Origin of the sequence: Streptomyces sp. NPDC008092 (genome assembly GCF_042957285.1) — a bacterium.
Classification (GTDB): Bacteria; Actinomycetota; Actinomycetes; order Streptomycetales; family Streptomycetaceae; genus Streptomyces.
Map to the genome: position 1 here is coordinate 746,992 of NZ_JBIBHY010000001.1, position 111,721 is coordinate 858,712.

Below are 111,721 nucleotides of genomic sequence, written 5' to 3' on the forward strand. Positions count from 1 at the left end.
CGCCGTTGGCGCCGGTGACGACGACCGTGCGGCCGTCCTGGTCCGGGATGTCGTCTGCGGTCCAGCTCATTTACTGCCTCCGAGTGGGTGATGGAATTCGGTGGGTCGGGCGACGGGAACATTCCGCCGCGCGAGTGCGCTGGTTCGTGTCGATCCTGACGTGAAATACCTGGCGAAATCGCCCTGGAATTCAGTGCGACGACACCTGTGTGTTCCGGGTGTGTCGAAGTGCGTCCGGGGTCGTGCCGGTCCATGTGCGGAACGCCCGGTAGAAGGAATTGGGCTCGCTGAAACCCAGGAGAAACGAGACCTCGGCGACCGACAATTCGGTGTTCACAAGGTAGTGCCTGGCCAGATCGCTGCGCGTGGTGTCGAGGATGCGCTGGTAACTGGTGTTCTCGGCCTCGATGCGGCGCTGCAGCGTCCGCTTGCTGAGCGTCAGCCTGCGCGCGATCGTGTCCATCGAGGTCGATCCGCTCGGCAAGGTCTCCAGCAGTGCCGCCCGAACCCGTTCGGCGGTCGTCGCCGATGCCTCCAGATCGGCGAGGCGCCGGCGCAGCTCGGGCTCGAACGCGGCCCACAGCGGCTCGTTCCGGGTGAGGAACGGCAAGGTCGCGTCCTGGGTGGCGAAGGCGACCCGGTGAGCGGGGCCCGCGCGCAGGGGAATGCCGAGGAAGTCCTCGTACGGCTGCACCACGTCCGGCAGTGTCGTGGTGGTCACCGCGACCGGGCTCACCTTCTCGCGGGTCCCCATGCGCATGAGGGTCACGAAGAACAGCAGTTCCGTCAGCACCAGCGAGGTGGGAGGCGGTGGCGTGCCGTCGGGCCAGGACAACTCGACCGCGACGACCGGATCCGCCTCCGACACCGTCATGCGTATCGGTGCGATCAGTCGCTTGTACTGCCCGATCCGCCGGGCGGCGACAACGAAATCGGGGCTGCACAGGGCCGCGAACAACGGCGGGGAGAACGTCTCGGCGCGGAACATCTCACACAGCCGGATGGGGAAGGCCGGATCTTTGGTCTCGGCCTCGATGCTGTTCCACAGCCGGTGGTAGTCGCCGGGCGCGAGCTTCGCCGACGGCTGCACGAACAGGTCCTCCGCCAGCCCGGCGCGACGCAGCACATCGGCGGGTACGACGCCGAGATCCCTCAGAACGGCACGCCATGTCACGTCCAGTGAATAGCTCTGCATGTGCATCATCTGCCGTTGCCCGGGGGAATTCCCTGTGCCATTTTATCGCGCATTTGTGACACCGCGGCCGGACGGTGTGCGCATTCCCGCGAAGAACGTGGCGTCATCGGTGCCGGGGCGATCGGTCACGGCCGGGTGAACGCCGATTTCGATCAATTCCTGCCGGTGTGCTTCGGGGACGATGGTCCGGGTCATGGTGGCGCTCCTTTCGCCGACCAGACTAGGAGCGCGCACCGGCCCCCGCAGTGACGGATGGCGCCAACGCTCAATCCGATCGCGCCACGCGGTAGTGGAGGTAGACGACCCGGGAGCCGAAGATGCGGGTCTCGACGAGTTCGAGGTCCTCCCGGCGCTCGCCCCGGGGAAAGAACGGAACGCCGCCGCCGACGAGTACCGGGTAGACCCTGATCCGGTACTCGTCGATCAGCCCCGCCGCGGCCGCCTCGGCGGCGAGTGTCGGGCCGCCGATCGCGATGTCGCCTGCCCCCGGCTCGGCCCGCCACCGTTCGATCTCCTCGGCCAGGCCGCCGGAGGCCAGGCGGGCGTGGCCCTGCACCGCCGGCAGCGTGGTGGAGAACACCACCTTCGGGAGCGGCTTCCAGAGCGCGGCCCACTCCAGCATCGAGGCGTCGAGCGACGGATCCTGGTCGGCGGTCTCCCAGTACAGCATCGTCTCGTACAGCCGTCGTCCCATGAAGTGGACGCCGACCTCCCGGATCTCGTCGATGACGAGGCGGAACACCTCCTCGTCGGGCGCCGCCCAGCCGAAGTCGCCGTCCGGCCCGACGATGTAGCCGTCGAGCGAGATGCCCATCGAACAGGTCACGCTGCGCATGGCCGGATCGTACGCCGGTGGGAAGGGGCGGGGCGCGAGCCCGGTGCGACCCGCGCCCCGCCGGCTGTCAGGCGACCGCGCAGGTCCGGTCGCCCAGGGTGAAGGCCGCCGGTTCGGCGTTGGTGCCGCTCCAGGTGCCGGTGAATCCGAAGGACACCGAGGACCCGGGCGCCACCGCGCCGTTCCAGCTGACGTTCCTGGCCGTCACGGCCGCGCCGGACTGGGCCCAGTCGGCGTTCCAGAGCTGGCCGACCGTCTGCCCGTTCGGGAAGGACCAGCCGAGGGACCAGCCGCTCCACGCCGCCGAGCCCGTGTTGGTGAGGCGGACGTCCGCCTGGAAGCCGCCCGTCCACTGGCTGGTCACGGTGTAGGCGACCGAGCAGGCGCCGGACGGGGTGGGATCCGTACCGCCTCCGCCGCCCCCTCCGCCGGTGTCGGACGTGTCGCCGTAGACCACGCCCCGGCCGTTCGTCGAGATGTACACCCGGCCGTAGACGCGCGGGTCACCGGTGATGGCCGCGCCGGTCCAACCCCACTGGTGGGCGTCGTCGTTGATGCGCGTCCAGGTCGAACCGGCGTCGGTGGAACGGAAGATGCCGCGCACTCCGCCGATCCTCGCGCTGGTGTAGAGCGTCTGGTACGAGGCTCCCGTCGCCGCCTTGCCGAAGCCGATGGTGTCGGCCTGGCCGACGTTCGCGAGCTTGGCGAAGGTCGCGCCGCCGTCGGTGGAGTGCCACAGCCCGTACGCGCCGTCCGTCGCCCCGCCGGCCAGCCACACGTCGCCCTTCGTCCCCGGCAGCGCCTTGAACCGCACGCTGTCACCGCTCGGCAGCCCGGTCGCGGCGGACGCCGTGAAGGTCGCCCCGCCGTCCGAACTCACATAGAACTTCCCGGATTTGAAGCCGTAGAAGGTCTTCGGATCGACCCGGTCGGACTCGACGGCCGCGCCCGCCGGGATCCCGCTCGACGCCGACCAGGACGCGCCGAAGCCCGTCCTGTACTGCACGCCGGTGCCCGCCGGACTCCACACGAACCGGCTGCCGTCGGCGGCGGCCGCGACCGTGCCCCCGCCACTCACCCCCGAAGGGTCCGTCCCCGCGAACCAGTTGGCCCCGTTGTCCGTCGAGAACGCGATGTGCGGCCCGGAGTCCAGATCACCCACCCGGACCACCGTGTCGGGGTTCGACTCCGCGAAGTCCAGGCTCGTGGTCGTCGTGAACGTCGGGGACGTGTACATCATCGACGGGACCTTGGTCAGGTCCGTGTGCCGGAAGCCGCCGATGTCCCCCAGCGCGCTGAACAGCTGGGCCCCGCCGGACGGGGGAGCGGCGAGATCGTTCACCGACGTCTCCTCCAGCCCCTGCACCATCGGCTTGACCGTGAACTGGCCGCCGCTGTCCCACTTCGTCAGGTTCCCGGTGCCGTAGAGCGTTGCCCCCGTCCCGTACATCATCCGGTCCGAGTCGAACGGGTCGATCTCCAGCGCCTCCGTCATCCACCCCAGTTTCGGGCTCTGTTCGGGCGGCGACGGGTTCGCGCCGAAGGTCAGCCACGGGGCGGACGAGACGTCGAGCGTGTAGCGGTTCGAGCGGTTCGGGTACGACGTGTAGTCCCAGGCCTTCGTCCAGGTCGCCCCGCTGTCCGTGGAGCGGAAGATCTGGGTGTCCGGCCACCAGGAGCTGTAAGCCGTCGCCATCACCGTGCCGGGGTGCTGCCGGTCGACCGTCAGCCCGGAGAAGCCGTAGTACGTGTCGGCCTCCGCGACCGGGCTGATGTTCGTCCAGGTACCGGTGGCCGTCGCGTACCGCCACAGCTGCCCCTTGCCCCCGTCGTACGGTCCGCCCTTGTCGCTGTACGCGAGGTAGAGGTAGCCGTTCTTCGCGTCCAGCACGCCCTTGTGCGCGAGGTACCCGGTGGGCTGCCCGGCGAGCCGGGTCCAGGTGGCGCCCGCGTCCGTCGAGCGGTACACCGCGTTGTCCTTGTCGGCGACTCCGACGTAGACCGTCTTCGTCGCCGTACCGGCGGTCCCGGTCGACTCGTCGAAGGTGACCCACACGATGCCCTGGTTGTCGGAGGCGTAGCCGGAGGTGTCGGTCGGATCCTGCACGTAGTTACCGGCGTTGGGGAAGTTCGTCACCTGCGACCAGGTCACCCCGGAGTCCGTGGACCGCCACAGCCCCTTGCCGCTGGGCGCGCCCAGATACAGCACGCTGTCCTTGTTCGGGTCGACGGCCAGCCGCTCGCCCATGCCCCGGCCGGGCATGTTCCCGCCCAGCTTGAACGGCAGGTCGGTCTTCTGCCAGCTGGCGCCCCGGTCGGCGGAGCGCAGCACGGCACCGTTCGTCGGGTCCCAGCCGTTCGTGTACGTCCCGACGGCCGCGTACACCTTGTCCGGGTCGACGGAGTCGGAGGCGAGACTGACGACCCCCGTGTGCCCCCACTCGTCCCAGCCGACCGAGTCCAGCAGCGGCGTCCAGGTCTGCGTCGACTCCGACCAGCGGTAGGCACCCCCGATGTCGGTACGGGCGTAGGCGAGGTTCTTCTCGGACCGGTTGAAGACGATCCCGGGGACGAAGCCGCCGCCGTCGATCCGGGCGTTGCGCCAGGTGTAGGTGTCGGCGGCGAGCGTGACTTTCGTGGTCGTGTGAGCGGCGAGCGCGGGCGGCGTACCCACGAGCAGCCCGGCCGCTAGGGCGAGGACGACGGTGAGGATGCGGGTTCTTCGCACGGGAGTCCTTCCGCAAGAGAGACGGTAAGCGCTTACTCCGTGAGGTGGGAAGCGCCGGGCGGTCCCCCAGTGCGGGTGGGGGACCGCCCGGCCGACCTGGCTGCCGCGCCCCGTAAGGGGCGCGGGGCACTGCGCGACCAGCCACGACGAACCCGCAGCCGACCACCACGGTCACCGGAACTACTCCAGCAGCTCCGCGTAAGACCCCATCGCCAGCGCGATGTCCGCCTGAGCCCAGAACCGGTGATACGTGAACACGGGCGCGGCCCCACCTGCCAGATAGCTCTGGATCTTCGACCACGCCGGGTCGTTCTGGTAGAAGGACCGCAGCGACGCGAACGTCGACGACGAGTTGACCGCGTCGCCGTTCGGCATCTTCCCGCTCCACCCGCTCGGCACGTACACACCGTCGTCGAAGCGGTTGTAGTCGGCCCGCGTCTCCGGCACCGCGATCCCCAGGCTGTCCTGGTAGTTGTTCCACATGCCGTCGAGCAGCGCCTTGGCCGTGGACTTCGCCGTCGCGTCACCGGACCTGGCGGCGTAGTACGTCAGCGTCTTGGCGTACGCGGCGGCGACACCCACGTCGTTCGTGTAGTCGGCGACCGTGACGTGAAGTCCGCTGTTGGAGCCCGGACTCGACGCGTTCCAGGTGTCGGGCTGCCCCGACCACTGGAGTGTCGACGGGATCAGGTACGTGCCGTCCGGGTTGATCGTGGTCTTGGACAGCGCCCACGCCACCCACTTGTCGAGGATCGCCTTCGCCGAGGCGTTGCCGGTCTGCTGGTAGTACTCGGCGACCCGCTCCATCGACCAGGCCTGGAAGCCGAACCACTGGTTGGACGGCGGGTCGTGGTAGACCGGCTCCCAGTCGTAGTACATGCCGTAGAACGTCGACGTACCGGACGGCGGGCTCGCGTACCGCCCCTGCCAGCTGTTGGTCGCACCGCCCGCGATGGCGCCCTCGGACGACTGCAGCCAGCGGTAGAACTCCAGCTGCCGGGTCAGGGACGTACCCCAATCGGAGGCCCCGGTCGCGGACTTGGGCTTCAGGTCGGCGTACGAGCTGAGCGCGTAGGCGGCCAGCGGGTTCTGGTAGCCGCCGTGCACATGGCTGGACCCGATCCGCCACGCCCATCCGGCACTGCTGTCGGTCGCCCCGCCCCACGCGTAGTACCAGGAGAGCAGGTAGTCCGAGGCGTCCTTGCCGGTGCCGGCCGCGCAGGTCGTCGGGCCGACACAGTTGCCGATCTTCTTGAAGTACTTGTCGTACATGGCGTAGCGCAGGTAGTCGCCCATCTTCGCCGCCTTGCCGACGGTGGCGGAGACGTCGGCGCCCTTGCCCTGCTCCTTGGCCCACACGTCCGCCCAGTACGCGGCCTGCACCGCACGCGCGTCGGCGTCCGGGGCGTCCGTGTACTTCCACTGCTTGGCGTAGGACGAGTCGCCGGTGAAGAGGTCCAGGTACCCGTTCGTGCCGCCGTACTTGAAGGCGTCGCAGGTCGGCTGCGGAACCGTCTCCCACACCGATTCCTGCGGCCCGCGCTGGAAGGTGTTGATGTACGACGGCCCGTCGGCCGTCGGGCCCGCCTCGCAGCCGCCGCCCGGGGTGTCGCCGTAGCCGTAGACGTTGTCGACGTCCTCCAGCCAGTGCATGCCGTAGACGTCGTCCGTACCGTATGCCGTCTTCAACTCACCGGCGATGGGGTCCGATCCCACCGGCACCGAGGTGTCCAGCTTCGCCGGGTACTCGTTCGGGGTGTCCTGCTCCGGCGCGTACGTGGCCGGTTTGGACGCGTTGTAGAAGGAGTTGGTCGGCTGGTCGGCGTGGGTCGGGATCATGTACTTCTCCATGAGGGCCCACGCGCCGTTGAACTTGGACCAGTCACCGGTGACCTTGCCGTACATGGCCTGCAGCCACAGCAGGTAGCTGTACGCCTCCGACGTGGTCTCGTGACCCTGGTCGGGAGCCTCGACGATCAGCGTCTCGACCGAGTGGTAGGGGATGCCCTCGGGGGAGAAGTAGCCGTTCGCCGGGTTGGTGATCCTCCCGTACAGGTCCAGGAAGCGTGCGTCGTACGCGTTCGACGCGGCCAGTTCGGTCACGGTGACCGTGGCGCCGGTGTAGCCGGTCGCCGAGGCCGTGAAGGTCGCGGTGCCGGTGCCGGCGGAGTCCGCGGCGACCGTCACGTTCTGCGCGGTGCTCCAGTTGGACGGCGTGAACGTGAGCGACGATCCGGCGCTCACCGACAGCCCGGTGTTGCCGGCCGTGCGGGCCACCGACACCGTCACGTTGGCGCTCGGCTGCTTCGACAGACTCACGCCGAACCTGCCCGTCGCGCCCTGCTGGATCCCCAGCTGGGCCGGCGAGGCCACGACCGCGGGGCCCGCGGCGACCGTGATGCCGACCGGCGTGGAGGACGCGGACGCGCCCAGGCTGTCGTACGCCTTCGCCACCAGCGAATGACTGCCCACGGCCAAACTTGAGACCGGGAGCGAGTAGGGCGACGACGTGTCGGTCCCCAGCAGCGTGGTGTCGTCGTAGAACTCGATCTTGCTGATCGTCGCCCCGTCGGCCGCCGCCGCGGTCGCCGCCAGCGGGACCGCGTCGCCCTGCGTGTAGACCGCGCCCGCGCTCGGGCTGGTCAGCACGGTGATGGGCGGCTGGTGGGCGCCGGTGCAGGTCGTACCGTTGATCGCGAAGCTCGCCGGGGCCGCGTTGCTGCCCGTGTACGAGAACTGGGCGCCCGTCGACACCGCCGCGCCCGCCGCGATGGTGCCGTTGTACGACGCGTTCTGCACGGTCACCGAGGTGCCGGACTGGGACCAGGTGCCGTTCCAGCCGCTGACCAGTTTCTGGTTGCCCGTGTACGCGTAGGTCAGGGTCCAGCCGCTGATGGCGTTGGTGCCGCGGTTGGTGAGGGTGAGGTCGGCGGTGAAGCCGGTGCCCCAGTCGTTGGTCTTGTAGTCCACGCTGCACTGGACCGTCGCCGCCTGGGCGGGAGTCGTGCCGGTCGCGAGCATCGACACGGGCAGGGCCAGGGCCGCGACGACGGCCGTCCACAACCGTCGCACGGCTCTGCGCCTCCGCCCGGAGTGCATGGCATATCCGGGTCGCATGTGCTGGTTCCTCCTTGCGCTTGCGGCTCGGGGAGAAGTCAAGGCTTGAACCAGTGGGAGCGCTCCCATAGTGAAGACGTGGCATGGCGCGGTCAAGGCCGTTGAAGAGTCGAAAAGATTCGACGGACGCCACCGCGGAAAAGTCAAGCAACTCCCCTGTTCTTTGCCCGCACTTGGCGCTACCTTCCTTCGCACCAGTGGGAGCGATTCCGTTCAGTCGACGCGTCCGTCACGACGCGCCCGAGCTGCAAGGAGTCGCTCATGCGACACCCCCCGCGTTCAGTTCTTTTAGCCGTCGCCGGTGCGGGCGCCCTCGTCGGGTCCGCACTGGTGCCGGTCGTGTCGGCGTCCGGGGCGACGCCGGCCTGCACGGTGCAGTACGCGGTCACCAGCCAGTGGGACACCGGCTTCCAGGGCTCCGTGACCATCACCAACAACATGGCCGCGATGACCGGTTGGAGCCTCGGCTTCGACTTCGCGAACGGCCAGAAGGTCACCCAGGGCTGGAGCGCCAAGTGGTCCCAGTCCGGTACGACGGTCACCGCGGCCAACGAGAGCTGGAACGGCTCCCTCGCCACCGGCGCCAGCGTCAGCGCCGGGTTCCTCGGCTCCTGGTCGGGGAGCAACACCGTACCGACGGCGTTCCGGCTCAACGGCACGACGTGCAACGTCGATACGCAGCCCACGCCCACGCCCACTCCGACGCCCACGCCGACCGAGCCGCCGGCCGGCGGGACCGCGCCGGCCCTGCACGTCTCCGGCACCAGGCTCGTGGACGCGGGCGGCACGACCCGTCGCCTGCTCGGCGTGAACCGCTCCGGCGGCGAGTTCATGTGCGTCCAGGGCTACGGCATCTGGGACGGCCCGGTCGGCGACGCGGCCATCAAGGCGATCGCCGACTGGAAGGCCGACGCGATCCGCATCCCGCTCAACGAGGAGTGCTGGCTCGGCCTGTCCAACATCAAGCCCGAGTACGCGGGCGCCAACTACATCAACGCGGTGAAGGAACTGGTGGCCCGCGTCGAGTCGTACGGCCTGACCCCGATCCTCGAACTCCACTGGTCCTACGGCCAGTACACCGGCAACTCGGCCGGCTGCTCCGACGTGCACGCCACCTGCCAGAAGCCGATGCCGGACGCGCAGTACAGCCCGTCCTTCTGGTCCTCGGTGGCCGGCACCTTCAAGGACGACCAGGCGGCCGTCTTCGACCTGTTCAACGAGCCCTACCCGGACCGGGCGACCTCGACCCTGACCCAGGCCTGGCAGTGCTGGCGGGACGGTGGCACCTGCCCGGGGATCGGCTATGAGGTCGCCGGCATGCAGGATCTGGTCGACAGCATCCGGGGCGCCGGTGCCAGGAACGTCATCATGGCCGGCGGGCTCGCGTACTCCAACGACCTCGGCCAGTGGCTGACGTACCGGCCCACCGACCCGGCCGGCAATCTCGTCGCCGCCTACCACGTCTACAACTTCAACACCTGCGCCAGTGAGAGCTGCTGGAACTCCACCCTCGCCCCGGTCGCGGCCCAGGTGCCGCTGGTCGCCGGGGAGATCGGCGAGAACACCTGCTCGCACGGGTTCGTCGACCAGGTCATGAAGTGGTTCGACGACCGCGGCCTCTCCTACCTGGGCTGGACCTGGAACACCTGGGACTGCTCGTCCGGCCCGTCCCTGATCTCCGACTACAGCGGTACGCCCACGGCGTACGGCGTCGGACTGCGCGACCACCTCAAGGCCGTCAACCCGTAAGCACGCCCACCGAAGAGGCACGTCCACGGAAGAAGCACGCCCACCGAGGAAGAAGGAACCCGCACTCATGAGTCGTACCAGAACAGCGGTGTTCGCCGCCCTGGCGCTCGTCGCCGGGGTATCGGGTCCGGCGGTCGCCGCGGCCCCCTCCGCCCAGGCGGCGATCTCCGCGATTCCCTGCACCGTCGACTACAAGATCCAGAACGACTGGGGAGCCGGCTTCACCGCCGCCGTCACCGTCACCAACAACTCGGCGGCGAAGTCGAGTTGGTCGGTGAAGTGGTCGTACGCCGGGAACCAGCAGGTGACCAGCTACTGGAACACCAAGCTCACCCAGAGCGGCACCGCCGTCACCGCCAACAACGAGACCTACAACGGCACGCTGGCGACGGGCGGTTCGGTCAGCTTCGGCTTCAACGGGTCCTACAGCGGCACGAACGCGATCCCGACCGCCTTCACCCTCGACGGCGTCACCTGCAACGTCGACGACGGCAGCGGCGGGGGAGGAGGCGGCGGCAACGGGGGCGGCTCCGGGACCCGCGTCGACAACCCCTACTCCGGCGCCAAGGTGTACGTGAACCCGGAGTGGTCCGCGAAGGCCGCCGCCGAACCGGGCGGTACCCGCGTCTCCAACCAGCCCACCGGCGTCTGGCTCGACCGCATCGCCGCGATCAACGGCACCAGCACCAGCATGGGTCTGCGCGCCCACCTCGACGCGGCGCTCGCCCAGAAGGGCAGCGGCGAGGAAGTCGTCCAGCTGGTCGTCTACGACCTGCCCGGACGCGACTGCGCGGCCCTCGCCTCGAACGGCGAACTCGGTCCGACGGAGATCGACAAGTACAAGACGCAGTTCATCGACCCGATCGCGGCGATCCTCTCCGACAGCAAGTACGCCTCGCTGCGGATCGTCACCACCATCGAGATCGACTCGCTGCCCAACCTGGTCACCAACACCGGCAGCCGGGCCACCGCCACCGCCAACTGCAACACCATGCTGGCCAACGGCAACTACGTGAAGGGCGTCGGCTACGCCCTCGCCAAGCTCGGCGCGATCCCCAACGTCTACAACTACCTCGACGCCGGCCACCACGGCTGGATCGGCTGGGACGACAACTTCGCCCCCGCCGCCCAGCTCTTCTACCAGGCCGCCAACGCCGAGGGCGCGACGGTCGCCGATGTCCAGGGCTTCATCACCAACACGGCCAACTACAGCGCCCTGAAGGAGAACAACTTCACCGTCAACGACACGGTGAACGGCACCTCCGTCCGCCAGTCCAAGTGGGTCGACTGGAACCGCTACGTCGACGAGCTGTCCTTCGCCCAGGCCTTCCGCACCCAGCTGGTCTCGGTCGGCTTCGACTCCGGCATCGGCATGCTGATCGACACCTCCCGCAACGGCTGGGGCGGCAGCGCACGGCCGACCGGCCCCGGCGCGACGACCAGCGTGGACACCTACGTCGACGGCGGCCGCTACGACCGCCGGATCCACGTCGGCAACTGGTGCAACCAGGCGGGAGCCGGCCTCGGCGAGCGCCCGCAGGCCAGCCCGGCCGCCGGGATCGACGCCTACGTCTGGATGAAGCCGCCGGGCGAGTCCGACGGCTCCAGCACCGCCATCCCGAACGACGAGGGCAAGGGCTTCGACCAGATGTGCGACCCGACGTACACGGGCAACGTGCGCAACGGCAACAACATGTCCGGCGCCCTGCCGAACGCGCCGCTGTCCGGGCACTGGTTCTCCGCGCAGTTCCAGCAGCTGATGGCCAACGCGTACCCGCCGCTGTCGTGATGATCGGCTGAGCTGAGCTCGACGCTGCGGGCCGTGTGCGGCTGGTCGCGCCCACGCGGCGGAGCCGCTTGGTGAAACACCCCCGCGCCCCTGAGGGGCGCGGGGGTCAGCCCGTGTGGGACAGGCCCCGGCGGATCGCCTGCTCGACCGCCGAGTAGTCGCCGTCGGGGCGGTCCAGCTCGTAGGGGACGGCCGGCATCAACGGCGGCTGCGCCATGAAGCGGGGGCGGGTGCCGTGGTGGGGCTGGGCCGCGTGCACCAGGAAGGGGTGGCAGAGGTAGACGTCGCCGGGGCGTCCGGTGGCGTACGCGAGGGGGCGGTGCGCGGAGGCCTCGACGACCTCCGGGGCGATCTCCAGCATCGAGACGCCCTCCTCGCCGTACGGCTCCAGGACCGCCGGGACGTCGAGGTGCGAGCCGACGCGGATCCGGGTGGGCGCATCCTCCCCGGTCACCTCGGAGAAGAGGAACAGCATCAGCAGCGCGCGGTCGCGGGACCGCAGGTTCGTGTAGGACCAGCGGGTCTCGACGCCGTCCGGGAGGTAGCTGCCTTCTATGTGCCAACCGGCGTCGTCGGGCTCGTCCGGGTGCGGGAACCGCAGCGGAAAACTCCCCAGCGAATACCGGGGGACCCAGCGGTCCTCGCCCACCAGCAGGTCGAACGCCGCATGCAGTTCGGGGGAGTTGGCGGCGGCCGCGAACGGGCCCTGCGCCATGCCGCCCACCCACACCACCGGGTCCTTCCAGGTGCCCGGATCCTCCGGGTCGTACCCCGTCTCCCGCCACAGCAGCCGGGCGCAGTGCTCGGCGACGCGCGGCGGGAACGCGCCCTCGATCTTCACGAAACCGTCGGTCAGGAAGCGTGTCACCAGCTCGTCGTCCACCGGGTCATGGTGGACCGTCCGGCTTGCCGTCTGCATCCGGTTTTTTGCCGCACCGGCAACAGGACTGGCCTCCGGGCGGTGCGCCGTCGCACTCTGACGGCACCCGGACGAGAGGCTGATCCCATGGCGCACGACCACCACCACGACCACAAGAGCACCCACGCCCACCCGCACTCCCACGCGAACACCGACATCGACTGGGCCGACATGGCCGATCATCTGGAGTCGCAGGCGGAGCTCTTCGCGCCCCTGTACGAGAGCGCGCTGGGCTGGCTCGGCAAGGAGGTCACCGAGCCGGGGCTGATCGTCGACCTCGGCAGCGGGCCGGGGGTGGTGTCGTGTCTGTTCGCCGAGGTGTTCCCGGGCGCGCGGGTGCTGGCCGTGGACGGCAGCGAGCCGCTCCTCGACCGGGCCAGGGCCCGCGCCGGGCGGCAGGGGGTCGGTGACCGGTTCGGCGTCCTCGCGGGCGAACTCCCGGGCGTGCTCTCCGAGTTGGACTACCCGGCGGATCTGCTCTGGGCCGGGCACAGCCTGCACCATCTCGGCGACCAGCGGGCCGCGCTCAGCGCCTTCGCCGAGCGGCTGGCGCCCGGCGGCACGCTGGCCGTCCTCGAAGGGGGCCTGCCCAGCCGCTTCCTGCCCCGCGACATCGGCATCGGCCGCCCCGGGCTCCAGGCCCGGCTGGACGCGCGGCAGGAGGAGTGGTTCGCGCAGATGCGCGCCGAACTGCCCGGCTCGGCCGCCGAGACCGAGGACTGGCCGGCGCTGCTCTCCTCGGCCGGCCTCAAGTACGCGCGTACCCGCAGCTTCCTGCTCGACCTGCCCGCGCCCGCCTCCGACCGGGCCCGCGCCTACGCCGTCGAGATCTTCTCCCGCTTCCGGGACACCCTCACCGACGACCTCGACGCCGACGACCGCGCCACCCTGGACCGCCTCCTCGACCCGGCCGACCCGGCCGGCCTGCACCGCAGGTCCGACCTGTTCGTGCTCGGCGTCCGGACGCTGCACACGGCGGTACGGCCCGCCTGAGCGCGACACCGGAGGTGCCCCAGCGGCCCGGTACCGCACGGTACCGGGCCGCCCGCCCTCCCCGGGCCGGTGGTGGCGCGCAGGCGCCTCGGGGGCTAGTTGTTGGCGAGGAACTGCTTGGCGAGCTGGTCGCCGAGGGTCACCGCCGCGCTGTGGCTCTCTATGGGGGACACCTTGGAGTTCTTGAAGAGGATGTAGGTCACGCCGGAGTCGGCGCCGCCGGTCGCCGGGTCGGGGTCGATGCCGAGCGCCTTGGCGGTGGCGTACGAGGCCTCGCCGATGATCTTCGTGGGGCCGGTGTCGCCGACCACCGCGTACTCGACCTTGTTGTTGTAGATCACGGCGACCACACCGCCGCCCTTGATGCCGGCACCGGAGTAGTTCCAGATGCTGCTGGAGCTGGGGACCACGATGTACGGCAGCGACTCGGCCTTGAGCGGCTTGCCGTCGGACTGGTGGAACGCGGTGTCGTCCTGGTACCAGGGGTCGCGGTCCTCGTTGCAGTTGGTGGTGCGCTGCCCGTCGCAGTCGATGTCCATGTCGGCCTTCCAGAAGACCGCGCCGTTCTTGCCGCAGACGGGAATCGTCGCCGACGTCTCGTCGTCGGTCTTGTACTTGCCGCTGGAGATCTGGGAACAGGACGTCACCTTGGCGAGCAGGTCGGCCGCGCTGACCGAGCCCTCCTGGGCGGACTTCGGGACGGCGCCGGACGCGCTCGCGGGCAGCACTCCGGCGGCGAGCAGTGCGGCCCCGGAGGCCGCGGCAAGGGTCAGTGTTCGGATGCGCACTGTGGGGGGTCCCCTTCTGTTAGGAAAGTTTCCTGACCGGGTGTCGTACAAGGTGGACCCGGCTGCATGTCCGCGTCAACCCCTGGATGTCAACTCGGTGATTTCTCGCGCATTGCGGTGATATGGCCCCCGGGGAACACTGGTGGGGCAGGACATTACGGATATTTGCGCAGGAGCCGTGCGGGGGTTCGGCGGTGGCTCCGGTGGCTCCTGGAAGGCGAGGGGTCATGTTCGTACGCACGGTGTACGTCACCGGCGATCCGGCGAAGCTGGAGGCGGCCGTCAGGGCACTGAACAGCGAGGGGCGCGAACTGCTGGAAGAGCGTCCCGAGTACCGGGGCGCGGGCGTCTTCATCGACCGGGAGCTGGGCAAACTGCTCGCGGTGAGCTGGTGGGGCACCGAGGCGGCCCGGCGCAACAGCGACCAGGTCATGCGCGAGCGGCGCAGGCCGATGCTGGAGCCGTTCGCGGGCACCGTCGCCGTCGAGAACTACGAGGTCGCCGTCTTCCACGCCGTGCAGCCGCCCAGAACGGGCGGCGGGATGCGCTCCACCCGGGTGGAGTTCGACCCCGCCGACACGGACCTGTTCGCCGAGACCTTCCGCTCCTCGGCGCTGCCCCGGCTGGAAGCGCTGCCCGGCTTCGCCCGGTGCTCCCTGTTCGTCGACCGGGAGCGGGGCCGGGGCATGGTGGGCTCGCTCTTCGTCGACCGCGCCTCGATGGCCGCCTCCCGAGCCGGCCAGGCCGCCGCCCGGCGCACGGACGCCGCCAAGGCGCGCGTGACCGTGGTCGGCCTGGAGGAGTTCGAGGTCCTGCACGCGGACGTACGCCCCGACTGACCGGCCCCGCACGGGAGCCGGGGAACGCGAACGGCCGTCCCGCCGTGCGGACGGCGGGACGGCCGGGGCGGACCGGGCTCGCGCCCGGCCCGTGGTGCGGTGGTCGCTCAGCCCACGTCGAAGGTGGCCGGGTCCGGGCCGATGCGCCGGTCCTCGTTGAGCGCGCTGATCGCGGCGAGGTCCTCGGTGTCCAGGCTGAAGTCGAACACCTGGATGTTCTCCTTGATCCGGGACGGGGTCACGGACTTCGGGATCACGACGTTGCCGAGCTGGACGTGCCAGCGCAGCACGACCTGGGCCGGGGTGCGGTTGTGCTTCTGCGCGATCGCGACGATCGCCGGCACCTCCAGGAGGCCCTTGCCCTGACCGAGCGGCGACCAGGCCTCGGTGGCGATGCCCTGCTCGTCGTGGAACTCCCGGGCCGCGTGCTGCTGCAGGTGCGGGTGCAGCTCGATCTGGTTGACCGCCGGGATGACGGAGGTCTCCGCGATCAGCCGCTCCAGGTGCTCCGGAAGGAAGTTGGAGACACCGATCGCCCTGATGCGGCCGTCGGCGTGCAGCTTCTCGAACGCCTTGTAGGAGTCGGTGTACTTGCCCCGGGCCGGCAGCGGCCAGTGGATGAGGTACAGGTCCAGGTAGTCCAGACCCAGCTTCGCCAGCGACGCGTCGAAGGCGCGCAGGGTGGCGTCGTACCCGTGGTCGGCGTTCCAGAGCTTGGTGGTGACGAAGATGTCCTCACGCGGGACGCCGGACGCGGCGATCGCCTTGCCGGTGCCCTCTTCGTTGCCGTAGATCGCCGCTGTGTCGATGCTGCGGTACCCGGCCTCCAGTGCCGTGGCGACAGCCCGCTCGGCCTCGTCGTCCGGCACCTGCCACACGCCGAAGCCCAGCTGGGGCATCTCGACGCCGTTGTTGAGGATTTTCGGGGGGACCTTGCTGCTCACGAGCTCTCGATCCTTAGGTTGTCGACAGGTGGTACTGACATCGTCAACGATCACCGGCCCCGACGCATTCCTGACCGCGGAATCTGCCGGAACTGACCGGTGGGTCAGCAGCCGCGGGCGGAGATTGGCCGGAAATGGATCCGACGTTATGGGTCCGGACCATTGACCCCGGCCCGTTTCTGCCGGGACTCTGGTGCGCATCGTCGGACGTATCGCTGAACCCGGTGCAGGGATGTGAACATCTCTGTGGGTTTTCCGGCGGATCCCTGTGAAAGAGAAACCTCTCTCTGCGCTCTGAGACCCCCCAACCTCAGGAAAGCAGGTACACACCTCATGAACGAGACGACCTCCGCGGACCGTCAGCCGGAACCCGCCGTCCCGCAGACATCGGATGAAAAGGTCTGGCGAAGCCCTGGGTACCAGGTCGTGGAGACCGCCCTGGAAGTGACCGGCTACGCCCTCGGCGACCGCTGATCCGCCCCGGGCGGGCCGCCATGACCGTCACCGCCGTCACCGCCGCCGGCAGCACCACCGCCACCGCCGGCCACGCCGGGACCGCCGCCGGCCCCTGGCCGGTCCCGGAGTTCACCGAACGGCTGCGCGCCGTCACCGCCGACCGCTACCACGACCGCCATCCCTTCAACCAGCGCATGCACCGGGGCGAGTTGACCCCGGCCGAACTGCGCCGCTGGATCACCAACCGCTTCCACTACCAGCGGCACATCCCCGTCAAGGACGCCCTGATCCTGGCCAAACTCGACCGGCCCGAACTTCGCCGTCCATGGCTGCGCCGCATCCGCGACCACGACGGCACCACCGACGGCGAGGGCGGCATCGAGCGCTGGCTGCGCCTCGGCGAGGCGGCCGGCATCCCCCGCGCACAGCTGTGGGACACCTCCCGGGTGCTGCCCGGGGTGCGCTTCGCGGTCGAGGGGTACGTCACCTTCTGCCGCCTGCGCCCCGCCCTGGACGCGGTCGCCGCCTCCCTCACCGAACTGTCCGCACCCGGCCTGATGCGCACCCGCATCACCGCCTTCGAACGCCACTACCCGTGGATCGACCCGGCGGGCCTCGCCTACTTCCGCACCCGCGTCGACCAGGGCGCCCGGGACGGCGCGGAGGCTCTCGAACTGGTCCTGTCCTGGGCCCGCACCCGCGAGGAGCAGCACCGGGCCGTCGCCGCGCTCGCCTACAAGTGCGAGGTGCTCTGGGCGCTGCTCGACGCCGTGGACCGTGGCGACACCGGTGGCCGGGACGGCGCCCCGGACGGAGGCGGGCCATGACCTGGCGGCCAGTCCTCGCCCGCACGGTCGTCCTCCGGTACGACCGGGTCCGCGGCACCGACCTGTTGCTGCTGCCCGAGCGGGTCGTCGTGCTGCATGGCAGGGCGGGCGGCGTGCTCCGGCTGTGCGACGGCCGCCGGGCCGTGCCCGAGATCGTCGCCGAACTCGCCGAGGCGTTCCCGGGCGCCCCGGTCGCGGCCGAGGTCCCGGAGTTCCTGACCGCGCTGCGCAAGGAGGGGTGGCTGCGATGACCACCGCGGGACCGGCTCCGCCGGGCGACGTCGCGCCGCCCTGGGCGCTGCTCGCCGAGCTCACCCACGCCTGCCCGCTGCGCTGCGGGTATTGCTCGAACCCGGTCCGACTGATCGGTCGGTCAGCGGAACTGGCCACCGGACAGTGGGCGGAGGTGTTCCGGCAGGCCGGTGAGCTGGGCGTCGTCCAGACCCATCTGTCCGGCGGCGAACCGCTGCTCAGACGCGATCTGACCGAGCTGGTCGCCGCCGCCGACGCCGCGGGCCTGCACACCCAGCTCGTCACCAGCGGGGTCGGGCTGAGCGAGCGGCGACTGGCCGAACTGGTCGGCGCCGGGCTGCGCGGGGTGCAGCTGTCCGTGCAGCACGCGGAGCCGACGGCCGCCGAACGCATCGCGGGCGCCCGTTCGTTCGCCGCAAAGGAGCGGGCGGCCCGGCTGATCCGGGCGGCGGGCCTGCCCTTCGGGCTGAACGTCGTCCTGCACCGGGGCAACCTGGACGCCGTCGGGGACCTGATCGCGCTCGGCGTGGCCTGGGGCGCGGACCGGATCGAGCTGGCCAACACCCAGTACCACGGCTGGGCGGCCCGCAACCGCGCCGCACTGCTGCCGGAGCCCGGCCAGGTCGAGCGGGCCCGCGAGACGGTGCTGCACTGGCGACGGCGGCTGGACGAACCGGAGCTGGTCTGGGTCGCCCCCGACCTCCTCACCGGCACGGCGAAACCCTGCATGGGCGGCTGGGGCCGGATCTCGCTCACCGTCACCCCCGACGGCACCGTCCTGCCCTGCCCGGCCGCAGGCAGCCTGCCCGGCCTCGACCCGCCCAACGTCAGGGACCGCCGACTCGCCTGGATCTGGCGGGAGTCGACGGCCTTCAACGCCTACCGCGGCGAGTCGTGGATGCGCGAGCCCTGCCGCGGCTGCGCCCTGCGCACCACCGACTTCGGCGGCTGCCGCTGCCAGGCGTACGCGCTCACCGGAGACGCCCGCAACGCCGACCCGGCCTGCCGCCACGCCCCCGACCACCACCTCGTACCCCTGCGGCGGACCTCGGCCGCCGCCGTCCCCAGAGAAGCTCCAGCAGAAGGAGGACCATGAAACGCCTGCGAGTCGCCCTCGCGGCCGTCGCCCTCACCACCGCCACCCTGGCCGCGCTCCCCGCGGCCCTGCCCCCGCCCGCCGCCGCCCTCGCCGCGGCCGCCCCGGACACCGCCCTCGCCAGGCCGGCCGCCGCCACCGACTGGTCCACCGCGGTCGTCGACTCCACCATGGCCCGCTACACCCCGAGCACCATCGGCGGCTGGTCCTACCCGGTCGGCCTCTACCTCTACGGCCAGTACCTCACCTACCGGCGCACCCACGACGCCCGCTACCTCACCTACATCAGGAACTACGTCGACCGGTTCGTGAAGAGCGACGGCTCGATCGACCAGTCCTTCAACAGCCTGGACAGCATGCAGGCGGGCCGGCTCCTGGTGATCCTGCACCACGAGACGGGCCAGGACCGCTACCGCAAGGCGGCGCAGAAGATCCGCGACCGCCTGAACACCTACCCGCGCACGGGCGACGGCGGCTTCTGGCACGCCGACACCAGCAGCCGCGCCCATCAACTCTGGGCGGACGGCGTCTACATGGTGAACCCGTTCCTCGTCGAGTACGGCAGGGAGTTCGGCGACAGCGCGTACACCGACGACGAGGCGGCGAAACAGCTCGCCGTCTACGGCGGCCACCTCCAGGTCGCGAACGGCCTGCTCAAGCACGCCTACGACGAGTCGAGGACCGCGAGTTGGGCGGACCCGGCGACCGGACTCGCCCCCGAGCACTGGTGCCGGGCCGTCGGCTGGTACGCGATGGCGATCGTCAACGTGCTGGACGCGATCCCGGCGAACCAGTCCCGCCGCCCGCAACTCCTCGACATCTTCCGCAAGCTGGCGGCAGGACTGGAGAAGTACCAGGACCCGGCGACCGGCCGCTGGTTCCAGGTGATCGACAAGGGCGGGCGCGCCGACGACTGGACCGAGACCTCCTGCTCCAGCATGTTCACCTACGCCCTCTCGCGCGGCGCCCAGCAGCACTACCTGGACCCGCACTACGCGGACGTCGCCCGCCGCGGCTACCAGGGCGTGCTCGCCGAGCTGTCGGTCGGCGCCGACGGCCGCACGAACCTCGCCGGCATCTCCGTCGGCACCAACGTCGGCGACTACGCGTACTACGTCGGCCGCACCCGGGCCACCAACGACTTCCACGGCCTCGGGGCCTTCCTGATCATGAACGAGCAACTGCGAGGTGATTCAGTGTCATGAGCACAACATCCAGAAGGGCGGTGCTGGGAGCCGCGCTCGCCGGAGCGGCGGGAGCGGCCGTCGGGCTGCCGGCCACCCCCGCGCACGCGGCGTCCTGGCAGCTCAAGTGGCAGCCGTCGGCGAGCGGCGACGGTCTCGGCGCCTTCGAGACCGTCGAGGACGACCGCGCCGACTCCCACCCCGCCGGACAGCCGCACATCTACGCCACGGGCAACAACTGGCGCTTCAACATGCACACCGTCGACCGCGACACCTCGACCGACCGCCAGCGCCAGGAGGTCACCGGCCTGCGCACGAGTGCCGGCAGCTACCTCAAGTGGAACGAGGGCCAGACCTGGCGGGTGACGTACTCGATGTACATCCCGAGCTCGCTCAAGGCGACCACCACCTTCACGCACATCATGCAGATGAAGCAGCCCGGCACCGGCACCTCGCCGATCGTCGTGCAGTCCCTGCGCCGGGTGAACGGCAAGCAGACCATCGAGCTGCGGCTCGCCATCGACGACATCCTCGTCGGCCGCACCGACCTCGACCCGATGCACGACACCTGGACCGACGTCGACTTCCAGATCAAGGTCGGCAACGGCTCGGCCGGTTCGGTCCGCTGGATCCTCAAGTCCGGCGGCGCCACCGTGATCGACGCCTCCAAGACCGGCGTGGACACCTTCCTGGCCGACCGGGTCCGCCCGAAGTGGGGCATCTACCGCTCCCTCGGCGACACCTCGGGCTCCCTGCAGGACACCTACCTCCTGCTCACCAACCTCCGCGGCTACCAACAGGTGTGAGGAACCGTCACCATGAAACCCCCCACCGCTCCATGGCACAGTCCTGCCTCGATGCCGCGGCACAGCGCTCCCGCCGTCGTCCTCTTCGTCCTCGCCGTCGTCCTCGGCCTCTCCCACCCCGCGGCCCTCGCCGCCCCGCAGAGCGCCGCACCACGCGCCGGTGCCGTCTACGACGTACGTGACTACGGCGCCAAGGGCGACGGGTCGAGCAACGACAGCCCGGCCATCGACAAGGCCGTCACGGCCGCCAACGCGGCGGGCGGCGGCACCGTCCGCTTCACCGCCGGCACCTACAAGTCCAAGAACACCATCCACATGAAGAGCCATGTGACGCTCCAGCTGGACAAGGGCGCCACGCTCCAGGGCTCCAGCGCGGACACCTACGACAAGGCCGAGTCCAACCCGTACGACGCCTACCAGGACTACGGCCACAGCCACTTCCACGACGCGATGATCTACGGCGACAAGCTCACCGACATCGGCTTCGTCGGCCAGGGCGTCATCGACGGCGCCGGCAACCTGATCACCGGCAACCCGAAGACCGGCGAGGCGGACAAGATCATCTCGCTGACCAGGTGCGACGGCCTGCGGCTCGGCGACGGCCTGACGCTCCGCCGCGGCGGCCACTTCGCGGCCCTGATCAACGGCTGCACCAACGTGACCTCCGACCACCTGACCATCGACACCGCGAGCGACCGCGACGGCTGGAACGTCATCTCCACGACGAACGCCACGATCACCAACGCCACCATCCACGCCAACGACGACGCCCTGGTCTTCAAGAGCGACTACGCGCTCGGCGCCAAGCTGCCCAACGGGCATGTCCGGGTGAGCGGTTCGACGCTGGGCGCCAAGTGCTGCAACGCCCTGATGTTCGGCTCCGAGACCTGCGGCGACTTCTCGGACTACCAGTTCGAGAACATCCGCATCGACGGCGCCGACAAGTCCGGCCTCGGCATGGTCTCCATGGACGGCGCGAAGATCTCCGACGTCCACTACCGCGACATCACGATGACGAACGTCCACTCGCCGATCATGGAGAAGATCGGGACGCGGAAACGCTGCGGGAACAGTCCCGGCGTCGGATCGATCAGCGACGTCACGTACGAGAACATCACGGCCACCGGCAACAGCCCCTCCTTCAGCCCGACCCTGTGGGGCGAGAACGGCCACCGCATCAGCGGCGTGACCTTCGACAACGTCGACATCACCGTCCCCGGCGGCAACGGCACCATGTCCACCGGCGTGCCCAGCAACGACCCGAACGACTACAACCCCAAGGCCATCGGCACCCGGCCGGCCTACGGCTGGTACCTGCACAACGCCGACCACGTGCAGTTCACGGACAGCAGCGTGAAGTTCGCCGCGAACGACGGGCGGCCCGCGGTCATCGCCAACGCGGCGAGCGACCTCCGCCTCACCCGCTTCACCGCCCAGAAGGGCAGCGACTCCCCGTACGACGTCGGCCTCCAGGACGTCACCGGAGCCTGCCTGACGGACAGTCACAACACCTCCGGCGGCGCGCTCCGGGTCTCCGGCGGCCAGGACTGCGGTACGGCCGCGCGGCCGCTCGACCTGGAGAACCCCCGCCAGGACTTCCTCCGCGGCTCCGTCGGCGGCCTCTTCCTGCACTGGGGCGAGCGCACCGCGCCCGCCCACACCAGCTGCACCGCCTGGGAGAACGACGTCACCAGCGGCGGCTGGACCCCGGACTACTGGGTGAACGAGGCCCAGAAGCTGCACACCCAGTACCTGGTGCTGGCCACCTTCCACAGCCGCCTCGGTTACGCTCGCCCCTGGCCGTCGAAGATCCCCGGCTCCTGCTCCACCAAACGGGACTTCCTCGGCGAACTGATCACCGCGGCCAAGGCCAAGGGCCTGAAGGTCATCCTCTACATGACCAACGACCCCCAGTGGCACGACGAGGGCGGCCACGAGTGGCTGGACTCGGCCGCCTACTCCGCCTACAAGGGCAAGAACATCGACCTGACCACCAACGACGGCTTCGGGCAGTTCAGTTACGACAACTTCTTCGAGGTCATGGACCGCTACCCCGACCTCGGCGGCTTCTGGATCGACAACGACAACGCGTATTGGGAGAGCCACGACCTCTACCAGCAGATCTACCAGAAGCGCCCGGACTACACGCTCAGCAACAACAACGAGGACACGCCGATCATGGACATGATCAGCAACGAGCAGAAGACGGGGATGACACCGGCCTACGACTACCCGCAGGCCGTCTACACCGCCCAGCCCCGCCTGACCGAGGCCGACTTCAAGCTGCCCTCGACCGGCGCCTGGTGGTACGACGGCTCCGACCCGGCCGTCGACAAGATGCTCACCCTCGGCCGCCTCGTCACCAACGCGGGCTCCTCGGTGAAGGCCCTGATGGCCGAGACCGCCCAGGTCAACGGCAAGTTCCCGGCGAACCAGGCCGCCTTCAACAACTTCGCCAACTCCTACCTGAACCCCATCTGGGAGTCCCTGCAGGGCACCGAGGGCGGCGGCTATATGTACGGCGGCCTCAAACCCGGCTTCTGGAACGACGGCGCCCACGGCGTGACGACGATCGCCAAGGACGACCCGGACCGCCAGTACGTCCACGTCCTGACCCCGCCGACGACCAGCACCCTGCGCATCCGCGACAACGGCTACCGCATCGCCTCCGTCACCAACCTCCGTACCGGCAAGGCGGTCTCCTGGTCGCAGTCCGGCGGCGTGCTGACCCTGACCGGACTCGGCGACTGGGACCCGTACGACACCGTCTTCAAGGTCGCCACGGCCGGCCGCCAGGGCATCCTCTCCGGCGTCAAGGTGACCGCGAGCGCGTCGGCGAGCGGCCACGCCGGTCCGGCCGCCGGTGACGGCGACTACCTCACCTACTGGGACAACAACAAGACGCTCCCCGTGAACCTCACCTTCGACCTCGGCTCGGCGAAGAAGGTGCAGTACCTCGGGCTCAACCAGCGCGAGGACTCGGTCGCCTACGCCCGCTCGGACACCGAGCAGTCGGCGCGCATCAAGGACTACAAGGTGTACCTCAGCAACGACGGCACCACCTGGGGGAGCGCGGTCAAGTCCGGGCAGCTGCCCAGCCGTCGGGGCATCCAGGGCATCGACCTCACCGCCGCCACGGCCCGCTACGTCCGCCTGGAGGTGGACTCCACCTGGGCCGCCGCCACCGACACCACCCGCTACCAGCGACTGCGGATCGACGAGGCCTGGATCGGCACGGCCTACGCGACACCCGTGACCGGAGGACGCCCGTGACCAGGACCAGAAACCTCACCGTGGCGGCCGCCGCACTGCTGGCCGCGGCCGCGGTGCCGCTCCTGAGCCCCGATCACCCGGCCCCCGCCTCCGACAACGGCCAGGCCCTGCGGCCCGCGATGGGCTGGAGCAGCTGGAGCTTCGTGCGCCGGTGGCCCACTCAGGCCAAGATCGAGGCCCAGGCCGACGCGCTCGCCGCGAGCGGCCTGAAGGACCACGGCTTCGTCCAGGTCAACCTCGACGACTTCTACCAGAAATGCGACGCGAACGGCTTCACCGTCGACTCCTACGGCCGCTGGGCCGTCGACCCCGCCAAGTTCCCCGACGGCATCAAGGCCCTGGCCGACTACGTGCACGCCAAGGGCCTGAAGTTCGGCTTCTACGTCACGCCCGGCATCGCCAAGAACGCCGTCACCAGGAACACCCCGATCGAGGGCACCTCGTACCACGCGCAGGACATCGCGGACACCTCGAAGACCGAGAAGAACTACAACTGCAAGAACATGTACTACATCGACTACTCCAAGCCGGGCGCCCAGGAATTCGTGAACTCCTGGGCCAAGCAGTTCGCCTCCTGGGGGGTCGACTACCTGAAGATCGACGGGGTGGGCAGCCAGGACATCCCCGACGTCCAGGCCTGGTCCAAGGCGCTGCGCGTCTCTGGCCGCCCCATCACCTTCGCGCTCTCCAACAACCTCACGATCGCAGACGCCCCGACCTGGCGGTCCCTGGCCAACAGCTGGCGCACCCAGGGCGACGTCGAGTGCTACTGCGGACCCGGCGACAACGGCAGCGGCTACCCGCTCACCGACTGGTCGCACGTCTCCGCCCGCTTCAACACGGCCGCGAACTGGCAGCAGTACGCGGGACCCGGCGGCTGGAACGACCTGGACTCGCTGGAGATCGGCAACGGCGACCAGGTGGGCCTCACCGCCGACCAGCGGCGCTCCCACTTCACCCTCTGGTCGATGGCCGCCGCGCCCCTGCTCCTCGGCACCGACCTCACCCACCTGGACACCGTCGACAAGGCCATGCTCACCAACGACCGGCTGATCGGCGTCGACCAGGACGGGGTGGCCGCGAAGCGGATCGTGAACAGCGGGGTCAAGCAGGTCTGGAGCAAGAAGGAGAGCGACGGCCAGTACGTCGTGGCCCTCTTCAACACCGGCACCTCCGGCAGCTCCACGGTGAGCGTGGACTGGTCCCAGGTCGGCTTCACCGGCTCCGGGGACGTCACCGACCTGTGGTCCGGCTCCCACAAGGGCACCGTCGCCACCACCTACAGCGCCACCCTGCGCCCGGGCGAGACCCGGCTGATCCGCGTCCGGCCGCTCGGCTGAGGAGGACCGTCATGACCCCCAGAACCCTGCTCGCCCGCGCCCTGCCGCTGGCCCTGGCCGTCCCCCTCGTCGCCCTGCTGCCGGGGACCGCGCGGGCGGCCACCGACTACCAGGCCGAGGACGCCGCCATCTCCCAGGGCACCGTCGCCACCAACCACACCGGATACACCGGCACCGGCTTCGTCGACTACACCAACATCAAGGGCTCGTACGTGGAGTTCACGGTGAGCGCCGCCACCGCGGGCACCTCCTCGCTGGCCCTGCGCTTCGCCAACGGCACCGACACCGACCGGCCGATGGACATCTCCGTCAACGGCACGGTCGTCGCATCCGGCGTCTCCTTCCCGGCCACCGCCGACTGGAACACCTGGGTGACCAAGACGGTGAACGTCCCGCTGACCGCGGGCAGCAACAAGATCCGCGCCACCGCCACCACCGCGAACGGCGGCCCCAACCTGGACAGGGTCAGCGTCGGTACGGCCGCCGACACCCAGGCCCCCACCCGGCCCGGCCAGCCGTCCTGCTCCGACATCGGCGAGGACGCGCTCACCCTCGCCTGGGGCGCCGCCACGGACAACGTGGGCGTGACGGCGTACGACCTCTACGAACACGGCAACAAGATCGGCGAGGCGGCCGGGAGTTCGACCTCGAAGACCCTCACCGGACTCGCCCCGGACACCACCTACGACCTCACCGTCATCGCCCGCGACGCGGCCGGCAACACCTCGCCGGCCAGTCCCGTCGTCGACTGCACGACGAAGCCGAGCAGCGACAGCACCCCGCCCACCGCCCCCGGCACCCTGTCCGCGACCGGCATCACCGCGAACACCGCCGACCTCTCCTGGGGCGCGTCCACCGACGACCGGGCGGTGACCGCGTACGACATCCGCAGCGGCACCACCGTCTACAAGACGGTCACCGGCGCCACGACCACCACCCTCACCGGCCTCGCCTGCGACAGCCCCTACACCCTGGACGTGGTCGCCCGGGACGCGGCCGGGAACGTCTCGCAGCCGAGCAACGCCGTCACCTTCACCACCAAGGCCTGCGCCACCGACGGCGGCACGCCCTCCTCCATCGCCACGCTCTCCAGTGGCTGGACCATCCCGTGGGGCACCTACTGGATGCCCGACGGCAAGACCGCGCTGGTCACCGAGCGGGACGACTTCCGGGTCTGGAAGGTGACCAAGGACGGCACCCGGACCCAGGTCGGGACCGTCCCGAACGCCGTCACCACCAACGGCGAGGGCGGCCTGCTCGGCGTCGCCGTCGACCCCAAGTGGGAGACCAACCACTACGTCTACTTCATGCACACCGCCGACGAGGGCAACCGGGTCGTGCGCATGACCTACGACGGCAGCACGCTCGGCGACTACAAGATCCTGCTCCAGGGCATCAAGAAGAACCGCTACCACAACGGCGGCCGGCTCCTCTTCGGCCCCGACGGCTACCTCTACGTCTCGACCGGGGAGGCCCAGACACCCGACCTCGCCCAGGACAAGAACTCCCTCAACGGCAAGATCCTGCGCATGACGACCGACGGCAAACCGGCCCCCGGCAACCCGTTCGGCAACTACGTCTACAGCCTCGGCCACCGCAACCCGCAGGGCCTCGCCTTCGACCGCAACGGGCGGCTGTGGGAGGCCGAGTTCGGCAACAGCTCCAAGGACGAGCTGAACCTCATCAAGCCCGGCGCCAACTACGGCTGGCCGACCTGCGAGGGCACCTGCTCCGTCGCCGGGATGACCAACCCCAAGGCCACCTGGAACGTCTCCGAGGCGTCCCCGAGCGGCATCGCCATCGTCCGCAACGTCGTCTACATGGCCTCGCTGCGCGGCGAACGGCTGTGGCGCATCCCGATCAACGGCGACAGCGAGAGCGTCGGCACCCCGACCGCGTACTACGTCGGCACCTACGGCCGGCTGCGGACCGTGACCAAGGTGCCGGGCGCCGACCAGCTGTGGCTGTCCACCACCAACTGCGACAACAACGGCAACGAGCCGGACGGATCCGACAAGATCTTCCGGGTGAGCATCAGTTGATGGACCGTCAGGCCCGGTACAGGGCCTCGACCTCGTTGGCGTAGGCGTTCTCGATCGCCTTGCGCTTCAGCTTCAACGACGGGGTCAGCAAGCCGTGTTCCTCGGTGAACGGCTGGGCGAGGATACGGAACGTACGGATCGACTCGGCCTGCGAGACCAGGGTGTTGGCGGCCACCACCGCGCGCCGCACCTCGGTCTCCAGGTCGGCGTCCCGCACCAGCTGGGCCGCGGACATCTGGGGCTTGCCGCGCATCTGCAGCCAGTGCTCGACCGCCTCGGTGTCGAGGGTGACCAGGGCGGCGATGTAGGGACGGTCGTTGCCGACCACGATGCACTGGTTGACCAGCGGATGGTCCCGGACCCGCTCCTCCAGGACCCCGGGGGAGACGCTCTTGCCGCCGGAGGTCACCAGGATCTCCTTCTTGCGGCCGGTGATGGTCAGATAGCCGTCCTCGTCCAGGGAGCCCAGGTCGCCGGTGGCCAGCCAGCCGTCGTGCAGGGTGGCGTCGGTGGCCTTCTGGTTGTTCAGGTAGCCCTGGAAGACGTTGCCGCCGTTCAGCCAGATCTCCCCGTCGTCCGCGATGTGCACGGTGGTGCCGGGGATGGCCTGGCCGACCGTGCCGTAGCGGGTCTTCTCGGGCGGGTTGGCGGTCGCCGCGGCCGTCGACTCGGTCAGGCCGTAGCCCTCGTAGATCTGCACGCCCGCGCCGGCGAAGAACAGGCCGAGCCGGCGGTCCATGGCCGAGCCGCCGGACATGGCGTTGCGGATCCTGCCGCCCATCGCCGTGCGCACCTTGGCGTAGACGAGCTTGTCGAACAGCTGGTGCTGCATGCGCAGCGAGGCCGACGGGCCGGGCCCGGTGCCCCACGCCTTCGCCTCGACGGCGTCCGCGTACTTCACCGCGATCTCGACCGCCTTCTCGAACGGCCCGCCCTTGCCCTCCTTCTCGGCCTTCCGTCGTGCCGCGTTGAACACCTTCTCGAAGATGTACGGCACGGCCAGGATGAACGTCGGCCGGAACGCGGCCAGGTCGGGCAGCAGCGCCGCCGCGTGCAGCTGCGGCTGGTGGCCGAAGCGCACCCCGTGCCGGATCGCCGCCACCTCCACCATGCGCCCGAAGACGTGCGCCAGCGGCAGGAAGAGCAGGGTGGAGACCTGCTCGCCCTTCTTCGCGCGGAACACCGACTCCCAGCGGGCCACGACCGTGTCCGCCTCGTACATGAAGTTCCCGTGCGACAGGACGCAGCCCTTGGGGCGGCCCGTGGTGCCCGAGGTGTAGATGATCGTGGCGGTCGAGTCGGGGGTGACCGCCTGCCGGTGCCGGTGCACGACCTCGTCCTCGAGGTGCGCGCCCGCGTCGTACAGCTCCTGCACCGCGCCCTCGTCGAGCTGCCACAGCTGGCGCAGCTGCGGCAGCCGGTCGATGACGGTGGCGATCGTCATGGCGTGGTCCTCGTGCTCCACGACCGCCGCCGTGCACTCGGCGTCGTACAGCATCCAGAAGCACTGCTCCGCCGACGAGGTCGGGTAGACCGGCACCACCTGGGCGCCGATCGTCCACAGCGCGAAGTCGAAGAGGGTCCACTCGTAGCGGGTGCGGGACATGATCGCGACCCGGTCGCCGAACCGGACGCCCCGCGCGAGGAGCCCCTTGGCGAGAGCGAGGACCTCGTCGCGGAACTCGGCGGCGGTCACGTCACGCCACTGGCCGAGGTCGTCCTTGCGGCCCAGCGCGATGTGCAGCGGGTCCGTCTGGGCATGCTCGAACACGCTGTCGGCCAGACCGCCGACCGGCGGTGCCGACGCCAACGGCGGGTTGGTGAACTCGCGCAAACCCCGCTCCCCGCTCCTCGCTCCACAGTGACGGTAGTAGTGACGCTCCGCACAGCGCCGTGAAAGCTACCCCACCGGAAGACCGTGCGGGAGGGGGTGCGAAAACGAGCATTGCTCTCGTATGACCGCGCTCACGTACGGAAAATACGCCCACATGGGGAAGGGGCGGACAGAATTCCTACGGTTCAGTAAGTTCCGGCTCCGTAATCTCCACGGAATCTGTACGACCCGATTACGGCCCCCGGCCGGTTACCCGCCGGTCAGGGACGGGCGCCGCAGCGCCCTCTGAGGACAGCGCCGACGTGGCCGATTCCGTCACTCCGTCCGAGTACGGTGCAGGGATGCTGGAGCTGGAATCCGACACCCTGGACCCGCTGGACGTGCAACTGCTCAGCGCGCTGGAGGTCGACGGCCGCGCCTCCTTCAGCCGGATCGCGGCCGTGCTCGGCGTCTCCGACCAGACGGTCGCCCGCCGCTACCGGCGGCTGTGCGCCGAGGCCGGGCTGCGGGTCGTCGCGGTCCGGGACGCCGAGCGGCTCGGCCAGGACCAGTGGATGCTCCGGCTGCGCTGCGCGCCGGACGGCGCCACCGTCATCGCCGACGCGCTCGCCAGACGCCCCGACACCGCCTGGATCGGCCTGGCCTCCGGCGGCACGGAGATCGCCTGCATGACCCGGCCGCGCCACCCCGGCGACCACGACGACCTGCTGCTGGGCAAGCTGCCGCGGACCCCGAGCGTGGTGGAGATCCGTGCGCAGCAGCTCCTGCACCGGTTCCACGGCGGGCCGACCGGGTGGGTGCGGAAGTTCCGGGCGCTCTCCGAGGAGCAGGCGGCGGCGCTGCGGCCGGCGCTGCCGGAGCCCGCAGGGCCCGCGCGGCTGGAGCCGGAGGACGCGCCGCTGCTGGCCGCGCTGGAGCGGGACGGGCGGGCGACCTATCCGGAGCTGCAGCGGGCGACAGGGCGGTCCGAGTCGTCGGTGAAGCGGCGGCTGGCCGCGCTGATCGGCTCCGGGGCGGTGTACATCGACGTCGAGTACCGGGCCGAGACGCTCGGATTCTCGAAGTCCGCGGTGTTGTGGATCACCACCACGCCGGCCGCGATGCACTCCGTGGGGCAGGCGCTGGCGGTCCATGACGAGGTGGCGTTCGCGGCGGCCACCGCCGGGCCTTCGCATGTCGTGGTGACGGCGGTGCTGCGGGACACGGCGCACCTGTACGCGTACCTGAGCGGGCCGGTGGGGCGGCTGGAGGGGGTGCAGCATGTGGAGGCGATGCCGTTTTTGCGGAGGGTGAAGCAGCTGACGTATCAGGGGTTGTGGTGAGTCTGCGGGTGGGTGGGGGCTGGTCGCGCCCACGCGGCGGCAGCCGCAGATCGATTCAGCCCCGCGCCCCCGTGGGGCGCAACTGCTCGCCTCCTTTCAGGATCGCGGCCGCCAGTGCGTCCGCCGCCGTCTGTGCCGGTGATCGTCTCGGACTGTGCACGAGGACGAAGTCGACCTTGCCCAGTTCCGGCAGGCCCGCCCGGTCCGGGACGCGGAACAGGCCCGGGGGGATCAGTCCCCTTGAGTGGGCCATCACGCCCAGACCCGCCTGGGCCGCCGCGATCAGGCCGTTGAGGCTGCCGCTCGTGCAGACGATGCGCCAGTCGCGGCCCTGGCGCTCCAGTGCCTCCAGGGCCAGGGCGCGGGTGATGCCCGGCGGGGGATAGACGATCAGCGGGACCGGGCGGGCGGGGTCCAGGCGGAGCCGTTCCGCGCCGATCCAGACCAGGTCGTCGTGCCAGACCAGCTCGCCCAGCGGGTCCTCGGCGCGCCGCTTGGCCAGGACCAGGTCCAGCTTCCCGGCGGCCAGCTGCTCGTGCAGGGTGCCCGACAGCTCCACGGTCAGTTCGAGGTCGACCTCGGGGTGGTCGTGGCGGAAGCCCTCCAGGATCTCCGGCAGCCGGGTGAGGACGAAGTCCTCCGACGCGCCGAAGCGGAGCCGGCCGCGCAGCCGGGTGCCGGTGAAGAAGGCCGCCGCCTGCTCGTGCACCTCCAGGATCCGGCGGGCGAACCCGAGCATCGCCTCGCCGTCCTCGGTCAGCTCCACGGAGTGGGTGTCCCGGGAGAACAGCTGGCGGCCGGCCGCGTCCTCCAGACGGCGCACATGCTGGCTCACCGTGGACTGGCGCAGCCCGAGCCGCCGGGCGGCCTGGGTGAAGCTGAGCGTCTGGGCCACCGCCAGAAAGGTGCGCAGCTGTGAAGGGTCGTACACTCGAACATGTTATCGCGGAACGCGATGGCAGTGAGAGTGGTATACCGGATTCCCGATCAAGTGTCGGAGGAGGACGATGGAGAGGGCCCTTCCGGCCCCGGCGAGCACCCGGCCGTATCCGCCGGTACGACACCCTGACCGACCCGCAAGTGGAGCACCGTGAAACGCCTGAGCTGGCCCAGTTGGATGCCGATCGACCCGTACGTCCTGCTGCTGCTCGGGACGGTATGCCTCGCCGCGCTCCTTCCGGCCCGGGACACGGCCGCCGACGTGGCCTCCGGTGCCTCCACGGCCGCGATCGCCTTCCTCTTCTTCCTCTACGGGGCCCGCCTGTCCACCCGTGAGGCCGTCGACGGGCTGCGGCACTGGCGGCTCCATGTCACGGTCCTGGTCTGCACCTTCGTGATCTTCCCGGTGCTCGGCCTGGCGGCTCGCGGTCTGGTGCCGGTCCTGCTCACCCATCCGCTCTACCAGGGCCTCCTCTTCCTGACCCTGGTGCCCTCCACCATCCAGTCGTCGATCGCCTTCACCTCCATCGCCCGGGGCAACGTGCCCGCCGCGATCTGCGCCGGCTCCTTCTCCTCGCTGATCGGCATCGTCCTGACACCGCTGCTCGCCGCCGCGCTGCTCGGCAACAGCGGGGGCGGGTTCTCCGCCGACTCGATCGTGAAGATCGTGCTCCAGCTGCTGGTCCCGTTCGTCGCCGGGCAGCTGCTGCGCCGCTGGATCGGCGACTTCATCGCCCGGCACAAGAAGATCCTCGGCCTGGTCGACCGCGGCTCCATCCTGCTCGTCGTCTACACCGCGTTCAGCGAGGGCATGGTCCGGGGCATCTGGCACCAGGTGAGCGCGGTCCGGCTGGCCGGGCTCCTCGTCGTCGAGGCCGTCCTGCTCGCCGTGATGCTCCTGCTGACCTGGTACGGCGCCAAGGCGCTCGGCTTCGGCCGCGGGGACCGCATCGCCATCCAGTTCGCCGGGTCGAAGAAGTCCCTCGCCTCCGGGCTGCCCATGGCCAGCGTCCTGTTCGGCGCGCACGCCTCGCTGGCCGTGCTGCCGCTGATGCTCTTCCACCAGATGCAGCTCATGGTGTGCGCTGTCATCGCCAAGCGCCGCGCCCACGACCCGGAGGCCCAGGAGGAGGCCGCGTCGCCGCCCGTCCCGGCGGCGCAGCCGCGTCCGGCGGTCGGCACCGGGACGACCGGCCGCTGAGGCCACCGGTCAGGGGATCGGCACGACCTTGCCCGGGCCGGCCCGCGACACCCCGCTCGACCCGCCGACGGCTGCCGAACGCGACCAGTTCACGGGCCTGTTGATCCGGATTTCCGGTACGGACGGCTCATGACGGCTAACGTTCCGTCATGACCGCACCCCTGGCGCTCGATCCGGCGCACACGGCCCTCGTCCTCGTCGACCTGATGGACCGCATCGTCGCGCTGCCCCTGGAGCCCCGCAAAGGCACCGAAGTCCTGCACACCGCCGAGGAACTGGCCCACACCTTCCGCGCCGCCGGCGCGCCCGTGGTGCTGATCCGGGTCGAACGGCCCTCGCTCGCCGAGCAGCCGCCGGGCAGCGGACTCGTCGCCGGACTCAGGAAGGAAGGGGACCTGGAGATCGTCAAACGGACGATCGGCGGCTTCCAGGGCACGGAACTCGACGCCCGGCTGCGCCGGCTCGGCGTCACCCGGCTGGTGTTCGGCGGCATCGCCACCAACCTCGGCGTCGAGTCCACCGCCCGTGCCGCCGCCGACCTCGGCTACGACCTGGTCTTCGTCGAGGACGCCATGGCCGCCCTCACCGGCCCCGAGCACGAGGCGTCCGTACGGCTCGACTTCCCGCGCCTCGGCACGGTCGTCGGCGCCGCCGACATCCACCTCGGCCCCGCCTGACCGCCTGGCCGTCCGATCGCTCAGACCAGCGTCCCGCCGCCGTCCACGACCACCACCGACCCGGTGCTGTACCCCCCACGCATCAGGTACAGGTACGCCTCGGCCACATCCGCCGGCTCGCCGACCCGCCCCACCGGCAGCGACTCGGCGGACGACCGGAACAGCTCCTCCCGGGCCGCCTCCGGCAGCCCCCGCCACAGCTCGGTCCGCACCGCCCCCGGCGAGACCACGTTGACCCGCAGCGGCGCCAGCTCCACGGCCAGCGCCCGGGTCAGCGACTCCATCGCCCCGCACAGCGCCGACGCGACGCTCGACGCGGGCAGCGGCCGGCGCCCCGCCGTGCCCGTGGTCAGCACCACCGACCCGCCCGGCCGGACCGACCCGGCGCCGTACTTCACCGCCGCGTAGGCGCCCCACAGCCGGGTGTCCAGGAAGCCCCGGGCCCTCGCGATGTCCGTCTCGGCCACTGTCTCCAGCAGGATCGACTCACCGGCCGTGTACACCAGGTGGTCGTACGCCCCGATCCGGGTGAAGAAGGCGCGCACCGCGTCCTCGTCGGTGGCGTCGAGGACCTGTCCCTCGGCATCCTCCGGCAGCACCTTCAGCGCCGCGTCGACACTCTCCTGCCGCCGCGAGGCGACGACCACCCGCGCGCCCTCCCGGGCCGCGCCCTCGGCGACCGCGAGCCCGATGCCCGAGGTGCCCCCGATGACGACGACACGCTGTCCCTGCAGACTCATGGCTGATCCCTTTCCAAGCCGGTGTTCCGTCCCGTGCGGACGTCTCCAGCCTGCGGTCGTGGGGCGTCGGCCGTCCAAGACCTCTTTCGGCTGCGGCGATACCCTGAAGACATCGCCACCCGGGAAGGAGCCGCGGTCATGGACCTCGATCTGCGCAAGGTCCGCTACTTCACGGCGGTCGCCGAGCTCCTGCACTTCGGCCGGGCGGCGGAGCGGCTGCACATCGCCCAGCCCGTGCTGAGCCGTCAGATCCGGGCCCTGGAGAAGGACTTGGGGGCCGAGCTGTTCGTACGGGACAGCCACGGCGTGACCCTGACCGACGCCGGCGCCCAACTCCTCGAAGACGCACGGCAGTTGCTGGCCGTCGCGGACGGAACCCGGCGCCGGGTCGGGCAGGCCGCACACGGCCGGCGGCGCCTCGTCGTGGGCTTCCGGGCCGGTGTCGTGGTCACCGAGGCGCTGCGGGCCTTCACCGCGCGCCACCCCGACGTCGAGGTGCGCGCCCTCCGGGTCGAGTGGGACGACCAGGAGCGGCTGATCCTCGACGGCACCGTCGACATCGCCTACGTCCGGCTGCCCGTCCGGGAGGCGGGGCTCGAACTGCGGCCCCTGTACAGCGAGCCCCGCGTGGCCATGCTCCCGGACCGGCACCGGCTCGCCGGGAAGCAGGAGATCTCCCTCTCGGACCTCGACGGCGAGCAGTGGCTGCGCTACAACGACCCCCGGCCCGGCGACCTGCCGCTGCGCACCATCGAGGAGAAGTTCGAGTGCGTGGCCGCGGGCAAGGCCATCACGATGGTGCCGCGCTCGGCCGCCGAGCAGTACTCCCGCCCGGACATCGTGTACGTCCCGGTCGTCGACGCCGAACCCGACCGGGTGCTGCTGGCCTGGGCGGCCGGCCGCCGCTCCGCGCTGGTCGCCGCGCTCGCCGAGGCCGCCGCGGACGTCGGGGCGCCCGGCTCCGACCGAGGCGGGACGCCTGGGTCCGGCTGCGGTGGAGCGCCTGGGTCCGGTTGAGGCGGGGCCCCTGCGGCGCAGGGGGCGCTCCCCGCCGTTCGGGGCCCCGCCGCCGTGCCGCGGGGAACCGGGTCAGCCCTGGGCGGCCGCGGCCCGCAGGGCGATGCGGTCCTCGCCCGCGTACACGTTCATGTTGCTGCCGCGCAGGAAGCCGACCAGGGTCAGCCCGGTCTCCGCCGCCAGGTCCACCGCCAGCGAGGACGGCGCGGAGACCGCCGCGAGCATCGGGATGCCCGCCATCACGGCCTTCTGCGCCAGCTCGAAGGAGGCCCGCCCGGAGACCAGCAGGATCGCCCGGGACAGCGGCAGGTCGCCGTTCTGCAGGGCCCGGCCGACCAGCTTGTCCACCGCGTTGTGCCGGCCCACGTCCTCGCGGATGTCCAGCAGCTCGCCGTCCTCCGCGAACAGGGCCGCCGCGTGCAGCCCCCCGGTCCGGTCGAAGACCCGCTGCGACGCGCGGAGCCGGTCGGGGAGGCTCGCGAGCAGCTCGGGCTCCACCCGGACCGGGGGAGTGTCGGCGATCGGCCAGCGGGCCGTCGTACGCACCGCGTCGAGGCTGGCCTTGCCGCACAGCCCGCAGGACGAGGAGGTGTAGACGTTCCGCTCCAGGGTGAAGTCGGGGAGCCGGACGCCCGGCGAGGTCCGGACGTCGACCACGTTGTAGGTGTTGGAGCCGTCCACCGTGGCGCCCGCGCAGTACACGATGTTCTGCAGGTCGCCGGCGGCCGCCAGCACCCCCTCGCTCACCAGGAACCCGGCCGCCAGTGCGAAGTCGTCGCCGGGCGTGCGCATGGTGATGGCCAGGGGTTTCCCGTTGAGCCTGATCTCCAGCGGTTCCTCGGCGACGAGCGTGTCCGGCCGGGCGGAGACCGCTCCGTCGCGGATGCGGATGACCTTGCGTCGTTCCGTGACTCGTCCCATGGTCTGATCAGCCCCGGTTCTGTACGTGCTGGTAGCCGAAACGGCCCTTGATGCAGAGATTGCCGTGGGTCACCGGGTTGTCGTGCGGCGAGGTGACCTTGACTATCTCATTGTCCTGCACGTGGAGCGTGAGGTTGCAGCCCACACCGCAGTACGCGCACACGGTGGTCGTCTCCGTCTGCCGCGACTCGTCCCAGGTGCCCGCCGCCCGCATGTCGAACTCCGACCTGAACGACAGCGCCCCGGTCGGGCACACCTCCACGCAGTTCCCGCAGTACACGCAGGCCGAGTCGGTCAGCGGGCCGTCGTGCTCGACGGCGATCCGGGCGTCGAAGCCGCGCCCGGCGACCGAGATCGCGAAGCTGTTCTGCCACTGGTCGCCGCAGGCGTCCACGCACTTGTAGCAGAGGATGCACTTGCCGTAGTCGCGCACGTACAGATCGTTGTCGACCCGGGGCTCCTCGTCCAGCCGGGCCGCGTCGGGGCCGAAGCGGTCCGGCTTCGCCTCGTACTCCTTGATCCACCCGGCCGCACGGGGGGTCGTCGACAGGTCCACGGAGGAGGCCAGCAGCTCCAGGACGATCCGGCGGCTGTGCCGGGTGCGCTCGGTGTCCGTCTGCACCACCATCCCCGGCTCGGCCTTCTGGGAGCAGGCCGGCACCAGGGTCCGGGCCCCCTCCACCTCCACCACGCACACCCGGCAGGCGTTCTTCGGGCGCAGGGTGTCGCCCTCGCACAGGGTCGGCACGTCCTTCCCGGCCGCCCGGCAGGCGTCCAGGACGGTCGAGCCCTCCGGGACCCGCACCTCCTGGCCGTCGAGCGTGAACTCCAGCAGCCGGCGCGGGATCCCCAGCGGTGTCACGGTCATTCGTACGCCCCCAGACGGTCGATGGCGGATTCCACGGCGTTCCAGGCGGTCTGGCCGAGACCGCAGATCGAGGCGTCCCGCATCGCCCGGCCGACCTCGCGCAGCAGCGCGACGTCCCCGGCCGCGTCGGCGCCGGTGCGCGCGACGATCCGGTGCAGCGCCTCCTCCTGCCGGACCGTCCCGACCCGGCAGGGCACGCACTGCCCGCAGGACTCGTCCCGGAAGAACTGGGCTATCCGGAGCAGGAGTTGCGGGAGCGGCACGGTGTCGTCGAAGGCCATCACCACACCCGAGCCGAGCGTGGTGCCCGCCTCCCGGGTGCCCTCGAAGGTGAGCGGGATGCCGAGTTCGTCCGGCCGGACGAAGCCGCCGGCCGCACCGCCGAGCAGGACCGCCCGCAAGTCGCCGCGCACTCCGGCCAGTTGGAGGAGTTCGCCGAGCGTGGCGCCGAAGGGGAGTTCGTAGATGCCCGGGCGGGCCACGCTCCCGGACACGCAGAACAGCTTCGGACCGGTGGACTTCGCCGTCCCGATCGCCGCGTACGCCGGGGCGCCCATGGTCAGGATCGGCAGGACGTTGACCAGCGTCTCCACGTTGTTCTCGACCGTCGGCTTCCCGAACAGCCCCTTCTCCACGGGGAACGGCGGCTTCGAGCGCGGCTCGCCCCGGTACCCCTCGATGGAGTTGAACAGGGCGGTCTCCTCACCGCAGATGTACGCCCCGGCGCCGCGCCGGATCTCGATGTCGAAGGCGAAGCCCTGGCCGAGGACGTCGTCGCCGAGCAGGCCGCGGGCGCGGGCCTGGCCGATCGCGTGCTGGAGGCGGCGGGTCGCCCGCGGGTACTCGCCGCGGAGGTAGACGAAGCCCCGGTGCGCGCCGACCGCGTACGCCGCGATCGTCATCGCCTCCACGAGCGAGTACGGGTCGCCCTCCATGAGCACGCGGTCCTTGAAGGTGCCCGGCTCCGATTCGTCGGCGTTGCAGACCAGGTAGTGCGGATGGTCGGGCTGGGACGCCGTCGCCTGCCACTTGCGGCCGGTGGGGAAGGCGGCGCCACCGCGCCCGACCAGGCCCGCGTCGGTGACCTCGCGGATGACCCCGGCGGGGCCGAGCCCGAAGGCGTGCCGGAGCGCCGTGTAGCCGCCGTTCGCCCGGTAGTCGTCGAGCGACGACGGGTCGACCACGCCGATGCGGCTGAGAAGGACGAGGCCGTCCTGCCCGGCCTGGGGTACGGCCAGGGCGGCCGGGGGCTCTTCGGGCGCCGAGTCGGGAGCGGTGGCCGCGAGGACGGCCGTTTCGACCGTCGCCGGTGCCGCCACCGCCGTACGCACCGGATCCCCGGCCCGGACCGCGAGGGCGGCCGGGGCCCGCTCGCACAGGCCCAGACAGGGGCTGCGCTCGACGTGCACCCCGGGACCGGCGCTCTCCTCCACGCCGGCGCACAGTGCGGACGCGCCGGCCGCCGTGCACGCCAGGTCCGTGCAGACGTGCAGGACGGTCGCCGGGCGCGGCCGGACGGAGAACATCGCGTAGAAGGTGGCGGCCCCGTAGGCCTCCGCCGGGGGGACCGTCAGGCGGCGGCACAGGTAGCCGAGGGCGCCCTCGCTGATCCAGCCGATCCGGTCGTTGATCGCGTGCAGCCCCGGCAGCAGCAGGTCGCGGCGGTCCCGGGCCTCCCGGCCGCCGCGCGCCCACCGCAGGTCCGCGTCGGAACGGTCGGCGCCCTCCCAGGAGGACTCCGGAGGGCCCAACAATGCATCGACGGCGGCCCGTTCGTCGTCCGTCGGCTTGCTGTCGCCGAAGTGCAGGTCCACTTGGTCACCTCACGATGGTCGCGACCGGGAGCTTCTCGATACGGATCGCCGACGCCTTGAACTCCGCCGTCCCCGCGATCGGGCAGTTGGCCTCGATCGTCAGCTGGTTGGTGTCCACCTCGTCGGTAAAGTGCATGGTCATGAAGGCGAGACCGGGGCGCAGCGCCGTGTCGATCCAGACCGGCGCCACCACCGCGCCCCGCCGCGAGGACACCTGGACCTCCTCGCCGACGACCACCCCGTACCGCTCGGCGTCCTCCGGGCACAGCTCGATGTACTCGCCGCGCCGCAGCGGGGAGGCGTAACCGCCGCTCTGGACACCGGTGTTGTAGGAGTCGAGGCGTCGTCCGGTGGTGAGCCGGACCGGGTACTCCTCGTCGGTGAGGTCGACCGGCGGATCGTGCCGGACCAGCCCGAAGGGCGCCGGCATCCCGCGCCTTGCCGGGTCGGTCTCCCACAACCTGCCGTGCAGGTACGTCGGTTCGAGGCGGTCGGTGCTCGGGCACGGCCACTGGATGCCCTGGTGCTCGACGAGACGGTCGTACGTCATCCCGTAGTGGTCCGGGGACACCGACCGCAGCTCGTTCCAGACGGCCTCCGCGTCCGCGTACTTCCAGTCGTGGCCGAGCCGGGCCGCCAGCGCGCAGAGGATGTCGATGTCCTCCCGGGCCTCGCCGGGCGGGGTGACCGCACGGCGCACGCGCTGCACCCGGCGCTCGCTGTTGGTGGTGGTGCCCTCGGTCTCCGCCCAGCCGGCGGTCGCGGGCAGCACCACGTCCGCCAGCTCCGCCGTCTTCGTGAGGAAGATGTCCTGGACGACCAGGAAGTCGAGGGCGCCCAGCCGCCGTATCGCCTGCTCGCTGTCGGCCTCCGACTGGGCCGGGTTCTCGCCGATGCAGTAGACGGCCCTGAGCGTGCCCTCCTCCATCGCCTCGAACATCTCGGTGAGGTTCAGCCCGTAGTGCGGCTGGATCACCGTGTCCCAGGCCGACTCGAACTTCAGCCGGGCGTCCGGGTCGAGGATGTCCTGGAAGCCGGGCAGGCGGTTGGGGATCGCGCCCATGTCGCCGCCGCCCTGCACGTTGTTCTGGCCGCGCAGCGGCTGCAGCCCGGCTCCCCAGCGGCCCACCTGACCGGTGAGCAGGGAGAGGTTGATCAGGGCGCGGACGTTGTCGGTGCCGTTGTGGTGCTCGGTGATGCCGAGGGTCCAGCACAGCTGGGCGCGCTCGGCGCGGGCGTAGGCGTGCGCCAACTCCCGTATCGCCCGCGCCGGTACGCCGGTCACCTTCTCGGCGAGGGACAGCGTCCAGGGCTCCACGAGCGCCCGGTACTCCTCGAAGCCGGTGGTCGCCCGCCCGATGAACGCCTCGTTGTGCAGCCCCGCGTGGATGATCTCCCGGCCGATCGCGTGCGCCATCGGGATGTCCGTGCCGACGTTCAGGCCGAGCCAGCTCTCCGCCCACTCGGCGGTGGAGGTGCGGCGCGGGTCGACGGCGTACATCCGGGCGCCGTTCCTGATCCCCTTCAGCACGTGCTGGAAGAAGATCGGGTGCGCGAAGCGGGCGTTGGAGCCCCACATCACGATGACGTCGGTGTGCTCGATCTCCTCGTACGACGAGGTGCCGCCGCCGGAGCCGAAGGCGGCGCTCAGGCCGGCCACGCTCGGGGCGTGACAGGTCCGGTTGCAGGAGTCGACGTTGTTGGTGCCCATCACCACCCGGGCGAACTTCTGCGCCACGTAGTTCATCTCGTTGGTGGCGCGGGCGCAGGAGAACATCCCGAACGCGTCCCGGTTGCGCTCCAGGCTGCGGGCCGCGCGCTCCAGGGCCTCGTCCCAGCTCGCCTGCCGGAACGGTTCGTTGCGCGCGTCCCTGACCAGCGGGTGGGTGAGACGGGTGTAGGTCTTCGGTTCGCGCTTCCGGGTGGTTTTCGTGCCTGTCGTACTCCTCATGCGGCGCTCCTCAGCGCGAGCAGGTCCGAGATGGCGTGCACGGTGCGCAGGGTGGGCACCTGCACGCCGGTGATCTCCGCCAGCTCGACGACGGCCGCGAGGAGCACGTCGAGTTCCAGCGGTTTGCCGCGTTCCAGGTCCTGGAGCGTGGAGGTGCGGTGGTCGCCGACCTTCTCGGCGCCCGCCAGCCGGCGTTCGATGGAGATCCCGACCTCGCAGCCGAGCGCCTCGGCGACGTCGAGCGTCTCGCGCATCATGATCTCGATGACCCGGCGGGTGCCGCCGTGCAGGCACATCTGCCGCATGGTGGCGCGGGCCAGCGCGCTGATCGGGTTGAAGGAGATGTTGCCGAGCAGCTTGAGCCAGATGTCGTTGCGCAGGTCGGGCTCCACCGGGCACTTCAGCCCGCCGGTCTGCATGGCCTCACTGAACCGCAGGCAGCGCTTGGAGACGCTGCGGTCGGGCTCGCCGATCGAGAACCGGGTGCCCTCCAAGTGCCGCACTACGCCCGGGGCTTCGAGTTCGGTGGCCGCGTAGACCACGCAGCCGAGGGCGCGTTCGGGGGCGAGTACGGCGCTGACCGCACCGCCCGGGTCGACGCTCTCGACGCGGTGGCCGTCGTAGGGGCCGCCGTGCCGGTGGAAGTACCACCAGGGGATGCCGTTCTGGGCGGCGACCACCGCCGTGCGCTCGTGCAGCAGCGGCTCGACCAGCGGCCCGCACGCCGCGTACGAGTTGGCCTTCAGACCCAGGAAGACGTAGTCGACCGGGCCGACCTCGGCCGGGTCGTCGGTGGCGTGGGCGTGCGCGGTGAAGTCGCCGCGCGGGCTCAGCACCCGTACTCCGTACTGCCTCATGGCCGCCAGATGGGGTCCACGGGCGATGAGATGCACATCGGCGCCCGCGCGGTGGAGCGCGGCACCGACGTAGGCGCCGATCGCACCGGCGCCCAGGACTGCGACTTTCACGGAACACTCCGTTCGGTTTGAGGGATACCGCGGAGGCGGCCTCGGGGAGACCGGGTCGTGTGAAGCGGTCGGCCGACCATCGTCGGCCGAATCATGTCGACGAAATATTGTCTACAGTATGGAGTCGAGAGCGACAAGGGTTCGGACAGCGACCGTTCGGCGCTTTCTGGATACCGCTCAACGCATACGATCGACTCGTCGGGTTCTCAACCACCTTGGGGAGCCCTACCGTTCCGGATTCATGAGCAGCCCCCCTGTAGCACCGCCGGGCTGGAGCCGCTGGCTCGTCCCGCCCGCCGCCCTCTCCGTCCACCTCTCCATCGGCCAGGCCTACGCCTGGAGCGTGTTCAAGCCGCCGCTCGAATCCGCGCTGAACCTGAGCGGCACCGAGAGCGCGCTGCCCTTCCAGTTCGCGATCGTGATGCTCGGTCTGTCGGCCGCGTTCGGCGGCACCCTCGTCGAGCGCAACGGCCCGCGCTGGGCCATGACGGTCGCCCTGATCTGCTTCTCCACCGGCTTCCTGATCTCCGCCCTCGGCGCCGAGACCAAGCAGTTCTGGCTGATCGTCCTCGGCTACGGCGTGGTCGGCGGCATCGGCCTCGGCATCGGCTACATCTCACCGGTCTCCACGCTGATCAAATGGTTCCCGGACCGGCCCGGCATGGCCACCGGCATCGCCATCATGGGCTTCGGTGGCGGCGCGCTGATCGCCTCGCCCTGGTCCGCGCAGATGCTCTCGTCCTTCGGCAGTGACAACGATGGCATCGCGCTCGCCTTCCTGGTGCACGGGCTGTCGTACGCCGTCTTCATGACCCTCGGCGTGCTGCTGATCCGCGTCCCGCGCACGGAAAAACCTGTCGTGGACGCGCCGAGCGCCTTCGAGGGCGTGCAGGTCTCCGCGAACAGCGCGATCCGCACCCCGCAGTTCTGGTGCCTGTGGGTCGTGCTCTGCATGAACGTGACCGCCGGCATCGGCATCCTGGAGAAGGCCGCGCCGATGATCACGGACTTCTTCGCGGACAGCTCCACCCCGGTGACGGTGTCCGCCGCGGCCGGGTTCGTCGCCCTGCTCTCCGCCGCCAACATGGCGGGCCGGATCGGCTGGTCGTCCACCTCCGACCTGATCGGCCGCAAGAACATCTACCGCGTCTACCTGGGCGTGGGCGCGGTGATGTACCTGCTCATAGCCCTGTTCGGGGACTCCTCGAAACCCCTGTTCATCCTCTGCGCCCTGGTGATCCTCTCCTTCTACGGCGGCGGTTTCGCGACCGTCCCCGCCTACCTGAAGGACCTCTTCGGCACCTACCAGGTCGGCGCCATCCACGGCCGGCTGCTCACCGCCTGGTCACTGGCCGGGGTGCTCGGCCCGCTGATCGTCAACTGGATCGCCGACCACCAGAAGGACGCCGGCAAGCACGGCTCCGACCTGTACACCCTGTCCTTCGGCATCATGATCGGACTGCTCGTCGTCGGATTCGTCGCCAACGAGCTGATCCGCCCCGTCAGCACCCGCCACCACATCCCCGCCCCGAGGGAGGCCGTCGATGTCGAACGAGAGCAGCCGGCCTGAGCCGGACCGCCGCTGGCTGATCGCCGTCGCCTGGATCTGGGTGGGCGCGCCCTTCGCCTACGGGGTGTACGAACTCGTGCAGAAGGCGACACAACTGTTCAACGGGTGACCGGCGGGAATACGCGGGCGTCCGAGGGTCTGCAAGAAGCCGACAACTCGGGCGCCCGTTTCCTGTGGCCTCACGTGCCGTCGTACCGGTGAGTCACTGAACAGACTGGTGGACCCACACCGAGGCAACGAGGGGGCTCCACCACCCATGAACGGCTCGCGCATCGCCGCCGTCGGCCACTACCAGCCTGCAAAGGTACTCACCAACGAGGACCTGGCGGGCATGGTCGACACCAGTGACGAGTGGATCCGCAGCCGGGTGGGCATCAACACCCGGCACATCGCGGGCCCCGACGAACCCGTCGACGAGCTGGCCGCGCACGCCGCCGCCAAGGCCCTCGCCGCGGCCGGGCTCACCCCCGCCGACATCGACCTGGTGCTGGTCGCCACCTCCACCGCGATCGACCGCTCCCCGAACACCGCCGCGCGCGTGGCCGCCCGGCTGGGCATCCCGCAGCCCGCCGCGATGGACATCAACGTCGTGTGCGCCGGTTTCACCCACGCGCTCGCCACCGCCGACCACACCGTCCGGGCGGGCGCCGCCACCCGCGCGCTCGTCATCGGCGCCGACAAGATGTCCGAGGTGACGGACTGGACCGACCGTACGACGTGCGTCCTGGTCGGCGACGGGGCGGGCGCGGCCGTGGTCGAGGCGTGCGGCCCGGGCGAGGAGACCGGGATCGGACCGGTCCTGTGGGGTTCCGTCCCCGAGATGAGCCACGCCGTACGGATCGAGGGCACCCCGCCCCGGTTCGCGCAGGAGGGGCAGAGCGTCTACCGCTGGGCCACCACCCAGCTGCCGCCCATCGCGCGGCGCGCCTGCGCGAAGGCCGGGGTGGACCCCGTGGACCTCGCGGCGGTCGTGCTGCACCAGGCGAACCTGCGGATCATCGAGCCGCTCGCGGCGAAGATCGGCGCGGTGAACGCGGTCGTCGCGCGGGACGTCACCGAGTCCGGGAACACGTCGGCGGCGAGCATCCCGCTGGCCTTGTCGAAGCTGGTCGAGCAGGGGCGCGTCTCCGGCGGCGACCCGGTCCTGCTGTTCGGCTTCGGCGGCAACCTGTCCTACGCGGGCCAGGTCGTGCGCTGTCCGTGAGAGCGCGTTCTGCGGTGTGACGTGGTCAACTCCCGCTTCCCCTGGCAGCTGTGCGCCGTAGACTGTAGACGAAAGACAATCGATACTGAGTGTCCGCTCGTAACGGGTGTCTGCCGAAGGGGGACCCGATGTTGTCAGCCGGACTGCCGCAGGGCGCGGTGCCGAAGCTCGAACGCCCCGGTCCGCTCCGCGACCGCGTCTACGAGGCGCTGCTGGAACTCATCACCACCCGTTCCCTCCAGCCCGGCCAGCATCTCGTGGAGAGCGAACTCGCCGGCCACCTCGGTGTCTCCCGGCAGCCCGTGCGCGAGGCGCTCCAACGGCTGAACACCGAGGGCTGGGTCGACCTCCGGCCCGCCCAGGGCGCGTTCGTCCACGAGCCGACGGAGGACGAGGCCGACCAACTCCTCACCGTCCGCACCCTGTTGGAGGCGGAGGCGGCCCGGCTGGCGGCCGCCAACGCGGGCAGCGCGGGCGTGGCCGCCCTCGAATCCCTCTGCGCCGAGGGCGAGAAGGCGGTCGCCGCGGACGAGGTGGACGCGGCCGTCGCCCTGAACGCCGCGTTCCACGCCAAGATCATGGCCCTGGCCGGCAACACGGTCCTCGCCGAACTCGCCGCCCAGGTCGACCGCCGGGTCCGCTGGTACTACACGCCGGTGGCCCGCCAGCGCGGCCGGCAGTCCTGGATCGAACACCGCGAACTCATCGCGGCGATCACGGCACGGGACGAGCAACTGGCGACGACGCTGATGCGCGAACACACGGAGCACACGCGGCGGTCGTACCACGAGCGGGCGAAGGCCTGACCCTGCTCAGGGCTCACGGCAGCGTGATGAGCGCGATGCTCCCCGCCGCCGCGACGGCCAGCCGGGTGCCGTCCGGGTGGAGGGCGGCGACGGGGGTCCGGACGTGACTGCCGCCGAAGCAGGCGGATTTGACGGGCACCTCGACCTCGGGCCACTCCGCGACGACGCGCCCGGTGGCCGTGTCGAGCAGCCGTGGGTGGCCGGGGAACGAGATCACCTGGTCGCCACGGGGCAGCAGCAGCACCCCCGGCTCGGCATCGCCGACGGGACTGCGGTGGAGCCAGCGCCCCTCGGACACGGACCACACCCCGAGGTGGCGCGGCGGCAGCCCGGCCGTCTCCTCCTCGTCCCACTCCTCCGAACCCGCCGCCAGCACCAGCCGGTCGGCGTCGAGCCAGCAGCCCGCCGTCACCTCCCCGCTCATGACCGCCGCGGTCGGCAACAGGCCCTCGCCGTCCAGGGTGCCGGGGTCGGTGAGCGCGAGCGTCGTGTCGTAGACCCTGGCGATCCCGAAGGGCTGCCAGACCCAGCCGACCGAGAGCAGGTACCGGCCGTCCGGGCTCAGGCCGAGCCTGGAGTGGAAGACGTCCTGCGGCTCACGCCCGCCGGCGGTCAGCCGCTCGCCACTCGCGGCATCCTCGATCTGGAGCACGTTGTATTCGTCGGGGCAGTGCACGACGACCTCACGCCCGTCGCCCAACTCGCCCAGGGCGAGCGGGTAGTCGTAGTCCGGTGCGTGGTAGTAGCTGCGGTTCAGCTCCCGCACGATCCGTTCGCCGTCGAGCAGCATGCCCTTCGTCCCGCGCTCCTGGTACACCGCCGCATAGGGTCCCGGGACCGAGGCGGTCCCGGCGTCGAACGGAAACGCCCAGTCGAAGGCCGCCCTCCGCTCCGTGCCGTCCGGGCCCCAGCGCCGACCGCCCCCGACCACGCAGACCAGTTGGTCACCTTGCCACGCCAGCGACTTCGGCGCCGCGCTCACCGGTATCGACTCCACGGTCATCGATGCCTCCGCATTCGGAGCACCTCGGCAGGCCTCCCGCCGGGAATCTATGGGACCCGCGCAGAAGGCGCGTACGATTTTCGCGGGTCCCGTCCCTACCCCTGTCCCTACCCCTACCCCTACCCCTACCCGTCGTCCCGGCACAGGCAGAAGGGACGACCGGCGGGGTCGAACAGCACGCGTACGTGGTCCTGCGGCTGATCCGGCGCGAGTACCGCTCCCAGGGCGACGGCCTCGGCCACCGCCGCGTCCAGGTCGGCCACCTGGAAGTCGAGGTGCATCATCGTGCGCTGCTCACCTTCGACCGGCGGCCAAGTCGGCGGCCGATATCCGGCAGCCTCCTGGAACACGATGTACACGGCTCCCTGCGGCGGCGCGACGACAGCCGTCCCGGGCTCCTCGTGCACGATCGGCCACTCCAGCAGCTCGGCGTAGAAGCGGGCCAGGAGCGCGGGGTCCGGTGCCTCGACGGCTGTTCCCCACCACATGCCGCTCGTTCGGGATCGCATGGTTGACGCTACCGCGGCGCCACGGACCCTGCGTTGAACAGACCGACGAGCCGCTGCTCATTGGCGTGCCCTGTCCCATGTCGGGGGGGGTACCGCTTCTTCCTCGATCCCCTTCCGCCTGCTGCTGGCCGCCTAGAGCCTGTCCGGCGGATCCGGTGACCGGCTGGCCTCGGGGCCATCGTCCTGTTTGTGGGGCGGAGCGATCTGACGAACGATGAGTGGGCACGACTCTCACCGCATTTGCCGAAGCTCGGTCGCCGAGGCGGACGGTGGAGCGATCACCGGAAAGTGATCAACGGGTTTCTGTGCCGGATCCGTTCGGGCGTACCGTGGCGGGGACTTGCCAGAGCGGTTCGGAAACTGGGAGACGGTGTGCGAACGCCATCGCCGCTGGTCCGCGGATGGGACCTGGGATCGGATTCTCCAGGCATTCCTGACCGATGCCGGCGCAGAAGGGCGGATCGACCGGAGCATGGTGAGCGTGGACTTCACCACCTGCCGGGCCCACCAGCACTCGGCCGGGACACCGCGCAGAGTGCCCCGGATCCCGAAGAGACGGTCGATTCCTCGCCGGCACCGGCCCGATGAGGGACTCGGCCGTTCCCGCGGCGGCCTCACCTCCAAGATCCACCTTGCCGGGGAGGGCGGCTGCCGGCCGCTGGCCACGCTGATCACGCCTGGCCAGTGGAGCGACAGCCCTCAACTCGTCCCGGTGCTGGAACGCATCCAGGTCGAGCGCCCTGGCGGCGGGCGTCCCCGGACGCGGCCGGATCATCTCGGCGGCGATAAGGCGTACAGCTCCCTCCGCAACCGCCGTTACCTGCCTAGACGCCAGATCAGGCACACGATCCCGGAGCCGAGGAATCAGCTAGCGAACCGTCGGCGCCGCGGCAGCAAAGGAGGTCGGCCCGCCAGCTTCGACAATCAGATGTACTAGCGCCGTAATGAGGTCGAGCGCACGATCAACCGGATCAAACACTTCCGGGCGGTGGCGACGCGCTATGATAGGCGCGCCTACGTCTTCCACGGAACTGTCACCGCAGCCTCGATCCGCCTCTGGATCAAGCCCTGATCAGCCCGCCCTCGGCACCGCGGCCACAACTGCAAGAAGCGCCCTGGAGCGCACGGCGCCGGGCTCCGACAGGCAGAATCTGAAAGCCGCCCGCTACTCCAGTACCGATCGGAAGGCGCGCTCGCCGATGCCTTGCATCAGCGGGTTGTCCGCCGAGTGCGACAAGAAGACCAGGGACAGGGCGAGCGCCCACCCGCGGGCTCGTTTCCAGGTGGCGTCGTCCGCGCGGCCGTACGCGTGGCGAAGGGCGGCACGCTGCTCCGCCGTGAACAGCATCCAGGCCACGGACAGGTCAGCGGCGGGATCGCCGGAGGTGATGTCACCGAAGTCGATCACGGCGCTGATCCGGCCGCGGTCGACCAGGATGTTGGCCGGGGGCAGGTCCCCGTGCAACCACACCGGCGGCCCGTCCCAAGCGGGCGCCGCGGCAGCCGCCTGCCAGATCTGCCGTGCTGTGGCGCGGTCAGCCTGATCCACGTGCGCCAGCCCGGTCAGGACGCCCTCGGCGCGTCCGGCCAGCGGAATCCCGCGAAACGAGTTGACGGGCGCCTGTGATGGAGCCGGGACGTGCAGCGCATCAAGAAAACCGCCGAGGGTTGTCGCAGCCGACCAGGGGTCGTCGGGCTCCGACCGGGCCGCGATCAGACCCGGGAAGAACGGTACGACGCTCCAAGCCCACGGGTACTCAGCCGTCGGCTGGCCGACGCGCACCGGCGCCGGCACGGGCAACGGCAGGCGGTCGGCCAACTCCGGCAACCACCGTTGCTCGTGCGAGACGAGTTCAGCGGCCATAGCGCGCCGCGGCAGCCGGACGAGGAACTCCTCGCCCAACCGGCACACAAGGTTGTCCCAGCCGTTCGCCAGCACCTCGATGGGCAGGTCCGCCAGGTCGGGGTGCTGCTCGCCGAGTAGACGGCGCACCAAGTCGACAGAGACCGAAACCTCTGCGGCGGGCATTCGGTGAACTGTCACAGCCAGAACTCTACGGCGGCGGCCCGGCGCGCTTGGAGGCCAGAGAGCCCATGGGGCTTGCTCGTGTCGCTGGTCTTCCTCGTCAGCTGGTCCCAGGTGTCGCGCGCTCGCTGCGCGGACGCGAAGAGACGCGGGAGCCGGTTGAGTACGTCCTCAAGTACGTACAACGCGAAGATGACCTCGCCAGCGATGGCGAGAATGAAGAGGATGGCTGCACTGTCCACCGATCCTTACCTTCCCTGTAGCGGGTCGGACCGGGACACTCGCGCTGACGTGCGCGCAGATGTTCTCGGGGTTGGGGTCGGTCCAGCCGACCCCGCTCACTATTTGATCTAGGTGAGGTTCCGGACTCAATCGGTAGCCGGTCCACGTCAAGGCACCTGGTGCGAAGTGCACGTGGCCAACCCGCCAGCTCATGAACGGCCCTGGGTCGAACTTCGGGCTCATGTAAAACCAGGACCTTGTTGGCGCCATAGCTCATCTCGCCGTAAATGGAACAGAGCATGATGAAGCCTCGCCCGATTTAGTGTGGGCGAGGCTCAGTCGCAGGTCAGAAGGGGTTTCAGGTGCTGTCTGGGGCGTCACCCGTGGTGGGGGCAGGTGCAGCGGGGTATGAGCAGGATGTCCCGGCCGTGAGGGAGGGGGATGTCCCGGGTCTGGCGGCAGTCCTGGTGCAGCTTCCCGTAACCCGGCTGCTGGGCGAGGGCGCACTCCGCGGACATGGTCGAGGTGTCCTCGGTCGGGGCGCTCACGGGAAGATGCCGCCGCTGCTGAACGAGTTCATGGCGCGGGTCCGTTCGGCCACGGCCCGCAATCGCTCCTCGTCCGTGGCTCGGCGGACGTGAGCGGGGTCGGCGTCCCACTCTCGCCCTTCGGCCACCGGGCGCAGCTGGATGTACGGACCCTCGCGCCCCATGACGTACCCGAGCCGGTCGCTGGCGGTGTCGATGACCAGGGTGCCGGCGGGCTCCTCGGCGGTCACTCGTGAGCCCCCTGGTCAAGTGCCCTGGCCAGGCGGAGGGCCACGTCGGCACGGACGCGCCCCAACTCGACCAGATTCAGATCTGGGTTGACGAGGTCGGTGCCCAGCGATGGGAGAACGATCCCGGCTCGGTCCAGCGCTGCCCGCAGGGTCTCGACTGCCTCGCGCGGGTCGGTGTCCGGCGCGTTGCGCCAGTCCGTTGTGTTCGTGGCCATGAACAGGACCGTAGGAAGCCAGCGTTGGCACCGGCCATGCGATGTTCTCGAATGTTCTCACCCTTGGATTGGTTGTTCTCCTGTGGTCTCATGGAGGGGCGTGCACGCTGTAGTAGGCGGCTTCGGATGCGCCGATGCTGGGGGTGGCAGATCTCTACTCCGAGGGAGACGACCATGGCCCGACAACTGCGCTTCAATGGCACGGACAGCAAGAACGGTGGATGCCCCGCCGTGCACGAGGACATCGAGTCCGGCGAGATCATCGTGCAGGGACCGCCCCTGACCGACCCGGTCGATCTAGCCCGCCTCAGGCACATCGGCCCGGACGACGTGGCGGTGGTCGTGCCGCGCGAACTGCTCGTCAACCACGGCCCCAAGGAGATGGAGCGCGTGTCGGAGATCATCGGCCGGGACGAGTTCGGCCAGCTCTTCCGCACCTTCGAGCACACGGCTTGGCGCCTGGAGACCCGTCGGGGCTATGCCTCCGACCGCGCGGACCCGACCTACGCCGAGTTCGTCGGGACAGACACCATCACCCTCGACTACGACGACGACTGGTCCAGGAACATCCGCAACCAGACTCTCCTCGGGAAGTCGATCGGGCGCGTCCGGATCGTTGACGAGCCACCGACCGAGGGCCAGCTGTTCCTGCTCGCCGACTCGCCCCGCAACACGGCGGCCGGAGAGGACATCCGCTGCCTGCCGCGCGGTGAGGCCGAGGCCCGCCTGCTGGGCAGCGAGGACTTCTGGATCTTCGACAGCCGCCTGGTCGCCCGCCTCAACTTCGACAGCGAGGACGTGTTCCACGACGTCGAGGTCATCACCGAGCCCGCCGAGGTGTTGCGGTACGTCCAGCTGCGTGACGCTGCGATGCACGGCGCCGTCCCCTGCGGCGAGTTTGCCGCCCAGCTGCGCAAGGCCTGACGAGCTGCCGGTGAGCACGGACTACCAGCAGGCCCGGGAAGCTCTCGGGGTACGTCTCCGGGAACTGCGCCTCTCGGCCACCTCAGGACGGCTCACCGGCCCTCAGCTCGCCCAGCGGCTGGGCTGGCCGCATTCCAAGATCTACAAGCTGGAGAACGGCAGGCAGACCGCCACGCCCGAAGACCTGCGCGCCTGGGCGGACGGCGTCGGGCAGCCCGACGCTTTCGATGAACTGGACACCCGCCTGAAGGGGTTCGAGTCCCACATCCGCTCGTGGCGCCGCCAGCTCGCTGCCGGACACAAGCCCGTCCAGGACAGCTGGAACCTGGAGATCGACCGGTCCAGGGCCATCTATGCGTGGGAAGAGTCCGTCATCCCCGGCATGTTGCAGACCGCCGACTACGCGCGGCACATCTTCCTGCGGTACGCCGACCTTCAGAACTCGGTGCGGGACACCGACGCTGCTGTCCGGTCCCGGATGAAGCGCCAGGAGTGGCTGTACCAGGCGGGGCGGAAACTGCACGCCCTCGTGTGGGAGGCGGCCCTGCGTGCGCTCGTCTGTCCGCCCGCCGTCCTCGCGAGTCAGCTCGACCGGCTGGCCGGCATCATCGGCATGGACACCGTGGAACTCGGGATTGTTCCTCTCGGAGCGCCGCTGAAGATCCCCACCGCGAACGGCTTCTGGGTCCTGGACGACAGGCTTGTGATCGCCGAGGACTGGCACGCGGAGCTTTGGCTGGACGATGCCGACAGCATCGCCCTGTACTGGAAGGTCTGGAAGACTCTGAGCGAGTCCGCCGTCTACGGCTCCGACGCCCACAACGTCATCAACGCCGCCCGCCGTGCCCTCAACCCCCACAGTTGACGCAGGGCCCGGCCGTTGTCGTCACCCAAGCTTGAAAGGGCGACGGCCCTCCGGACCCCGATGAAATGTTCAACCGCCCGTTTCCCGGTGCCCCCCCCAAGGAGATCGAGCCGGCGAAGGCCGTGTTCCTGAAGCGGCTGAGTCCCGGACCCGGGTCCGGGACTCGCCACCCCATCGGGAACGCCTCGCCCTGAGGTCCGGCGGAAACCGTCAGGTAGCCGTCTGCGGCTGCATCACCCCCACCTTGGCGGTCGTCCCCCGCCCCGGCTGCCGCAGCAGCAGGGCCACCCCTGCCGCCAGCATCGAGATGCCGCCGGCCAGGGCGTAGGCGCCGTTGTAGCCCCAGGCGCCGACGACCATGGAGCCGAGGCCGCCGCCGAAGAGGCCGCTGATGAGCTTGCCGCTGTAGACGAGGCCGTAGTTGGTGGCGTTGTAGTTCTCGCCGAAGTAGTCCGGGGTGAGGGCGGCGAAGAGCGGGTAGAAGGCGCCGCCGCCGAAGCCGGAGAGGAAGGCGAAGAACAGGAACAGCCACTCGCTCTTGATGTCACCGGCCCAGATCACGCCGAACTGGGCGAGCCCGAGGACGACGATGACGAAGACCAGGGTCGGTTTGCGGCCGAGGCGGTCGGAGAGCCAGCCGACGACGCCGCGGCCGATGCCGTTGATGACCGCCATCACACCCATGGAGGAGGCCGCGACGAGCGGGCCGAAGCCGACGTCCTTCGCGAAGTCCACCTGGAAGGAGATGCCGAAGATCGACACGCCGGCCGTCATGACGATCGCGATCCACATCAGCGGGAGCATGCCGGTGCGGATCGCCTCCTTCGGGGTGAACTGGCGTACCGCAGGCGGGTTCTTGGTGACGGACGCGCCGGTCCTGGTGTCGGTCCCGTGCGTGAGCGGGTCGATGTCGGCCGGCCACCAGTTCTTCGGCGGGTCCTTGAAGAAGAACGCGGTGACCAGGACGACGACCATCACGTACGCGCCGATCAGGTCCAGGACGCGGTGGTAGTTCGCCGTGTCGAAGGCGTAGTTGAAGATGAAGATGAAGGGGAGCGAGCCGTAGGCGAAGCCGCCGTTCACGAACCCCGTGCGGGCGCCCCGGCGTTCGGGGAACCACTTGCCGACCATGTTGATGCAGGTCGCGTAGACCAGACCGGAGCCCAGTCCGCCGATCACGCCGAAGCCTATGATCGCCAGCCATATCTCGCTGATGTGGGAGAGGGCCAGGAAGCCGATCAGGCACATCACGGAGCCGGTGTACATGGCGCGGCGGGCGGTGAGGATGCCCTTCTCGCGCAGCCAGCCCGCCGGGAAGGCGATGCCGGCCTGGAAGAACACCCAGACGCTCAGGATCCAGAAGGTGTTGGACTGGGTCCAGCCGTGCGCGTGCGAGAGGGTGTCCTCCGCGGAGCCGTACGCGTACTCGAAGACGCTGATGGCCATCATGGCGATCCACGGCAGGTACACCATGATGTTGCGGGAGTGGCCGAGGATGTCCCGGTCGGTCTCGCCGATCCGGTACACCCGGCCGCGGGCGTCCGTGACCTCGCGGTACGGACGCCGTCCGGCGTCGGTGCTGTTCGTGGCTACAGGGTCTGCCGTCATGTCACGCCATCTCCTCGCCGAGCGGCTGCGGGTTGGGGACGATGCGCCGGGCGCTGGGCCTGCCCGGTGCCTTGAGGAAGAGGGCCAGCACTGCGGAGGCCAGGCCGACGGAGCCCGCGAGCACGAACGCGCCGTGGTAGTCCCACTCACCGACGACGACCGCGCCCAGACCGGAGCCCACCAGGCCGGAGATCAGCTTGGAGCTGTAGACCATCCCGTAGTTGGTGGCGTTGTTGTTCTCACCGAAGTAGTCCGCCGTCATGGCCGCGAAGAGCGGGAAGATCGCCCCGCCGCCGAACCCGGAGACCATGGAGCAGAACAGGAAGAACGGCATGCTGTGCATCTGGCCGGAGACCAGTACGCCGAACTGTGCCGTGCCGAGCACGATGCAGACGATGATGAGCGTGTGGCGGCGGCCGTACCGGTCGGAGATCCAGCCGATGACGCCGCGCCCGGTGCCGTTGACGATCGCCTTGAGGGACATGGCGGTGGCCACGATCCCGCCCGCGAACCCCATGTCCTTGCCGAACGGCACCTGGAAGGCGATGCCGAAGATATTGATCCCGGCCGTGCAGAGCAGACAGAACCACATCATCCACAGGACGGGGGTACGGGCGGCCTCCTTCGGGGTGTACTGCTTGACGGCCGGCGGGTTCTTCTCCAACGCCCGCCGTATTTTCGGGTCCTGAGTGGCCTTCAGCGGATTCACGTGCGGCGGCCACCAGTTCTTCGGCGGGTCCCTGAAGAACCAGCCCGCCGACGCCACCACCAGACACAGTCCGATGCCGACGGAGGTCAGCAGGACCTTGTAGTTGCCCAGGTCGAGGACCGAGGTGAAGAGGAAGACGAAGGGCACGGATCCGTAGGCGAAACCGCCGTTCACGAAGCCCGTCTTGCCGCCCTTGCGCTCCGGATACCACTTGCCGACCATGTTCACGCAGGTCGCGTAGACGAGACCGGCGCCGATGCCGCTGCACATGCCGAAGCCGAGATAGGCGACGACCACGTTCGGTGCGAACGCCAGCGACACGTAGCCCAGCAGCGTGCCCACCGCGCCGATCAGCATGGCCGTGCGGGCGGGGAGCCGACCGCTCTCCCGCAGCTGCCCGGCCGGGAAGGCCACGGCCGCCTGGAAGAACACCCAGACGCCCATCAGCCAGAAGATGTGCCCGCTGCTCCACAGATGCGCCTCGTGCAGCGTGTCCTCCGCCGACGTGAACGCGTACTCGGCGGAGCTGATGCCCATCATGCCCACCCAGGGCAGGATGACCATCCATTTCCGTGTCCGGCCCATCAGATCGACATCGCGTTCGCCGATCCGGTACCTGCGGCCGTTGCGGTCCGTCACCTCCCTGAAGGGGACGGACGCCGTTAGATCGATGGATGACATGTTCGCTCAGCACCCCTTGCGTCGAAAGCTCTGGCCAGCGCCCCCTGTCCAATGCCTTTCGTGCGCGCACGGGTCCCGGGGCCGGCCGGGGACGCGCTCCGCCGGCCGGCCCCTTCCTCGGCTACGTCATGACCCGCCCCCCAACCGGTCGCTGCCCAGCAGCCCGGCCGCCCGCGCCCAGCGGTACTTGGCGCCGAGCACGGCCACCGGCCGTTCGGTCGTGTACGGGTACGCCACGACCCCCCGCTCGTACAGGTACTGGCAGGCCTCCTCGACCTCGACGTCCCCCGCGAGCGAGGCGACGACCGGCTTCTCGATGCCCCGCTCCCGGAACTCCGCGACCACCCGCGCGGTCAGCTCCGCGAACACCATCGGCGGGGTGACGATGGTGTGCCAGTAGCCGAGGACGAGCGCGTGGATCCGCGGGTCCTCAAGGCCCAGCCGGATCGTCGCCTCGTACGTCGACGGCGGCTCGCCGCCCGTGATGTCCACCGGGTTGCCGGCGGCGCCGAACGGCGGGATGAAGCGCCGGAACGCTTCGTCCAGGTCCGGCGGTATCTCCATCAGGGTCAGCCCGTTGTCGGTGATCGCGTCGGAGAGGAGAACGCCACTGCCGCCGGCGCCGGTGATGATCACTACGTTGTCGCCCTGCGGGGGCGGCAGCACCGGCAGGCCGCGCGCGTACTCCAGCATGTCGTTCAGGCCCGGCGCCCGGATGACGCCCGCCTGCCGCAGGATGTCGTCGTACACCGCGTCGTCGCCCGCGAGCGCGCCCGTGTGCGAACCGGCCGCCTTGGCCCCGGCCGCGGTACGGCCCGCCTTGAGGACCACAACGGGCTTCTTGGGTACGGTGTTTCGCGCCGCCTCGACGAAGGCGCGGCCGTCCTTCAGGTCCTCCAGGTGCATCGCGATGCACTCGGTGTGCGGGTCCTCGCCGAACCAGGTCAGCAGGTCGTCCTCGTCCAGGTCCGACTTGTTGCCGAGGCCGACGATCGCCGACACACCCGTCTTGGTGGTGCGTGCGAAGCCCAGGATCGCCATGCCGATGCCGCCCGACTGGGAGGTCAGCGCCACCCCGCCCTTCACGTCGTACGGCGTGCAGAACGTGGCGCACAGGTCCTGCCAGGTGGAGTAGTAGCCGTAGATGTTCGGGCCGAGGAGACGGATGCCGTAGCGCTCGCCGATCGCGACGATCTCCTCCTGGAGTTCGTGCTCGCCGGTCTCCGCGAAGCCGGAGGGGATCAGGACGGCGTTGGGGATCCGCTTCCGGCCCACCTCCTCCAGCGCCGCTGCCACGAACCTGGCGGGAATGGCGAAGACTGCCACGTCCACCTCTCCGGGAACGTCCGTGACACTCTTGTACGCCTTGCGGCCCAGAATGTCATCGGCCTTGGGGTTCACCGGATGGATCTCCCCGGCGAAGCCGCCGTCCACGAGGTTGCGCATCACCGAATTGCCGATCTTGCCCTGCTCGTTGGAGGCGCCGATCACGGCGACGGAGCGGGGCTGCATCAGCCGGCGCATGCTCTCCAGGATCTCGTCGCGCGTGTACTTCCTGCGCTCATGCGGCTGCTGCTCCGCGAGGATGATCCGGATGTCGGCGGCCACCGCGCCCTCCGCCGTGGCGATCACCGGGTTGAGGTCCACCTCGGCGATCTCCGGGAAGTCCGCGACCAGTTGGGAGACCCGGCGGATCTGCTCGGCGACCGCCCACCGGTCCACCCCGGCCTGCCCGCGCACCCCGCGCAGCACCTCGGCCGCCTTGATGGAGTCCAGCATCGACAGCGCCTCGTCGGCGGAGACGGGCGCGAGCCGGAAGGTCACGTCCTTCAGCACCTCGACCAGCACCCCGCCGAGCCCGAACGCGACGACCTTCCCGAAGGTCGGGTCGGTGACCGCGCCGACGATCACCTCCGTGCCCTTCGGCAGCAACTCCTGCACCTGGACGCCCTCGATGCGTGCGTCGGCGTCGTAGGCACGCGCGTTGTCGATGATCCGGTGGAAGGCGGCCCGCACGTCCGCCGCGCCCTCCACCCCGACGACGACCCCGCCCGCGTCGGTCTTGTGCAGGATGTCCGGCGAGACGATCTTCATGACCACGGGCGCGGCGAAGCGTGCCGCGTACGCCACCGCCTCGTCGACGTCGGTGGCCAGTTCCTCGCCGGGTACGGCGATCCCGTACGCGTCGGCGATCACCTTGCCCTCCGGCGCGGTGAGGGCGGTACGGCCCTCCGCCCGCACGGCGCCGAGGAGTTCGCGGACCCGCAGCTCCCGGTCCTCTGCCATCACGTCAGATCACTCCGTTCGACTTGAGCAGGCGCAACTCCTCGTCGCCGAGGCCGAGTTCGCCGATGTAGACCGCTTCGTTGTGCTCGCCCAGGAGTGGCGAACTGGTCACGTCCACGGGGGAGTCGGAGAGCTTGAGCGGGCTGCCGACGGTGACGAACTCGCCGCGCTCGGGGTGCGGGACGGTGACCACCATCTCGTTGGCGACCAGCGACTCGTCCTCGATGATCTCCTTGGTGGAGAGGATCGGCCCGCACGGGATGTTGTGGGCGTTGAGCTTCTCCAGCACCTCCCACTTGGGGAGCGTCGAGGACCACTCCTCGATCAGCTGGAACATCTTGTTGAGCTTGGGGAGGCGGGACTCCGGGGTCGCCCACTCGGGGTCGTCCGCGAGCTCCGGGCGGCCGATGAGCTGGGTGATCGGCTGCCAGCCGACGGGCTGCACGATCACGTACACGTAGTCGTTCGGGCCGCCCGGCGCGCACTTGACCGCCCAGCCGGGCTGGCCGCCGCCGGAGGCGTTGCCGGAGCGGGGCACCTCGTCGCCGAAGTCCTCGTTGGGGTACTCGGCGAGCCGGCCGTGGGCCAGCCGCTGCTGGTCGCGGAGCTTGACCCGGCAGAGGTTCAGTACGGCGTGCTGCATGGCCACGTTGACGCGCTGGCCGCGGCCGGTGTGCTCGCGCTGGAAGAGTGCCGCCAGTATTCCGGCTACTGTATGCACTCCCGTGCCCGAGTCACCGATCTGCGCGCCGGTGGCCAGCGGCGGCCCGTCCTCGAAGCCGGTGGTCGCCATCGAGCCGCCCATCGCCTGGGCGACGACCTCGTACGCCTTGAAGTTGGTGTACGGGCCGTCCCCGAACCCCTTGATGGACGCGTACACGATCCGCGGGTTGATCTCCTTGATGCGGTCCCAGGTGAACCCCATCCGGTCGACCGCGCCGGGGCCGAAGTTCTCCACCATCACGTCCGAGCGCCGGATCAGCTCGGTCAGGAGTTCCTTGCCGCGCTCGGTCTTGGTGTTGAGGGTGATGCTCCGCTTGTTGCAGTTGAGCATCGTGAAGTAGAGGGAGTCGACGTCCGGGAGGTCGCGCAGCTGCTTGCGCGTGATGTCACCGGACGGCGCCTCCAGCTTGACCACGTCCGCGCCGAGCCAGGCGAGCAGCTGGGTGGCGGAGGGGCCCGACTGGACGTGCGTCATGTCGAGGACGCGAATGCCCTCAAGTGCCTTGGTGGTCATGGGCGTTCCACCTCACTTGTACATGGTCTGGTTCATGGTTCCGGGGGCGTACGCGTCCGGGTCGACCCAGACGTTGATCAGCGACGGCTTGCCGGACTCGCGGGCCCGGCGCAGGGCGGGGCCGATGTCCGCGGGGTCGCGGACCTCCTCGCCGTAACCGCCCAGCATCTGGGCGAACTTGTCGTAGTGGACGTCGCCGAGGGTGTTGCCGACCCGCTCGCGCTCCTTGCCGTACTTGGCGGCCTGGCCGTAACGGATCTGGTTCATCGAGGAGTTGTTGCCGACGATGCCGACGAAGGGGAGGTCGTAGCGGACCAGGGTCTCGAAGTCCCAGCCGGTGAGGGAGAAGGCACCGTCGCCGAAGAGGGCGACCACCTCCTTGTCGGGGCGGGCCTGCTTGGCGGCGAGCACGAAGGGGACGCCGACGCCCAGGGTCCCGAGCGGCCCCGGGTCCATCCAGTGGCCGGGCGACTTGGGCTGTACGACCTGCCCGGAGAAGGTGACGATGTCGCCGCCGTCGCCGATGTAGATCGAGTCCTCGGTGAGGAAGTCGTTGATCTCGCTGACCAGGCGGTACGGGTGGATGGGGGAGGCGTCCGACTTCAGGCTCGGCAGCCGCTTCTCCAGCGCGGTCTGCTCGGCCGCGCGCAGCTCGTCCAGCCACTCCTTGCGCCGGGAGGCGCCCCCGTTGACGCGCCCTGAGGCGGCCTCGGTCACCGACTTCAGGACCAGGCCCGCGTCGCCGACGATCCCGAGGTCGATGTCCCGGTTCTTGCCGACCGTGCGGTAGTCGAGGTCGATCTGCACGACCGTCGCTTCCGGGGAGAGCCGCTTGCCGTAGCCCATGCGGAAGTCGAAGGGGGTGCCGACGATCACGATGACGTCGGCGTTGGAGAAGGCGTACCGGCGGGAGAGCTGGAAGTGGTGCGGGTCGCCGGGCGGCAGGGTGCCGCGGCCCGCGCCGTTCATGTACGCCGGGATGTTGAGGGTCCGGACCAGCTCGATGGCGTCCGCGGTGCCGCGGGTCGTCCAGACCTGGCTGCCGAGCAGGATGGCCGGCTTCTCGGCGTGCACGAGGAGGTCGGCGAGCTTCTCGATCGCCTCGGGGTCGCCGGCCGAGCGGGTCGAGGCCCGGTAGGCGCCGGCCTTGGGGACGCGGGCCTTCGACGCCGGCACCTTGGCGTCGAGGACGTCGCGGGGTATCTCCAGGAAGGAGGGGCCGGGCGCGCCGTGGTAGCACTCGCGGAACGCCATGGAGACCATGTCGGCGGCGCGGGCGGTGTCCGGGACGGTCGCCGCGAACTTGGTGATCGGCGTCATCATGTCGACGTGCGGGAGGTCCTGCAGGGACCCCATCTTGTGCTGGGTGAGCGCCCCCTGGCCGCCGATCAGCAGCATCGGGGACTCCGCGCGGAAGGCGTTGGCGACCCCGGTGACCGCGTCGGTCGTACCCGGTCCGGCGGTGACGACCGCGCAGCCGGGCCTGCCGGTGAGGCGCGCGTAACCGTCGGCGGCGTGGGCGGCCACCTGCTCGTGGCGGACGTCGACGACTTCTATGCCCTCGTCGACGCAGCCGTCGTAGATGTCGATGATGTGGCCGCCGCACAGGGTGTAGATGCGGTCGACCCCCTCGGCCTTCAGCGCTTTGGCAACGAGATGACCACCGGAAATCACGTCCTGGGTGTCGTCGGGCATGGCGAAGTCCTGTCCCTTCGTAGGGGGTTGGAAGGCTCTCGCGGTACATTGCATACAGTCGACGAATACTGTATGAACCTTGTTATCCCGCATCCGGTGGGTGGTGTCCAGGGGGCGTGCGGCACTTTTCGGTCGTCGGAGTTCGGCCTCGTCCGGCCTCTCGGCGACCTCTCGACGGACTTCGCAGACAGGAGCCGGAATGGACCTGTACGAACACCAGGCAAGGGAACTCTTCGAAGATCACGGCATCGTGGTGCCGAGGGCCGAGGTCACCGACTCGCCCAAGGAGGCCCGGGAGATCGCCCGCCGGCTCGGCGGCAGGGTCGTCGTGAAGGCGCAGGTCAAGACCGGCGGCCGGGGCAAGGCGGGCGGCGTCAAGCTCGCCGCCGACCCGGCCGCGGCGGAGCTCACGGCACGTCAGATTCTCGGCATGGACATCAAGGGGCACACGGTCGGCAAGGTGATGCTGGCCCAGCCCGTCGACATCGACAGCGAGTTCTACGTCTCCTACGTCCTCGACCGGGCGGCCGGCGGCTTCCTCGCGATCGCCTCCGCGGAGGGCGGCACGGAGATCGAGGAGGTGGCCGCGACCCGCCCGGAGGCGGTGGCCCGGATCCCCGTCGACCCCGCGGCCGGCGTCACCTCCGCCAAGGCCCAGGAGATCGCCGCGGCCGCCGGACTGCCGCCGCAGACCGTCGACGTCCTCGTACGGCTCTGGCAGGTGCTGGTCCGCGAGGACGCGCTGCTCGTCGAGGTGAACCCGCTGGTGCGCACCGAAGAGGGCCGGATTCTGGCCCTCGACGGCAAGGTCACCCTTGACGACAACGCCCGTTTCCGGCAGTCACGTTGGGGCGCGGAGGAGGGCGAGCACCACGACCCGCTGGAGGCGGCGGCCGCCGCGAAGGGACTCAACTACGTCAAACTCGACGGCGAGGTCGGCATCATCGGCAACGGCGCGGGCCTGGTGATGTCCACCCTCGACGTGGTGGCCGGCTGCGGTGCGCGGCCCGCCAACTTCCTGGACATCGGCGGCGGGGCGTCCGCGCAGATCATGGCCGACGGCCTGTCGGTGATCCTCTCCGACCCGTCGGTGAAGTCGGTCTTCGTCAACGTCTTCGGCGGAATCACCGCGTGCGACGCGGTCGCCGACGGCATCGTCCGGGCCCTGGAGACCGTCCGGCTGACCAAGCCCCTGGTGGTCCGCCTCGACGGCAACAACGCGGCCCGCGGCCGGGCGATCCTCGACGGCCGCGCGCACCCCCTGGTCGAACAGGCCACCACCATGGACGGCGCCGCCCGCCGCGCCGCCGAACTCGCCACCACCGCCTGAGGAGTCCTGTCATGGCGATCTACCTCACCAAGGAGAGCAAGGTCCTCGTCCAGGGCATGACCGGCGCCGAGGGCATGAAGCACACGCGGCGGATGCTCGCCGCTGGGACCGACGTCGTCGGCGGGGTCAACCCGCGCAAGGCCGGGCAGACCGTCGACTTCGACGTCCCCCGGAGCCTTGAGGGCCTGGGAGGCGCCCCCGGTGCCGTCCCGGTCTTCGGCACGGTCGCCGAGGGCATGGCGGCGACCGGCGCCGACGTCACCGTCGTCTTCGTGCCGCCCGCCTTCGCCAGGGCGGCGGTGCTGGAGGCGGCCGACGCCGGCATCGGCCTCGCCGTGGTGATCACCGAGGGCATACCCGTCCACGACTCGGTGGCCTTCACGTCGTACGCCAGGCGGAACGGCACCCGGATCATCGGCCCCAACTGCCCCGGCCTGATCACCCCCGGCCAGTCCAACGCGGGCATCATCCCGGCCGACATCACCAAGCCCGGCCGTATCGGCCTCGTCTCCAAGTCGGGCACCCTGACCTACCAGCTCATGTACGAGCTGCGGGACATCGGCTTCTCCACCTGCGTGGGCATCGGCGGCGACCCGGTCGTCGGCACGAACCACATCGACTGCCTGGCCGCCTTCCAGGACGACCCCGACACCGAACTCGTCGTCCTCATCGGGGAGATCGGCGGCGACGCGGAGGAGCGGGCCGCCGCCTACATCCGGGAGCACGTCACCAAGCCGGTCGTCGGCTACATCGCCGGGTTCACCGCACCCGAGGGCCGCACCATGGGCCACGCGGGTGCCATCGTCTCCGGTGCGGCCGGCACTGCGCGGGCCAAGCAGGAGGCGCTGGAAGCGGTCGGGGTACGGGTGGGGAGCACGCCGACCGAGACCGCCCGGCTGGTGCTGGAACTCCTGGAAGCCGGTGGATGACCATGGTCCTCGTCCGCAAGCCCGGCACCGGCTGGGACGACGCCTGGGCGCGCTGTCTCGACCTCGCCCCCGAGGCGTTCCGGGACGACCGCGTCCGCAACCTCTGGGCGGGCACCTGGCGGCCCGACGGCCGCCCGCTCCCCGCGACCAGCCCCGTCGACGGCAGCCCCATCGTCGGCGCCCCGCGCCTCGACCATGCCACCGCGCACCAGGCCGTCCGCGCCTGCCTCGACCAGCACCGCGCCTGGCGGTACGTCCCGCTGGAGGAACGCCGGGCCAGGGTCGCGGCCACCCTGGACGCCCTCACCGAACACCGCGAACTCCTCGCCCTGCTGCTCGTCTGGGAGATCGGCAAGCCGTGGCGGCTGGCCCAGGCGGACGTGGACCGGGCGATCGACGGGGTGCGCTGGTACGTCGACGGCATCGGGCCGATGCTCGCCGGGCGGGCCCCGCTGGACGGGCCCGTGTCCAACATCGCCAGCTGGAACTATCCGATGAGCGTGCTCGTGCACGCGGTACTGGTCCAGGCCCTGGCGGGCAACGCGGTGGTGGCGAAGACCCCGACCGACGGCGGGGTCGCCTGCCTCACCCTCGCCTGCGCACTGGCCGCCCGGGAGGGCCTGCCGGTGACGCTGCTCAGCGGCAGCGGGGGCGAGCTGTCGGAGGCGCTGGTGCGGGCGCCCGAGATCGGCTGCGTCTCCTTCGTCGGCGGCCGGGACACCGGGGCTGCGGTGGCCACGGCCGTCACCGACCTCGGCAAGCGGCACGTACTCGAACAGGAGGGACTCAACACCTGGGGCATCTGGAACTTCACCGACTGGACCGCGTTCACCGCCGTCGTCCCCAAGCTCTTCGACTACGGCAAACAGCGCTGCACCGCCTACCCGCGCTTCGTCGTCCAGCGCGAACTGTTCGACGAGTTCCTCACGGCCTACCTCCCGGCGGTCCGCCGGCTCAGGATCGGCCACCCCCTGGCGGTCGCCGACCCCGCCGACCCGCTCCCCGAGCTGGACTTCGGGCCGGTGATCAACGCGGCCAAGGCCAAGGACCTGACCGACCAGGTGGCCGAGGCCGTCGACCGCGGCGCCGTCCCGCTGCACCGCGGCAGCCCGGCCGACGCCCGCTTCCTGCCCGGCCAGGACACGTCGTCGTACGTCCACCCCGTCACCCTCCTCAACCCGCCCCCCTCCTCACCGCTCCACCACGCGGAACCCTTCGGCCCGGTCGACACGATCGTCCTGGTCGACACCGAGGCCGAACTGCTGGCCGCCATGAACGCCTCCAACGGCGCGCTGGTCGCCACCCTCTCCACCGACGACGAGGCCACCTTCGCGCGCCTGGCCCCGCAGATCCGCGCCTTCAAGATCGGCCACGGGAAGCCACGCTCCCGCGGCGACCGGGACGAGCTCTTCGGCGGCTTCGGCGCGTCCTGGCGTGGCGCCTTCGTCGGCGGGGAGCTGCTCGTGCGGGCGGTGACCCGGGGGCCGGCGGGGGAGCGGCTGCCGGGGAACTTCCCGGAGTACCAGCTGACGCCCTGACCGGGCGCACCTCTCATGCCGTGGCGCGCCCCTTACCCGGGCGCGCCCGGTGACGGACTCCGGGGTGCGGTGCCGCGGCCCGGTCACGCTCCGGAGCTTCGCCCGCCCGGCGCCCGGCGCCCGCCCGGTGACCGGCCGAGGCGGGTCGCAGGGCGCCGCTTCCCGCCTGCCGCCGCCCTCCCGGTGACGGACCGGCCACGCGCCGTGACCCGCCCCCCACCTGCGCCGGAGCCGACGGAAACGCAGGTGAAAGGCACTCCGAAAGCTTGGTATTGTTGTCCATGTCGCCGCGGGGAACACCCCCGGCCAGGCGGCAGACACCTAGTCCGGGTGGCGGAATGGCAGACGCGCTAGCTTGAGGTGCTAGTGCCCTTTAACGGGCGTGGGGGTTCAAGTCCCCCCTCGGACACCAGCAAAGACCCCACTTCACGTGGGGTTTTCTGCATTACAGGGCTGTGGCGTGACCAACCACGTGACCAACAGCCTGGAGAATCCCCAGGTCAGACCAGGGATGACAAGCCGATACGGGCCGCGCTGGAAGCGGCCAGCTTCTTGGCACCCTCGGCGCGGCGCCTGCCGTACCGGGTCATCGTGTAGCCCGGCGAGTGATGCCGGGCGTTGGCAGAGACCTCTACGGGGTTCTCGTGGTTATCGAGATCGTTCGTGATCTTCGATGCCCGCCAGTCGTGCAGTCGGAAGTCCTCGGGCAGGCGCAGACGGTTGCGGGCGGTGCGCCACCGAGCAGAGACCTTCTCGGGGTCCTGCGGTCCACCGGCGAGAGTGTTCTTCTGGAGCTTGAAGCCGTCACGGGCGTACACAAGCCCGTGCTCCACCCAGCGAAGGCCAAGTTGTTCCTTCTCGGCCTGCTGGCGCTCTCGCTGCCATTTGAGGACGTTCATCAGAGCTTGGTCGACATAGATGATCGCGTTGTCGTCTCCGTCCTTGGTGAGTTTGCGGAGCCTGTAGGTGTTGCCTTCCTCGACCACCACCCAGGCCAGTTCAATGGCGCAGTCGTCCCAGTGGATGAGGTCCCACATCCATCCGAGAACTTCGCTGCGGCGGCACGAGGTAGCCGCGTAGGACGTCCACAGCGGGGCGTCCCGAAGGCAGTGATGCGTCAGACCACCGTCACAGACCCGGTTGCCGCACGGGGTCCATATCTCGCGCAGGAAGTGCGCCGTCTCCGAGTCGTTGAGGGTGGGGAAATCCGGCTCTGCCGCCTTGATCTGGCGTTCGGTGGGCGGGTTCGCCGTGTGCGCCGGATTCACCGAGAGGAGCTTTCTCGGACCGGTCACCGAGTCGAGAGCGGCCGAAATGATGTTGTGGATGTGGCGGACGCTCTTGGGACCGAGCGGCTTGCTGCCGTTGGTCTCGACGGGCGCAGTCTCCAGATGCCTGTACAGATCGTCCAGACGCTCATCCGTCATCTCCACCACCTTCTCACCTCCTATGTTGGGCTTGATGTGAAGCCGGATCTTCGGCTCGTATCCCTCTTTGGTCGTGTCCTCGCCCCGGTGATTACCCATCCACCTGTCGAGAAGCTGACCCATGGTCATGTCCGAGCGGGGAGTGAGGTTTCCGTCCTCACGGTCGCTGTGCCATTTCCGCAGCGCCTTTTCCGCTTCGGTCTTGGTCTTGAACTCCCGTCCTATCCAGTAACGCTCTTTCTCCTTGGATGCGGGATTGAGGTGCAGGGGCGTGCGCACGCCCCAGGTGTTCGGTCTGCCCTTGCGCGGGATCTCCACCGGAGTCCCCCCGAGCCCGTTTCCGCGCTTTGTCACGTGGGTTGCTTACCTTCCTTTTCCTCGAACGGCGACGCGTTCAAGATCGCTGAACCCTTGGCAGTCAGGTTTCCGTCTTCATCGATCAGGCCCCGTTTCCGGGCGGTGGCGATGCGGCCGGACACCGTGGGCTGAGCTACACCCGTCCGCTCCACCAACGCTTTGACCGGAGCGGTCTTGCTGATCCGGCGCATGAGAACCCAGGCACCCGCCCAAGCCGCAAAGTCGGCGTCGGTACGGCACTGGCGCGGCAGATCATCGAACGGCGTCCCCCACACCTCGGTGATGGTGAGGTCCTGTTTCACCCTGGCCAGCAGGCTGCGCGCCTGGGCCTTGATCTCGCCCAGCGGGAAGGTGCGCAGAACATCCACGGGCACCCCGCCAGCCACCCCGTCCGCGTCCGGGTCCGCCAACAGCACCGCAACCTCTCTCGGCCCCTCGTACGGGACCCACAGAGGGCATACAGCGCGCAGCAGCCAGGGTCCGCGCCGCTCCTCCCAGATGAGGGTGGCCGCCGCTGGTTCGTCTGGGTCTTCGAGCCGCCATCCGGGCGGCAGGTTCGTTTCCACGCCCTCAAGCTAGCACGATGTGAATTGACAGATCGCATCGGCTGGCGCACTCTCGGAAGTGGCGGACGGGAACCGGGTGGACGGCCCACCCACCGGCCGCCGACCAGGGGAGGACGATGCAGCCCAAGCTGATGACCGTTGACGAGGTGGCCGACTACCTGAACAAGCCCCGGTCGTGGGTCTACGGGAACTGGAAGGACGAACAGATCCCGTTCCGGAAAGTGGGTCAGTCCCTCCGGTGCAGACCGGCCGACCTGGAAATGTGGCTGGACGACCAGAACTGAAGAACTGCACTACGTGAAAGCCCCCGAGGCAACCGGGGGCCTTTTTGTTTTCTGAGAGGAATGCGTGACCAAGACGATCCCGCCCCTGGACGAGCCCGGACAGGCAGTTTTGGAGCGGCGTGCGGATGTACTGCTGGAAGCGGCAGACGACGAGACGTGGGAGGCATGGCCGGACCTCTGGCCGGAGTCAGAAGAGACGGAGTTCCAGCGAATAGCGGCGGCGTATACCGGAATGGTTCCTTTGAATTGGGCTCCCATCGTGGCAGCACTTCCCACCTTCGATCCAGAGTCAAGGCGTCGAAATCTGCAATCTCTCATGCGGGAGCGCCCCGACGCAGAGGAGCCCGACCACTACGGCGAGCTACTCGCCCTGCTTTCCGAAGCGGAAGAGGCGGGCACGGGGCACGGCTCCGGATTCGTTGTGGAGCGTCGGAACTATCCCCCGGAGTCATGCCAATGGGCCGGATGCCAAGCACCTCTGTATACCTCGCAGTCTCAACGGAAGCGCGGGCGCCCTCGTAAACACTGCCAGGCCCACCAGAACGCCGCGAAAGCCCGTACGCGACGTTTGCGGTATGCGGGAGTCCAGGTGGGACGTAACAGAAATCTTGTGTACGACTTCGATGGCCTGAAGGAACAGGACCTCTCTGGCTATCGGGAGTTGTGGGGCCGGATCAACACCACAGGAACGTGACGGGCATGGGGCTGCTTCCAGGGCCTCCGCCGTGTCGCATTAATTCAGAACAGTGGAGGAGCGATCCTCTGGGGCCATGCACACTCGGCGGTGTGCCTCTGGTACGGCCAGCAGGCCGGGCAGTTCCCAAGTCGTTACGGGGCTCTGCGGACACCTCCCTGTGAGAGGGACAACGTAGAGAAACACTTCTCCTCTTGCTTCCTACTTACATAGTTCACGGTGGGGGGTAAGGGGGGGCAGTGTCTTCTCTTACGTTGTCCTCTTGTGAGGTACAGGGCCGCTCACAGGCGGCCCTTCTCTCCACTTCTTCCTTCACGTTGATTAGTTCTCTAGGAGGTGTCGCCATGAGCGATACAGAACAGATTCCCGAAGCCATGCCGGCCGACCCTTCCCATTCTGTTCGGGCCGAGGTCGAGCAGGAGTATGCGGGAAGGCTGGCACGGGCTGAACTCAAGGTTCACGCCGCCCAGGCCGGAATCAGTCTCCCCGACGGATTCACTGATTACCTGGACGCTTCCAAGCTGATCGGTGAAGACGGGAAGCCTTCAGCCGACGCAATGGATAAGGCCCTGGCGTCCTTCAAGCCTCAGGAGCCCATGTTTCCCGCGCTTATCGGCGCCGGTCACAACCGCGACGGCAGCCCGATTCCTGAGCGCCGCCGCATTTCACTCGACGTTCGTAAGCGATAACCAGGAGAACTCATATGGCCCTCACCTACCAGCAGCCCGGCACCGCCACTTTCATCCCCGAGCTTTGGGATTCGGAACTCCTCGTAGCCTTTGATCCTCTTCTGGTCTGGGCATCTTCCCTTGTCTCCAATAACAAGTACGAGGGTGAGATACGGAAGAAGGGTGATGTCGTCCACATCAACAGCCTTCTTCGCCCGACCGTAGGCGATTACACGATTGCCGACGGGATGACCTCCGAGCGACCGGAAACCGTTGACCAGAAGCTGACTGTTACTGAGGCGAAGTATCTTCAGGTTCTGATCGAAGATGCGGAACGGGTGCAGCTCGCCGGAAGCCTGGATTCGCCTATCAATCAGCAGATGATTCGGGCCCTGGCCCGTGAGGCTGACACCTTCATGGGCAACATCATCGCCACCGGGGCAACGGCCCTTCCGGCCGTCGTCCCAACTGGCGGCAACATCCCCCAGAGCCTCTACAGCGCCATCCTGGACATGATGCTGGCCCTGGATGACAACGACATCCCGGCGGGCCGTTACGTGGTGGTCTCACCGAAGGTGAAGCGACATCTCATCGAGCACCCGGCGATCGCCAACGCTGCGGCCTACGGTGAGGGTGGCGTGACTGCCAATGGTGTTGTGGCTCGTCTGGCAGGGTTCACGGTTGCCTCCACCACTGCTATGCCGCCTGGTGTGGATATCGTGGCCGGTCACTCGGAGTTCGCCACTTACGCAAGCCAGTTCACGGGATTCCGTGAGGGACAGTCGGAAAAGTACCGGGCTAACTACATCGACACTCTGCACCTGTACGGCGGAAAGATCGTGCGCTATCCGGAGCTGGACACCAAGAAGGCCGACAGCACCTTTGACGAGTCCAAGCCGACCAAGGGAATCGTCAAGGCCGCTGTCACGTGGCCCACTTCCTAACCCTTGATTAGTTCGGGCCCCTGTCCATGCGACGGACGGGGGCCCGTTCTTTTCACCGTCCGTCGATCAGAAGCCTGCGCCGGCCGTCGACCACGCGTAACAGAAACTGGAGGGCCCATGCCCAGAATGCGTAACCCCGATTCGCCACACTCCCGGTACAAGGGTCTAGATGTGCTGCCGAACGATCACGGCCTTCCCATTCCGGATCTGCCACCGGTAAGGGAGTGGTCACCTGCTGAATCCGAGCAGTGGAACCAATGGTGGAACAGTCCGCAGGCTGCGCGCTGGGATGAGTCTTACGTTCCGACTGTGGCCGTCATGCTGACCTATTACGGAAAGATCCTGGACGGTACAGCTACCCGCGACCACCTCACCGAATACCGGCAGTTGGCCACATCCCTTGGTCTGACTGCCGACGGCATGAAGCGGCTGGGCTGGGCGTTTGAGGGGGACGAGTGAGCAGACGAGCAGCCAAGGCCGGAGCCGCAGGAACCCATGACGGAACACACCGGGCCGGTTTCCAGTGTCCATGGTTCGAGCCTCAATGCCCAGAATGCGTTCAGGAGTTCGCCACTCACATCGGATGGCAGTTGACCGGAAAAGTGAAGCCATGGGCTGACGAACTGAGGCACCAGCCGAAGATGTGTTTCGAGTGCCACAAGATGTGACCTCAAGGGGCTTGGGGATTTGATTGGCAAACGCGATGGAAGGAACCCGCCCCCGGCGGGTCCCATTCCTTTCTAATTACACATTACCCCGGGTATTGAATTCATTTGAGTAATGCTTCAGTTATTTGTTAGTTATCATCCTGTGATACGGGTACGGAAGAATGGGTATCAAGCGAAGGGGTCGTCAGAGCAACGCTCCGGCCGCTCGCTGAGACTTCCGCCCTAACAAAGGAATGAAGCGCTATGCGTAAGACCGTGCTCGTACCCGTGGAAAAGCACCTGTGCGACGCTCACATAGCGCGTGACCGCAGCGAGGAAGAAGCCAGGGACACGCTGACGCTTGGGAATCACACCTGGGACCTCTGCCTTGAGCACTCCATCATCTTCGGCAGGTACCTGATGGACGCACTTGGTGTGCCTGAGACCGCCAAGGGGGGAACGGCTGATCCTGAATCCGTGTCGGTTGTTGAGCCTGTCTCGGAGCCGGAGCCGGAGCCGGAGCCGGAGCCGGAGCCGGAGCCGGTAGCCGTTGCGGAGTCTGCCCCCGAGTCTGAGCCTGTGCCGTCCGTGATGCTGGCTGGTGAAGTACCGGGCTATGACTGGGAGTTGGCGCGTGAGGCAGTGCGGAACCTTGGCTATGAGGTGGTCGGCCGTGCCGACGACTCCACTGTCCTTCTAATCCTTGGTGAAGGTGGCGACCGGAACGGCACCAAGCTGCGGGACGCATCCGAGCGTGGCATCCCGTGCATGGACGTACGCACTCCGGGTCGCTTCAAGTCAGCTGTCTGCGCCGGTGAGTTGGTCGGGGGTGACCCGCTTCCGGAGCCTGTCAAGGTCGACCGTTCCGGGATGAGCGAGCGTGAGCGCAACCGTGCCGTGCGGGCCTGGGCCCGGGAGAACGGCTACGCCGTACCCGCCAAGGGGCGTATCCCCATGAACGTGAGGCACGCCTACGAGCTGACGCAGCGGGATGCGTCGGAGGGAAAAGCAGTAGCGGCCTGAGTGCCGCGCCCACTGTGCCGGGCGCCGAGCGCGCCCGGCCTCCCCAGACAGGGGACACCCAAGCACCCCTTTTCGAGATAGAGGCAGCATGAGCACCCCCGTTCTGTACGGTCCTATAGGTCGTGCGGTCCGCAAGATCGCCCCGTTCCTGGAAGCGGATGCGTTGGGGGTGTACGTGGCGGCCCTGTCGATGTGGTCGGCCGCGATCGGTGGCACGGTAAAGGTGTCGTCCCGTGGCAACGCCCGGCCTGTTCTGCTGTGGTCCGCATTGGTGGCCGGAACGGGCAGAGGCAAGGGAACCGCGCTGCGGGCCGCTCATCACGTCCTGGACAAGTCCCTGGGCCGGTTCGTGGCCACGCACACCACATCCGGAATCACGTCCGGGGCCAGCCTGGTCAATCACCTCTGGGACCAGCAGGAATCGACCGCCGAGACCGAGCACGGGCGGGACGTGCGCAGTTTCGTGTGTGAGGAAGAGTGGTCAGAAGTACTGCGCAGGGTGAAGCGGGATGCTTCGTTCACGACCAAGCTGCGGTCCGCATGGGACGGCGCAACGCTGCGGAACACCACCAAGGAAGAGGCTCAGGAAGTACGCGACCCCGCCATGGTTCTGCACTGCCACGTCACGCCGTCCGACTGGGCGAAGTACGTGGGCGAGTCGGAAGCGGCGGGCGGCTCGTACAACCGCATTCTTCCCTTCCTGCTGGGGTCGGTGCCCCTGCTGGACGACGACAGGGTGAGCCTGCCGGACGTGGACGGGCGGGATCTTGCCGACGCTTACGGCTGGGCGACGGCCAGGCCGCGCGTGATCACACTCGCAGAGGACGCCCGGTCCCTGTGGCGGATCGTGCGCCGGTACGCCCGCATCCTGGGCGAGGCCCTGCCCGAGAACCAAGCTGTCTACATCGAGCGAACGGCGGAGCAGACCATACGAGTTGCGGCCTGCCTGGCAGCGTCCGAATGCTCGGAGACGATCACGGAAGAGATGCTGTCGGCTGCGTTCACCCTGGTTCGCCGGTCCGTCCAGGACGCCGTACGCATCACCAAGGGAGCGACCTCCCCGAAGGTGAAGCGACAGCCGCTGAGTCTTGAGGACAAGGTGCGGGCTCGGATCGAAATGCACGGCGGTCGGGCTACCTCCTCGCAGGTGCTCCCGTACGTGGGAGCTACGGCCGCAGAGGTCAAGGAACTGACCGGAATCGTCGTGACCGTGGAACGGTCAGGGAAGACCGGCCGACCTGCCACCGTTTTCTCGCTACCTGGCAACACTTCCGGTGACTCTGCGCCGCAGCCGGCCAGCGCGGAGCGTGAGAAGAACCGCGCACCGGTCGTCAGCCTGGACGCTTACCGCCCGGCACCCAAGCAGGCCCCGGAGCTGACGCCTGATCCGAAGCGCTCGGAACCACTCGCGGGCGCCAACCCCTTCCGGGCGTTGCTCTAACTAACCAATGAACTTGCCCCGGCTTCGTTGGCCGGGGCCGCTTTCGTTTGGAAATGGGAGTGGATCAGCAATTCCACGCCCGGAACATCACTCGGGCAGTCGGAACAAAGGAGAGAGGCTCCACTCTTTAGCTAACTGGTCTGCTTGTGCCTGCGCGGCCACTTGTTGCGGATCGATGTACTGCCAATCGCATCTACCGGGATGGCTCTTGAAAATGGTGCACCCTATACCCAGGGGGCGAGATCTGTTCATGCAGCATTCCAGGTCTTCGATCCACTGGGCAGTCGAGTTGTCTCGCCAACAGAGGTAGATATCCGAGTCGGGGTCGGTGCTTGCGCCCGTGCGGAGGAAAGCCGCATGGTGGTCGTGTGCTACGTCTTCGATTATGCATTGAAACAGGCTGATCGATGCCCATTCGATATGGGGATGCGGAGAGCCGATTTTCCCTGCCTCGGCCTGAACGCCATCGTCCAATTCGGTTGTCGCCGTGCATCGGTACGTCATTTCACCGTCCGGAATATTTCCGCTTCAAAGCCTGTATCCGACAAGGCGCCCACCCGCGCATTCGGTGCACTGAACCTTTTCCCGGCCATTGCAGGTGCCGCAACCGCCAAACCCACCGCATGTAGGGCACCAGATTTCGCGACTTCCGAAACACTCCCCACAGATCGCGGATACGCTATTCAGCCACTCCATAATGGAAGGAAGGCCGTTGTCGTAACCTCGGCGGCCCGCCCTCGGTTTTTCGGGTGCTGTAGCCATGGCCTAGTCCCTGTGCGTGCATTGCCGAACCCTGCGGGCGGCCTCGAAGCGAGCGGAGGCGTTACCGGCTTTCTTTGCCGCCTTCAGCTCGGTAACGGCATCCTCGCACCGCCGACACCCATTGCGCGGCTTGGCTTCGTACAGCCAATCGTCTAGGGGTAGGTCAATGGCTTCACTCGGATAGGTGGGTGGCCTCATACAGCCACCCCCCACACCGTCGCCATGGGGAGCTTTCTCCCATGGCCTACGGCGCTATGCGGATGGTTGCCGATTTCGCGATTGGCACTCGCCACAGCTTCCGGCACGCTTGCTTCACGGGCCACTTCGCGAGAATTGCAAAGCGCAGCGCACGTCATGCATCCCTCGACCCCGACAGGTTCAAGCTCGGGGATGTTACTCGCTACTGGTCCGGAACTGGATTCAGCCTCCGACTTGTCCTCAAGCATCGATCGCCCCTCGGCTCCATGTCTGTCACGTAATGGTGCCGCGTACTGCGCATCGATATGGGTTTCAGTCGCGAGGTTGGGTAAATGATCATCGGGACCGGTAGTGACTGGCCCACTCGTCCAGTTGAGCCCTAGCCTCGTCTTCGAATAGCGCGTAGCTTTCTAGAGTGTCGAACAGTTCCATGTATGCCGCGATGTCTCGGGGATCGCGAAAGACCGTGACACCAACTGTATTTTCTGACGTGGCCAAAGTGTCGTCGTAAATAGTGAAGGTGTCCATGGGAACCGTGGCCATATGACCACTGATCGGGATAATTCCCAGCCGAACGCTCGATAGGCGGGAGAGCGAGACGAGGCGGTCAATCTGCATAGCCATCTCCGGGGCGCTAACGAGCGGCCACCTGACAGCTTGTTCCGTCAAAATAAATATGAATCGTTTTGAGGTGTCATGAAGAACCTGTTGCCGTTCGAGCTTTTTCGCCACGGTTTTACTGGTGTCCACAGGGGAGTGAGCGAGGCTGGCTCTAATATATTCGGGAGTGGACAGAAGCCCAGTAAGCATAGAGAGCAGAAAGAAGCGGAATTCCGTTGTCGACGACTCTAGGCTAGCTAGTTCCTGCTGTTTCCTATCGAGCCCCTTTCGGCGGAGGCTTCGAATATCTTGCCACTCGGTGTTGGCCATCCTTGTGAGGTTTGATACCTGAGTGACCAATTCCGCAGGGGCTTCAACGGCTCTTAGGATTTGCTCAACGTCGACAATCGACGGGCGGGCCTTTCCCGTTTCAAACCGACTAATCTTGGATTGAGACATGTTGCAGCGCGCAGCAAGCCGGACCCCAGAGAGCCCGGCTTGCTTACGCAGTTCTCGGAGCTTCGAGGCCAGTTCCTGACCGGACTGGCCTAGCTGCTCGGGTTCGAACGTCACTCCTTCACGTACTCCAGGAACGGAACCGACTCGGTGATTGCGATTCGCTGGTATTCGATGAATGGTGCGGGATCATCCGAGTGGAGTTCTCGGTTTATCTGCGTTCCGTCTTCCCGGTAGTTCATGAGCACTACCTTTGTGCGGTCGAACATCCAAAAGTCCTGCGCGGCAGGCAATGGATTCGCCCGATCGGTCACGTCAAGGATGCGGATTTCTTCCCCGGCCTTGACGTGGTGCCGGTAGTAGTACTCGAACTCGAACCGGAGATAGTCCGACAGAGGGCGCGTGACGATATGAACTCGCCCGACGCTCTTTCCTTCGCTGCGCCACTGCCGCACTTCGTCCATCCAGCCGGACGCGTAGTTATCCGGTGATTTCTCTCCGTCGAGGAATCGAGCCAGTTTCTCGGCTTCCTGCGACATCGTGTAGACGGGGAGAGTTTCCAACCTCCACGCCTCACGCTGCATGGTGTCGAAGCAAGCGTTCCACTCGTCACCATCCAAGAGCACGAATAGCCTCCCTGAGAACTGCTTCCGGGATCTCCACCAGGGCCTCACCCTGCGGCGGCCGGAAAGCGTCCGAAAGATCGCCCTGAACGATGAATGAGCCGCTGGCCGTCCGGTAGACGTTGGGGCAGTCTTTTTCCCCGCACTCGCCGTTGCCATTGCCGGTAAGCCGTGTCAGTTCCTCGCGGGCCATGCTGAACCCCCTTGTGTCTGGCCTCTGTTGAGGCCGTTGACCATCACGGTAGGCGCTGGCTATGCATGCCCGCTATGCCAGGACGTGACTATGCACGTCTTTGGGTAGAACCGCTGCCTGGACACTGCCGACGAGGGCAGGAGAGCCCCGAGCGGCGCCAGAGGCTCGGTGAAGGGTGAAGGTCTGCGCGGCGAGGGCGCGAGAGCCGCCGTTGCGGTGCCCCCGCGCCCGCTGGCGGCTCCGCTGTCACGGTCGCCAAGGCTGGCCGCATCGAGGCTCCACGCAGAGCAGTTCGGGCGGTGCGGGACGTGCTACAGACCGACCAACAGAGCGCGCAATGGCCGCCATCGCGGGCTTCAGAGTGACGCCGGATGGGCGTTGGCCACGTGACCAACCCATGACCAACAGCGGCCAGGAACGGGCAGAAACAGCAGGTGAGCATGACCAACCCTCACCACTTCCAAGAGGGCCCTGAGGGCATGTATCCGCAGGTCAGCTAACTAATGGGCTGGTGCCCGAGAGGAGAGTTCAAGTCCCCCCTCGGACACAGAGACAGACACCCGTCTGCGGCCTCCGGCCGGGGCGGGTGTCTGTCGTTGTGCGTCGGTCACCCGGCGGGATCGAGCACCACCGGAAGCTCCGCGAGGCCGCGGAAGGCCGGGAAGGGAACCTCCAGCCAGCGTGCTTCGGCGCGGGGGCCGGCCAGGGCCATCCTCGGGAACCGGTCGAACAGGGCGGTGAGCGCCAGCTGCATCTCCAGCCGGGCCACCGGGGCTCCCAGGCAGTAGTGGATGCCGTGCCCGAACCCCAGATGCGCGTCCTGCGCATTGCCCGGACGCATCACGTTCAGCTCGTCCGGGGCGTCGAACTTCAGCGGATCGCGGTTGGCGGAACTGAGCGCGACCTGGACCAGGGCGCCCTTGGGAATCCGGGTCCCGCCGTACTCCACGTCCTCGGTCGCGTAACGGAACGTCGCGCTCTCCACGGAGCCGTCGTAGCGGACGAGTTCCTCGACCGCGGCACGCATCAGCTCCCCGTTCTCCCGCACGGCGCGCAGCTGTCCGGGATGGGACAGGAGGTGCAGCACGGCGTTGCCGATCAGGTACGCGGTCGTCTTGTGACCCGCGAACATCAGCAGGAACGCCGTCGAGACCAGCTCGTTCTCGGTCAGCCCGCCGTCGTCGTCCCGGACCGCGGTGAGCGCGCTCAGGAGATCGTCACCCGGACACCTCCGTTTGGCGGCGATGAGGTCGGAGAAGTACGCGTGCAGATCTTCCTCCGCCTTCTGCTGGGCTCGCCTGGCCTCCTCGTCGAAGCCGCTCCGGGCCACCGTGAAGGACAGGCTCTCCAGCCGGGACCGCTCCTGGGGCGGTACACCGAGCAGATCGCAGATCACGATGATCGGCAGCGGGAACGCGAAGACCGGCAACAGGTCGAAGGGCTCCCGGGTCGGGCACTTGTCGAGCAGGCCCCGGACGATGTCCTGGATCTTCGGCCGGAGAGCCTCCACCCGCCGTGGGGTGAACGCGGAGTTGACCAGCCTGCGCAGCCGGGTGTGCTTGGGCGCGTCGGAGTTGAGCATGTTGTCGTCCAGCGCGACGGACGAGTCACCGAAGATCTTCCGGTAGGCGCCCATGGCCCCGTACATGTCCTTGCTCAACCGCGGATCCGACAGGGCGGCCCGCGCGTCCTCGTACCGGGTGATCAGGTACGTCTCGTTGCCGTGCGGCGGTCTCATGGGGCAGACCGGGGCCGCGTCGCGGAGCTGGGCGTAGACCGCGTGAGGGTCCCGCCGGAACTCCGGGGTGCAGCGTTCGACCGCCGTGACGGCCTCTTGCGTGTCGGTGGTCACGGACGGCTCCTGAGGTCGAAGACGGCCTCGGCGTTGCCGCCGAGGATGAGCTGCTGCGACGCCCTGTCGACCGGCAACTTCTCGATCATGCGGATCTGCTCCTCCAGCGGCACGGCCAACGGTGGTGAGTCGGTGCCGAACAGCATCCGCTCGGGCCCCAGCACCTCCGCGTTCAGGCTCAGATGCGCCCAACTGAGCGGGCTCGTGTCCACGTACATGCGCTGCAGCGCCGCGGCCGGGTCGGCCGACGGTCCCCGGGCCGCGGACGGGGCCGTGGCCGGGGTCCGGGTCTGGGCCGCCTCGGGCCGGCCGGCGGGCGGTGCGCCCCCGGCCCAGTGCCGGGGGCGCGCCGCCGTCTGCAGGCGCTCCGGCAGCAGCGCCATCGCGCCGCCGCCGGTCGCGCCGATCAGCCGTAGATCCGGGTACTTGTCCAGCCACCCCGCAAAGGCGATCATGGCCATGCCCATGGTGACGTCGCCGAACCGGCCGATCTGCTCGACGAAGCCGATCTCGTCGACCCGTTCCGTGCCGCCCGGCTCTGCCGGGGCGTGTACCAGGACCGGCACCCGCGCCTCCGCGGCCAGCGCGAAGAAGGAGTCGGCCCGCGGGGAGCCGAGCAGCTCCCCGTGGACGCTGGACGTGGTGATCAGGCCGACGAAGGCCGGGTCCGCAAGGGTCTCCCGCACCCCGTCGAGGTGATCGTCGTCACCGAACGGGTTGGCGTACACGTAGCCGCGCAACCGGTCCGGGAACCTGCCGATCAGCCCCGACATCCAGGCGTGGAAACTGCGCAGCCGGTCTCGTGGCTGTGCGTAGTTGTCCACGCCCGGTACCCGCGCCATCGCTCCGGCGCCGACGGGGCTGCCGATGATGGTGAGGTCGATGCCGGCCTCGGCGCGAGCGGCGAGCATGCCGTCGACGTCGGTCAGGCTCGGGGGCATGGGGAAGCGTTCGGCCGCCTCCGGCGGGGAGAGATGCCCGTGGATGTCGATGATCACGTGTCGCTGCCCGGTTTCGGTGTGAGTGCGCGGGTGACCGCGGCACAGTCCTGGTCGCCCAGCCCCTGCTCGATGGCCCGGACGTGGGTCTCCGCCGCGGCGGTCGCCAGCGGCAGACTCAGGCCGACTGCCGCCGCCTGCTTGGTAGCGAGCATGAGGTCTTTCGCCATCAGCCGCAGCCGGAAGTCCGGCTCCTCGAAGCGGCCGGAACCCAGGCGCCTCGACTTGAAGGCCATGACCGGAGAGGCGAAACCGCTGCCCGCGACGGTCTTGAGGACCAGCTGCCGGTCGAGGCCGCAGGCGGTCGCCAGCTCGGTGACCTCGGCCAGGGCCTGCACCTCGATGCCCATCACGAGGTTGAGGCACAGTTTCATCCGCATGCCGGAACCGAGCGCGCCCAGATGGACGACCTCCTTGCCCAGCGCCTCCAGCAGCGGGCGGCAGTCGTCGAACGCCTGCTCCTCGCCGCCGACGAAGAGCCGGAGCTCGCCGTCACGGGCATGGTCGCGGTTGCCGAGCATGCCGACGTCCACGACCGAGGGGATGTCCCCGGCGATCTGGACGACCTCGTCGGGGGAGACGGTGCTGGCGCAGATGAGGACCCCGGGGTAGGGGCCCTTGGACAGGACGCCGTCGGGTCCGTGCAGCACGGAGCCGAGGGCTTCGCCGTCGGCGACGACGCAGATGACGGCGCTCGTGCCGGCGACGGCGTCGGCGGGGTGCCGGGCGACGTAGGCGCCTGCCTCGGCAAGCGGTTCGGCCCGCTCCGGGGTACGGTTCCAGACCCGGACCTGTACCCCCCGGTCGAGGAGGCGGGCGGCCAGGCCGGAGCCCATCGTGCCGAGTCCGAGTACGGCGACGGTGCCGTGGGCGGTGCGCGTCATGCCGTCACCCCCGCCGTCTCCTTGACGACCCGGAACCGCAGCGACTGCGTCGAGTCGACCCACTGGCGCAGCGGAGCCACCAGCGCGCGGTGCTCCTCGCTCTGCTGCCAGGCGAAGAAGTGCTCGGCGGTCTGCCACTCGCTGGTGATGACCCACTGCCGCGAGTCGTCCACGGGCGCTCCCAGCCTCTCGACGATGTGGCCGGGGGTCCGGGCGACGGACTGGCGGAGCTGGTCGTACATCTCCAGGAATCCCTGCTCGCCGCCCTCGATCACGCGGACGGTGAAGACGACGTTCAGCTTGTCGGCCGGCCGGCCGTTGTTCCTCGTGCCCATGTCTCCTCCTGAGGGTGAGATCTGGCGGGACACGACTCCAACGGCCTCATGTCCCCCGTGCGGACGCAACTCCGAATGGGGGACGGGCCAACGGGGACAAGGGGATGACGGACCGTGATTGCGCCGTCCGGGTGAGTGACGAGGCGCTGCGTGTCGCGGGCCGCCCGGCGCGGACGGCCGCGCCCGGACGGGGGCCGCACCCCCGATGCGTACCGGGGAGGCCGGTCAGCCGGTCGTGCCGCCCGAGACCCACTGGGTCCACGGCATGTTCCAGTCGCTGAGGCCGTTGTCCGGGGCCGGCGTGGTCCTGTCCGCGGAGTTCTTGACGACCACGACGTCACCGATCATCGAGTTGTCGAAGAACCATGCGGCGGGCTGCTTGGCGTCGCGGCCGCCCTTGACGTCGTTGAGGCCCACGCAGCCGTGGCTCGTGTTGGCCTTGCCGAAGATCGAGTCGGCACCCCAGTAGTTGCCGTGGATGAACGTGCCCGAGTCGGTCAGGCGCATGGCGTGCGGTACGTCGTCGATGTCGTACGCGGCCTTGCCGTCCTTCATCAGGCCGACGGTCGCACCGTTCATGTGGGTCTGCGTGAACTTCTCGGAGATGACCATCCGCCCGTTGTACGTCGGGTGCTCGGCGCTGCCGGACGAGACCGGGATGGTCTTGATCGTCTTGCCGTCCCGTACGACGGTCATCTGCTTGGTCCGGGCGTCCACGGTGCTGATCTGGCTCCGGCCGATGTGGAACGTGACCGTCTTCCGGACGCCGCCGCGGGTGAGCTTCACGGTGACGGTGGAGCCGGGCTTCCAGTAGCTCTCGGGGCGGAAGTCCAGGCGGGCGTCGTTGAGCCAGTGACCGACGACCCGCTGCCCGCTGCTGGAGCTGACCTGGATCTCCGCCTGCACGGCGGCCTTGTCGCTGATCGCCCTGCCGAAGGTGACCGACACCGGCATGCCCACGCCGACGGTCGAGCCGTCCTCGGGGGAGAGGTGCCCGACGAAGTCGTTGGCCGGGGAGACCGTGGTGATCGTGGCGTTCCCGCTGACGGAGCGGCCCTTGGCGTCCGCGGCATCCGCGGCGACCTGGTACCTGGTGGCCCGCTTCAGCGGGTCGTTCGGCTGCCAGGACGTGCCGTCCGCGGACAGCGTGCCCGGAATCTCGGTACCGGTCGCGACGGCTGTCATGGTCACCTTGGTGAGCTTCCCCTTGGTGACGGTGACTTTGACGGGGCCGTTGATCCCGACGCCGTGGGCACCCTGCCCGGGCGTGATCTTTATTCGGGCGTCAGAAGCCTCCGGGGCGCTCGCCTGCTTCGTCTGCGCCTGCGATTTCGGGTGGGTCCCGGTACCGTTGTCGCTGGTGGCAGCGTTGCTGGTGCCGCCGAGGGCCGTGAGCGCGAGTATGCCGCCCAGTACGCCGGCCGTGGTCATCAGCCCGGTGGTTCGCTTACGTGCCGTGATCAAACGCTTCTCCCGTGACGCGGTTCGTCGAATTCCTGGAGCTGGTCACCGGCGGAGTGCAACCAGCCTTAAAGGTCTACTTTTATAGGTTGATCTGTCTGGAAGATAGGAATTGTGGTGAATTCCACGCGCTGTGAGACCGCTGCGGAAGCTGGGGCTGGGGCTGGGGCTGCGGGGGCGGGGGCGGGGAGGTCACCTGCCGGTGATCTCGGAGAGCCATGCCGTGTCCTCCGGCCCCGGCGCTTCGAGGCCGGGTGCGCGCAGCCAGCGGATCTCTCCGGTGCGCAGGGCGACCGTGGCCCGTGGGTGCATCGGCCCGGGGCCCCGGCGGGAGAGGAGGACGAGTTCCCAGACTGTCGCCGTCATGGCGTCGAGCCGGGTGGCGCAGTCGCTGCTGACCCGTCGCGGATCCCGGGTCCGGCCCAAGGACAGATGCGGGGTGAAGGTCCTGGCGGGCCCGCGACAGCGCGGGAACCGCTCCTGCAGTACCTGGTGCAGGTCCGCCCAGGGCGCCTCGCCGGCTGCCGTCGGGTCGAGCCACACGGTGGAGTACGCCCTGTGCCGGAAGGGGTGCACCCCGTCCAGCCGCGCGGTGAAGACCGGCGTCTCGGCCGTCGCCTCGGCGAGCAGCGGGGCGGCCCGCTCGAAGTCGGACTCCGGCACGAAGCCGAAGAGCACGTTGACGTGCGGCGGCCAGCGGTGGATCTGCGGGTCGTAGTCCCGGCGGACGTCCTGGATCGGCGGCCACAGCTCCGCGGGCGGGATCCAGGCCACCGCCGTGCGGGCGGTCGGTGACACGTCGAGGCCGCCGGTGGGCTCACCCCTGTCGGAGTTCGTGTCGAAGCGCAGGTCCGTTCGCGGGTCCCGAAACCGACCGGCGCCCGACGCGTCGACCCGGTCCACCCCCGTGGCCCGGTCCCAGACCAGCTCGCCGTCCGCCTCGATGAACACCACCCGGTGCCACGGGATGTCGCCGCCCGGCACGAAGTAGGGCAGCGGGACGCGTTTGCAGGCATCCCCGCGCTGACTGATCCCCAGCACGAACCGGGCCGGGTCGAACCGCGGGTCCCACCGGATCCAGTGATAGATCTCGTCGCTGGTGCGCATCACGCCTCCTCGGCCGCCGTGACACCCTCCTCCTCCAGGGTGCGACTCCCCTTGTGTCCCGCCCCTTTCCTCACACACCGCGACCCGGCAGGCGCGGTGCGCGAGGGAACCGGCGTGAGCCGAGGCGAGTGGTCTCGTCAGGATCGGCATCCCTCGGCAGCCCGCCAGGTGGCCGGCAGGCGGAGCTGTTCGCAGCGTGGGGTCGGGGCGGTTTGGGATGCGCCGACTGTTACTGGTCGACTGCGGCTCTCGGGTTGACGTCGCAGTGATCGATCGCGTCCACGAGTCCCGTGCCGGCGACGGGTACTCGGAAGGTTGCTCTGCCCTTCGCGGACACCGACACCTGATCGGAGGTGTCGATGACGGTGAAGCCGTGCTTGTCCCTGAAGCTGATCTTCACGGTGAAGAGGCGGTCGCGTGTGTTCGGATTCCTGAGTTCGACGGTGGCGTTGGGGTCCTCCACGCTTGCGCAGTGCACGAGGACAGCGGTGCCGTTCTTCTGGGGCCCGACGGTGGCGCCGGAGGAGGACGCCGTGGGAGCGGAAGGGCGGGTGGGCTGTGAACGGTAGGTGCCGTTGCCGCCGGAATCAGCACTCGTCCCGGAGTCGTTCGCGTCACTGCCGGACGGCTCGCCGCCGCGCGAGCCACCGTCGTCCGAGGACGGCGTTGAACTGTCGTGGTCCTGGCGGGAACTGCTGCAACCGCCACCGTCACAGCCGTGCTGGCTGAGGCTCCCGTGGCCACGGCCCGACGAGAACCCGGTCAGGGCCAGTACGACCATTGCCGACACCGCTGTGAATCTGAGTCTCTGCCCCCGCGTGTATATCCCGTCACCCTCACCACGTGCGTCGCGCCCGCCCCGGCGAGGGCAGGCCAGGCCGCGCGGTCTCACGTCGTACGGGCTGTGCCGGCCCCTTCGTCGACCGCCTCGCCTTCGGCGGAAGCATCATGGAAACCGGCACCGACTCCTGCCGGCTCGCCACCACCCGTGTCCGCGCCGAGCAGCAGGCTGTCGGACGAACCAGGCGCGGTGGCGCCGAGTGCTCCGCTCCCGCCGCTAGTGCCAGTCGCTGATACGGACGTCGTCGGGCGCCGGCCTGCCGTGTCCGGTCTCCACGAACTCCTTGAGGCTCATCAGGAAGGTCGCCCACTTCGTGCTGCAGTGGTGCATGAACTCGACCGGCTCGCGCCAGCCCTCGTGTGTGAACAGGACGATCGTGTACTCGTCGCGTCGGCTGAGGCTCCAGTCGATCTCGGTCCCGATCCACTCCGCGGGTCCGTCCGTGACGCGCCATCGCACCCGGCCGGCGGGGTCGAGCTCCAGGATCTCCATGTCGAAGCCGCCGACGTCGCCGAACCGGAACGCCAGCAGGCCGCCGACCTCGCTCTTGCCGGTGGTGTCCTTCGTCCACCAGCCGGCGATGCCCTCGGGGGTTGCGATGGCCCGATAGACGTCGTCCAACGATGCGACGGCGCCGATTCGATGCAGGATGTCGGCCATGTTCATTCTCCTTCGCTGTTGTTGCGACTGCGTTCGATCGCCTCCGCGATGCGTTTGATGCGGCGGAGTCGGGCGTCCCAGGTGGCGCCCACCGAGGCCAGTTGCGCGGCCGCGCGGGCGAGTTGCGGCTCGTCGACGTGGTAGCGCCGCTCGCGACCGGCCGGCTCGGCGTGGACCAGCCCGGCCCGGTCGAGGACGGCGAGGTGTTTCGACACGGCCTGCCGCGTGAGGGGGAGGCCCGCACTGAGTGAGGTGGCCGTGCCGGGCCCGGACGCGAGGAGCAGGTCGATCAGGGTGCGCCGGGTCGGGTCGCCGATCGCCGACCACAGCTCGTCGTCGACCGGCGCGCTCACGGGGTCGACACCAGCCGCGCGATGTACGTGCCCAGCCGGGGGATGTAGTGGTCCCAGGCGCTCGCGTGCTCGCGGTACTGCTCCTCGAGGACGGCGATCTCCCAGCCCATCTCGCGGAACCCGGTCTCTGTCATCCGGACCCGGGTCCCTCGCTCCGTCGGCTCCAGGTCGAAGGTGACCAGCAGCGAGTCCCCGCCGCGATCGGCTTCGGAATAGCACCACCGGAACGAGAACCGCGACGGCGGGTCGACCTCGACGACGGTGAGCGCGACGGTCATCGTCTCCCCGGTCGCCTCGTCACGCCAGAAGAGCTCACCGGGCGCCCCTTCGACGGGCTTGAACCGGGCGTCGTCCGGCCACCACTCTCGCATGTGCTCCGGTCGGCTGATGACCTCGAAGACCGTCTCGGGTGACGCATCGACGTGGATGTCGCGCTCGATACTGCCGTACTCCATGCCAAGCCTTTCGCAACCTTTGGTTGCGTGTCAGCTTAGGTCGCGAGTCGCTTACGTGCAAGCATTGGTTGCGGATGGGTGGGGGTCGGCGAGTCCGTTGCCCGCTGTGAAGGCCGAGGTCGCGACGCCGGCCCCCCGGGGGGATGGCCGCTGTCGTCCGCCGCCTGTCCGGGTGTCGGTCGTGCCGATGACGTCGTCGCGCCGACGGCTGCCGGCCTTCTCGTCTTTCTCTGCGCCGGGCCTGCGGCGCCGCGAACCGAACCCCGTCTTCGAGTGGCACACGGACGGCTTGGGGTTGACGTCATGAGCCGTTGGCGGGAGTTGACCGGAGGGACATCCGGACGGGACTGCGCTGCGCGGTTCGCGGCTCCGGCCCGTCGCGGGAACGATGTGCACGGTGGGGCGCGGTTCTGTGCGGCGCTCATGCCTGCCGTAGTGCGGGTGCCGGACGCCGGGTGCCAGGCTTCTGGGTGAGCGTGATCGACGACTGGCCGCCGATGGCCGCCTCGGCGGACAGCGAGTGCGGCGCGGCCGAGCAGTCGTACTCGCCGTTCTGGCGACCCCCGCCACGGCCTCGGGCGCGGTCGACCTGGTCATCGACCGGTTGGGGGAGGGTGACACGCCGTGCCGTCGCACAAAAATGATCACTGAACGCACAATATGGTGCAATTTTTCATATTTGATCTCTCGGTAGGAGGAAGTGCCATGGCGGGCAAGCCCAGCATTGTCTTCGCCCACGGGCTCTGGGCGGACGGGTCGTGCTTCAACAAGCTCATCCCCGCGCTCCAGGCCGAAGGGCACGAGGTCTTCGCCTCGCAGCACGGCCTCGACTCGCTGGAGAGCGACGTCGCCTGTGTCACCTTCACGCTCAACCGCGTCCCCGGCCCGATCGTGCTGGTCGGTCACTCCTACGGCGGGACCCTGATCACCAAGGCGGGCACCCACGACCGCGTCGGCGCTCTCGTGTACATCGCCGCCCTCGCCCCGGACGAGGACGAGACGTCCCAGGCGCAGCAGGACAAGTTCCCCCGCACGCCCGTCTTCGAGCACGTGGAGGTCGCCGACGGCCGCGTGTGGCTCAAGCCCTCGGGCGTCCCGCACTTCTGCGGCGACCTCCCGGAAGCGGAGCAGAAACTCGTCCTGGCGACGGGCGCGGTACCGGTGGCGGACCTGTTCGGCCAGCAGGTTCCCGGCACCGCCTGGCGGACGAAGCCGAGCTGGTACATCGTCGCCAACGACGACGAGACCGTGCACCCCGATCTGGAGCGGTCCGCCGCCGATCGGATGGGCGCCAGGACCCGTGCCGTGGACAGCAGCCACGTTCCGATGCTGTCGCATCCCGACTTCGTCCTCGACGTGATCCGCGAGGCCGCGGAGTCCCTCGCCACCTAGGCCGAGCCGGCGACGACCGGTCGCGGCCCGACGCGGCCGCTTCCGCACTGGCCCATACGGATGATTCTGCGGCGCCGCAGGGTGAACGACGGCGGACGGTGCCCCGGCTCGGCGGCCGGCGGCCGTTCGCGCCCATACGTTGACCCGTGTGCCGCTGAGCTACGCCTTTGTGAACCTGAAGCCCGGGGTGGGTAAGACGACCAGCGCGGTCTGGTTGGCCCACGCGCTTCACGAGTCGGGCATCCCACCGCTGCTGGTCGACAGTGACCCCGCGTCCTCCGCGCTGCGCTGGAGCGAACTGGCGGGTGGCTTCCCGTTTCCCGTGGTCGCCCTTCCGGTGGGCGACGTGCACCGGCGCGTGAACGACTTCCTGGGCGAACGGCAGGCCGTCGTGTTCGACGCTCCGCAGATGGAGGACCACGCCCACATCGCCCGCAGCATCATGAGATACGCGGGCGACTGGATCGTGCCGGTCACGCCGGCTCCCATCGAGCTGGACCGCATGGCGCCCATCGGGGGCGAGATGGGCGACGTACAGTCCCTGCGCGCCCAGCCGGCCCATGCCGCCGTTCTGCTGAACCGGACGAACCGGGCCGACGCCACGCGCACCGGTCCCGACGCCGACGCCCGCGAAGCGCTCACCGAGCGGGGCTTCGACGTGCTGTCCACCCACATTCCGCGGCTCGACCTGTACTCCCAGTCGTTCGGCAGCCCGGTGGCGGCCAAGGGCACGGCGTACATGGACCTCGCGGACGAACTCATCAAGCGACAGGACAAGGCATGAACCAGCGCAAGGACACCTACCGGGCCGCGTTGCAGCGCGTTCCGGACGCGGTCGTACCGGGTCCCGCCAGAGTCACCCGGCTGCACACGCGATACGTCCGGGTGACCATCGAGCTCGACACCGGCCTGCCACGTGACCTCGTGCAATGGGCGAGGTCACCGGTGTCCAGGGTGATGCGGGCAGGCGCCGCCGCCCTGCGACCCGCCAGCAGCGCCCCGTAGGCCCCGGCGTCGCGGCCGTACCCGGAGCCGAAACCCTTTGCGCGGGCCGCCGCCCGGATGATGGGGTGGCACGGTGTCCGACCACGACGAAGCAGGGACCGTACGGCCGTCGGCCCTGGCCTGGGTGGGCCGGCAGCTGGCGGCCGGCGAACGGGTCGTCGCGACCGAGGCACTGCACGGGGGCATCACCGCGGAGATGCGGCGGCTGACCATCGGCACCCGGGACGGCGGCACCCGTGCCCTGGTGCTGCGGACCTTCGTCGACCCGTCGTTCGTGGCGCAGGCCGCGGACCTGCTGAACCGCGAGGCCGACGTCCTCGCCCTGCTCGCGGGGACAGGTGTGCCGGCGCCGGGACCGGTCGCGGTCGATCCGGCCGCCGCGCACTGCGAGTACCCGTCACTCCTGATGACGCATCTGCCGGGCCGCACGGTCCTCGACGACCGGGGACTTGAGGCGCGCGTCCCCCTGCTGGCCCGTCAGCTCGTCGCGATCCACGCGGTGCGGCCCGCCGTGCGTCCCCGCGAGTACGAGGCGTGGACGACCGCCGACGCCGTCGTCCCGCCGGACGGCGCCGACACGGCGGCATGGGCCGCGGCGACGGACGTGATCCGCGAGCCTGCGCCACCCTACGAAGGGCGGTTCCTGCACCGGGACTTCCACCCCGGCAACGTGCTGTTCGACGTGGCGCCGCCCGGCCCGGCCGGTCCCCGGATCACCGGGGTCGTCGACTGGGTGCAGACCTCCTGGGGCCCGGTGGATCTCGACGTGGCGCACTGCTCCACCAATCTCGCGCTGCTGCACGGCCCGGCGTGGGGGCTGCGGTTCGCCGAGGCGTACGAGGAGGCCGGCGGGGTGCTGGCCGCGGCCGCGGGCGAACGGCTGTACTGGCGGCTGCTGGACGCGCTGGCGTTCTCGACGGGGGTGCGGTGGGTGGCGCGGCCGTGGCAGGAGGCGGGCCGGACGGAACTGACGACGCGGACGGTGGAAGGGCGGCTGGACGCCTACGTCACCGCCCTGCTGGACACCCTGGGCTGAGCCACGGCACGTCGGCGAAAACCCGTTGGCGGGCCGCAGCGGCGGCTGCTACTTTTCCGGCGGCCGTGCGAGAGATCGAGGAGGTGGTACCCGTGGACGCAGTATCGACATGGGTGCTCCCCTCCGGGGTCACGGTCGGACGCCAGGTCGTCCGGGAGCGCCGTTCCGAGCACTCCCGAAAGGCACGACCGTGCACTTCACTTCCGAACAGCGCCTCGACGACGGCGTCATCGAGCGCGAATTCACCCTCGGCGAGATCCCCGGCACCCTCTGGACGCCCGGATCCGCCGCACCGGCCCCGCTGATCCTGATGGCCCACAACAACGGCCTGCCCAAGAGCCAGCCCCGGCTGGTGGCCCGGGGCCGGTACACCGCGGCGAACGGCTACGCGGTGGCCACCATCGACGCCGCCGGCTGCGGCGACCGGCCCCGTTCCGCCGCCGACGAACAGACCCGCGCCGACCTGCGCCGGGCGATGCGGGCCGGCGAGCCGGTCGACGAGATCTTCGAGTCCCTCGTCGGCCCCCTGGTCGAACAGGCCGTCCCGGAATGGCGGACCACCCTGGACACCCTCCTCACCCTGCCCGGGATCGGCGGCCCGGTCGGGTACTCGGGGTGGATGGCCCTCGGCATCCGGCTCGCGGTGACCGAACCCCGCATCGCCGCCGCCGGCTTCTTCGCCGGGGGCTACGTGCCCCGCGCCCAGCGCGAGGAGGCCCGGCAGGTCACCCTTCCGCTGCTGATGCTGCTGCAGTGGGACGACGAGGGGAACCCCCGGCAGCGCGCCCTGGACCTGTTCGACGCCTTCGGGACCAAGGAGAAGACGCTGCACGCCAATCTGGGCGGGCACACCGGCACCCCGTGGTTCGAGGGGGAGGACGCGAACCGGTTCTTCGGACGGCACCTGAAGTAGGGCCGGGCCGTCAGGACGCCCTGCGCCTGCGCCGGATGGGTTCGCCCACCCGGTGCAGGTGGGCGAGGGCCTCGCGGTAGGACCGCAGCAGCCCGGTCTCGTGGTACGGCACCCCGATCTCCGCGCAGTACTCCCGCACGATCACCTGTGCGCGTCGCAGATGAGGTGTGGGCATGCTCGGGAACAGGTGGTGTTCGATCTGGTAGTTGAGCCCGCCGAGCAGCACGTCCGTGAACCGGCCGCCCTTCACGTTGCGGGAGGTGAGCACCTGGCGCCGCAGGAAGTCGGGCCGCTCGTCGCCGGTGAAGGTGGGCATGCCCTTGTGGTTCGGGGCGAAGGTGCAGCCGAGATAGACACCGAAGAGACACTGGTGCACGGCGAGGAACGCCACGGCCTTGCCGGGGGAGAGCACCAGGAACAGCGCGGACAGGTAGGCCGCGAAGTGCAGGAGGAGCAGCACACCCTCCTGCACCCGGTTCTTCATGGACGGCGAGCGCAGCGCCCGCACACCGGACACGTGCAGGTTGAAACCCTCCAGCGTCAGCAGCGGGAAGAACAGGAACGCCTGGTGGCCGCCGACGAACCGGGCCAGACCGCTGCTGTTGCGCGCCTGGCCGGTGGACCACACCAGGATGTCCGGCGCGACGTCGGGATCGAGCTCCTCGTGGTTGGGGTTGGCGTGGTGACGGGTGTGCTTGTTCATCCACCACCCGTAGCTCATGCCGATGGCCAGGTTGCCGAAGAGGCGGCCCCAGGTCTCGCTCGGGCCGCGCCGGCGGAAGACCTGACGGTGCGCCAGATCGTGTGCCACCAGCGCGACTTGGCCGAAGACGAAGGCCATGGCGGCGGCGACGGCCAGCTGCCACCAGGTGTCGCCCAGCGCGAGGAAGGCCGCCGTGCCACCCAGCAGGGCCGCGATCACCATGCCGAGCCGCACCGTGTAGTAGCCCGGGCGCCGGTCCAGCAGGCCCGCCTCTCCGATGCGTTGCGAGAGCCTGGCGAAATCGCTGCCGGGACCGGAGACCCGCGCGGGGGCGGCGGCCGCTCCGGCCGCGACGGGAGCGTCGATGGAGAACGTCATACCGCCGAGTCTGGGCAGGGCCGCTCCGCGCCGACAGCGGGCCAGCCACCGGATCCGCAGGGGGAGTTCCTCCGGAATCCCCGGGGGTTATCACCACTTCCGCCCTGCTGACCTGCGCCTTTGGTGGGGTTCCGGTCGTATCGGCGGCCGGGCACCGACCCGGGCGGACAGACCGGCCGCGAAGCGCGGTCCGTCCGCCGGGGGCGGCGGGCCGGTCAGCGCAGTCCGGCGAAGAGGTCGTTCTCGGGCACGGCCGCGCCGGTGGTGTCCTGGACGCGTACGAAGGTCTCGACGCCCATCAGCTCGGTGAACCTCTCCCGGCCCATCCTGAGGAAGAAGATGTTCTCGCCCTGGCTCGCGTGCGCGGCCAGGGCGTCGAACTTCTGGCCGCCGAACGCGGTGGTGTCCACCCAGGTGCTGATCTCCTCGTCGGGGAGTCCGATCTCCGCGATCGCGGCGGCCTCGGCGGGATCCGGCTCCGGCACGTCCTCGCCGAACTCGCGCATGACCTCCCCGAACCGCTGCATCATCGAACGCGGCGCCGTCGTCCAGTACACCTTCGGCGTGGGCTCGGTCATCGCCAGCGCGGCCATCGTGATGCGGTTGGCCTGGATGTGGTCGGGATGGCCGTAGAAGCCGTTCTCGTCGTAGGTGACGACCACGTCGGGCCGGTAGCGCCGCATGAGTTCCGCGAGCCGGGCAGCGCCCTCCGCCACGGGTGTCCGCCAGAAGGATCCGGGGGCGTCGTTGGCCGCCCAGCCCATCATTCCGGAGTCGGCGTAGTCGAGCGTCTCCAGATGGCTGATCTTCAGGATCTCGCAGCTCGCCTCCAGCTCCTGGCGCCGCATCGAGGCGACGGCCGCCGGGTCGTGCCCGGGCTCGCCCGGCTTGACGCCCCCCGGTCCGTCACCGCAGCCGCCGTCGGTACAGGTCACGAGGACCGTGCGGATGCCCTCGGCCGCGTACCGCGCGAGGACGCCTCCGGTTCCGGTGGCCTCGTCGTCGGGGTGGGCGTGTACCGCCATGAGCGTCAAGGGCCGGTCGTTCATGAAGCTGTCCTCCTGTGTGACAAGGTCTCGGTCCGGGTTCGTGGCGGGTACCTGGGCGGGTGTCCCTGAATAGCAGATCACCGGGTGTACCCCGGACCCGAGGGTGCCGGATCACGCCGGGGCAGGACCCTCTGGTCTGCGACTTCCCCACCCGCGCGGTGCCGGCCCCCCGCCGGTGCAACAGCGCCGGCCGGGCAGGCTGTTCCCGCCGGACGAGGCGGCGTCCGTCCCTTGATCGCGCATCGGAGGGCGGGCCGAGAAATCCGAGATTTGCGGACCTTGGCAAGAAACTTGCGTCAGCTTGCGTGATTAATTCTTTTCTTCGTCGGAATCTAGCGGGGTGAAGGGCGGCTCTGTACGGTCGGGGCGCCGGATTCCCGCATTCCCCGAAGGAGCATCACATGCTGACGATCCCCAGACCCCGGCGACTGGCGGTGGCCGCCGTCGCCGCGGTCGGCGCGATGTGCGTCGCCGTCTTACCGGCGGCCGCGGCGCCGGCGGCCCCGCCGTCCAAGGCGCTCCGGCCGGACGCGACGGCCCCCGCTCCCCGGCAGGCGCAGGCGGCGGGTGCCACGACGCCGTTCTCGGTCTACGAGGCCGAGGCGGGAACGCCGGGCGGGGGTGCGGCCGTCCGGTCGCTGACCGCCGCGCCGACGACGCAGTACTCGAACGCCGCGCTGGAGGCGTCCGGCCATTCCTACGTCCATCTGGACGGGACGGGCCAGTCGGTGCAGTGGACGAACACCACCGGGCAGCCGATCTCCTTCCTGAACGTCCGCGCGAGCATCCCGGACTCGGCGTCCGGCGGTGGTGTCACCGGGACGCTGAACCTGTACGTCAACGGGGTGTTCCGGCAGTCGCTGAACCTCAACTCGCGGCAGAGCTGGGTGTACGAGGGCAACGGCAACTACAACACGAGCGACAACCAGAACCCGGCCGACGGCGACCCGCGGGTCTTCTGGGACGAGTCGCACACCTTCGTCACCGGCTCCCCGATCCCGGCGGGCGCCACGTTCTCGCTGCGCAAGGACTCAGGCAACAGCGCCTCCTTCTACGACGTCGACTCCGTCGACGTGGAGAACCCGCCGGCGCCGCAGACCCAGCCGGCGGACTCGATCTCGATCACGAGCTGCGGTGCGGTGCCGGACGACACCCCGACCAACGGCGCGGCCGACAGCCAGGCGGTGGACAGCCGGGCCGCCATCCAGAACTGCATCGACCAGGCCGAGGCGCAGGGCAGGACCCTGTGGATCCCGCAGGGCACCTTCTACGTGAAGGGCACCACGGGCCTGACCGCACAGGGGATCACCATCGCGGGCGCCGGCCTGTGGTACAGCACCGTCTACCGTGACGTCCCGGTCCCCAACAGCACCCCGCTGGCGGCGCTGTTCGACCTGACCTCCTGCACCGTGCGGAACTTCCACATCGACGCCAACGCCGTGAGCCGGAGCACCGTCGGCGGCGACGGCGGCGCGATGGACACCACCGGCACCGGCTGGCTCGCCGACGGCATCTGGACCCAGCACACCATGTCGGGCTTCTGGGCCTCCGGCACCGGCGGGACGGTGCGGAACAGCAGGCTGACGTCGATCTGGGCGGACGGGATCAACGTCAACAACGTGTCGCTGGGCGCGGACACCGGGAACGACCTGACGGTCACGAACAACTTCGTCCGGGGCACCGGGGACGACGCGATCGCCGTCAACTCGGTGAACTACAACACGAACAGCGACGGTTCCAGGACCTACTACAACCCGATGACCGACGTCACCGTCAGTGACAACACCTCGATCGCGCCGTGGGGCGGCAAGGGAGTCGGGATCTACGGGGGCAGCGGCCACCGGGTCGAGGGCAACTACATCAGCGACACGGCCCGCTACATCGGTCTCGGCGCCGGGCGCTTCGGCGTCAACGGCAGCGACCTGCTGTCCGCGACCGTGACCGGCAACACCGTGGTCCGCTCCGGCGGCAACGCCTACAGCCAGGGCCAGCCCGCCCTGCACGTCGGCAACGGCGGCGACGGGCAGAACACCGGGACCGTCGACAGGGTCACGGTGACCGGCAACACCGTCAGCGACTCCCTCTACGACGGGATCGGCTTCTCCACCTCGACCAACACCCTGCTCCAGGACAACACGGTCAGCGACCCCGGCCGCAACGGGATCGCGATCTCACCACCGTTCTATCCCGCGCCCACCGGTTCCGCGACGATCACCGGCAACACGGTCACCGGGCTCCCCGCAGGCGCCTCGGCCTTCGTCGACAACTCCACCGGCTTCGTCGCGACGCTGAGTGACAACCACTGGCCGCCGCCCGCTCCCGAGGGCCCCTACGGCGGCACCCCGGCCGCCGTGCCCGGCACGGTGCAGGCGGAGAACTACGACACCGGCGGCCAGGGCGTGGCCTACAACGTCACCTCCGTCAACGGCAACGCCAACTCCTACCGCGCCGACGGGGTGGACCTCGACAACACCTCGGACACCGGCGGCGGTTACAACCTCGGCTGGACCGGCGCCGGGCAGTGGTTCCGCTACACCGTGGACGTCGCCACCGCCGGCACCTACATCCTCGGCCTCCGGGTCGCGGCCCCGTCCGCGGTGGCGGGCGCGCTGCACCTGTCGGACGCCTCCGGTACGAACCTCACCGGCGCCGTCGACCTGCCCGCCACCGGCGACTGGCAGACCTGGGCCACCGTGACCGCCCACCTGACCCTGCCCGCGGGCCGGCAGGTACTGACCCTCGCCCAGGACACCGGCGGCTGGAACATCAACCGCCTCGACTTCACCGCGGGCACCGACACACCCGGGACGAACCTCGCCGCGGGCAGGCCCACCAGCGAGTCCAGCCACACCGACGTCTACCCGTCGTCGAACGTCACGGACGGCAACCAGGGCACCTACTGGGAGAGCGCCAACAACGCCTTCCCGCAGTGGGTCCAGGTCGACCTCGGTTCCGCGCAGAGCGCGAGCCGCGTCGTCCTCCAGATCCCCGCCGGCTGGGGTGCCCGCACCCAGACCCTGACCCTCGGCGGCAGCACCGACGGCACCGCCTTCACCACCCTGAAGCCCTCGGCCGCCTACACCTTCGACCCGGGCACCGGGAACACCGTCACACTCACGTTCCCCGCCGCCACCCAGCGCTACCTCCGCGTCACCGTCACCGCCAACAACGGCTGGCCCGCGGGCCAGGTGTCCGAGTTCCAGGTCCGGAGTTCCTGACCGCCGCCCGTCCCACGGTGCCGCCGGACACCCCGTCCGGCGGCACCGGCATGCCTGCGGCCCCAGTGCATTAGATCTTGCATGTCAAATTTTTATTGTTGCAATGCTCTGTCTAGTTATTGCGCGCCGATGTCGACGATATTACGGTCCCCCGTGCGTCATCACCACCCTCCGTCTCCCCTCCCGCCCCTGGCGGCGCCGGCGGAATAGTTCGGGCATTCCGTGATGAAAGGAGTGGTAAGTGTTCCATTCCATCCGAGATCTGAGACGAGCCCTCGTCTGGGCGGTCAGCACCGCGATGCTCACCGTCGCCGGCGTCTTCGCACTGGCCGTCCAGCCGGCCGCGGCGGCCGCCGACGCCACCGGCGGCAGCGGCGCGAGCCTGCCGTACGTCGAGGTGCAGGCCGAGAACTCCGCCACCAACGGCACGAACATCGGACCGAGCTACACCCAGGGCCAGCTGGCCGACGAGGCGTCGTACCGGAAGGCGACGACGCTCCAGGGCACCGGCCAGTACGTCACCTTCACCACGCCGGTGGCGACCAACTCGATCAACTTCCGGTACAGCATCCCCGACACCTCGGGCGGCTCGGTCTACACCGCCGCGCTGTCCCTCTACATCAACGGCGTCAAGCAGCCCGACTTCACCCTGACCAACGCCTACAGCTGGTACTACGGCAGCTACCCCTTCACCAACACGCCGGGCAGCAACCCGCACCACTTCTACGACGAGGCCCACCGCCTGTTCTCCACCACCTATCCGGCGGGCACGACCTTCAAGCTGCAGGTCGACTTGGGCGACACCGCCTCCTCGTACACGATCGACTTCGCCGACTTCGAGCAGGTCGGCGCCGCCCTGGCCGCACCCTCGGGGTCGGTTTCGGTGACCGCCCAGGGCGCCGACCCGACCGGCGTGGCCGACGCGACCAGCGCGTTCAACGCCGCGATCAGCGCGGCCGGACCCGGCGGCACGGTGTGGATCCCGCCGGGCACCTACAACATCCCCGGCCACATCAGCGTCAACAACGTCACCGTCGCCGGCGCCGGCATGTGGTACTCGACCGTCACCGGCACGGCCCCCGGCTTCTACGGGAACTCCGCACCCTCGCCGAGCACCGGCGTGCACCTGCAGAACTTCGCGATCTTCGGCAACGTGCAGGAGCGCAACGACAGCGCGCAGGTGAACGGCATCGGCGGCGCGATGAGCAACTCGACCGTCGCCAACCTGTGGATCGACCACATGAAGGTCGGTGCCTGGATGGACGGGCCGATGGACGGCCTGACGTTCAGCGGCATGCGCATCCGTGACACCACCGCGGACGGCATCAACTTCCACGGCGGCGTCACCAACTCGAAGGTCACCAACAGCGACATCCGCAACACCGGCGACGACGGCATCGCCACCTGGGCGGACTCCGGTATCGGCGCCGACGCCAACGACACGATCTCCAACAACACCGTGTCCCTGCAGATCCTCGCCAACGGCATCGCGATCTACGGCGGCCACGACAACACCGTCAGCGGCAACCGGGTGGTGGACAGCGGCATCACCCAGGGCGGCGGCATCCACGTGGGGCAGCGTTTCTCCTCCACGCCGGTCGGCACCACCACCATCTCCGACAACACCATGGTCCGGGACGGCAGCCTCGACCCGAACTGGCAGTTCGGCGTGGGCGCGCTGTGGTTCGACGGCAGCCAGGGCGCGATCACCGGCCCGATCAACGTGACCAACGCACTGATCCAGCAGAGCCCGTACGAGGCGATCCAGTGGGTCGAGGGCACCATCAGCGGGGTCAACCTCAACAACGTGACCATCGCCGGCACCGGCACCTTCGCCCTGCAGGAACAGACCGGCGGCGCCGCGAAGTTCACCAACGTCACGGCGACCGGCGTCGGCTACTCCGCGCCGGTGTACAGCTGCTCGGTCGGAAGCTTCACGGTGACCGACGGCGGCGGCAACTCCGGCATCAGCGGCACGCCGTACTGCGGAGGGTGGCCGGCTCCGGTCTACCCGCCCTACCCGTCCGAGGGCGTCACGGCCACCCCGGGCGCGCTCAACTTCGGCTCGGTGGCGACCGGTTCGACCAGCGACGCGCAGACCGTGACGGTCTCCAACCCGACCGGCACGGCCGCCTCCGTCTCCTCGATCGCCACCAGCGGCGACTACTCCCAGACCAACACCTGCGGCTCGTCCATCGCGGCGAACGGCTCCTGCACCGTCAGCGTGAAGTTCGCGCCCACCGCGACCGGCAGCCGGAGCGGCACGCTGACGGTCAACGCGGGCGGGGTCACCAACACGGTCACCCTCTCCGGTACCGGCACCGCACCCGGCCCGGTGCTGAACACCGACCCGGCGAGCCTGGCCTTCGCCGCCACGGTGGTCGGCTCCTCGGCCGACACCCAGACGGTGAAGGTGACGAACTCGGGCACCACGTCGGCGACCGTCTCGGGCGTCTCGGCGACCGGTGACTTCAGCCAGACCAACAACTGCGCCACCCTCGCGGTCGGCGCGTCCTGCACGGTGACCGTCGGCTTCAAGCCCACCACCGGCGGCTCGCGCACCGGCAACCTGACCGTCACCAGCAACGCCAACAACAGCCCGACCGTCGTCGCCCTGTCCGGCAGCGGCATCGACTCCACCACCAACATCGCCGCCGGGCGGCCGGCGTCGGCGAGTTCGAGCAACAGCCCGTACGTCGCCTCGAACCTCACCGACCCGGACGCCTCGACGTACTGGGAGGGCACGAACGGCTCGTTCCCGCAGTGGGCCCAGGTCGACCTCGGCCAGAACTACAGCGTCGGCAAGGTCGTGCTCAAGCTCCCGCCCGCCACGGCGTGGTCGGCCCGCACCGAGACCCTGTCGGTGCAGGGCTCCACGGACGGCTCCAGCTTCTCCACGATCAAGGCATCGGCCGGATACACCTTCGACCCGAACGCCAACGGCAACACCGCGACCATCACCTTCAGCGCCGCCACGGCCCGCTACGTGCGGGTGAACATCACCGCCAACACCGGTTGGAACGCGGCCCAGTTGTCGGACTTCGAGGTGTTCCCCAGCACCGGCGGCTCCTCGCCGGCGACCCTGTCGGCCAGCCCGACGTCGCTGACGTACGCCACCCAGGCGCTGAACACCGCGAGCAGCGCGCAGACGGTCACGGTGACCAACACCGGAACCGCGGCCGCGACCGTCTCCGGCGTCACCACCACGGGCGACTTCTCGCAGACCAACACCTGCGGGACGTCGATCGCCGCAGGGGCCTCCTGCACGGTGGCCGTCACCTTCACACCCACCGCGTCCGGCACCCGCACCGGCGATCTCAGCATCGCCAGCAACGCGTCGAACGGCACTACCACGGTCGCGCTGACCGGCACCGGCGCCGGCACGGTGAGCAGGAACCTGGCGGCCGGCGCGGCCACCACCGAGTCCAGCCACACCGACGTCTACCCGTCGTCGAACGTCACGGACGGCAACCAGGGCACCTACTGGGAGAGCGCCAACAACGCCTTCCCGCAGTGGGTCCAGGTCGACCTCGGTTCCGCGCAGAGCGCGAGCCGCGTCGTCCTCCAGCTCCCCGCGACCTGGGGCGCCCGCAACCAGACGCTGTCCCTGTCGGGCAGCACCGACGGCTCCTCCTTCACCACCGTCAAGTCGTCGGCCACGTACACCTTCGACCCCACCACCAACAACACGGTCACCCTCACGTTCACCGCGACCACCCAGCGGTACTTCCGGGTGAACATCACGGCGAACAACGGCTGGCCGGCCGGCCAGATCTCCGAGTTCCAGGTCTGGAACACCTGATCCGATCCGACGGTGCCGCCGGGCACGGGCGTGCCCCCGCCCGGCGGCACCGAACACCGAAGGTCAGCAGAGGAGTTCAGATGGGTGTCACACGCAGAGTCTTCTTACGGGCCGCCGCGGCGGCCACCGCGACGGGAGCCGCGGGCGCCACCGGCACCGCACTCGCCCCGGCCGCGGCCGCGGCCAGCGGGCCGGGCGACGTCGTCGGCAGGATCACCGTCGGCTACCAGGGCTGGTTCGCCTGCGCCGGCGACGGCGCCCCCATCAACGGCTGGTGGCACTGGAGCCAGAACTGGGGCCAGTCGCCGTCCCCGACCAACACCAACATCAAGTGCTGGCCCGACGTGCGCGACTACACCAGCACGTACCAGACGTCGTACGCGGCCCTCGGCAACGGCCAGCCCGCCAGGCTGTTCTCCTCGTACGACCAGCAGACGGTGAACACCCACTTCCTGTGGATGCAGCAGAACGGCATCGACACCGCCGCCCTGCAACGCTTCAACCCGACCGGCGGCGAGGGCCCCACCCGCGACGCGATGGCGACCAAGGTGCGCAGCGCCGCCGAGGCGTACGGGCGGAAGTTCTACATCATGTACGACGTCTCCAACTGGACGAACATGCAGTCCGAGATCAAGACGGACTGGACGAACAAGATGTCCGCCCACACGGCGAGTTCGGCGTACGCACGGCAGAACGGCAAGCCGGTCGTGTGCATCTGGGGCTTCGGCTTCAACGACCCCAACCACCCCTTCACCGCCGACGCCTGCCTCGACGTCGTCAACTGGTTCAAGAACCAGGGGTGTTACGTCATCGGAGGCGTCCCGCGCGAATGGCGGACGGGGACCGGCGGCTCGCAGTCCGGTTTCCTGGGCGTCTACCACGCCTTCAACATGCTCTCGCCGTGGATGGTCGGCGCCATCGGGAACGTGACCGAGGCCGACAACGCGTACACCACGTACACGGTCCCCGACCAGGCCGACTGCAACGCCAACGGCATCGACTTCCAGCCCTGCGTGCTGCCCGGCGACGTCTCCGCCCGGCAGCGGGCGCACGGCGACTTCATGTGGCGGCAGTTCTACAACATGGTGCGGGCCGGGGTGCAGGGCATCTACATCTCGATGTTCGACGAGTACAACGAGGGCAACCAGATCGCCAAGACCGCCGAGACCCAGGCCTGGGTGCCCACCGACTCCGGATTCCTCGCCCTCGACGAGGACGGCACCGCCTGCTCAGCCGACTACTACCTGCGCCTGACCGGCGACGGCGGCCGCATGCTCAAGGGCCAGATCGCGCTGACCGCCACCCGGCCCACGCAGCCGGTCGTCCCCACCGGCGACACCACACCGCCGGCCGCGCCGGGCGGCCTGACCGTCACCGGGCACACCGGCAACTCCGTCTCGCTGGGCTGGAACACGTCGACCGACAACGTCGGCGTGAGCGGGTACCGCGTCCTGCAGGTGTCCGGCTCGACCAGCACCCAAGTGGGCACCACCGGCGCCACGTCGTTCACCGTCACCGGACTCGCGGCGTCCACCGCGTACACCTTCGACGTCGTCGCCTACGACGCGGCGGGCAACGTGTCGCAGCCCTCCAACCAGGTCACCGTCACCACCGACCCCCCTTCCGGCACCACCAACCTCGCCCTGCACCGCCCCACCTCGGAGAGCAGCCACACCCAGGTCTACGCCTCGTCCAACGCGACCGACGGGGACACCAACACCTACTGGGAGTCGGCCAACAACGCCTTCCCGCAGTGGGTCCAGGTCGATCTCGGCGCCGCGACCGGCGTCCGGCGGATCGTCCTCAAGCTGCCCCCGGCGACCGCCTGGGCCACCCGCACCCAGACCGTCTCCGTCCAGGGCAGCACCGACGGCGGCACCTTCAGCCAGCTGCTCGCCTCCGCGGGCTACACCTTCGACCCGGCGACCGGAAACACCGCGACCCTCACCCTCCCCGCCACGGTCACCACCCGCTACGTGCGACTCACCTTCACCGCCAACAACGGCTGGCCGGCCGGGCAGGTCTCGGAGTTCCAGGTCTTCGGCGCCTGACGCCCGCCCCTCTCAGCCGGCCGCGCCGGTGACGCCGGCCCAGCGGACGGCGCGGCCGGGTTCCTCGCGGCCGCCGTGCGCGGCGGTGGTACGCGCGCCGCGCCGCCCGGTCGCCGACCGCGCCCCCTGCACGGCCCTCGCGGACAGCGGGGAACCGAGCCGGGCAACCGTGGCCCGGGCCCGGGCAACCGTGAACCGGCCCGGCGCGTCTCCGGGCGGCACACCGGCGACCTATAGTTCGTCGCATGAGTCGCTGGCAGGAACTGACCGGTGGGACGTCCGGACGGGAGTACGCCGCCCGGTTCGCCGCCGTGGCCCGCAGCGGCAAGGACGTGCACGGCGAGGCGCGGTTCTGTGCCGCGCTCGTGCCCGCCGGAGCACGCGTGCTGGACGCCGGATGCGGTACCGGACGGGTCATGATCCGGCTCGCGGAACTCGGGTACGACTGCGTCGGGGTGGATCTCGACGCGTCCATGCTGGCAGTGGCGCGCGAGCAGGCGCCGCAACTGCCCTGGTTCCAGGCCGACCTGGCCGAGTTCGAGCCCCGCCTGCTCGGCATCGCGGGGGAGTTCGACCTCGTGGTCGCCGCGGGCAACATCTTCCCGTTGCTCGCCGCCGGCACCGAGGCCACCGTGGTCGGGCGCCTGGCCGCGGCCCTGCGCCCGGGCGGCCTGCTGGTCGCCGGCTTCGGCCTGGACGAGGCCCATCTGCCCGTACCGCCCGGCATCGCGCTGCCCGAGTACGACGACTGCTGCGCCGCGGCCGGCCTCGCTCTCGTCGACCGGTTCGCCACCTGGGACGCCGACCCTTACGACGGCGGCGGGTACGCCGTCAGCGTGCACCGCCGCGGAGACGGCTGATCGTCACGCCTGCTGAGCGGCCGGCGGAAACGGCTGATCGTCACGCCTGCCGTGCCGCCGGTGGAACCGGTTTCCGTGCGCCGCCCGTGAAAACCCTGTGGAAGTGATGTCGGTGGGGCCGCTTATGCTGCACCGGAATGATCACGCGGAACCTGGGGAGGGCGCGGCATGTTCGGCAAGCTGTTCGGCAGAGGCGGGGAGAAACCGGCGGCGGATCCGCATGCGCTCCCCGCGCCGCGCAGGCAGAACGGGGTGTACCGGCTGCAGTCCCTCGGGGACACCCGGGTCATGGCGCTGCTGGTGGCGGCGGAGTCGGGGGACTGGGACGCGGTCAAGATGGCGTCCGCCCACTTCGATCTCGGCCGCGACCACCAGGTGCTGGGCGAACTGTCCGACGTGGACGGTCTGCAGGACTGGATCGGCCGGGCCGCCGAGGAGGACAAGGAGCACCGGGCGACGGCGCTGCTGTTGTCCGGGGCACGCCACATCAGCTGGGGCTGGGAGGCACGCACCTCCGCACGGGCCACGGACGTCTCGAGAGACCAGTGGCGCGTCTTCTACGACCGGCTCCGCATCGCCGAGGAGCACCTGCTCGAAGCCGCCGAGCTGCGGCCGGAGTGGATCACGCCGTGGCGGCGCCTGCTCACCTCCGGCCGCGGCATGTCGGTGGGCACCGCCGTCAACGAGGCCCGGCTCGACGCCGCCCTGCGCCGCGACCCGCTGGACCTGGCGACCCACATCGAGTGGGTGTCACACCTCCAGCCCCGGTGGCACGGCGAGCCGGGCCAGGCCCTGGAGTTCGCGCGCAACGCGGTCGCCGGCGCTCCCGACGGACATCGCCTCGGCTGCGTGGTCGCCATGGCGCACATCGAGGACTGGGTCGAGTCGGATGACAAGGACTGCCTCGACACCCCGGAGATCCAGGGCGAGTTGAGGGACGCGGCCAAGCGCAGCATCCTCCACCCCGGCTACGAGCGGCGCCCCGGCTGGCAGGAGGACTTCAACATCTTCGCCATGGCCCTGTCGCTGTCCGCCGAGAGCGTCGTCGCCCCGCGCGTCTACCACGAGCTGGACGGCGCCTACACCCGGTGGCCCTGGGTCTACATGGCGCAGCCGGAGAAGACGTACGCCCGCTTCCGGCGCCGCGCCTGAGCCGGTCGCCGGCACCGGTGCCACCCGCGCCGCCCGGCGCAGCTCCTTCCCGCCAGCCCTCGACCACCCCACCCCGGACGCCTTGATGACTCTGCCCCACACCCCCGCGAGCCCGGCCGGCGACGACCGCACCTTCCAGGTGGACCTGCGCGGCCTCGTCGACCTCCTCTCCCACCACCTCTACTCCAGCCCCCGTGTCTACCTGCGCGAACTCCTGCAGAACGCGGTGGACGCACTGACCGCCCGGCACGGCCTCGAACCGGGCGCCCCCGCCGACGCGTTCGGCATCCGCCTGTACGCCGACGGTTCGGTGGTCCGGGTGGAGGACGACGGGGTCGGTCTCACCGAGGCCGACGTGCACACCTTCCTCGCCACCATCGGCCGCAGCAGCAAGCGGGCCGACCAGGTCGCCGAACAACGTGCCGACTTCATCGGCCAGTTCGGCATCGGCCTGCTCTCCTGCTTCCTGGTCGCCGACGAGATCCACGTCGTCAGCCGGTCCGCCCGCACCCCCGACGCCCCCGCGGTGGAGTGGCGGGGCCGCGGCGACGGCAGCTACACCGTCCGCGCCCTGCCGGCCGGCGCCCGCACCCGGCCCGGCACCACCGTCACCCTCACGCCCCGCGCCGACGCGGGGGAGTGGACCAGGCCGGTCCAAGTTCAGGCGCTCGCACGGCACTTCGGCTCCCTGCTGCGCCACCCGGTGACCTTCGACGGCGGCACCGGCGGCCCGGCCGCACCCGTCAATCCCGAGCCCGCGCCCTGGGCGCGCAGCTACCCCACGCCGGGCGCCCGCGCCCGCGCGCTGGCCGCCTACGGCGAGGAGATCTTCGGCTTCACGCCGCTGGACACCATCGACCTGGACCTGCCGGCCGTGGGCCTGAAGGGCATCGCGTGCGTGCTCCCCGAGGCGGTGCCGGCCGGCCGCCGCCACGGCCACCGCGTGCACGTCAAGGGCATGCTGCTGTCCGAGCAGGCCGAGGAGATCCTCCCCGAGTGGGCGTTCTTCGTCCGCTGCGTCCTCGACGCCGAGAGCCTGCGCCCGACCGCGTCCCGCGAGTCCCTGTACGAGGACGACACCCTCGCCGCGGTCCGGGACGCCCTCGCCGAACGGCTGCGCGCCTGGATCGCCCGGACCGCCGCCAGCGACCCGGACCTGCTCGGCCGCTTCCTCCAGACCCACCACCTGGCCGTCAAGTCGCTGGCCGTGCACGACGACGAGATCCTGCGCATGCTGCTGCCGTGGCTGCCGTTCGAGACCACCGACGGACACGCCACGCTGGACGAGTTCGCGCGCACCCACCGCACCGTGCTCGTGACCTCAAGCGTGGAGGAGTTCCGGCAGGTCGCCGCGATCGCCGCGGCCGCCGGGCTCGGCGTCGTCAACGGCGGCTACACCTACGACCGCGAACTGGTCCACCGGCTGCCCGAGATCAGGCCCGAGGTCGCCGTCGCCGACCTCGACCCGGGCACCCTCACCGCCCACCTCGACACCGTCGACCGGGAGACGGAACTCGCCGCCGCGGCCTACCTCGCGCAGGCCCGCGACGCCCTCGCCGTCTTCGACTGCGACGTCGCCCTGCGCACCTTCCAGCCCGCCTCCGCCCCCGCCCTCCTCCTCGACAGCCGCGAGGCCCGGCACGAGCGCACCCGCTCCCAGCTCGCCCGCGAGCAGCAGGGCGGCGTGTGGGGCGACATCCTCGGCCACCTCCGCCAGGAGGCCCCGCGCGCCCAGCTGATCCTCAACCAGCTCAACCCGCTGGTCCGCACCGCGGTCACCATCGACGAGCCCGAACTGGCCCGCACCAGCGCCGAAGCCCTCTACGGGCAGGCCGCGATGCTGTCCCGGCGCCCCCTCAGGCCGGCCGAGTCGAGCCTCATCAACCGCTCCTTCCTCGAACTCCTCGCCCACGCCCTCCGCAAGGACAGCTGACGATGCCCACCGCACCCCATCCCCAGAACACGGACGAGCTGTACCAGGCGCTCCAGGAGAACGACCGGCGCCCCTACGGCCGTACCCGCACCGTCACGGCCGAGGAACTGGCAGAGGCCGCCGAGCAGTTCGCGGAGCCCCGGCCGCTCGTCCAGGCGCTCCTCGAACTCCAGGAGGCGTACACCTACGGCTCCGAACCCCGTAAGTCGCCCGTGGTCTTCGCCCGCCTGCTCACCCTCTTCGACGAGCAGCCCGACGTCTTCGACGAGCGGCTGCGGCACACGCTGTTCTGGCGGTTCAAGTGGGTGGCCAACGCCCTGGTCGCGCTCCCCGAGATACCCCTGGCGAGCCTGCGCCAGTGGCTGACCGAGATGCGCGACCGGTACGAGAAGGCCGGCCTCGCGCTCCAGCCCTACTACGCACAGGCCTACCGGCTCGCCGGCCACGTCGGCGAGGACGCCGACCTCGCCTACGAACTGTGGGCGGGGCGGGCCCGTACCGAGCTAAGCGACTGCGAAGCCTGCGAGATCTGCGAGCGCGCCCTGTACCACCTGGCCGCGGACGACGACGAGCGGGCGCTGCGCACCTGGGAGCCCGTCCTGGACGGGAAGGAGTCCTGCCAGGAGGAGCCCGCCCGCTCCGTCTCGTACGCGCTGCTCCCGCTGCTGCGCGCGGGCCGCACCGACGAGGCCCGCGCACTGCACCTCACCGGCTACCGCGCCTGTCGCCGCAACCCCTCGATGTCCGGCGAGGTCGGCCGGCACCTGGAGTTCTGCGCGCTCACCGGCAACGAGGCACGCGGTCTCGAACTCCTCGCGGAGAACCGGAACCTGTTCGACGAGGTCGACTCGCCGCTGGACCTGCTCGGCTTCCTCACCGGCGTCGAGGTCCTCCTCCAGCGCGTCGAACTCCTCGGCCACGGCGGGCTGCCCGCCGCCGGATACGCGGGCCGCACCTGGACGGTGGCCGGCCTGCGCGCCGAGGTGCGCGGCCGCGCCGACGACCTCGCCGCCCGCTTCGACGCCCGCAACGGCACCACGGCCCACACCGCCCGGCGCCGCGCCCGCCTCGACCGCGCCCCCCTCCTGGACGCGCTCGAACTGACCCTGCGCGCCCGCGGCCTGGACGACGTGGCCCCGGCGGCCGCCCCCGTCATCGCCCGCAGCACCGCCGCCGTCCCCGAGTCCCTGACCGAACTCGTCGCCAGGGCACGGGAGCTGGACCAGGAGGGGCATCCGGACGCGGTGGCCTGCTGGGACCGGCTGCGCACCCTCGCCGCCGCCCCCGGCTACGTCCACCCCGACGACCCGGCCGTGGGACCGCTCGTACGGCTGCGCGCGGACCTGCTGGAGGACGAGGCGGGCCGGGCGGGCGAGAAGGAGGAGTTCGCCGAGGCGGCCGCCCTGTACGAGGAGGCGGCGGGCCTGTACGAGGAGGCCGGGGCACCGGGCCACGCGGCGCTCGCCCGGGCCTGTGCGCTGCTGCCCGCGGGCGGCCTGCCCGGCGGGCACGGCGACGGGGCCGAGGAGCAGGCCGCCGCGCTGACCGCCGCCCACGAGGCCCTCGTCCGGCTGCACGAGGAGACGGCCGGCCTCGCCCCGTACCAGGAGGCGCGGCTGCTGCGGCTGCGGGCGACCGCGCTCGGCATGCGGCTGCAGGCGTCGAGGAACGCGGAGCACAGCGCGCCGGTCCTCGCCGAGGTGGACCTGCTGCTCGACTTCGCCACCCGGCACGACATCGCCGGCCAGATCGCCGGCGCCCACCTGCTGCGGGCCAGCACGTACGCCGTCTCCGGCGACCTGCCCGCCGCGATCACGGAGCTCGACGCCCTCCTCGACCGGCTGAAGGCGGACGGCCCCGCCTGGCACCTGCCCCGCACACTCGCCCTGCGCGGCCGGATCCGGCTCGGCCTCAAGGACGCGCAGGCCGCGCACGCGGACCTGACCGAGGGCCTGCGACTGGCGGCAGGCTGGCCGTCCAACGCCGGCGGCGTCGCCCGCCTCCACAGCGACCTGGCCGAGGCGTCCATGCGGCTGGGCCGCCCCGACGAGGCGCTGCGGCACCTGACCCGCTCCGCGGAGCTGGAACTGCGCCGCGGCAGCCGGATCGACGCGTTCTGCACCTACAGCAACGCGGCCCAGCTCAGCCTCGACCTGGGCCGTGTCGAGGACTGCATCGCGCTGCTCGACTCCCTCCTGGCCGAACCGGACATCGCCGCCGGGGAGGTGGACGACCGGCTCGTCGCCCAACTGCGCCTGAGCCGCGCCCGCGCGCTGCACGCGGGGGAGGACCTCAAGGCCGCCACCGCGGAGTACGCCGCCCTGGCGGCCGAGTCGGCCGGCTGGGACGACGACCCCGCAAGCCACGCCATGATCGCCGTGGAGACCGCCGTGATCCTCGCCGAGTCCGGCGAGTTCGGCCGGGCCCGGGAGGCCGCGGGCCAGGCGCTGGCCGTGCACGCCGTCACCCCCCGCTACGAGCAGCTCAGCAGCTGCCTGCGCGAACTCGCCCGGCTCCAGGCCCAGCAGCAGGGGGCCGAGGGCCTGGCCGACGCCCTCGCACTGCTCGCCGACGCGGGCCGGATCGCCGACGAGGCCCGCGCCGCGGGGTACGAGGCCCGGGGCCGCGACCTGGACAGCGCCCTCGCCTACGAACACGGGCGGGTCAACGCCTACGCCCGCGAGTACGAGACCGCCCTGACCGCGCTGGACAAGGCGCTCACCCTCCTCGGCGAACCCGAACCCGAGTCCCACGACCGGGAGCACGTCGGCGAGTGGGCCGAGTGCGTCCGGCTCGCGGCCCTCGTCGAGGGCCTCTACCTGGAACGCCCCGAGCCCGCCCTCGCCCGCCTCGACGGGGCGGTCTCCCGGCTCACCGCCGTGGGCCACACCGAGGAGACCGAGCCGCTGACCAGCCTGGCGGCCCGGCTGCGCGACGAGGGATGACCCGGCGGGGGGGGGGGGGCCGGGCCCCCCCCCCCCCCCCGCCCCGCGCCCACGCCCCGGTCCGTGCGGTGCCCTCACCAGGTCACGGGCAGTTCGCGGACCCCGCCGGTGAGGGTGGTGCGCATCGCGAGGTCGTCGACGTCCTTGGCGAGCCGCAGACCGGGCAGCCGCTCGGCCAGGGCGGCGAAGACGATGCGCAGCTCCGTGCGGGCCAGGCTCGCCCCGATGCAGAAGTGCGCGCCGTGGCCGAATCCGAGGTGGTTGCGTTCCGGACGGTCGGGGTCGAACGTCTCGGCGTCGGTGTAGACGGACGCGTCGCGGTTGGCCGAGTTGATCGAGAGGATCACGGCGTCGCCGCTGCGGATGGTGACCCCGGCGACGTCGACGTCGGTGTGGGCGTAGCGCAGCAGTCCGAGGTCACCGGGCGCGCCCAGCCGCATGATCTCCTCGACGGTGGCGTTGGCCCGGCCGGCCGGGTCGGCGGTCAGCGCCCGCCACTGGTCGGGGCGGGTGAGCAGGAAGAGCGTGCCGAGCCCGATGCGGTTGACGGTGGTCTCGTGGCCGGCGAACAGCAGCCCCACGCAGAGCCTGATCATCTCGGAGTAGTCGAAGTCCGCGTCCGCGCTCTGGGCGCGCACCAGGTCGGAGATGACGTCCTCGCCCGGCCGGGCGCGTTTGGCCTCGGCGAGAGCGGTCATGTAGTCGTTGAACTCGTCCCGCGCCCGCTCGGCCTCGTCGCCGATGGCGAAGTCGGCCATCCGCTCCGACAGCGAGGCGAAGTGCTCGCGGTCGCTCCCGGGCACGCCGAGCAGCCGGCAGATGACCGCGACGGGCACCGGGAAGGCCAGCCCGGCATGCAGGTCGACCACCCCGTCGGGCGCGGCGGCCCGCTCGGCGAGCAGCCGGTCGATGCAGCCGTCCACCAGCTCCCGTACGTGGTCGGAGAGCATCACCATGCGCCGGGCGGAGAAGGCGGGGGTCAACAGCCGGCGCATCCGGGTGTGGTCGGCCTCCTCGGTGGCGTAGTTGCCCGAGGGACCCTCCTGCACCGCGGCGCTGGTGATGCGGGACGCCCGTTCCGGCTCGGGGTGGGAGCGGCCGAGCCGCTTGTCGCCGAGGAGGTCGCGGACCTCCTCGAAACGGGTGACCAGCCAGGCCGGATCCCCGGCCGGTGTGGTGACCGGCGTGATCGGCGCCTCCCGGCGCAGCACCGCGTAGACGGGTGCGAGATCGAGCACGTTCGGCCGTGCGAAGGGTAGTCGGGAACGCTCGGCGGCACCGTTCATGGTCCCTCCCGGACCTCGGAACGCGATCTTCCGGCACTTCGACCGTAACACTTTATTGTCAGTCACTGCCAATAATGTTTTCGGCCAGTCGCCCCGCGGCCCCGGCGTGGTTGGATCGCCCGATGGAGGACGTGACGGTGGACAGTGGCCCGATAGCGCCCCGCCGGGGACGGCCCCCGGTGAGCGACCGGCAACGGCAGCGGCAGCGCCTCGACATCTCCCGGCACGCGGTCCGGCTGTTCGCCGCTCAGGGGGTGGCCGCCACCTCCGGCGAGCAGATCGCGCGGGCGGCCGGCGTCTCGGAACGCACGCTGTGGCGCTGGTTCCCGAGCAAGGAAAGCTGTGTGGAGCCGCTGCTCACCCAGTCGGTCGCGGCCTTCCGGACGGTGCTGCGCGCCTGGCCGCCCGGCGCCGACCTCACCGAGCACCTGCGCGCCGCGTACCGGCCCGCACTCGACCCGTCGTCCGGCGGGGACGCCGAGGCGGTCCTCACCGTGATCCGGCTGACCCACGACGAACCCGCGCTGCGGGCCGTCTACCTGGTGCTCCGGGAGCAGGCGGAGGACACGTTCACCGAAGTGCTCGCCGAACGCGCGGGCGGGGCCGCCGGTCTGCTCGGCGTCCGGATGCGGGCCGCCGCCATGAACGCCGTGCTCGGGGTGGCGACCGACGACCTCGCCCGGGCCGTGGCCGGCGAAGGCGTCACCCCCGAGGCGCTGCGCCGGCACCGCGAACAGCTCGCCGACGCGCTCGGCATGGTCACCCGGGGGCTGTAGGGGCGTTGCCGGGCGTCGTAACTCCCGCAAGCGACACCGGCGTTGAGCCCGGCGTACGCCTCTCCGTGAACTTCGCGCCCAGAAAGTCCTGTTGGGCTCGTTGACACGCCGCAAGCACAGGCGTTTCACTCGACTCTCGTGCATGGCAACGTTGTCAGGCCGTGGGAGCGACCGGATTCGTTGCCTGTCGCCGGCATTCCGGTGATTTTCGGCGCGCCGACACCTGATGTGCGAAGCACGAACTGCTGCGGAGGCAACCGATGGTGAGATCCCGACGTCCAGCCGCACCACCCCCCACCCGAGAGAGATTCCGCAGGCGCCTTGCCGTGCTCTGCGTCCTGGGCCTGGCGGCCCTGCCGCTCACGGCGACCGGAAGCGCCCTGGCCGCGAGCGCCGGCACGCCGGCCCTCGTGACCGACCCCGCGTCCCTCGTCAACCCCCTCATCGGCACCTCCGGCGCGGTGGACACCTTCCCCGGCCCCGACATGCCGGCCGGCATGGTGCAGTGGGGTCCCGACACGACGCCGAACCGCCCCGACGGCGGCGGCTACGAGTACGCCGACAAGAAGATCTCCGGCTTCAGCCTCACCCACGTCTCGGGGCCGGGCTGCCCGGTCGCGGGCGACCTGCCCGTCCTGCCGGTGACCGGCGCGCTCTCGGGCGACCTCGGCAGCACGTCCGTGGGCTTCAGCCACGCCGACGAACAGGCCGCCCTCGGGTCGTACCGGGTCACCGACGCGAGCGGCGTGAAGACCGAGCTGACCGACACCACCCGCGCCGGCCTGGGCACCTTCACCTTCCCCGCCGGCCAGCAGGCGAACCTGCTGTTCAAGCTCAGCGGGGGCGCCACCCAGGTGGACGGGACCCGCGTCCAGGTGGTGAACAGCAAGGAGATCAGCGGCGCGATCGACAGCGGCCACTTCTGCGGCGCGAGCAACCGGTACACGCTGCACTTCGACATCAAGTTCGACCGCCCGTTCGCGGCGAGCGGCACCTGGGTCGGCGGCACCATCACCCCCGACGCGAAGTCGCTGAAGGCGGGCAAGGTCGTCCAGGCCCCGCAGAAGTCCACGTCGAAGCCGCTGAAGGAGAAGCACTTCACCGTCCCGGCGAAGCCGGCCCCGACGGTCCACGGGAGCAGCGCCAAGGCTTCTGCCACCGCCTCCGCGGCCCCGAGCGCCGGCGCCGCCTTCCGGCTGTCCAAGGCCGCCAAGGCCGCCAAGGCCGCCCAGCCGCCCACGACCGGCGCCAACGGCATGTACCTCACCTTCGACACCTCCTCGAACACCACGGTCACCGCGAAGGTCGGCATCTCCTACACGAGCGACGCCAACGCGGCGGGCAACCTCACCACCGAGATCAGGAACTGGAACGTCGGCGCCGTCGAGAAGGCCAACCACGACGCCTGGAACGCGGTGCTGAAGAAGATCCAGGTGGGCGGCGGATCCGCCGACCAGCAGGCGCAGTTCTACACCGCGCTCTACCACGCCCTGCTGCACCCGAACGTCTTCTCCGACGCCAACGGCCAGTACATGGGCATGGACAACCAGGTCCACAAGCTGGCCAAGGGCCAGCAGGCCCAGTACGCCAACTACTCGGGCTGGGACACCTACCGCTCGCAGACCCAGCTGATGGCGCTGGTCGAACCCAAGGTCGCCAGTGACGTCGTCACCTCGATGCTCAACGGCTACGACCAGACGGGCCTGCTGCCCAAGTGGGCCTCTAACAACGGCGAGAGCTACGTGATGGTCGGCGACCCGGCCGCCGGCATCATCACCGACGCGTACGCGTTCGGCGCCACGGACTTCGACACGGCCAAGGCCCTCGCCGCCCTCCAGCACGAGGCCACCGTCCCGAACAATGACCGCCCCGGCGAGCCGGTGCGGGACGCCAAGGGCTACCTCCCGCTGGACGAGAACGACTACAACTGCTGCAACTTCTACGGTCCCGTCTCCACCCAACTGGAGTACGACAGCGCCGACTACGCCCTCGCCGCCTTCGCGAAGTCGCTCGGGAAGACGGACGTCTACACGAAGTTCGCCACCCGCGCCCAGGACTGGATGAACGTCTTCAACCCGCAGACCGGCTACATGCAGGCGAAGAACAAGGACGGCCAGTTCGCGGGCGGCTTCACCCCCGGCACCTCCAACGGCTTCGTGGAGGGCACCTCCGCCCAGTACACCCCCATGGTCCCCTTCAACCTGCAACAGCTCATCCAGGCCCGCGGCGGCGCCAAGGCGTACTCGTCCTACCTGGACAGCCTCCTCGACGACATCACCAGCCCCGGCGGCACCGACGCCGACCTGAGCAACGAGCCCAGCGTCGAGATCCCCTGGGAGTACAACTACACAGGTGAGCCCTGGAAGACCCAGGCGGCCGTCCGCGCGGCCCAGCAGGGCCTGTACTTCAACGCCCCGGTCGGCTCGTTCGGCAACGACGACCTCGGCGCCATGAGCTCCTGGTACGTCTGGTCCGAGCTCGGCATGTACCCGGAGACCCCAGGCACCGACACCCTGGTCCTCGGCAGCCCGGCGTTCCCGGTCGCCCAGGTGACCCTCGGCAACGGCAAGACGGTCCGGATCAACGCCCCGCAGGCCGCGCCCGACGCGCCGTACGTGCAGTCGCTGAACGTCAAGGGCAAGGCGTGGAACGCCTCCTGGCTGACGTTCCAGCAGTTCAAGGGCGCGGGCACGCTCGACTACACGCTCGGCACCCAGCCGAACACCTCCTGGGCGTCCGGTCCCTCGGCAGTGCCGCCGTCGGACACCACGGGCGGCGGCCGGGTGCTGGCGGCGACCGGTCCCAGCAACGGCCTGGTCCTCCAGCCTGGCGCGGGCGAGGACGCCACCCTCGACCTGACCAACCTCGGCGGCAAGGCCGTCACGGTCGACTGGACGGCGACGGCGCCCTCCGGGGTCACCCTGGACACGGCCTCCGGCTCGCTGACGGTGCCCGCCTCGGGCAGCGCCGAGGCGAAGGTCCATGTGACCGCCGGCGCGGACGAGGGGACGTACCCGGTCACCTTCGCCCTGACCGACCACGGCACCGGTACGGCACTGTCCGGGGCGGCCCTCCGGGTGGCCGTCGCCAAGCCCGGCGCGCTGTGGCCGTACGCGACCAACGAGGGCATCTACCCCGACGGCACCACCTACTCCGGCGGGTTCGACGGGGGCGGCTGGGCCTACTCGCAGAACGCGCTGTCGGCGGCCGGCGTCACCAGCGGCTCCACCCTCACGGTGGACGGAATCTCCTACACCTGGCCGACGGTGACGTCCGGTCAGCTCGACAACCTGGAGATGGCCGGCCAGACGATCCCGATGCCGGCCGGCACCTCGGGGTCGTCGCTGGGCCTGCTGGGCGCGGCGGTCAACGCGCCGACCGACGGCAGCGGGGTCTCGGGCACGCTGACCGTCACCTACACCGACGGCACCACCTCCCGGGCGACGGTCGGCTTCTCGGACTGGACGCTCAACGGCGGACCGAGCAAGCCGCTGCCGGCCGACACGACGGCCGTCACCACCGCCTACCGGAACACCGGGAGCGGGGGCCGGGACGGCGTGAAGACCTACGTCTTCGCGACGAAGGTCGCGCTGGATCCGTCCAAGCAGGTGGCGTCGGTGACGCTGCCGGTGACCGGCTCCTCCGGCACCGACCACCTGTTCGCCTACGGCTTCGGCCAGTAGGACGTACGGCGGCACGGACGAGGGGGGCGGGGGGGCGGGCGCGGGGGGGGGGGGGGGGCCCCCCCCGCCCCCCCCCCGGGGGGGGGGGCGGGGGGTGGGGGTGCGGGGGGGGGATGGAGTTGGGCAGGCGCCCCGCCCGGTGTAGTGGGGC

The 111,721-nt window shown here is 69.8% G+C and carries 95 protein-coding genes, 1 tRNA gene and 1 pseudogene (1 of these 97 cut by a window edge); 49 read left to right on the forward strand and 48 right to left on the reverse strand.

Annotated features, from left to right (window positions below; translation table 11 throughout):
* The 6 genes from ACFZB3_RS03025 to ACFZB3_RS03050 all read right to left on the reverse strand — a co-directional run.
* Nucleotides 1-70, reverse strand: partial view of an oxidoreductase gene (locus ACFZB3_RS03025; protein ID WP_391368676.1) — the 5' end (the start) only. Its footprint begins 869 nt before the window's first position; only the first 70 of its 939 coding nucleotides appear in the window; its start codon is at nt 68-70; the stop codon falls past the left edge of the window.
* Nucleotides 71-190: 120 nt separating this feature from the next.
* Nucleotides 191-1,195 carry an AraC family transcriptional regulator ligand-binding domain-containing protein gene (locus ACFZB3_RS03030; RefSeq protein ID WP_391368679.1) on the reverse strand — a complete coding sequence of 335 codons (1,005 nt, stop codon included), beginning with the start codon at nt 1,193-1,195 and terminating at the stop codon, nt 191-193.
* Between the two features lie 42 nt (nt 1,196-1,237).
* Nucleotides 1,238-1,390 (reverse strand): hypothetical protein, encoded by a 153-nt coding sequence (locus tag ACFZB3_RS03035; RefSeq protein WP_391368682.1) that lies wholly within the window; start codon nt 1,388-1,390, stop codon nt 1,238-1,240.
* Between the two features lie 70 nt (nt 1,391-1,460).
* Entirely contained in the window at nt 1,461-2,030 is a 570-nt protein-coding gene (locus ACFZB3_RS03040; RefSeq protein WP_391368685.1) for a dihydrofolate reductase family protein, read from the reverse strand.
* Nucleotides 2,031-2,097: 67 nt separating this feature from the next.
* The gene (locus ACFZB3_RS03045) at nt 2,098-4,758 is read right to left on the reverse strand and encodes a cellulose binding domain-containing protein (protein ID WP_391368688.1); all 2,661 of its coding nucleotides are present in this window, start codon (nt 4,756-4,758) and stop codon (nt 2,098-2,100) included.
* Between the two features lie 180 nt (nt 4,759-4,938).
* Nucleotides 4,939-7,857, reverse strand: a complete 2,919-nt coding sequence (locus tag ACFZB3_RS03050) for a glycoside hydrolase family 48 protein (RefSeq protein WP_391369731.1) — start codon at nt 7,855-7,857, stop codon at nt 4,939-4,941.
* 279 nt (nt 7,858-8,136) lie between these two features.
* On the opposite strand from ACFZB3_RS03050, the gene ACFZB3_RS03055 reads away from it, so the two are divergent.
* Nucleotides 8,137-9,624, forward strand: coding sequence for a cellulose binding domain-containing protein (locus ACFZB3_RS03055; RefSeq protein ID WP_391368691.1), 1,488 nt, complete (start codon nt 8,137-8,139; stop codon nt 9,622-9,624).
* Nucleotides 9,625-9,691: 67 nt separating this feature from the next.
* Nucleotides 9,692-11,413, forward strand: coding sequence for a glycoside hydrolase family 6 protein (locus tag ACFZB3_RS03060; RefSeq protein ID WP_391368694.1), 1,722 nt, complete (start codon nt 9,692-9,694; stop codon nt 11,411-11,413).
* A 106-nt stretch (nt 11,414-11,519) separates the two neighbouring features.
* Here the strand turns inward: ACFZB3_RS03060 and ACFZB3_RS03065 are convergent, their stop codons facing one another.
* Nucleotides 11,520-12,332: a phytanoyl-CoA dioxygenase family protein gene (locus ACFZB3_RS03065; protein WP_391368697.1), complete on the reverse strand. Its 813-nt coding sequence runs from the start codon at nt 12,330-12,332 to the stop codon at nt 11,520-11,522.
* An 87-nt stretch (nt 12,333-12,419) separates the two neighbouring features.
* Between ACFZB3_RS03065 and ACFZB3_RS03070 the strand changes: the two genes are divergently transcribed.
* Complete coding sequence (locus ACFZB3_RS03070; RefSeq protein ID WP_391368700.1) at nt 12,420-13,325, forward strand: methyltransferase; 906 nt, start codon at nt 12,420-12,422, stop codon at nt 13,323-13,325.
* Nucleotides 13,326-13,420: 95 nt separating this feature from the next.
* Here the strand turns inward: ACFZB3_RS03070 and ACFZB3_RS03075 are convergent, their stop codons facing one another.
* Nucleotides 13,421-14,113, reverse strand: a complete 693-nt coding sequence (locus ACFZB3_RS03075) for a glycoside hydrolase family 75 protein (protein ID WP_391368703.1) — start codon at nt 14,111-14,113, stop codon at nt 13,421-13,423.
* 227 nt (nt 14,114-14,340) lie between these two features.
* On the opposite strand from ACFZB3_RS03075, the gene ACFZB3_RS03080 reads away from it, so the two are divergent.
* Nucleotides 14,341-14,952, forward strand: coding sequence for a hypothetical protein (locus ACFZB3_RS03080; RefSeq protein WP_391368705.1), 612 nt, complete (start codon nt 14,341-14,343; stop codon nt 14,950-14,952).
* Between the two features lie 107 nt (nt 14,953-15,059).
* Here ACFZB3_RS03080 and ACFZB3_RS03085 read toward each other — a convergent pair whose 3' ends face one another.
* The gene (locus ACFZB3_RS03085; protein ID WP_391368707.1) at nt 15,060-15,896 is read right to left on the reverse strand and encodes an aldo/keto reductase; all 837 of its coding nucleotides are present in this window, start codon (nt 15,894-15,896) and stop codon (nt 15,060-15,062) included.
* A gap of 333 nt (nt 15,897-16,229) precedes the next feature.
* Here ACFZB3_RS03085 and ACFZB3_RS03090 point away from each other — a divergent pair, with 333 nt between their 5' ends.
* The 9 genes from ACFZB3_RS03090 to ACFZB3_RS03130 are packed head-to-tail and all read left to right on the forward strand — an operon-like array spanning nt 16,230 to nt 27,172.
* On the forward strand, nt 16,230-16,370 hold the full coding sequence (locus ACFZB3_RS03090) for a pyrroloquinoline quinone precursor peptide PqqA (RefSeq protein WP_391368710.1): 141 nt from the start codon (nt 16,230-16,232) through the stop codon (nt 16,368-16,370).
* Nucleotides 16,371-16,390: 20 nt separating this feature from the next.
* The gene (gene pqqC, locus ACFZB3_RS03095) at nt 16,391-17,179 is read left to right on the forward strand and encodes a pyrroloquinoline-quinone synthase PqqC (protein WP_391368713.1); all 789 of its coding nucleotides are present in this window, start codon (nt 16,391-16,393) and stop codon (nt 17,177-17,179) included.
* Complete coding sequence (pqqD, locus tag ACFZB3_RS03100; protein ID WP_391368716.1) at nt 17,176-17,430, forward strand: pyrroloquinoline quinone biosynthesis peptide chaperone PqqD; 255 nt, start codon at nt 17,176-17,178, stop codon at nt 17,428-17,430. Before pqqC ends, pqqD begins: the two co-directional genes overlap by 4 nt.
* Nucleotides 17,427-18,527, forward strand: a complete 1,101-nt coding sequence (gene pqqE / locus ACFZB3_RS03105; protein ID WP_391368719.1) for a pyrroloquinoline quinone biosynthesis protein PqqE — start codon at nt 17,427-17,429, stop codon at nt 18,525-18,527. The genes pqqD and pqqE overlap by 4 nt, the downstream gene beginning before the upstream one ends.
* Nucleotides 18,524-19,732, forward strand: coding sequence for a glycoside hydrolase family 88 protein (locus tag ACFZB3_RS03110; protein ID WP_391368722.1), 1,209 nt, complete (start codon nt 18,524-18,526; stop codon nt 19,730-19,732). The genes pqqE and ACFZB3_RS03110 overlap by 4 nt, the downstream gene beginning before the upstream one ends.
* Entirely contained in the window at nt 19,729-20,517 is a 789-nt protein-coding gene (locus tag ACFZB3_RS03115) for a heparin lyase I family protein (protein ID WP_391368725.1), read from the forward strand. The genes ACFZB3_RS03110 and ACFZB3_RS03115 overlap by 4 nt, the downstream gene beginning before the upstream one ends.
* 12 nt (nt 20,518-20,529) lie before the next feature.
* Nucleotides 20,530-23,790: a glycosyl hydrolase family 28 protein gene (locus ACFZB3_RS03120; protein ID WP_391368728.1), complete on the forward strand. Its 3,261-nt coding sequence runs from the start codon at nt 20,530-20,532 to the stop codon at nt 23,788-23,790.
* Nucleotides 23,787-25,130, forward strand: coding sequence for an alpha-galactosidase (locus tag ACFZB3_RS03125; protein WP_391368730.1), 1,344 nt, complete (start codon nt 23,787-23,789; stop codon nt 25,128-25,130). Before ACFZB3_RS03120 ends, ACFZB3_RS03125 begins: the two co-directional genes overlap by 4 nt.
* Nucleotides 25,131-25,141: 11 nt before the next feature.
* Nucleotides 25,142-27,172, forward strand: a complete 2,031-nt coding sequence (locus ACFZB3_RS03130) for a PQQ-dependent sugar dehydrogenase (RefSeq protein WP_391368733.1) — start codon at nt 25,142-25,144, stop codon at nt 27,170-27,172.
* A 7-nt stretch (nt 27,173-27,179) separates the two neighbouring features.
* On the opposite strand, the gene ACFZB3_RS03135 is transcribed toward ACFZB3_RS03130, so the two are convergent.
* Complete coding sequence (locus tag ACFZB3_RS03135; RefSeq protein WP_391368735.1) at nt 27,180-29,006, reverse strand: AMP-binding protein; 1,827 nt, start codon at nt 29,004-29,006, stop codon at nt 27,180-27,182.
* Nucleotides 29,007-29,347: 341 nt separating this feature from the next.
* Between ACFZB3_RS03135 and ACFZB3_RS03140 the strand changes: the two genes are divergently transcribed.
* Nucleotides 29,348-30,328 carry an AsnC family transcriptional regulator gene (locus ACFZB3_RS03140; RefSeq protein WP_391368738.1) on the forward strand — a complete coding sequence of 327 codons (981 nt, stop codon included), beginning with the start codon at nt 29,348-29,350 and terminating at the stop codon, nt 30,326-30,328.
* 55 nt (nt 30,329-30,383) lie between these two features.
* Here ACFZB3_RS03140 and ACFZB3_RS03145 read toward each other — a convergent pair whose 3' ends face one another.
* A complete protein-coding gene (locus tag ACFZB3_RS03145; protein WP_391368740.1) occupies nt 30,384-31,259 on the reverse strand; it encodes a LysR substrate-binding domain-containing protein in 876 nt (291 codons plus the stop codon).
* A 159-nt stretch (nt 31,260-31,418) separates the two neighbouring features.
* Between ACFZB3_RS03145 and ACFZB3_RS03150 the strand changes: the two genes are divergently transcribed.
* Nucleotides 31,419-32,468, forward strand: a complete 1,050-nt coding sequence (locus tag ACFZB3_RS03150; RefSeq protein WP_391368742.1) for a bile acid:sodium symporter — start codon at nt 31,419-31,421, stop codon at nt 32,466-32,468.
* A gap of 149 nt (nt 32,469-32,617) precedes the next feature.
* The gene (locus ACFZB3_RS03155; protein ID WP_391368745.1) at nt 32,618-33,145 is read left to right on the forward strand and encodes an isochorismatase family protein; all 528 of its coding nucleotides are present in this window, start codon (nt 32,618-32,620) and stop codon (nt 33,143-33,145) included.
* A gap of 20 nt (nt 33,146-33,165) precedes the next feature.
* On the opposite strand, the gene ACFZB3_RS03160 is transcribed toward ACFZB3_RS03155, so the two are convergent.
* On the reverse strand, nt 33,166-33,885 hold the full coding sequence (locus ACFZB3_RS03160; RefSeq protein WP_391368747.1) for an SDR family oxidoreductase: 720 nt from the start codon (nt 33,883-33,885) through the stop codon (nt 33,166-33,168).
* 138 nt (nt 33,886-34,023) lie between these two features.
* Between ACFZB3_RS03160 and ACFZB3_RS03165 the strand changes: the two genes are divergently transcribed.
* The gene (locus ACFZB3_RS03165) at nt 34,024-34,902 is read left to right on the forward strand and encodes a LysR substrate-binding domain-containing protein (protein ID WP_391368750.1); all 879 of its coding nucleotides are present in this window, start codon (nt 34,024-34,026) and stop codon (nt 34,900-34,902) included.
* A gap of 72 nt (nt 34,903-34,974) precedes the next feature.
* Here ACFZB3_RS03165 and fdhD read toward each other — a convergent pair whose 3' ends face one another.
* Genes fdhD through ACFZB3_RS03190 form a run of 5 tightly spaced genes read right to left on the reverse strand, consistent with a single transcriptional unit; the run spans nt 34,975 to nt 41,424 of the window.
* Complete coding sequence (gene fdhD / locus ACFZB3_RS03170; protein ID WP_391368753.1) at nt 34,975-35,823, reverse strand: formate dehydrogenase accessory sulfurtransferase FdhD; 849 nt, start codon at nt 35,821-35,823, stop codon at nt 34,975-34,977.
* A 7-nt stretch (nt 35,824-35,830) separates the two neighbouring features.
* A complete protein-coding gene (locus ACFZB3_RS03175; RefSeq protein ID WP_391368756.1) occupies nt 35,831-36,691 on the reverse strand; it encodes a 2Fe-2S iron-sulfur cluster-binding protein in 861 nt (286 codons plus the stop codon).
* A complete protein-coding gene (locus tag ACFZB3_RS03180; protein WP_391368759.1) occupies nt 36,688-38,505 on the reverse strand; it encodes an NADH-ubiquinone oxidoreductase-F iron-sulfur binding region domain-containing protein in 1,818 nt (605 codons plus the stop codon). The genes ACFZB3_RS03175 and ACFZB3_RS03180 overlap by 4 nt, the downstream gene beginning before the upstream one ends.
* Before the next feature lie 4 nt (nt 38,506-38,509).
* Nucleotides 38,510-40,456, reverse strand: coding sequence for a molybdopterin-dependent oxidoreductase (locus ACFZB3_RS03185; protein WP_391368762.1), 1,947 nt, complete (start codon nt 40,454-40,456; stop codon nt 38,510-38,512).
* Nucleotides 40,453-41,424, reverse strand: coding sequence for a 2-dehydropantoate 2-reductase (locus ACFZB3_RS03190; RefSeq protein WP_391368764.1), 972 nt, complete (start codon nt 41,422-41,424; stop codon nt 40,453-40,455). The genes ACFZB3_RS03185 and ACFZB3_RS03190 overlap by 4 nt, the downstream gene beginning before the upstream one ends.
* A 241-nt stretch (nt 41,425-41,665) precedes the next feature.
* Between ACFZB3_RS03190 and ACFZB3_RS03195 the strand changes: the two genes are divergently transcribed.
* From ACFZB3_RS03195 to ACFZB3_RS03210, 4 genes are all read left to right on the forward strand, one after another.
* Nucleotides 41,666-42,994 carry an MFS transporter gene (locus tag ACFZB3_RS03195; protein ID WP_391368767.1) on the forward strand — a complete coding sequence of 443 codons (1,329 nt, stop codon included), beginning with the start codon at nt 41,666-41,668 and terminating at the stop codon, nt 42,992-42,994.
* On the forward strand, nt 42,969-43,103 hold the full coding sequence (locus ACFZB3_RS03200; RefSeq protein ID WP_293994368.1) for a hypothetical protein: 135 nt from the start codon (nt 42,969-42,971) through the stop codon (nt 43,101-43,103). Before ACFZB3_RS03195 ends, ACFZB3_RS03200 begins: the two co-directional genes overlap by 26 nt.
* 147 nt (nt 43,104-43,250) lie before the next feature.
* The gene (locus ACFZB3_RS03205; RefSeq protein ID WP_391368770.1) at nt 43,251-44,198 is read left to right on the forward strand and encodes a beta-ketoacyl-ACP synthase 3; all 948 of its coding nucleotides are present in this window, start codon (nt 43,251-43,253) and stop codon (nt 44,196-44,198) included.
* Between the two features lie 128 nt (nt 44,199-44,326).
* Nucleotides 44,327-45,004, forward strand: a complete 678-nt coding sequence (locus tag ACFZB3_RS03210; protein ID WP_391368773.1) for an FCD domain-containing protein — start codon at nt 44,327-44,329, stop codon at nt 45,002-45,004.
* 13 nt (nt 45,005-45,017) lie between these two features.
* On the opposite strand, the gene ACFZB3_RS03215 is transcribed toward ACFZB3_RS03210, so the two are convergent.
* Together ACFZB3_RS03215 and ACFZB3_RS03220 are read right to left on the reverse strand one after the other, a co-directional pair.
* Complete coding sequence (locus ACFZB3_RS03215) at nt 45,018-46,007, reverse strand: hypothetical protein (protein ID WP_391368776.1); 990 nt, start codon at nt 46,005-46,007, stop codon at nt 45,018-45,020.
* 125 nt (nt 46,008-46,132) lie between these two features.
* On the reverse strand, nt 46,133-46,516 hold the full coding sequence (locus ACFZB3_RS03220) for a VOC family protein (protein WP_391368779.1): 384 nt from the start codon (nt 46,514-46,516) through the stop codon (nt 46,133-46,135).
* A gap of 189 nt (nt 46,517-46,705) precedes the next feature.
* Here ACFZB3_RS03220 and ACFZB3_RS03225 point away from each other — a divergent pair.
* Nucleotides 46,706-47,588, forward strand: a pseudogene (locus ACFZB3_RS03225) (IS5 family transposase).
* A 93-nt stretch (nt 47,589-47,681) separates the two neighbouring features.
* On the opposite strand, the gene ACFZB3_RS03230 reads toward ACFZB3_RS03225, so the two are convergent.
* The 5 genes from ACFZB3_RS03230 to ACFZB3_RS03250 form a co-directional block, all read right to left on the reverse strand.
* Nucleotides 47,682-48,545 carry a phosphotransferase gene (locus tag ACFZB3_RS03230; protein ID WP_391368784.1) on the reverse strand — a complete coding sequence of 288 codons (864 nt, stop codon included), beginning with the start codon at nt 48,543-48,545 and terminating at the stop codon, nt 47,682-47,684.
* A gap of 11 nt (nt 48,546-48,556) precedes the next feature.
* Nucleotides 48,557-48,784, reverse strand: coding sequence for a hypothetical protein (locus ACFZB3_RS03235; protein ID WP_391368786.1), 228 nt, complete (start codon nt 48,782-48,784; stop codon nt 48,557-48,559).
* Between the two features lie 357 nt (nt 48,785-49,141).
* Complete coding sequence (locus ACFZB3_RS03240; protein WP_391368789.1) at nt 49,142-49,312, reverse strand: hypothetical protein; 171 nt, start codon at nt 49,310-49,312, stop codon at nt 49,142-49,144.
* Nucleotides 49,309-49,542, reverse strand: a complete 234-nt coding sequence (locus tag ACFZB3_RS03245; RefSeq protein WP_391368792.1) for a hypothetical protein — start codon at nt 49,540-49,542, stop codon at nt 49,309-49,311. The genes ACFZB3_RS03240 and ACFZB3_RS03245 overlap by 4 nt, the downstream gene beginning before the upstream one ends.
* Nucleotides 49,539-49,757, reverse strand: coding sequence for a hypothetical protein (locus ACFZB3_RS03250; protein WP_391368794.1), 219 nt, complete (start codon nt 49,755-49,757; stop codon nt 49,539-49,541). The genes ACFZB3_RS03245 and ACFZB3_RS03250 overlap by 4 nt, the downstream gene beginning before the upstream one ends.
* Before the next feature lie 174 nt (nt 49,758-49,931).
* Here ACFZB3_RS03250 and ACFZB3_RS03255 point away from each other — a divergent pair, with 174 nt between their 5' ends.
* Nucleotides 49,932-50,681, forward strand: a complete 750-nt coding sequence (locus ACFZB3_RS03255; RefSeq protein ID WP_391368797.1) for a DUF6879 family protein — start codon at nt 49,932-49,934, stop codon at nt 50,679-50,681.
* 10 nt (nt 50,682-50,691) lie between these two features.
* Nucleotides 50,692-51,546 (forward strand): Scr1 family TA system antitoxin-like transcriptional regulator, encoded by an 855-nt coding sequence (locus tag ACFZB3_RS03260; RefSeq protein ID WP_391368800.1) that lies wholly within the window; start codon nt 50,692-50,694, stop codon nt 51,544-51,546.
* A gap of 210 nt (nt 51,547-51,756) precedes the next feature.
* On the opposite strand, the gene ACFZB3_RS03265 is transcribed toward ACFZB3_RS03260, so the two are convergent.
* From ACFZB3_RS03265 to ACFZB3_RS03285, 5 genes are all read right to left on the reverse strand, one after another.
* Nucleotides 51,757-53,154, reverse strand: coding sequence for an MFS transporter (locus tag ACFZB3_RS03265; protein ID WP_391368803.1), 1,398 nt, complete (start codon nt 53,152-53,154; stop codon nt 51,757-51,759).
* A gap of 1 nt (nt 53,155) precedes the next feature.
* Nucleotides 53,156-54,544: an MFS transporter gene (locus ACFZB3_RS03270; RefSeq protein ID WP_391368806.1), complete on the reverse strand. Its 1,389-nt coding sequence runs from the start codon at nt 54,542-54,544 to the stop codon at nt 53,156-53,158.
* A 126-nt stretch (nt 54,545-54,670) separates the two neighbouring features.
* Nucleotides 54,671-56,830, reverse strand: a complete 2,160-nt coding sequence (locus tag ACFZB3_RS03275; protein WP_391369733.1) for an acetate--CoA ligase family protein — start codon at nt 56,828-56,830, stop codon at nt 54,671-54,673.
* Between the two features lie 4 nt (nt 56,831-56,834).
* Nucleotides 56,835-58,067, reverse strand: coding sequence for a formyl-CoA transferase (gene frc / locus ACFZB3_RS03280; protein WP_391368810.1), 1,233 nt, complete (start codon nt 58,065-58,067; stop codon nt 56,835-56,837).
* 12 nt (nt 58,068-58,079) lie between these two features.
* Complete coding sequence (locus ACFZB3_RS03285) at nt 58,080-59,762, reverse strand: thiamine pyrophosphate-binding protein (RefSeq protein ID WP_391368812.1); 1,683 nt, start codon at nt 59,760-59,762, stop codon at nt 58,080-58,082.
* 199 nt (nt 59,763-59,961) lie between these two features.
* Between ACFZB3_RS03285 and sucC the strand changes: the two genes are divergently transcribed.
* The 4 genes from sucC to ACFZB3_RS03305 all read left to right on the forward strand — a co-directional run bounded on the left by sucC (nt 59,962) and on the right by ACFZB3_RS03305 (nt 63,971).
* Nucleotides 59,962-61,092: an ADP-forming succinate--CoA ligase subunit beta gene (gene sucC, locus ACFZB3_RS03290; RefSeq protein WP_391368815.1), complete on the forward strand. Its 1,131-nt coding sequence runs from the start codon at nt 59,962-59,964 to the stop codon at nt 61,090-61,092.
* A gap of 11 nt (nt 61,093-61,103) precedes the next feature.
* Nucleotides 61,104-62,021 (forward strand): succinate--CoA ligase subunit alpha, encoded by a 918-nt coding sequence (gene sucD, locus ACFZB3_RS03295; RefSeq protein WP_391368818.1) that lies wholly within the window; start codon nt 61,104-61,106, stop codon nt 62,019-62,021.
* Nucleotides 62,018-63,559 carry an aldehyde dehydrogenase family protein gene (locus ACFZB3_RS03300; protein WP_391368821.1) on the forward strand — a complete coding sequence of 514 codons (1,542 nt, stop codon included), beginning with the start codon at nt 62,018-62,020 and terminating at the stop codon, nt 63,557-63,559. The genes sucD and ACFZB3_RS03300 overlap by 4 nt, the downstream gene beginning before the upstream one ends.
* A 324-nt stretch (nt 63,560-63,883) precedes the next feature.
* Nucleotides 63,884-63,971, forward strand: a tRNA-Leu gene (locus tag ACFZB3_RS03305).
* 88 nt (nt 63,972-64,059) lie between these two features.
* Here ACFZB3_RS03305 and ACFZB3_RS03310 read toward each other — a convergent pair.
* Both ACFZB3_RS03310 and ACFZB3_RS03315 read right to left on the reverse strand, forming a co-directional pair.
* On the reverse strand, nt 64,060-65,304 hold the full coding sequence (locus tag ACFZB3_RS03310; RefSeq protein ID WP_391368824.1) for a hypothetical protein: 1,245 nt from the start codon (nt 65,302-65,304) through the stop codon (nt 64,060-64,062).
* 32 nt (nt 65,305-65,336) lie between these two features.
* Nucleotides 65,337-65,909, reverse strand: a complete 573-nt coding sequence (locus tag ACFZB3_RS03315) for a hypothetical protein (protein WP_391368827.1) — start codon at nt 65,907-65,909, stop codon at nt 65,337-65,339.
* A gap of 116 nt (nt 65,910-66,025) precedes the next feature.
* On the opposite strand from ACFZB3_RS03315, the gene ACFZB3_RS03320 reads away from it, so the two are divergent.
* From ACFZB3_RS03320 to ACFZB3_RS03350, 7 genes are all read left to right on the forward strand, one after another.
* A complete protein-coding gene (locus ACFZB3_RS03320) occupies nt 66,026-66,193 on the forward strand; it encodes a helix-turn-helix domain-containing protein (RefSeq protein WP_391368830.1) in 168 nt (55 codons plus the stop codon).
* 64 nt (nt 66,194-66,257) lie between these two features.
* Nucleotides 66,258-66,887 carry a hypothetical protein gene (locus ACFZB3_RS03325; protein WP_391368833.1) on the forward strand — a complete coding sequence of 210 codons (630 nt, stop codon included), beginning with the start codon at nt 66,258-66,260 and terminating at the stop codon, nt 66,885-66,887.
* A 344-nt stretch (nt 66,888-67,231) separates the two neighbouring features.
* Nucleotides 67,232-67,576 carry a hypothetical protein gene (locus ACFZB3_RS03330; protein ID WP_391368836.1) on the forward strand — a complete coding sequence of 115 codons (345 nt, stop codon included), beginning with the start codon at nt 67,232-67,234 and terminating at the stop codon, nt 67,574-67,576.
* Between the two features lie 14 nt (nt 67,577-67,590).
* Entirely contained in the window at nt 67,591-68,499 is a 909-nt protein-coding gene (locus ACFZB3_RS03335) for a hypothetical protein (RefSeq protein WP_391368839.1), read from the forward strand.
* 171 nt (nt 68,500-68,670) lie between these two features.
* Nucleotides 68,671-68,958: a hypothetical protein gene (locus ACFZB3_RS03340; protein ID WP_391368842.1), complete on the forward strand. Its 288-nt coding sequence runs from the start codon at nt 68,671-68,673 to the stop codon at nt 68,956-68,958.
* Nucleotides 68,959-69,410: 452 nt separating this feature from the next.
* On the forward strand, nt 69,411-70,169 hold the full coding sequence (locus tag ACFZB3_RS03345) for a histone-like nucleoid-structuring protein Lsr2 (protein ID WP_391368845.1): 759 nt from the start codon (nt 69,411-69,413) through the stop codon (nt 70,167-70,169).
* A gap of 88 nt (nt 70,170-70,257) precedes the next feature.
* Nucleotides 70,258-71,610 carry a DUF3987 domain-containing protein gene (locus tag ACFZB3_RS03350; RefSeq protein WP_391368848.1) on the forward strand — a complete coding sequence of 451 codons (1,353 nt, stop codon included), beginning with the start codon at nt 70,258-70,260 and terminating at the stop codon, nt 71,608-71,610.
* Between the two features lie 1,296 nt (nt 71,611-72,906).
* On the opposite strand, the gene ACFZB3_RS03355 is transcribed toward ACFZB3_RS03350, so the two are convergent.
* From ACFZB3_RS03355 to ACFZB3_RS03415, 13 genes are all read right to left on the reverse strand, one after another.
* A complete protein-coding gene (locus ACFZB3_RS03355; RefSeq protein WP_391368851.1) occupies nt 72,907-73,743 on the reverse strand; it encodes a Scr1 family TA system antitoxin-like transcriptional regulator in 837 nt (278 codons plus the stop codon).
* A complete protein-coding gene (locus ACFZB3_RS03360; RefSeq protein WP_391368854.1) occupies nt 73,740-74,252 on the reverse strand; it encodes a DUF6879 family protein in 513 nt (170 codons plus the stop codon). Before ACFZB3_RS03360 ends, ACFZB3_RS03355 begins: the two co-directional genes overlap by 4 nt.
* On the reverse strand, nt 74,236-74,442 hold the full coding sequence (locus ACFZB3_RS03365; RefSeq protein ID WP_391368856.1) for a hypothetical protein: 207 nt from the start codon (nt 74,440-74,442) through the stop codon (nt 74,236-74,238). Before ACFZB3_RS03365 ends, ACFZB3_RS03360 begins: the two co-directional genes overlap by 17 nt.
* A 607-nt stretch (nt 74,443-75,049) precedes the next feature.
* Nucleotides 75,050-76,294 (reverse strand): cytochrome P450, encoded by a 1,245-nt coding sequence (locus ACFZB3_RS03370; protein ID WP_391368859.1) that lies wholly within the window; start codon nt 76,292-76,294, stop codon nt 75,050-75,052.
* Entirely contained in the window at nt 76,291-77,292 is a 1,002-nt protein-coding gene (locus tag ACFZB3_RS03375; RefSeq protein ID WP_391368862.1) for an amidohydrolase family protein, read from the reverse strand. The genes ACFZB3_RS03370 and ACFZB3_RS03375 overlap by 4 nt, the downstream gene beginning before the upstream one ends.
* On the reverse strand, nt 77,289-78,176 hold the full coding sequence (locus tag ACFZB3_RS03380) for an NAD(P)-binding domain-containing protein (protein ID WP_391368865.1): 888 nt from the start codon (nt 78,174-78,176) through the stop codon (nt 77,289-77,291). The genes ACFZB3_RS03375 and ACFZB3_RS03380 overlap by 4 nt, the downstream gene beginning before the upstream one ends.
* A complete protein-coding gene (locus ACFZB3_RS03385) occupies nt 78,173-78,511 on the reverse strand; it encodes an antibiotic biosynthesis monooxygenase (RefSeq protein WP_391368868.1) in 339 nt (112 codons plus the stop codon). Before ACFZB3_RS03385 ends, ACFZB3_RS03380 begins: the two co-directional genes overlap by 4 nt.
* A 225-nt stretch (nt 78,512-78,736) precedes the next feature.
* A complete protein-coding gene (locus tag ACFZB3_RS03390; RefSeq protein WP_391369736.1) occupies nt 78,737-79,942 on the reverse strand; it encodes an Ig-like domain-containing protein in 1,206 nt (401 codons plus the stop codon).
* Between the two features lie 222 nt (nt 79,943-80,164).
* A complete protein-coding gene (locus tag ACFZB3_RS03395) occupies nt 80,165-81,079 on the reverse strand; it encodes an RNA repair domain-containing protein (RefSeq protein WP_391368871.1) in 915 nt (304 codons plus the stop codon).
* 229 nt (nt 81,080-81,308) lie between these two features.
* Nucleotides 81,309-81,860 (reverse strand): hypothetical protein, encoded by a 552-nt coding sequence (locus ACFZB3_RS03400; RefSeq protein ID WP_391369739.1) that lies wholly within the window; start codon nt 81,858-81,860, stop codon nt 81,309-81,311.
* A gap of 276 nt (nt 81,861-82,136) precedes the next feature.
* A complete protein-coding gene (locus ACFZB3_RS03405; RefSeq protein ID WP_391368874.1) occupies nt 82,137-82,580 on the reverse strand; it encodes an SRPBCC domain-containing protein in 444 nt (147 codons plus the stop codon).
* Between the two features lie 2 nt (nt 82,581-82,582).
* A complete protein-coding gene (locus ACFZB3_RS03410; RefSeq protein WP_391368876.1) occupies nt 82,583-82,933 on the reverse strand; it encodes a metalloregulator ArsR/SmtB family transcription factor in 351 nt (116 codons plus the stop codon).
* Entirely contained in the window at nt 82,930-83,388 is a 459-nt protein-coding gene (locus ACFZB3_RS03415) for an SRPBCC domain-containing protein (protein WP_391368879.1), read from the reverse strand. Before ACFZB3_RS03415 ends, ACFZB3_RS03410 begins: the two co-directional genes overlap by 4 nt.
* Before the next feature lie 705 nt (nt 83,389-84,093).
* Here ACFZB3_RS03415 and ACFZB3_RS03420 point away from each other — a divergent pair.
* From ACFZB3_RS03420 to ACFZB3_RS03440, 5 genes are all read left to right on the forward strand, one after another.
* Nucleotides 84,094-84,780, forward strand: coding sequence for an alpha/beta fold hydrolase (locus ACFZB3_RS03420; RefSeq protein ID WP_391368882.1), 687 nt, complete (start codon nt 84,094-84,096; stop codon nt 84,778-84,780).
* Nucleotides 84,781-84,928: 148 nt separating this feature from the next.
* Nucleotides 84,929-85,564, forward strand: coding sequence for an AAA family ATPase (locus ACFZB3_RS03425; RefSeq protein ID WP_391368884.1), 636 nt, complete (start codon nt 84,929-84,931; stop codon nt 85,562-85,564).
* The gene (locus ACFZB3_RS03430; protein ID WP_391368887.1) at nt 85,561-85,785 is read left to right on the forward strand and encodes a hypothetical protein; all 225 of its coding nucleotides are present in this window, start codon (nt 85,561-85,563) and stop codon (nt 85,783-85,785) included. The genes ACFZB3_RS03425 and ACFZB3_RS03430 overlap by 4 nt, the downstream gene beginning before the upstream one ends.
* A gap of 73 nt (nt 85,786-85,858) precedes the next feature.
* A complete protein-coding gene (locus ACFZB3_RS03435) occupies nt 85,859-86,821 on the forward strand; it encodes a phosphotransferase (RefSeq protein ID WP_391368890.1) in 963 nt (320 codons plus the stop codon).
* 190 nt (nt 86,822-87,011) lie between these two features.
* Complete coding sequence (locus tag ACFZB3_RS03440; protein WP_391368893.1) at nt 87,012-87,734, forward strand: alpha/beta hydrolase; 723 nt, start codon at nt 87,012-87,014, stop codon at nt 87,732-87,734.
* A 10-nt stretch (nt 87,735-87,744) separates the two neighbouring features.
* Here the strand turns inward: ACFZB3_RS03440 and ACFZB3_RS03445 are convergent, their stop codons facing one another.
* Both ACFZB3_RS03445 and ACFZB3_RS03450 read right to left on the reverse strand, forming a co-directional pair.
* A complete protein-coding gene (locus tag ACFZB3_RS03445; RefSeq protein WP_391368896.1) occupies nt 87,745-88,815 on the reverse strand; it encodes a fatty acid desaturase in 1,071 nt (356 codons plus the stop codon).
* A 215-nt stretch (nt 88,816-89,030) separates the two neighbouring features.
* Nucleotides 89,031-89,864, reverse strand: a complete 834-nt coding sequence (locus ACFZB3_RS03450) for a PIG-L family deacetylase (RefSeq protein ID WP_391368899.1) — start codon at nt 89,862-89,864, stop codon at nt 89,031-89,033.
* A gap of 401 nt (nt 89,865-90,265) precedes the next feature.
* On the opposite strand from ACFZB3_RS03450, the gene ACFZB3_RS03455 reads away from it, so the two are divergent.
* The 3 genes from ACFZB3_RS03455 (at nt 90,266) to ACFZB3_RS03465 (ending at nt 98,935) form a co-directional block, all read left to right on the forward strand.
* The gene (locus tag ACFZB3_RS03455; protein ID WP_391368901.1) at nt 90,266-93,082 is read left to right on the forward strand and encodes a discoidin domain-containing protein; all 2,817 of its coding nucleotides are present in this window, start codon (nt 90,266-90,268) and stop codon (nt 93,080-93,082) included.
* A gap of 241 nt (nt 93,083-93,323) precedes the next feature.
* The gene (locus ACFZB3_RS03460) at nt 93,324-96,884 is read left to right on the forward strand and encodes a choice-of-anchor D domain-containing protein (RefSeq protein WP_391368904.1); all 3,561 of its coding nucleotides are present in this window, start codon (nt 93,324-93,326) and stop codon (nt 96,882-96,884) included.
* A gap of 80 nt (nt 96,885-96,964) precedes the next feature.
* Nucleotides 96,965-98,935, forward strand: a complete 1,971-nt coding sequence (locus tag ACFZB3_RS03465; RefSeq protein WP_391368907.1) for a discoidin domain-containing protein — start codon at nt 96,965-96,967, stop codon at nt 98,933-98,935.
* Between the two features lie 12 nt (nt 98,936-98,947).
* Here the strand turns inward: ACFZB3_RS03465 and ACFZB3_RS03470 are convergent, their stop codons facing one another.
* The gene (locus tag ACFZB3_RS03470; protein ID WP_391368910.1) at nt 98,948-99,157 is read right to left on the reverse strand and encodes a hypothetical protein; all 210 of its coding nucleotides are present in this window, start codon (nt 99,155-99,157) and stop codon (nt 98,948-98,950) included.
* Nucleotides 99,158-99,180: 23 nt separating this feature from the next.
* Here ACFZB3_RS03470 and ACFZB3_RS03475 point away from each other — a divergent pair, with 23 nt between their 5' ends.
* The 4 genes from ACFZB3_RS03475 (at nt 99,181) to ACFZB3_RS03490 (ending at nt 105,825) form a co-directional block, all read left to right on the forward strand.
* Nucleotides 99,181-99,795, forward strand: a complete 615-nt coding sequence (locus ACFZB3_RS03475) for a methyltransferase domain-containing protein (protein ID WP_391368913.1) — start codon at nt 99,181-99,183, stop codon at nt 99,793-99,795.
* Between the two features lie 168 nt (nt 99,796-99,963).
* Nucleotides 99,964-100,947, forward strand: a complete 984-nt coding sequence (locus ACFZB3_RS03480) for a hypothetical protein (RefSeq protein WP_391368916.1) — start codon at nt 99,964-99,966, stop codon at nt 100,945-100,947.
* Nucleotides 100,948-101,032: 85 nt separating this feature from the next.
* On the forward strand, nt 101,033-102,880 hold the full coding sequence (locus tag ACFZB3_RS03485; RefSeq protein WP_391368919.1) for an HSP90 family protein: 1,848 nt from the start codon (nt 101,033-101,035) through the stop codon (nt 102,878-102,880).
* A gap of 2 nt (nt 102,881-102,882) precedes the next feature.
* Complete coding sequence (locus ACFZB3_RS03490; RefSeq protein WP_391368922.1) at nt 102,883-105,825, forward strand: hypothetical protein; 2,943 nt, start codon at nt 102,883-102,885, stop codon at nt 105,823-105,825.
* Between the two features lie 74 nt (nt 105,826-105,899).
* On the opposite strand, the gene ACFZB3_RS03495 is transcribed toward ACFZB3_RS03490, so the two are convergent.
* Nucleotides 105,900-107,063, reverse strand: coding sequence for a cytochrome P450 (locus ACFZB3_RS03495; RefSeq protein ID WP_391368925.1), 1,164 nt, complete (start codon nt 107,061-107,063; stop codon nt 105,900-105,902).
* A 227-nt stretch (nt 107,064-107,290) separates the two neighbouring features.
* Between ACFZB3_RS03495 and ACFZB3_RS03500 the strand changes: the two genes are divergently transcribed.
* Both ACFZB3_RS03500 and ACFZB3_RS03505 read left to right on the forward strand, forming a co-directional pair.
* Entirely contained in the window at nt 107,291-107,887 is a 597-nt protein-coding gene (locus ACFZB3_RS03500) for a TetR family transcriptional regulator (protein ID WP_391368927.1), read from the forward strand.
* Between the two features lie 326 nt (nt 107,888-108,213).
* Nucleotides 108,214-111,570 (forward strand): lectin, encoded by a 3,357-nt coding sequence (locus tag ACFZB3_RS03505; RefSeq protein ID WP_391368930.1) that lies wholly within the window; start codon nt 108,214-108,216, stop codon nt 111,568-111,570.
* The last annotated feature ends 151 nt before the right edge of the window (nt 111,571-111,721 follow it).

Excerpts from the sequence above, each read along its gene's own strand:
- ACFZB3_RS03415 (WP_391368879.1), bottom strand. The coding sequence starts at position 83,388 with ATGGAGTACGGCAGTATCGAGCGCGACATCCACGTCGATGCGTCACCC.
- ACFZB3_RS03215 (WP_391368776.1), bottom strand. The coding sequence starts at position 46,007 with ATGACCGTGGAGTCGATACCGGTGAGCGCGGCGCCGAAGTCGCTGGCG.
- ACFZB3_RS03450 (WP_391368899.1), bottom strand. The coding sequence starts at position 89,864 with ATGAACGACCGGCCCTTGACGCTCATGGCGGTACACGCCCACCCCGAC.
- ACFZB3_RS03255 (WP_391368797.1), top strand. The coding sequence starts at position 49,932 with ATGGCCCGACAACTGCGCTTCAATGGCACGGACAGCAAGAACGGTGGA.
- sucD (WP_391368818.1), top strand. The coding sequence starts at position 61,104 with ATGGCGATCTACCTCACCAAGGAGAGCAAGGTCCTCGTCCAGGGCATG.
- ACFZB3_RS03480 (WP_391368916.1), top strand. The coding sequence starts at position 99,964 with ATGTTCGGCAAGCTGTTCGGCAGAGGCGGGGAGAAACCGGCGGCGGAT.
- ACFZB3_RS03185 (WP_391368762.1), bottom strand. The coding sequence starts at position 40,456 with ATGAGGAGTACGACAGGCACGAAAACCACCCGGAAGCGCGAACCGAAG.
- ACFZB3_RS03330 (WP_391368836.1), top strand. The coding sequence starts at position 67,232 with ATGAGCGATACAGAACAGATTCCCGAAGCCATGCCGGCCGACCCTTCC.
- ACFZB3_RS03270 (WP_391368806.1), bottom strand. The coding sequence starts at position 54,544 with ATGTCATCCATCGATCTAACGGCGTCCGTCCCCTTCAGGGAGGTGACG.
- ACFZB3_RS03195 (WP_391368767.1), top strand. The coding sequence starts at position 41,666 with ATGAGCAGCCCCCCTGTAGCACCGCCGGGCTGGAGCCGCTGGCTCGTC.
- ACFZB3_RS03055 (WP_391368691.1), top strand. The coding sequence starts at position 8,137 with ATGCGACACCCCCCGCGTTCAGTTCTTTTAGCCGTCGCCGGTGCGGGC.
- ACFZB3_RS03200 (WP_293994368.1), top strand. The coding sequence starts at position 42,969 with ATGTCGAACGAGAGCAGCCGGCCTGAGCCGGACCGCCGCTGGCTGATC.
- ACFZB3_RS03385 (WP_391368868.1), bottom strand. The coding sequence starts at position 78,511 with ATGGGCACGAGGAACAACGGCCGGCCGGCCGACAAGCTGAACGTCGTC.
- ACFZB3_RS03285 (WP_391368812.1), bottom strand. The coding sequence starts at position 59,762 with ATGCCCGACGACACCCAGGACGTGATTTCCGGTGGTCATCTCGTTGCC.
- pqqC (WP_391368713.1), top strand. The coding sequence starts at position 16,391 with ATGACCGTCACCGCCGTCACCGCCGCCGGCAGCACCACCGCCACCGCC.
- ACFZB3_RS03300 (WP_391368821.1), top strand. The coding sequence starts at position 62,018 with ATGACCATGGTCCTCGTCCGCAAGCCCGGCACCGGCTGGGACGACGCC.
- sucC (WP_391368815.1), top strand. The coding sequence starts at position 59,962 with ATGGACCTGTACGAACACCAGGCAAGGGAACTCTTCGAAGATCACGGC.
- ACFZB3_RS03220 (WP_391368779.1), bottom strand. The coding sequence starts at position 46,516 with ATGCGATCCCGAACGAGCGGCATGTGGTGGGGAACAGCCGTCGAGGCA.
- ACFZB3_RS03335 (WP_391368839.1), top strand. The coding sequence starts at position 67,591 with ATGGCCCTCACCTACCAGCAGCCCGGCACCGCCACTTTCATCCCCGAG.
- ACFZB3_RS03400 (WP_391369739.1), bottom strand. The coding sequence starts at position 81,860 with ATGGTCGTACTGGCCCTGACCGGGTTCTCGTCGGGCCGTGGCCACGGG.
- ACFZB3_RS03165 (WP_391368750.1), top strand. The coding sequence starts at position 34,024 with ATGGACCTCGATCTGCGCAAGGTCCGCTACTTCACGGCGGTCGCCGAG.
- ACFZB3_RS03430 (WP_391368887.1), top strand. The coding sequence starts at position 85,561 with ATGAACCAGCGCAAGGACACCTACCGGGCCGCGTTGCAGCGCGTTCCG.
- ACFZB3_RS03140 (WP_391368738.1), top strand. The coding sequence starts at position 29,348 with ATGCTGGAGCTGGAATCCGACACCCTGGACCCGCTGGACGTGCAACTG.
- ACFZB3_RS03465 (WP_391368907.1), top strand. The coding sequence starts at position 96,965 with ATGGGTGTCACACGCAGAGTCTTCTTACGGGCCGCCGCGGCGGCCACC.
- ACFZB3_RS03275 (WP_391369733.1), bottom strand. The coding sequence starts at position 56,830 with ATGGCAGAGGACCGGGAGCTGCGGGTCCGCGAACTCCTCGGCGCCGTG.
- ACFZB3_RS03395 (WP_391368871.1), bottom strand. The coding sequence starts at position 81,079 with ATGCGCACCAGCGACGAGATCTATCACTGGATCCGGTGGGACCCGCGG.
- ACFZB3_RS03040 (WP_391368685.1), bottom strand. The coding sequence starts at position 2,030 with ATGCGCAGCGTGACCTGTTCGATGGGCATCTCGCTCGACGGCTACATC.
- ACFZB3_RS03350 (WP_391368848.1), top strand. The coding sequence starts at position 70,258 with ATGAGCACCCCCGTTCTGTACGGTCCTATAGGTCGTGCGGTCCGCAAG.
- ACFZB3_RS03120 (WP_391368728.1), top strand. The coding sequence starts at position 20,530 with ATGAAACCCCCCACCGCTCCATGGCACAGTCCTGCCTCGATGCCGCGG.
- ACFZB3_RS03155 (WP_391368745.1), top strand. The coding sequence starts at position 32,618 with ATGACCGCACCCCTGGCGCTCGATCCGGCGCACACGGCCCTCGTCCTC.
- ACFZB3_RS03065 (WP_391368697.1), bottom strand. The coding sequence starts at position 12,332 with ATGCAGACGGCAAGCCGGACGGTCCACCATGACCCGGTGGACGACGAG.
- ACFZB3_RS03070 (WP_391368700.1), top strand. The coding sequence starts at position 12,420 with ATGGCGCACGACCACCACCACGACCACAAGAGCACCCACGCCCACCCG.
- ACFZB3_RS03210 (WP_391368773.1), top strand. The coding sequence starts at position 44,327 with ATGTTGTCAGCCGGACTGCCGCAGGGCGCGGTGCCGAAGCTCGAACGC.
- frc (WP_391368810.1), bottom strand. The coding sequence starts at position 58,067 with ATGACCACCAAGGCACTTGAGGGCATTCGCGTCCTCGACATGACGCAC.
- ACFZB3_RS03230 (WP_391368784.1), bottom strand. The coding sequence starts at position 48,545 with ATGCCCGCCGCAGAGGTTTCGGTCTCTGTCGACTTGGTGCGCCGTCTA.
- ACFZB3_RS03485 (WP_391368919.1), top strand. The coding sequence starts at position 101,033 with ATGACTCTGCCCCACACCCCCGCGAGCCCGGCCGGCGACGACCGCACC.
- ACFZB3_RS03455 (WP_391368901.1), top strand. The coding sequence starts at position 90,266 with ATGCTGACGATCCCCAGACCCCGGCGACTGGCGGTGGCCGCCGTCGCC.
- ACFZB3_RS03265 (WP_391368803.1), bottom strand. The coding sequence starts at position 53,154 with ATGACGGCAGACCCTGTAGCCACGAACAGCACCGACGCCGGACGGCGT.
- ACFZB3_RS03345 (WP_391368845.1), top strand. The coding sequence starts at position 69,411 with ATGCGTAAGACCGTGCTCGTACCCGTGGAAAAGCACCTGTGCGACGCT.
- ACFZB3_RS03475 (WP_391368913.1), top strand. The coding sequence starts at position 99,181 with ATGAGTCGCTGGCAGGAACTGACCGGTGGGACGTCCGGACGGGAGTAC.
- ACFZB3_RS03110 (WP_391368722.1), top strand. The coding sequence starts at position 18,524 with ATGAAACGCCTGCGAGTCGCCCTCGCGGCCGTCGCCCTCACCACCGCC.
- ACFZB3_RS03405 (WP_391368874.1), bottom strand. The coding sequence starts at position 82,580 with ATGGCCGACATCCTGCATCGAATCGGCGCCGTCGCATCGTTGGACGAC.
- ACFZB3_RS03390 (WP_391369736.1), bottom strand. The coding sequence starts at position 79,942 with ATGACCACGGCCGGCGTACTGGGCGGCATACTCGCGCTCACGGCCCTC.
- ACFZB3_RS03490 (WP_391368922.1), top strand. The coding sequence starts at position 102,883 with ATGCCCACCGCACCCCATCCCCAGAACACGGACGAGCTGTACCAGGCG.
- ACFZB3_RS03130 (WP_391368733.1), top strand. The coding sequence starts at position 25,142 with ATGACCCCCAGAACCCTGCTCGCCCGCGCCCTGCCGCTGGCCCTGGCC.
- ACFZB3_RS03320 (WP_391368830.1), top strand. The coding sequence starts at position 66,026 with ATGCAGCCCAAGCTGATGACCGTTGACGAGGTGGCCGACTACCTGAAC.
- ACFZB3_RS03250 (WP_391368794.1), bottom strand. The coding sequence starts at position 49,757 with ATGGCCACGAACACAACGGACTGGCGCAACGCGCCGGACACCGACCCG.
- ACFZB3_RS03080 (WP_391368705.1), top strand. The coding sequence starts at position 14,341 with ATGTTCGTACGCACGGTGTACGTCACCGGCGATCCGGCGAAGCTGGAG.
- pqqD (WP_391368716.1), top strand. The coding sequence starts at position 17,176 with ATGACCTGGCGGCCAGTCCTCGCCCGCACGGTCGTCCTCCGGTACGAC.
- ACFZB3_RS03035 (WP_391368682.1), bottom strand. The coding sequence starts at position 1,390 with ATGACCCGGACCATCGTCCCCGAAGCACACCGGCAGGAATTGATCGAA.
- ACFZB3_RS03030 (WP_391368679.1), bottom strand. The coding sequence starts at position 1,195 with ATGCAGAGCTATTCACTGGACGTGACATGGCGTGCCGTTCTGAGGGAT.
- ACFZB3_RS03205 (WP_391368770.1), top strand. The coding sequence starts at position 43,251 with ATGAACGGCTCGCGCATCGCCGCCGTCGGCCACTACCAGCCTGCAAAG.
- fdhD (WP_391368753.1), bottom strand. The coding sequence starts at position 35,823 with ATGGGACGAGTCACGGAACGACGCAAGGTCATCCGCATCCGCGACGGA.
- ACFZB3_RS03365 (WP_391368856.1), bottom strand. The coding sequence starts at position 74,442 with ATGGCCCGCGAGGAACTGACACGGCTTACCGGCAATGGCAACGGCGAG.
- ACFZB3_RS03175 (WP_391368756.1), bottom strand. The coding sequence starts at position 36,691 with ATGACCGTGACACCGCTGGGGATCCCGCGCCGGCTGCTGGAGTTCACG.
- ACFZB3_RS03090 (WP_391368710.1), top strand. The coding sequence starts at position 16,230 with ATGAACGAGACGACCTCCGCGGACCGTCAGCCGGAACCCGCCGTCCCG.
- ACFZB3_RS03380 (WP_391368865.1), bottom strand. The coding sequence starts at position 78,176 with ATGACGCGCACCGCCCACGGCACCGTCGCCGTACTCGGACTCGGCACG.
- ACFZB3_RS03050 (WP_391369731.1), bottom strand. The coding sequence starts at position 7,857 with ATGCACTCCGGGCGGAGGCGCAGAGCCGTGCGACGGTTGTGGACGGCC.
- ACFZB3_RS03420 (WP_391368882.1), top strand. The coding sequence starts at position 84,094 with ATGGCGGGCAAGCCCAGCATTGTCTTCGCCCACGGGCTCTGGGCGGAC.
- ACFZB3_RS03060 (WP_391368694.1), top strand. The coding sequence starts at position 9,692 with ATGAGTCGTACCAGAACAGCGGTGTTCGCCGCCCTGGCGCTCGTCGCC.
- ACFZB3_RS03160 (WP_391368747.1), bottom strand. The coding sequence starts at position 33,885 with ATGAGTCTGCAGGGACAGCGTGTCGTCGTCATCGGGGGCACCTCGGGC.
- ACFZB3_RS03115 (WP_391368725.1), top strand. The coding sequence starts at position 19,729 with ATGAGCACAACATCCAGAAGGGCGGTGCTGGGAGCCGCGCTCGCCGGA.
- ACFZB3_RS03445 (WP_391368896.1), bottom strand. The coding sequence starts at position 88,815 with ATGACGTTCTCCATCGACGCTCCCGTCGCGGCCGGAGCGGCCGCCGCC.
- pqqE (WP_391368719.1), top strand. The coding sequence starts at position 17,427 with ATGACCACCGCGGGACCGGCTCCGCCGGGCGACGTCGCGCCGCCCTGG.